Consider the following 111,917-nt stretch of genomic DNA (forward strand, 5'->3'; position numbering starts at 1 on the left):
CCGGTCCGGATAGCATCGCCGCCGGAGGGGGAACCATGCGGAAGAGTGCACGTGTCGTGGCCGTTGTCGGCCTGGTGGCGGTCGCCGCTCCCCTGGCCGGGTGCTCCTGGTTCAGCGGTCCCGACGAGCTCCCCGCCCCCACGCGTTCGGCTGCGCGTGACACACCGACACCGAGCCCGACGGCCGACGCCGAGGCGGACGCCTCCTCCGACGAGGACCTGCTGGAGGAGTCGGCCCACCCGCGGACACCGACCCCGGAGCCCACGGAGGCCGCCGCTCCCGCGCCCGTCCTCAGCACGATCGCCGCGGGGACCGCCGTGGCGCAGGGCGACGTCGCCTCACCGAAGGGCAGCGTGCACTTCCACTACCGGATGGTGGCCGACGGGGACGGCACGTTCTCCGCGCAGTTCTCCGGGTTCACCTCCACGCTCCCGGTGCCGGTGTCCGTCTCGCTGTTCGAGAAGCCGCGACGGGTCGGTGACGGGCTGACCTACCCCGGCGTCGGCGACCACCAGCTCGGTGGTGCGACCGGCGCTCCGGGCACCTCGGTCACCGTGCCGCTCGACGGGTCCGGCGTCGACCCGTCGGCGCTCACCACCCTCGTGACCTACTCGTCGGCCGGTCCGGAGGCCCAGGTCCCGCTCGAGCTCGGCCCCGGCAAGGTGCTGGCGGTCGACACGGTCCGCTGGTCGATCCCGGCGAGGACCACGAACGTGCACCCGGTGGACGGCGGGGCCCGTGCGAACGCGTCGGGTCCGGTGACCGCGACGACGGCGTCCGGGGCCCCGAAGTCGTACCGGGTCGCGCCCGACGACCTGATCGGCGACGTCGCCGCCCGCTTCGGGATCAGTGTCCGGGCCCTGGTGTGGCTCAACGAGGGCGTGCAGGTCTTCGGCGACGACCAGTACCTCTACCGCGACACGACGCTGAACCTCGACCCGCTCAGCCGCTGACCGTCCGCGCCGGACGTCCGGTCGGGCGTCCGCAGATGACGGACGGGAGGCCCGTGGCCGCGCAGCCACGGGCCTCCCGTCCGTCTCGTGGTCGCGGGTTACCCCCGCAGCTCGAGGTACTTCGCGATGAGCGCCTTGGTCGAGGAGTCCTGCTCGTCGAGGACGGCCTGGTCGCCCTCGACGGCGGGCGTGACCTGCAGCGCCAGCTGCTTGCCGAGCTCCACGCCCCACTGGTCGAACGAGTCGATGCCCCAGATCGTGCCCTCGGTGAAGACGATGTGCTCGTACAGCGCGATGAGCTGTCCGAGCACGCTCGGCGAGAGCTCCGGCGCGAGGATCGACGCCGTCGGCTTGTTGCCCGGGAACGTGCGCGCCGCCACGATCCCCTCGTCCGTCGTGCCCTCGGCCCGGACCTCCTCCGCGGTCTTGCCGAACGCGAGCGCCTTCGTCTGCGCGAAGAAGTTCGCGAGGAACAGCGTGTGCACGTCGGTGCCGGGCTGCACGCCCTTGCCGTCGCCCGTCTCGTCGGTCAGCGGTCGCGGCGGGTTCGCGATGGTGATGAAGTCCGCCGGGATGAGGTTCGTGCCCTGGTGGATGAGCTGGTAGAACGCGTGCTGGCCGTTCGTGCCCGGCTCACCCCAGAAGACCTCGCCGGTCGAGGTCGTGACGGGGCTGCCGTCCCAGCGGACCCGCTTGCCGTTCGACTCCATCGTGAGCTGCTGCAGGTAGGCGGGGAAGCGGTGCAGGTACTGCGTGTACGGCAGCACCGCGTGGCTCTGCGCGCCGAGGAAGTTCGAGTACCAGACGTTGAGCAGCCCCATGAGGACCGGCACGTTCCGCTCGAGCGGCGTTGTGCGGACGTGCTCGTCGATCGCGTGGAACCCGGCGAGGAACTGCTCCCAGTTCTCCTGACCGATCGCGACGACGACCGCGGTGCCGATGGCGGAGTCGACCGAGTACCGGCCGCCCACCCAGTCCCAGAAGCCGAAGGCGTTCTCGGGGTCGATGCCGAAGGCGGCCACCTTGTCGAGCGCGGTGGACACGGCGACGAAGTGCTTCGCGACCGCGTTCGCCTTGTCCTCGTCGGAGGCGTCGGCGAGCCCCAGGCGCTCCCAGAGCCACTGGCGGGCGAGACGCGCGTTGGTGAGGGTCTCGAGGGTGCCGAAGGTCTTCGACGCGACGATGAAGAGCGTGGTCTCGGGGTCGAGGTCGGCGGTCTTCTCGTAGATGTCGGCCGGGTCGATGTTCGAGACGAACCGGGCTTCGAGGCCCGGCTGCACGTACGGCTTGAGCGCCTCGTACACCATGACCGGGCCGAGGTCGGAGCCACCGATGCCGATGTTCACGACGGTCTCGATGCGCTTGCCGGTGACGCCGGTCCACGATCCGTCGCGCACCTGCGACGCGAACGCGTACACCTTGTCGAGCGTCGCGTGCACGTCGGCGTCGACGTCCTGTCCGTCGACGACGAGCGCCGGCGAGGCACCCTTCGGGCGACGGAGGGCGGTGTGGAGGACGGCGCGGTCCTCGGTCACGTTGATGTGCTCGCCGGCCAGCATGGACCGGAAGCGCTCGGCGACCCCGGTGGCCTCCGCCACCTGGAGGAGGTCGGCGAGGATCTCGTCGGTGACGAGGCCCTTCGACAGGTCGACGGTGAGGTCCGCGGCCTGGAAGGTGTACCGCTCGGCACGCCCGGGGTCGCTGTCGAACCACCCTCGCAGGTCCGGGGTGAAGCCGTCGGCGATGGCGGCGAGCTTCTTCCAGCCTTCGGTCGATGTGGGGTCGACGGGAGCGGATTCGGTCACGAGGGGTCCTCCTGGATCACGTGGGAACACGGCCCGCGGGTCACCGCGTCGCTGCGTCGCGGACCAGGTTCGAGCGTAGTGCCGCGGGCGTGGACGCGCGCACATGCGACGTCTGCTGTGGACGGACACCGCGAGCGCCGGTCCTGTGGAGGACCGGCCGCGCGGAGCGGACGGGAGGCCCGTGCGACGCGACCCGCGTCGGTCACGCGAGCCGCGCCTCCCGTCCGGGTCCGCGCGCACGCGCGCCGCCGGTCAGCCGGCGCGGAAGCGGCGCAGCCGCAGGCTGTTCGTGACGACGAACACCGAGGAGAACGCCATCGCCGCCCCCGCCAGCACGGGGTTCAGCAGGCCGGCCATCGCCAGCGGGATCGCCGCCACGTTGTACGCGAACGCCCAGAACAGGTTCCCCTTGATCGTCCGGAGCGTCGCCCGGGACAGCCGGACCGCGTCCGCGACGACGGGGAGCCGGCCGCTGACGACGGTGACGTCGCTCGCTGCGATGGCGGCGTCGGTGCCACCGCCCATCGCGATCCCGAGGTCGGCGGCGGCGAGCGCGGCGGCGTCGTTGACCCCGTCACCGACCATCGCGACGACGTGTCCGTCCTGCTGGAGCCCTCGCACCGCCTCGAGCTTCGACGCCGGGGTCGCCCCGGCGTGCACCTCGTCGATCCCGACCGCCGCGGCCACCGCTCGTGCGGCGCCCTCGTTGTCACCCGTCAGGAGCACCGGTCGGAGTCCGAGCCGCCGGAACCGGCCGACCGCGTCGGCGGAGTCGTCCTTGACGGTGTCGCCGACGACGACCACGCCGATCGCCTCGCCGTCGCGGGCGACCACCACGGCGGTGCCGCCCGCTGCCTCGGCGCGCGCGACGGCGTCCTCGACGGCGTCCGGGACCGCGACCGCCCACGATCCGCGCAGCCACGACAGCGAGCCCACGGACACCGCGGCTCCGTCGACGACGGCCTGGACCCCGCCGCCGGCGGTCGCCGAGAAGTCCGTCGCCGCCGGCAGGCCGAGGCCGCGCTCCCTTGCGGCGGTGACGACCGCTCGGCCGACGGGGTGCTCGGAGCCCTCCTCGACGGCTGCGGCGAGCGCGAGGACCGTGTCGTCGGACCAGGCCCCCGCCGACGTCACCCGGCGCAGCGTCATGCGACCGGTGGTGACCGTGCCGGTCTTGTCGAGGACGATCGTGTCGACGGTCCTGGTGCGTTCGAGCACCTCGGGGCCGCCGATCAGGATGCCGAGCTGGGACCCGCGGCCGGTGCCGACGAGGAGCGCGGTGGGGGTCGCGAGGCCCAGCGCGCACGGGCAGGCGATGATGAGCGTGGCCACGGCCGCGGTGAAGGCGGCCGTGACCGAGCCGTCGAGCACGAGCCAACCGACGAAGGCGAGCACGGCCAGCCCGATCACGACCGGGACGAACACGCCGGAGACCCGGTCGGCCAGCCGCTGCACGTCGGCCTTGCCGGTCTGCGCCTCCTCGACGAGTCGCCCCATCCGGGCGAGCTCGGTCTCGGCGCCGACCGCCGTGACGGCCACCTCGAGCCGACCGCCGACGTTGACGGTCGCCCCGGTGACGTGGTCGCCGGGGCGGACCTCCACCGGGACGGACTCCCCCGTGAGCATGCTGCGGTCGACGGCCGACGAGCCCCCGCGGACCACACCGTCGCTCGGGATGCGCTCACCGGGACGGACCACCACGACGTCGCCGACGACCAGGGACGACACCGGCACCCGGACCTCGGTCGCGCCTCGGACCACCGACGCGTCCTTCGCGCCCAGCTCGAGCAGGGCTCGGAGTGCGGCGCCGGACTCCCGCTTCGCACGGGCCTCGAGGTACCGGCCGGCGAGGACGAACACGGTGACCGCGGACGCGACCTCGAGGTACAGCTCCGCGCCCTCCGGGTCGGTCGCGAACCACGAGAAGGTCATGTGCATGCCCCGCTCCCCCGCGTCGCCGAGGAACAGCGCGTACAGGGACCACCCGAACGCGGCGAGGACCCCGACGCTCACGAGGGTGTCCATCGTCGCAGCGCCGTGCCGGGCGTTGACCCACGCGGCGCGGTGGAAGGGCAGCGCGCCCCACACGGCGACCGGTGCCGCGAGCGCCAGTGCCGCCCACTGCCAGTCCGGGAACTGCAGCGGGGGCACCATGGACAGGACGACGACCGGGAGCGCCAGCACCGCGGACACGAGCAGCCGACGGCGGAGCAGCGTGGCGGCGTCGTCAGCGACGACCGTCGCGGGCTCGGGCGTCGGCACGCTCGCGCCGTAGCCCGCCGCCTCGACCGTCGCGATGAGCCGGTCGACGTCGACCACGTCGTCGGCTGCTGCCTCGTCACCGGCTGCACCCTCGGGGCGGACGACGACGTGGGCCTTCTCGGTGGCGTAGTTCACCGTCGCTGTGACGCCCGGCAGCTTGCCGAGCTTCCGTTCGATGCGGTTCGCGCACGAGGCGCACGTCATGCCCGTGATGTCGAGCTCGACGTCGCTCACGACCGCACGACCTCGTACCCCGCCTCGGCGACCGCGTCGCGCAGCGTGTCGGGGTCGACCGGGGCGTCCGACGTGACGGTGACGGACGACGAGCCGCCCGGGACGAGGTCGACCTGCACGTCCTGCACGCCGGCAACCTCCGACAGTTCCTCGGTCACGCTCATCACGCAGTGCTCGCAGGTCATCCCGGTGACGAGCAGGGTCTCGGTGGTCATGGTCGGTCCTTCCGTTGGGTCTGAACGGGTATGGGTATGTGCGGGCACCGCGGACGCGGCGTTCAGGAGCGGACGAGGCGCGCGATCGCGTCGCTCGCCTCGCGGATCTTCTCGTCGGCGGCGTCACCGCCGGCACCGACGGCCTCGGCGACGCAGTGCTTGAGGTGGTCCTCGAGCAGCGAGAGCGCGACGCGCTCCAGTGCGCGGTCGGCCGCGGAGATCTGGGTGAGCACGTCGATGCAGTAGGTCTCGTCCTCGACCATGCGCGCGATGCCGCGCACCTGGCCCTCGACGCGGCGCAGCCGCTTGAGCAGGTCGTCCTTGTCGCCGATGTACCCGACGTGCGCGTGCGTGTCGTCGTGCATGTCCACCTCCACCCTCGCCAACAGGGTACCCCCCTGGGGTATTCCGGTCCGGTGGGCCCGCTGTCCGGAGAGGAGGCCCGGGGCCGCGTCGCGCAGTCCGGCTCGCGTTGCGCGGGCGCACCTCGCACGGTCCACCTCCGGCACTTCCGCCACCCGCGCGATCCGGACACGGTAGGAACGGACCATGAGCACGTCGTCCGCCAACGGGTTCCGCAAGGAACGCTTCACCCACGACGACGGTTCCGACTACGCGTCCATCTTCCGGTCGCAGTACGGCGGTCGTGACTACGCCTCCGAGACGTACGCCACCGACGACGCCCGCTACGAGTACACGGTGGTGGGCGACGACGACCTGACGCTGCGGACCATGCGTGCCGTCGGAGGTCGGCGAGGCGGGACGATCGGCCCGCGCGACGACCACGTGGTGTTCTGGCTGACGCAGGGCACGCTCGAGATGCACTTCCCCGACCGCACCCGCACGGTGGTGCCCGGCACGCCCTACGTCGCGTCGGCGTCGGAGTCCTACCGGTTCGAGTCGTCGGACACCGTCTACAACGGGATCCACGTCTCCGACGCCTTCCTCCGCACCGTCGGGCGCCAGCTCGGGTTCCGGCTGCCCGAGGGACCGCTGCTCTTCGACCAGCAGGACGAGGTGATCGCCCGACGGGAGCCGCTCCGACGGATGATCGCCGACCTCCGGTGCTCGCTGCTCGACGAGCGGGTCACCGGGGCGATGCGCAGTGCACTGAACCGACGGCTCGCGACCGTGGTGCTCGACACGTTCCCCCTCCGCGACCGGGGCGACGACGTCCCGGTCGCCAACCGGCTCCGCGACGCCGTCCGGTTCGTCGAGCAGCACGCCGCGGAGCGCCCGTCGGTGCCGGACATCGCCGCCGCGGCGGGACTCAGCGAACGAGGACTGCACGAGGTGTTCGCCCGCACGTTCGACACGACTCCTCGCCGGTTCCTGCGCGACCACCGCCTCGACCGGGTGCGCGACGAGCTCCTGCAGGGCGACGACCCCACCGTCTCGGCCGTCGCCGCGCGGTGGGGGTTCACGAACGCGGGTCGCTTCGCGCGCGACTACCGGGACCGCTTCCGCGAGGACCCCGTCACGACGCTGCGGTCCCGGGCGAACGGGCGGGTCCGGGCAGCCGTGGCGTTCATCGAGGCCAACGCTGACGCCGACCTGTCGCTGGTCACGATCGCCGCCGCTGCGGGCGTGCGGCCACGGCGCCTGCAGCAGCTGTTCCGCGAGGCGCACGACACGACCCCGATGGCGTTCGTCGCGCTCGTCCGGGCGCGCCGGGACCGCACCGCGGCGTCCGCGTCCCCCGCGCTCGCCGGTACGACCGTCACAGCCTGACGAGGCGCACGGAGCCGGACGTTTCCCGCAATCCACTCCTGGGGGACAGCTCCGGGGTACACGATCCCGCCCGGTATCCCGTCCGTCCCTGGGAGTGGCCTGACTCCTCTCAGCCGGACGTGACGAGTTTCGGAAGCGCCCCGTCTCATCCGTGAACAGCAACCGCTGGGAACGCCCGGCGGGACACGAAAGGAGCAACCATGGCTGACACCACGACCAACCCCACCACGTCCGCGGCTCCGCGCACGGGTGCCGCCCACACCACCAGCACCGCCGGCAAGACCACCATCGACGACACCGTCGTCGAGAAGGTCGCCGGCATCGCCGCCCGCGAGGTCAACGGCGTGCACTCGCTCGGCTCCGGCGCCGCCCGTGCCATCGGCGCGATCCGCGACGCCATCGGCCAGCGCGACCACGGCCAGGGCGTCAAGGTCGAGGTCGGCGAGAAGCAGGTCGCAGCCGACATCGTGATCGTCGCCGAGTACCCCGTCGCCCTGCAGCAGGTCGCCGACGGCGTCCGCGGCAGCGTGTCCCGCGCCCTCGAGCAGATCGTCGGCATGGAGGTCGCCGAGGTCAACGTCACCATCCAGGACGTCCACATCCCGGGTGACGACGACAACGACGACGACAAGAAGGAGTCCCGCGTTGAGTAACACCATGATCGGCGCCCTGATCGGCGCCATCCTCGCCGTCGTCGCACTGCAGTTCGGCTTCTGGGGATTCGTGCTGGTGATCGTGTTCGGAGCGATCGGCGCCCTCGTGGCGGCGCTCTCCACCGGCAAGATCGACCGGAACGCCCTGGCCGACGTGCTGACCGGACGTCGGAGCTCCCGGTGATCGGCGGCCCGGGCGTCCCGGGCCGCGTCGAGGTCACCGCCCGGGCCCTCACGTCGCTCGCGCGGGCCGTCGCAGCCGAACGGCTCGGCGCACCCGCCAAGCGCATCCGGGTCGGTCTCGGTGACGCGGGAGGGACCATGACGCTCGACGTCGAGGGTCCCGCCCGCGCCCAGGACGACCTCGTCACGGCGGCCACGCGTGCCGCGGGCGACATCCGTGACCGCGTCGCACAGCTGACCGGTCGTCGGGTCGGCGCCACCCACATCGAACTCACCGGCATCGTGCGCGAGCACGAGGGCCGGGTCCGTTAGGAGGTCATCATGAGCAACGGTTCCGTCGAACGACGCATCCGACGCCGCAGTGTCCACCGTTCCCGCTCGACGGCGGTGTCGGTGTCCCTGGTCGTGCTCGCCCTGGTGGCCGCCTGGATCGGCACGGAGTCGGTCCTGCAGGCGGCGGGGGCGGCTCCGCTCCTGGCCGACCCGCAGACCGTCGTGGACACGGCACTCCGACCGGACGCCGCGTTCGTGACGATCGCCGAGGTGATCGCCGCGGTGCTCGTGGTCCTCGGGATCGTGCTCGTCGTCCTCGCGCTCAAGCCCGGACGCCAGCACCGGTCGGCCGTCGACCACGACCGTGGAGCGGTGGTCATCGACACCCGCATCCTCGCGTCGACTGCGGCGAACGCGGCCGGTCTCGCAGCGGGCGTGCCGGACGACAACACCTCCGCCACCGCCCGCGGGCGCAGCACCGAGGTCCGCGTGGTCCCCGTCACCGGGGTCCCCGTCGACGAGCAGCGTGTCCGCGAGGCCGTCCAGCAGCGCCTCGCCGGCCTCGACGACCGGTTCGGCAAGCGGGTCCGTGTCCGCGTCGAGCAGAAGGGAACGCTCGCATGACCAAGAGCAACCGCACCCTGAACCGCATCATCCTGCTCGTGCTCGGACTCGTCGCGGTGATCGTCGGACTGGCGATCGGCGCCGGGGTCCTCCCGGCCGTCCGGGACGCACTCCAGCCGTACCTGACCTTCCCGCGCAGTGTGCAGGTGCCCGCCGCGTCGCTCTGGATCGTCGCCGCTGCGTGCGCCGTCGTGATCGTCCTCTCGCTCGTCTGGGTCTTCACCCGGGGTGGGGGCGGCACCTCGGTCGCCGTCCGCGAGCGGAACGGCGAGGACGCCGTGACGATCAACGTCGCGCTCGTCCGGGACGTCGTCGACCACGAGCTCTCGGGTGTCCGCGACGTCGTCGGCGCCAAGGTCGACACGTACCTCGTCAAGCGCCAGCGCGCCGCCCGCATCCGGGTGGCCGTCCGCCGGGGCGGCGACGCCGTCACGGTCCTCGAGGCCGTCGACCGTGCACTCGCGGTCCTCGACCGCACCCTCGGCCGCCAGATCCCGGTGCTGGTGCACCTGACCGGCGGCACCCGGGCCGCGCTCGCCAAGCCGACGCGCGTCCACTGAACCCGGCCGGCGGAGGCGATCCGCGCCTCCCGTCCGACCATCACCACCACCGATCGGGTACGAGCCCGCACCACAGGAAGGAGCCCGTCATGGGACTCGACGACAAGATCAAGAACGCTGCCCAGGACCTCGCCGGCAAGGCGAAGGAGGCCGTCGGCAAGGCGACCGACAACGACGAGAAGGTCGCGGAGGGCAAGAAGGACCAGGCCGCGGCCAGTGCCAAGCAGACCGGCGAGGACGTCAAGGACGTCTTCAAGTAAGCAGCCACGACCCCGGACGCCGCCCGCTGTGAGGTGGGCGGCGTCCGTCGTCCAGCGCGCAAGGAGGAAGCCATGCAGCACGACCCGAACGCCCGCACGCAGATCACCGAGGTGGACCTGCCCGCGGAGCTCACCGAACCACTGCCCGCGGACGCGTCGACGGTCACCGTCGCGGCCCGCACCGCCGCCGAGACGGCGCTCGGCGTCGGGGGCGTCCACCACCTCGGGAACCTCCTGGCCCGCGCAGCCGACCGGGTGCGCTCGCAGCTCGGTCGCTCGGCCGGGGCCGCGGGGGTGCAGGTCGACGAGGCGGACGCATCGCTCGACGTCGTCGTGTCGATCGTCGTGACCTACCCCGAGCCGGTCGTCGCGGTCGCCGACGAGGTCCGCCGACAGGTCCGCGAGGCCGTGTCGCAGTTGACCGACCTGCCGGTGTCCGTCGACGTCCGCGTGCTCGACGTGCACGGCCCCTTCGACGACGAGCCCTCCGCCCTCGACCGCGCCGTCGAGTCCGGCAAGGACGCGGTCGACCGGGTGCGCGAGGGCGCAGCGGACGCCGCCGAGCGCGCTCGTGACGCCGCCGGAGACGCCGTCGACCGTGCACGGGACGCCGCCGCCACCGCTGCCGACGCCCTGTCGGACGCGACCGACCGCGTGCGCGACGCCGCGGCCGACGCTGCCGACCGGACGCGTGACGCCGCACACGACGCCGCCGACCGGGTGGAGGACGCCGCGCACGAGGCCGCCGACCGGACCGGGGACGCGGTCGACGAGGCCGCGGACCGTGCCCGGAGCGGAGCCGCGCAGGCCCGCGACGCGGCGTCGGACGCGGCGGACCACGCCCGCGACGCCGCGGGAGCCGCTGGGGACGCCGCCGCTTCGGCGGGCGCTGCGGTCGCCGACCGCGCTGCGCAGGCAGCCGACGTGGCATCCGACGCGGCCCGGACGGCCGGTGACGAGGCCGAGCGTGCCGAGCGGGACGCCGACCACGCCGACGACACCGCGCGCGACCGTGACGCGGTCGACGACGACGCCCGCCCGGTCGACGCCGACGACGCCGAGACCGTCGCCTCCGCACTCGACGAGGTGTCCGAGACCCTTGCCCACGCGGCCGACGAGCTGCGCGACCGGGACGAGGACGCCCGTTCGTGACCGCGCTCCGATCGTTCCGCCGCGAGCGGGTCCGGGCTCCCCGGCCCCGCCCGCGCGGCGTCTGGGTCGCGTCCGGCATCGGCATCGTGATCCTCGCCGCCATCACCGTCGGGGCGTTCCTCCCGCTCGTCGGGTTCCTCGCCGGCGTCACGGCGAGCACCGCAGGCCTGGTCCCGTTCCCGTTCCTCCGGGTGACCCTCGTGGCCCTGCTCGGTGCGGTCCTGGTGCTCGCCCTCGTGGTGCTCGCCCTGACCCGGCGGCACACGGCGTCCTCGGTCGTCGCGGTGGTGTTCGCCGTCCTGGTCGCCCTCGCGGTCACCGCCTACCCGGTCGTCACCGTGGCGATCTCGTCAGCCGACCGGGCCGGGGACGTCTGGCCGATCGTGACCGAGCTCTGGCAGCGGTTCACGGGCTGAGCCCCGACCGCCGACAGGCCGAACCGACCCCGTGCCGGGTTCCCCGCGGTCTTCTCGAGCTCGGTCCGGTCGCGTCCGGCTCAGCGCTCGGCGGCGAGCCGCTCCAGCCCCTCGTCGATCGACACCGACGGCGACCACTGCAGATCACCACGCGTGCGCCGCTGGTCGAACCAGTGCGCCGTCGACAGTTGTTCGGCGAGGAAGCGCGTCATCGGCGGCTCGTCCGCACCCGGACGGAACCGCCACACGGACTCGACCAGGGAACCGGCGACCTTCGCCACCGCCGAGGGCACGTGCCACCGCGGTGCCGGCACCCCGGACGCCGTGCAGATCCCCGCGAGCAGTTCCCCCACCGGCCGGGGCTCGCCGTTCGTCACGACGTAGGCGTTGCCGTGCACGGACTCGTCGGCCGCGTGCTCGAGCGCCGCGACCATCGCGGCCGCCGCGTTGTCGACGTAGAGCGTGTCGATGAGCGCCGTCCCCGAGTCGAGGACGGGCAGACGCCCCCGGCGCGCCCGCTCCACGATGCGTCCGACGAGCTGCGTGTCCCCCGGGCCCCACACCAGGTGCGGCCGCAGGGCGACCACCGCGAGGTCGGGGCCGTCGGCCGCCAACGCCAGCAGCTCGGCGGCAGCCTTCGTGCGGGCGTAGTCCCCGCGCGCCCGCTCAGGCTCGGCGACACCGGCGCCGACCCCCGCGAGCGACGACCCGGTGTGCGCCACCGACGGCGACGAGACGAACACGAACCGCCCTGCACCGACGGACCGGGCGGCGTGCAGGAGCGAGCGAGTGCCGTCGACGTTCACGCGGGCGAAGTCGGCGGGGTCCCCCGTCAGCGAGACCTTCGCGGCGAGGTGCACGACGGCGTCGACCCCGTCGACCGCGCGGCCGAGCAGCTCCGGATCCGTCACGGAGCCGAGCACGTCCTCGACCCCGGGCACGGCCGACGGCCGACGCTGGACGGTGCGGACCTGGTGCCCGGCGTCGCGGACCGCCGCGGCCGTCGCACGCCCGAGGAACCCGCTCGCGCCGGTGACGAGGACCCTCACGGCTGGCCGGCCCGACCACCGTCGAGGACGGCCGTCGCCCACCGCGACAGTCGCGTCCGGTCGACCTTGGAGTTGTGCCGGATGTCCGTCGGCAGCACCGGCACCGTCAACACGGCGGCCAGCGGGACACCCGCGGCGGCGCGGACCGCTGCGGCGAGCGACGGCTCCGCCAGCGGCGATCCCCCGGGGGCGCGTCGGCGACGTGCCGGCACGGTCTCGACCACGGCGACGACCTGCTGCGTGCCGACCGGCCCGACCCCGGCGATCCCGGCCCGACCGACGCCCGCGACGCCCTCGATCCGCTGTTCGGGTCCGACCGGCGTGACGACGCCGTCCGCGGTGACCACGACGTGCTGCATCCGGCCCTCGACCCACAGTCGACCGTCGGCGTCGAGGTGCCCCACGTCGCCGGTGCGGTGGGCCCGACGGTCCGGGGTCCCGACGCGCGAGGCACGGTCGGTGCGCCACAGGCGGTCGTAGTGGTCACGGACGTGTGGCGCGTCGATGACGACCTCTCCGGTGACGTCGGCAGCCTGCGTGAGCGCGCCGGTCGCACGGCCCTCGTCGTCGAGCGGCGCGATCCACACCGTCACCCCCGCGGCCGGCCGCCCCACGCACACGCCGTCCCCGCGCGACCTCTCGGGCACGCCGTCGGTGACGAGCAGCCCCTCGGTCATCCCGTACGGGGTGTGCACGGTCGCAGCCGGCACGAGCGAGCGGACGGCGGCCACCAGTGCAGCGGAGACCGGGGCACCGGCGGACAGCACGAGACCGACGCGACGCAGTCCGGTGCGCTGCTCGTCGGTGAGGTCGTCCGCGGTGGCGACGACGTTGGCGACGGCCGCGGGCGACAGGAACACCACGGTCGCGTCGACGGCCGCCACCGCGTCGGCGACGGCCCGGGCGGTGAGCGTCCGCGGCGCGGTGACGTCCATGTCGGGAGCGACCGACCGGGCCCCGAGCGCCGGGCCGAGGAGCGCGAACGGGGCGAAGCCGGCGACGAGTCCGGTGCCGACACCGACCCCGTACTGGCTCGCGAGCGCATCCCGCACCGCGGCGAGCTGCTCGTGCGTGTAGACGACGCCCTTCGCCGGGCCGGTCGAGCCGGACGTGAACAGGACGGCGGCGGGCGCGTCGGACGTCGGGGCGGCCGGGAGCGGGCGTCCGGCCCCGCGGCGCGCGACCTCGGCGAGGGTGTGCTCGACCCCGAGCACCCGTCGGAGCGGGTCGGGCAGCGCGACCGTGGCGATCCGCCGCCCCGGCCACCCGAGCGCGCGGGCGGCGGACAGGCCGGGCAGCGCGCCGACGATCCAGTCGGGCCGGGCGCCCCGGACGGCGCGGGTCAGGCCACGCAACCCGAGACCGGCGTCCGCGACCACGACGACCGCCCCGATCCGGACGCACGCGTAGAGGACGGCCGTCAGGTCGGCACCGGGCGTGACGAGCAACGAGACGCGGTCGCCGGCGCGCACGCCGACGTCGGTGAGTCCCGCCGCGATCTCGTCGACGCGGCGCGCCAGCAGGCGCCAGCTGATCGTCCGTGGGCCGCCGGCGGCCGCCATCTCGACGAGCGCCGGGTCGCGCGAGTCGCGCAGGTCGTCGAGCGCGGCCCACAGCGGTCGGCGCGGCGTCGTGTCGGTGGCGTCGGTGTCGCGGCCCGCACCGGTCGGGAGTTGGGCCCCACCAGCCGGTTCCGGCGCACCGCGCCAGCGGGGCGACGGCCGTGCCTGGAGGGACGGCTCGCGTCCGACGGGTGCCGTCCCGTCGGGCAGGCGGTCGCCCAGCCAGTCGGTGACGGTCCCGGCGACGTCGGCGTCCTCCGGCAGCAGGTGGCCGGCTCCCTCGAACCGGTGCACGTCGGCGTGCGGCAGGCGGTCGGCCAGGTCGTCGAGGTAGCGCTCGAGGAACACCGGGTCGCGCGGCCCCCACAGCAGCAGCGCCGGCACGGTGAGCTCGGCGACCCCCGCGGCGATGCGGTCGAGTTCTGCGGCGCTCGCGTGCGACGCGTCGACCGGGATGTCGGCCACGAACCCGCCGATGCCGCCCCGACGAGCGGCCCCGCGGTACGGCGCGCGGAAGGCGTCCGCCACGGAGCGGTCGAGCCGGGGGTGTGCGATCGCGAGCGTCGTCTCGAGGAACGCCGGTGTCAGCACCGTCGCCCGGCCGAGCACCTGCGGGCGGAGGGCCAGTCGCAGCGGTGCCGGGATCGGGGCGTCGTCGGGCTGGTGCACCGCGGTGTTGCAGGTCGCGACGCCGACGACGAGGTCGGGGTGGTCGACCGCCCAGCCGAGCGACACGACGCCGCCCCAGTCGTGCCCGAGCGTGACGACGGGCCCCTCGAGCCCGAGTTCGTCGGTCAGCGCACCGAGGTCCGCGACGCGCTGTGCGAGGCCGCGCCGCACGCCGGTCCGCTCGGAGTACCCCATGTCGAGCTGGTCCACCGCGACGACCCTCCACGCGGGACCGCCGGCGGCCGCCACCTCGAGCGTGCGCCGCGCGACGGACCGCCAGAGGTAGGACCAGGTCGGGTTCCCGTGCACGCACAGCAGCGTGCCGACCGGACGCGCACCGAGCGCGTCGAGCGGACCGGCCGTGTCGAGGAGGTGCCAGGTGCGCTCGTGGTGATCCGTGCCTCTCCCCACCGGCACGGTGACCAGTCGCGACCAGGCCGGGTCGAGTCCGGGCAGGGGCGGCGGGAGCGTCGCCGGCGCGGTGGCCTGCGCGACGCGCGGGAGACCGGAGCTCACCAGTGCAGTTCCAGCATCGCCGTGTTGATGCCCGAGCCGACGCCGCCGAGGAACACGCGGTCCCCGGGACGGATCGCGCCGCGGGCGACCTCGTCCGCCAGGGTGATCGGGATGGAGGCGGGCCCGACGTTGCCGTAGCGCTCGTAGGTGGTGGGGACCTTCGACCGGGGCACCCCGATGGCGTTGACGAACGCGTTCGTGTGCACGTCGGACACCTGGTGCAGCACGTACCGGTCCATGTCGGACCAGTCGAAGTGCGCCTTCGCCTCGTTCCAGGCGTCGACGACGAGCTCCATGCCGCCCTTCAACAGCATCTTGGCGTCGGTGAACATGCCGTCGACGCTGCCGACGCACAGGTCGTACCACTGCGTGGCGGCTCGGGTGACGCCACCGATCAGCCGGTGCCCGCCCGGGTGCGCGTCGGTCGGCCCGAGGACGGCTGCCGCGGCACCGGACCCGAGGGTCAGGCTCGCGAACTCGCTCATGAACTCCTTGCGGCCCCGCCCGCCCTGGTTCAGCCGTTCGATCGTGTTGAGCTGCACCTGGTCGGCGTCCTCGCCGTCGACGATCAGGGCGTACTTGATCTGCCCGGAGTCGATCATGCCCGCGGCGACGCTCATCGCGTTGACGAAGCCCAGGCAGGCGTTGGCGATGTCGAAGTTGATCGCCGACGACGGCAGGCCGAGCCCGTGGTGCAGCCGGACGGCGACGGAGGGTTCGAGGTGCGGACGGGTCACCGAGGTGTTGATGAGCAGGCCGATGTCGTGCGGCTGCACGCCCGCCTCGGCCATGGCCCGGCGGCCGGCGTCGATCGCGGCCTCGTGGAAGGTCTGGCCCTCGCCCCAGTTGCGACGCTCCTTCACGCCGGCGACCCGCTCGAGCAGCCCGGTGGGGAGCCGGAGCCGCCGGAGCGCGCTGCGGAGGCGCTCCTCGATGTCGGCGGAGGTCGTCACGCGGTCCGCGGTGGTCGTCGCGACCGACAGCAACGAGACGTTGCGGTGCTTCGCGGTGGCGTTGCCGGGTCGCGCTGTCTCCGCGTCGGACGTCGGGTCGACGGAGCGGTCAGCGAGGATGGTCACCTCCACATACTTCCGCATGCGGCCTGAGTACGCGATCCGGGAGTGCCGAACGTCGTCAGGACGCGTCGACCACCGCGTCCTTCGGCAACTTGCGCACCTTGCTCCGACGCTTCCGGCGGTCCGGGATCATCGACCGCATCTCCTCGAGCTTGCCGAAGCAGAGCAGCCGGTCGCTGGCCTGCAGCTCGACGCCGCTCCGGGGGTTCGGGATCACGGTGGCGCCGCGGTGCAGGGTGAGCACCGTGATGTCGCGGTCCCAGAGGCCGGACTCCTTGATGGTCTTGCCGACGAGGTCGGCGTTCGTGTGCACGAGGAGCTCCGCGACGCCGTACCCGGTCGACACGCTGAGCCGCTGCCGGACGTCGATCTCGGGGAAGGCGACCTGGTTGCCGATGAAGTCGATGATCGCCCCGGCGACGTCGAGGCCGGTCGCGCGCTCGATGCCCTCGAGCCCCGGCGACGAGTTGACCTCCATCACCAGCGGACCCTCGTTGCCCTCGAGCATGTCGACGCCGGCGACCCGAAGCCCCATGATCTGCGCCGAACGGACCGCCGCCTCCTCGTACTCCGGCGTCAGCGTGACCTTCTCCACCGTTCCGCCGCGGTGCACGTTCGACCTGAACTCGTCGCCGGAGGCACTCCGCCGCATCGCCGCCACCACACGGTCGCCCACCACGAGCGCGCGGATGTCACGCCCGCGGCTCTCCGAGATGAACGACTGGATGAGCACGTTCTGCTTCGTCGAGTGCAAGGTCTCGACGATCGACTCGGCCACCTTCGCCTCGGGCGCGAGGATCACGCCGATGCCCTGGGTGCCCTCGAGCAGCTTGATGACGACCGGGGCCCCACCGACCCGGTCGATCGCACCGCGCACGTCGGCACGGCTGTTCACGAACGTGGTCGCCGGCATGCCGATGTGGTGACGGGAGAGGATCTGGTTCGCGCGGAGCTTGTCGCGCGAGTTCGTGATGCCCGTGGCCGTGTTCGGCGTGTAGACGTCCATCTGCTCGAACTGCCGCACCACCGCGGTGCCGTAGTACGTGATCGAGTTCCCGATGCGGGGCAGCACGGCGTCGTAGTCGCTGAGGAGCTTGCCGCGGTACAGCAGGTCGGGTTCGTCGGCGGTCAGGTCGATCGCGAACCGCAGGGTGTTCAGCACCTTGACCTCGTGCCCGCGGTCCACGGCGGCCGCGCGGAGGCGCTGCGTCGAGTACGCGTGCGGGGCGCGCGACAGGATGGCGAGTTTCATCGGTGGGACTCCGCGGGGTGTTCGGGTATCGACGGCGACGCTCAATCAAAGCACGACGACGCGGACGGCGGACGTGTCGTCCCGCCATGCGACAGGATGGTGCCATGTCCCGAGACCCCGTCATCGCCGGCTGGCGCGAGTGGGCCGCCCTGCCGGGCCTGGCGCTGCCGTGGATCAAGGTCAAGCTGGACACCGGCGCACGGAGCTCGGCACTGCACGCGTTCGACCTCGAGGAGCTGCCCGGCGAGCGCGTCCGGTTCTCGGTGCACCCCTGGCAGGACACCGACGCCGACGCGGTCACCATCGAGTGCGACATCCACGACCGCCGCACCGTGCGGAGCTCGACCGGGCACACCCAGGAGCGCATCGTCATCCTCACGCCGATCACGCTGCACGAGCAGACCGTCGACGCCGAGGTGACCCTGAGCAACCGCGACCAGATGGGCTTCCGCATGCTCGTCGGTCGCGAGGCGCTGCGCCAGGGCTTCCTCGTCGACCCGGCACGCTCCTTCCTCGCCGGCCGCGCCCCGAAGGCGATCCGGCGGCGGAACCGCGGACGCGCGTGACCGCGGCGGCCGCGGCGCTCGATCGCTTCGTCAGCGCCGTCGACGCCGAAGGACTCGGTGCGTACGGCGTGCACGTCCGCGTCGGGGACGACGAGACCGCGCACCGATGGCGCAGTGACGACCGCGAGAACGTGTACTCGGTTGCGAAGGGCGTCTGCGCGCTCGCCGTCGGCATCGCGGTCGCGGAGGGCGTCCTCACGCTCGACACCCGGGTGCCCGAGCTGCTCCCCGACCTGCCGCTCGGTCCCGGCGTCGACCGGGTGACGGTCCGGCACCTGCTGACGATGACGAGCGGGATCGACTTCGCGTGGTTCGGTGACGAGCCCGTGCCCGGCGACGACCTCGCGGCGACGATGCTCGCCCTGCCGGCCGTCGGGACCGGCGAACGGTTCCGGTACACCGACTCGAGCCCGTACGTGGCGATGCGCATGCTCGCGACCGTGGTCGGCGACGTGCGCGACTGGCTGGTCCCCCGGCTCTTCGCGCCCCTCGACATCGACATCCCGCAGTGGCACCGGTGTCCGCTCGGCTTCGTCGTCGGCGGGAGCGGACTGGAGCTCCGGACGTCCGAGCTCGCCCGTGTCGGCCGTCTGCTGCGCGATCGGGGCTCGTTCGAGGGTCGGCAGCTGGTCCCGGCGGACTGGGTGGACGCCATGCACGCCGGCTGGGTGACGGTCGGGGAGGACGGCCCGTTCCGGCGCTACGGACTCGCGACCTGGGACGGCCCCGGAGCCGCCTGGCGGCTGGACGGTCGCTACGGGCAGTACGTCGTCGTGGACCAGGAGCGGGACGCGGTCGTCACGATCACGGCGCACGAGGAGACCCGCGACCACCGGCTCGCCGAGATCGCCGTCGAGTCGGTCCGAGCCCTCTGAGCGGTCGTAGCCAGCTGAGCGGTCGTCGCCAGCTGAGCGGTCGTCGCCAGCAGCTCCGGCGACGCTGATCGGGCGGTGTCGGCTGCTCGCCCTCCGCTCCTGGAGCACGACGCCGGATCGATCAGTGGCCGATCCGGAGTCCGGATGCCCGGGATGGCGCACTCGATCGGCCATCGCGCGAGTGGAACGTGCCATCTCCAGCTCCGCTGCGGCGGCCGCGATCCGAGTCAGGACGCCGCGACTCCGCGAATCCGCGAATCCGCGACTCTGCGACTCTGCGACTCTGTGCCGAACGTTCCGTGACGCCGCATGACGGACACCGTTCCACCCGCTGGCGGACCTGCCTACGCTCCACCCACCGGCGCTGCAGCGGCGCCGAACCGGTCCGCCCCGGCGCCGCCCACGCGCGCCGGACCGCACCGCCGACCCGAGGAGACCGACCGTGACCAACCAGAGCATCGCCCGACAAGTGGACGTCTTCAACGAGGGCTTCACCGCCCAGATCGGACAGGAGCTGTCCGAGGTGTTCGACGGCGAGCAGCGCGACCTCCGCGATGCCGGCATCCCCGGCGGTGTCGTCGCCGCGGGCGCGGTCGCCCCGGACGCACGGCTCGTCACATCCACCGGGACGGAGACGACCCTGGCCGAGGCACGCGGCGACGTCCCGACCGTGCTCGTCTTCTACCGCGGCGCCTGGTGCCCCTACTGCAACATCACGCTGCGCACCTACCAGCAGGAGCTGCTGCCGGCACTGCAGGAGCGCGGCGTCCGGCTCGTCGCGGTGTCGCCCCAGACCCCGGAGGCCGCCGAGCAGTCGATCGCGAACGGCGAGCTGGCGTTCCCCGCACTGACCGACCCCGAGAACGTGCTCGCCGGCGCGTTCGGGATCGTCACCGAGCCGAGTGCCGCCGCCCGTGCCGCGCACACCCGGCTCGGGTTCGACGTCGCGGACAGCAACGCCGACGCGACGGCGGCCGTCCCCTACCCGTCGGTGTTCGTCATCGACACCGACGGGGTCGTGCGCTTCGCCGACGTCCACGTCGACTACACGACCCGGACCGAGGTCGAGCAGGTCCTCGCGGCGGTCGACGCGCTGCCCGTCACCACGCGCTGACGCGGAACGCGTCGCGTCGGGGCGACAGGGCGCGTCGCGCCCCGTTCCGGACGGGAGGCACGGGTCGGGTGGGCCGCGTGGCGGACGCGGGGTGGGCCTCCCGTCCGGCTCCCGGGTCAGGCGTGCAGGTGTCGCGCGAGGAAACCGATCTGCTGCGGAGCCATGCGACGCCAGAACCCGGCGTCGTGTGCCCCCGGCTCGAACCCGCCTGCCGGCTTCGTCCGGAACCCGTCGACGTAGGTGCGCACGGCCGGCTCGAACCCGTCCCCGGTACCGACGTCGATCCGGACCGCGACGCCGTCGAGCGAGCGCTGCCGACCGAGCACGGTGTTCGCGGCGAAGTCCGCCGCGTCGTCGAACGCCCTGCGTGCGGTGTCGCCGGCACTCGTCCAGAGCGCAGGGCTGAGCGCCGCGACCGCGCGCACCGCCCCGGCGCCGAGGAGGCCGCCGAACCGGAGCGCCCCGTAGCCGCCCATCGAGTTGCCGGTGAACGCGAGGCGACCGGTGTCGAACCCGCGCTGCTCGAGCATCGGGACGAACTCGTCGAGGACCATCGCGCCGGGGTCGTCACCGTCTGCTCGGCGGTGCCAGTACCGGTTGCCGCCGTCGACCGCGGCCACGGCGAACGGGGCGCCCCCGCTGGCGATGTGCTGCGCGAGGAAGCGGTCGTAGCCGAGGGCGCTGCCGAAGAACGTCCGGTGGGAGCCGCCGTACCCGTGCAGGGCGACAGCGACCGGCAGAGGATCGGTCGACTCGGGTACGGCGATGGTCCAGCCGACCGTGCGGCCACCGCGCGCACGCGAGACGAACGAGCCGGAGGTGGTCGGCACGGGACGGACGTCCGGGATCCTCCCGGGCTCGCCGTCGAGGCCGAGCGCGCGGTACATGGTCGACCGGCCGGGCAGCAGGCGCAGGTCGACGGCCGCGGCGAACGCGCCGGCGACCGCGACGACCCCACCGCCGGCGATCAGGGCGCGGCGGGTGACGGTGGACGGGCGCGGCACATCGGGATCGTAACGAGCGGCCCGGCGTGGAGGTGTGGGTGCGCTCCACCGGTCCTGTGGGTCCGCGCAGCGAAGTGGTTCAGAGGAGCGGGCGCAGCTCGATCTTCCGGCCGCACGCCCGTGAGGCCTCGGTCGCGATCCGCAGCGCGGTCTCGCCGTCGGGCAGGTCGAGGACCCAGAACCCGGCGACGTACTCGGCCGCGTCGACGACCGGTCCGCGACGCACGACCGGGTCTGGGCCACGGGCGTCCACGACCGTGGCGTCCGTCGGAGCGGAGATGCCCGCCGCGTGCACGAGCTGGCCGGCGGCGGCGAGCCGTTCGTTGAGCGCGTCGACCGCGGCCTCCTCGGCCTCGGTCGCCGACGCCGTCCTGCCGATCGCCGCAGCCTGTCCGTCGTCGATCACGTTGACCAGGAACTCCATCGTCCCTCCCTCGTCCGTCGCTCGGCACGCTACCCGCCTGCGGTCGCGGCCGCCATGCCTCCCCTGCGGGACGGCCGGGAGGCTCGGTGCCGGCCCGGCGCGCCCGCTACCGTGGTCGCATGGGGGCGACGACACAGGAGTGGTCGCGGCTGCCGGTCGGGCGGTCCGCGATCCGCCACGACGTGCTGCTCGCGGCGGTGCTCGCGGCCGGGCTCGCGGTCACGGTGACGCTGTACGGCGCGTCGGGCACCTACGGGGACCAGCAGGCGCCGTGGTGGGTGTCGGCACTGATGATCGTCGCGAACGCCGTGCCGGTGGCGTTCCGCCGGGTCGTGCCGATGACGGCGCTGGTCGCGGCCGCGCTCGCCTTCTCCGGCACGGCGCTGCTGCACGTGCCGGAACTGCTGCTCGTGAACTTCACGCTCTTCATCCCGCTGTACACGGTGGGGGCGTGGTGCTCGGACCGCGTCCGCGCCGAGGCCGTGCGCTGGGTGGTGATCGGCGGCATGTTCGCCTGGCTGTTCCTGGCGCTCGCGTTCGGGTGGGCGGTGCCGAGCGTGCTGCCGAACGACGACGGTGCCCTGATCCCGCCCGTGATCGCGTACTCGCTGCTGAACGTCCTGATCAACGTCATCTACTTCGGTGCCGCCTGGTACGCCGGCAACCGGGCCTGGGCCGCCGCCGTGTCACGACGTGAACTCGACCTCCGGACCACCGAGCTCGCGGCGGAACGAGAGCGCTCGGCAGCGCAGGCGGTGACCATCGAGCGGGTCCGGATCGCCCGCGAGCTCCACGACGTCGTCGCCCACCACGTCGCGCTCATGGGCGTGCAGGCGGGGGCCGCCCGACGAGTGCTCGACCGCGACCAGGAGCAGGCTTCGGTCTCGCTCGGGGTCGTCGAGGAGAACGCCAGGACCGCGGTCGCGGAGCTCCGGCGGATGCTCGGCACGCTCCGCGCGGACGACACCGCCCGACCGGACCGGGGCGCCGACGGCGACGGGACCGCCTCGGTCGACGCTCCGAGCACCGAGGGGACCGCACGCATCGTGGAGGTCGTCGAGGCTGCTCGCTCGGCCGGGCACCCGACGCGGTACTCGGTCGTCGGCGACGAGCGACCCGTCCCGCCGACGGTGGGCGCGGTCGCGTTCCGGATCGTGCAGGAGGCGGTGACGAACGTCCTCAAGCACGCCGGCGCCGGAGCCGCCGCCGACGTGCGGGTGCGGTACCTGCCGGAGGCGCTCGAGGTCGAGGTCACCGACGACGGTCGCGGGAACGGCGGACACGCGGCCCGGTGCGGCCTCGGGCAGGTCGGCATGCGCGAACGCGTCGCCGCCGTCGGCGGGACGATCGAGATCGGGCCGCGAGCCCGGGGAGGGTACCTGGTGCGGGCATGGCTGCCGACCGACTGACGATCGTGCTGGCGGACGACCAGGAGCTGGTCCGCGCCGGGTTCCGCGTCATCCTGGAGTCCGAGCCGGGCCTGCACGTGGTGGGCGAGGCCGCCGACGGGGCCGCCGCCGTGGACGCCGTCGTCCGGCTCCGCCCCGACGTGGTGTGCCTGGACGTGCAGATGCCGGGCGTCGACGGGCTCGAGGCAGCCCGACGCATCGCGGCACTCGACGACCCGCCGGCCGTGCTCGTCCTGACCACCTTCGACCACGACGATGCGCTGTTCCAGGCGCTCGAGGCCGGGGCGAGCGGTTTCCTGCTGAAGAACGCCTCCCCGGAACGGCTGATCGACGCCGTGCGCACGGTGGCCGCGGGCGATGCGCTGCTCGCACCGGACGTGACACGACGGGTGATCAGCCGCGCCACCGGGGCCTCCACGGCGGCTCCGGTCCAGGCCGCGCACGAACCCGTCGGCTCGCGGGCGGCCGCGATCCTCGAGGTGGGGCTGACGGAACGCGAGACCGAGGTCCTCCGCCTGCTCGCGAGGGGGCTGAGCAACGCCGAGATCGCCCGCGAGCTCTGGGTCGGCGAGGCCACCGTGAAGACCCACGTGTCGAACGTGCTGCAGAAGACCGGCCGCCGGGATCGGATCCAGGCCGTGGTCTGGGCGTTCGAGCACGGCGTCGCCGGCTGATCCGACGGGCCGACCGGACAGACCGGTCCCGCTACCGCTTGGCGGCGCAGGTGACGGTGTCGGCACGCTGGCCCGACACCGAGTCGGGCAGCGGACTGCGGGTCGACGGCGCGGGCGACGACGTCGACGCGGTCGGTTGTCCGGTCGCCGACGGCGCTGCCGATCCCGACGACTGACCGCCGGCCGACGAACCCGAGCCCGCGGACGGCGACGCGGACGCCGACGGGTCGAGCACCGCGGACCGGCCGAGGCTGTCGGTCCCGAGGACGACCGGCTCCCCCGCCCGCAGCGCCGCGTCGAGTTGCTCGGCGGCGCCGTCGGCGACGATGACCCGGTTGGGGTCCGCAGGGTCGTCGACGACCGGGTACTGCACGAACACCATCTCCGACAGGCCGACGTTCTGCACCGCGAGCGCCATCCGGGCGAGGGTCGCGGGGTCGGCGAGCGTGTCCGACAGGGTCATGTGCGCAGCGGCCGTCTCGGCGAGGCGCAGCACCGTGGCGGGGTTCGTCAGCGTGCCCGCCGACACGGTCTGCCGTGCGAGGGCGGACATGAACGTCTGCTGGTTGCTGATCCGGCCGAGGTCGCTCGAGTCCCCGACGCCCTTGCGGGACCGCAGGAACGCGGCGGCCTCGGCCCCGGACAGCTCCTGGTCGCCGGCCCGCAGGTCGAGCGGCGGCGTGACGTTCTGGTCGCGGATCGGGGTCGCGAGGCACACCCGCACGCCGCCCACGGCGTCCGCCATGGCGACGACGCCGTCGAAGGTGATCATGCCCGCGTACGGGATGCGCAGCCCGGTGAGCTGCTCGACCGTCTTCGCGACGCACGCCAGCCCGTGCCGTTCCCCGCCGCGGGCGAGCGCCGTGTTGAGCATCGCCGCGGACGACGCCGGGGTGACGGAGCCCGTGTCGTTCGTGCACGCCGGGACGGGGATGACGAGGTCGCGGGGGAAACTGACCACGGCCATGTTCGTGTGGTCCGCCGCGATGTGCACGAGGATCGTCGTGTCGTTGTTGCCGACGCCGGAGCTGGCCGCGCGGTTCGCCGGGTCGTCGAAGCCCGTCCCCTGCCCGTCGCGGGTGTCCGTCGCGACGAGGAGCAGGTTGACCTCCCCGGACTGCGCCGTGAGCGTCGGTGCGGCGCGGACGTCGTCGCCCGGCATCGCGAGCGACACCGGTGGCTTCGCGGAGCGCACGACCTGCCAGGTCTCGACGGCGGCGACCGATCCGGCCCCGACCAGCACGACCGCGGCGGCGATCGCCACGGCCTGGGCGGCGAACACCGCCGGGCGGCGACGCGGCAACCGGCCGTGGCGCACCACCCCGGCGTGCGGCTCCCCGCGCACCTCTGGGTCGGTGTCCTGTTCCACGCTTCCGTCCACCGTCTCCCCCTCGCCCCGAACAACGACGACGACGAGGACGCGTCGGGATCGCTCCTCGTCACCGCACCGTACCGGCGGTCGCCGCCTGGTCCCTGGGACCGGGCGGCGACCGCTCGTCCTCCGCCGTGCGGTGGAGGCGACCACCCCGTCAGACCCGTCGCCCGTGGGAGGCGACCCGCGCCTCCCGGCCGTTAGCGTCGAGACGTCGGCACGGACGCCGACGGGAGGGGACGACGATGCTCACCATCGAGGGTGTGACCAAGCGCTTCGGCGACCGGCAGGTGCTCCACGACGTGACGTTCGACGTCGGTCGGGGGCGCCTGACCGGGTTCGTCGGCGGGAACGGCGCCGGCAAGACGACCACCATGCGGATCCTGCTCGGCGTGCTCGACGCCGACGACGGCAGCGTCGCGATCGACGGGTCGCGGATCGGCCCGGCGGACCGCCGACGCTTCGGGTACATGCCCGAGGAGCGCGGTCTGTACCCGAAGATGCGGGTCGCCGAGCAGGTCACGTACCTGGCCCGGCTGCACGGCGTCGACCGACGCACCGCCACGGACCGCACGACCCGCCTGCTCGAGCGCCTCGAGCTGACCGGCCACGCCGACGACGAGGTCGAGAAGCTCTCGCTCGGCAACCAACAGCGGGTGCAGGTCGCTGCGGCGCTCGTGCACGACCCGGAGGCGCTCGTCCTCGACGAGCCGTTCTCCGGACTCGACCCGATGGCCGTCGACGTCGTGCTCGGCGTCCTCCGCGAGGCCGCCGCGCGCGGGGTGCCCGTGCTCTTCTCCAGCCACCAGCTCGACGTCGTCGAACGGCTCTGCGACGACGTCGTCGTCATCGCGGACGGACGGATCCGGGCGGCCGGTCCGCAGGACGACCTGCGGCGGCAAGCCGGGCCGCCGGCGTGGGAGCTGCTCGTCGACGGCGACGTCGCGTGGCTCCGGGACGTCCCCGGGGTCACCGTCCGCGACTTCGACGGCGGCTACGCGGTGTTCGAGGCGAGCGACGCCGTCGCCCAGACCGTCCTGCAACGGGCGGTGTCGACCGGCACCGTCGGGTCCTTCGCCCCCCGGGTCCCCAGGCTGAGCGAGGTCTTCCGGGAGGTCGTGCGGTGAACCACGGCTTCGTCTCCGCCGTCCGGCTCGTCGGTGCCCGGGAGATCCGCGCCCGACTGCGCAGCAAGGCGTTCATCGTCTCGGCGCTCATCCTCGTGCTCATGGTCGTCGCGTCGATCGTCGTGGCCGGCGTCGTCGGGAAGGCGACCGCCGACGACCGCCCGTCCGTCGCGGTGGCCTCCGGCGTCACCCTGCCCACGTCCGCCGCGCTCGACGTGACGCAGACGGCGTCGACCGCCCAGGCGGAGCGGATGGTGCGCGACGGCGAGGTCAGCGCGGCGATCGTCCCCTCCGAGGACCGACTCGGCTACCGCGTGGTGGCGCTCGACGACACGCCGACCGACGTCGTCCAGGCGCTGAGCGTCGCACCGCGGGTGGAGCTCCTCGACCCGGACGCCCTGCCCGGCGGCCTCGTGTACATCGTCGCGCTCGCGTTCGGCGTCGTGTTCTTCGCCTCCGCCGTCACGTTCGGCCAGTCCATCGCACAGAGCGTCGTCGAGGAGAAGTCCACCAGGGTCGTCGAGATCCTGATGGCCGCGATCCCCGCCCGTGCACTGCTGGCGGGCAAGGTCCTCGGCAACAGCGTGATGGCGTTCGCGCAGATCATCGCCGTGGCGGTGGCCGCGACCGTCACCCTCGCCGTGACGGGACAGGACAACCTGTTCACGGTCCTCGGCCCGAGCATGCTCTGGTTCGTCGGGTTCTTCGCGATCGGGTTCGTGCTGATCGCGTCGCTGTTCGCCGCGGCCGCCGTGCTCGTCTCCCGCCAGGAGGACGTCGGCAGCGTGACGATGCCGGTGATGATGCTCGTAATGATCCCGTACTTCCTCATCGTCTTCGCGTACGGGAACCCGACCGTGCTCGGGGTGATGTCCTACGTGCCGTTCAGCGCGGCGATCGGGATGCCGATGCGGATCTTCCTCGGGACCGCCGCGTGGTGGGAGCCGCTGCTGTCGCTGGTCGTGCTGCTCGTGTCGGTGGTCGTCGTGATCGCCGTCGGCGCCCGCGTCTACGAGAACGCGCTGCTGCGCACCGGCGGCCGCGTGAAGTTGTCGGAGGCGCTGCGCGGCTGACGCCGCGTCGGGCGGACGGGAGGCACGGTGCCGGTGGGCGCCGTGCCTCCCGTCGTGCGCGGCGCGGGTCGTCGTAGGGTCGTCGGGTGACCCGGATCCCGCTCGACGCGCTCGAGGTCGTCGTCGCGGTCGGCACCGAGGGCAGTGTCGCGCGGGCGGCCGGTCGGCTCGGCATCAGCCCGCAGGCCGTGTCGGCGAAGCTCCGACGCACCGAACGGACACTCGAGGTGCGGCTGTTCGACCGGACGTCGACCGGTGTCACCACGACCGAGGCCGGACGCTCGGTGCTGGGCTGGGCGGCGGAGGTCCTCGCCGCCTCCGACGCGTTCGCCGACCGGGTGGCGTCGCTCCGGACCGCTCCCGGGCGGGTGCGGGTCGCAGCGAGCCTGACGATCGCGGAACACCTGGCCCCGGTGTGGATGGTGGAGTCCGCGACCACGAGCGGTGACCGGGTGGAGCTCTCGGCGATGAACTCCGTCGAGGTCGTCGCCCGGGTGCGGGCGGGTGAGGCCGAGGTCGGGTTCGTGGAGACGACGGACCTCCCCCAGGACCTGACGACCCGGACCGTGGCGCGCGACGAGCTCGTCCTCGTCGTCCCGCCGACGCACCCCTTCGCCGGGCGGGCCGAGGTGCCGCTCGCCGAGGTCGCGGCCACCCCGCTCGTCACGCGGGAGTCCGGGTCCGGCACCCGCACCTCGTTCGAGGCGCTGTGCGCGGGACACGGGGTCCCCACGGTCGCGACGCCCGCGCAGGTCGTCGCGACGACGGCCGGGGTGCGCGCGGCCGTCCTGCGGGGTGCCGGCCCGGCCGTGCTGTCGATCCTCGCGGTCCGCGACGACCTCGCACTGGGACGCCTCGTCCGGGTGCGGATCCCGGACGCACGGCTGGTCCGGCCGCTCACCGCGATCTGGCACGGCGGTCGGGCGCTCCCCGCCGCCGCGACGCGGTTCGTCGAGCTGGCCGCCCGGACGCCCGACGACCGCTGACCGACGACCGAGTTTCAGAGCCTCAGAGCATCCCGAACGCGGCCTGCACGCCGAGGCTCGTCCCCGCGACCAGCACCCACAGGACGATCCCGAGGAGCATCGGCCGGAAGCCCGCGCGGCGCAGCGCACCGAAGTCGGTCGAGACGCCGATGGCCGCAAGCGCCACCGTGATGAGGAACGAGGCGACGGTCGCGAACGCCGGAGCCGCGCTCGCCGGCAGCACGCCGACGGTCCGCAGCAGCACCACGACCAGGAACCCGACGAGGAACCACGGCACCAGACGGAACACCCGGAACCCGGCGGCCCGACCCCCGCCCGCGCCGGCGGCTCCCGCTCCTGCCGCGTCGGCTCCTGCCGACCCCGCGCCCGTGGTGACGGCCGCCCGGGCGGTGCGCCGCGCGTCCAGGCCGGCCAACCCGACGACGATCGGGATGATCATGAGCGTCCGGACCAGCTTGACGACGACCGCCGTGTCGGTCGCCTGGCGACCGTAGACGGTCGCCGTGGCGACGACCGACGAGGTGTCGTTGACGGCGGTGCCGGCGAAGACGCCGAACGCGTGCTGCGAGAGGCCGAGCGCGTGGCCGAGCAGCGGGAAGAGGAAGACCGCCGCGACGTTGCACAGGAAGATCGTCGACATGGCGTAGGCGACGTCCGCCCCGACCGCACCGACCACCGGCGTCACCGCGGCGATCGCCGACGCCCCGCAGATGCCGGTCCCGACCCCGATGAGCGTCCGGAGCGTCGACGACACCCGGAGCGCGCGGCCGATGAGCCACGCCCCGAGCAGGCACACCGCGAGCGTGGTGAGCATCACCGGGAGGGTCTCGGCACCGATCCGGAGCACGGCCGCGATCGACAGCTGCGCCCCGAGCAGGACGACGGCCGCCTGCAGCACCCGGCTCGACGAGAACTTCACGCCCGGAGCGAGGACGCCGAGGCCGCCCTCGCCCCGACGCCGGACCAGCCACCCGAGCACCGCGCCGAGGATGACCGCGGGCACCGGGCCGCCGACCACCGGCACGAGCACGGCGATCGCGGTGGCCACCGCGCCGATGACGATGGCGACGGCGACCCCGGGCAGGGCGGAACGGACGGCGGGGAGGGTGCTGGACATGCTCCCCAGCATGGACGCGCCACCCCGGGGCCGCCAGCGGCACGCGGTTGCGGTGCCGCAACCACCGGTTGCGGCGAGACCCTGGTCCCGGGTCGGACCCGGCCGCCCGCCGTCCTCAGCCCTGCGGCGGGACGTCCCCGCGCATGACGACCCGGCCGGCCGACGCGTCCCACGTGAAGGTCGCCTCGGAGCGCCCGCTCGCTGCCGCGTCGGTCTCACCCGCCCGCGGGTAGGTGTACGTCACCGCGATCGTGGCGTCCGAGGTCCGGGACGTCTGCGGGAAGAAGCCGTACTGCTCCTTCGTGGCCGTCCCGAGGTACCGACCGTCGTGGAACAGCAGGATCGCGTACGGCGAGCTCGCGGTCGCGCCCTCGATCGGCACCACCACGCTCGACAGGGCCGCGCAGGGGTCGAAGATCGTGGTGGTGGCGTGCGAGGCGTCCCACCGTGCCTCGGGCAGTCCGGAGGGCGCGGGCAGTCCCGCCACGGCGGCGGCCGTCACGGTGCGGGCGTCAGACGTCCCGCACGCCGACGACCCCGTGGTGGACGACGTTCCCGGCGTCGACGACGCCCCTGCGGTCGGCGTGCTCGACGCCGTCGGGGACCCCGCCGTGGTCGTCGGCGCCGCCGTCACGGTCCGGGTCACGGTCGGCGTCGGCGTCGTGCCACCCGAGGAGCACGCGGCGAGCGCCCCCACGAGGGCGAAGACGGGCACGAGCAGGAGGGACCGGTGGATGCGCACGGCACGATCGTCGTCCGCCCAGCGCGGACTCGTTCCGGTGCGGAACGGATCGAGCCCGGATCGTGACCTCCTGTGCGATCGGAAAGTACGATGGTCCTCCGGAAGCAACGGCGGTTCCGCGTCCACACACCTGAGCACCCGAAGAGCCACCGTGTCCGAACACCGCATCGAGTACGTCGCCCGCGACCGCACGGGCATCACCGCCGTCATCACGACCACCGGGGTCATCGACGTCGACACCGTCATCCAGCACATCAGCGCCGGGCACTCCGGGTACTACGTCGACCGCGACTGGAAGCGCGCACCGGTCCGGAGCCTGACCTCGTTCAGCGGGGAGTACCTCTTCGCGAACTGGGACGGCTCGAAGCGGAACATGCTGCACGACCTGGCGTTCCCGTCCCCCACCCGGACGATCGCGCTGCCCCCGCGGCGTCCGTCCCGGCTCCGGTCGATCGTCCGGACCCTGCTCGGCCGCCGCTAGCTGACCGCTCCGGGAAGCCAGGCCCGGTGCGGTGAGCAGACCTGCTGACCGCACCGGGCCTGGCTTCCCGTTCGACGTCGTCAGACCTCGCGCGTGCGCGCCGCCGCCAACGCGATCCCGCCGACGACGAGGACCTCCGCCGCGAGGACCGCGAACCCGCCCCACCCGTCGAGCTGCAGGCCGGTGCCGGGCTGCTGCGTCGTGGCGGGCGAGTAGAGCTGTCCGCCGGCCTGCGACGGCAGGAACTGGGACAGGTCGGCGACCCACTGCGCGCCGGTGAGCGCCGCGAGCAGCTGCACGATGATCGGCAGCACGAGCAGGATGCCGAGCGTGATCGCGATGCCGCCGGCGCTGGACTTCACGAGGAGCCCGAACCCGAAGGCGAGCAGGGCGACGAGCGTCACGTACACGGACGACCCGAGGATCGGCAGGACGACGGCGGGGTCGGCGACGTCGGGGTGGATGCCGTTGCCTGCCTGCAGCGCCGCGGCCGCCACGACCCCGATCCACGTCGACACCGCGCTGACCAGGAACGTGGTGAGCGCGAGGACGAGGGCCTTGGCGAGCACGGCTCCGGTGCGGCCGGGGTCGGCCGTGAACGTCGACCGGATCTGCCCGGTGCCGTACTCACCCGTGATGATGAGTACGCCGAGCACACCGACGACGAGCGCCGTGAACGTCACGCTCGCGGTGGCGAAGGAGACGAACAGGCTGTTCACCTGGTCCTGCCCGCCGCCCTGCGGGGGAGCGTCGACGACACTGCCGAGCAGCACCGCCATGGCGATCGTGATCACGACGAGGATCGCGTAGCACCAGATCGTCGACCGGATGCTGCGGAGCTTGATCCACTCGCTGCGGACCAGTCGGGGGAAGGACAGGCGGACGCCGGACATCGTGGGCGTCGTGGTCGTGGAGGTCATCGGACGGCCTCCGATCGGTACTCGACGTCGTCTCGGGTGAGGGCCATGTACGCCTCCTCCAGGCTCGCGCCCATGGGGGTCAACTCGTGGACGGGAGCGCCGACGCGGGCGGCGACGTCACCGATGTGCCGCGCGTCGGGGCCGACGACCACGAAGGCGCCGTCCTCGCGCGGGGTGACGGCGGACGCAGCCGTACCGAGGGCGCCGAACAGCTGGTCCGGTGCCGGGGTCCGGACGAGGACCCGCTGGGCACCACCTTCGCCGGCTGCGACGAACTCGCCGATCGGGGCGTCGGCCAGCACGCGGCCGCGGCCGAGCACGACGACGCGGTCGGCGGTCTGCGCCATCTCGCTCATGAGGTGGCTCGACAGGAACACGGTCCGGCCGTCGGCTGCCATGCGGCGGGCGAGCTGCCGCACCCACACGACTCCGTCCGGGTCGAGTCCGTTCACGGGCTCGTCGAGGATGAGCGTCCGCGGGTCGCCGAGCAGGGCGGCCGCGATGCCGAGCCGCTGCCCCATGCCGAGGGAGAACCCGCCGACGCGCTTCTTCGCGACGGCGTCGAGGCCGGTCATCTCGATGACCTCGTGCACCCGGGCCTTGGGGATGCCGTGGGTCGCGGCGAGTGAGAGCAGGTGGGCGTACGCGCTCCGACCGGAGTGCACCGCCTTCGCCTCGAGCAGCGCGCCGACCTGCCGGAGGGGGTCGCGGAAGGTGCGGTAGGGCGCCCCGTTCACGAGCGCGCGTCCCGACGTGGGGCGGTCGAGCCCCATGATCATGCGCATCGTGGTGGACTTCCCGGCGCCGTTCGGCCCGAGGAAGCCCGTGACGCTCCCGGGACGGACGACGAACGAGACGTCGTTGACGGCGACCTTCTGGCCGTAGTGCTTGGTGAGGTGCTCGACTTCGATCACGCAGACGACGCTACGGGGACCCTCACGGTGCGCGCGTCCCCCGCAGGACGGACATGCGGTCGCCGCCGTGCACCCCCAGAAGGAGGGGGAGCCGGTCCGTGGAGCGCATCGAGCCGGACCGCGCACCCAGGCAACGTGCAGGCTGGACCAGCACAGCGCCGCCCAGGGACCACGCGGGAGCCACCGGAGTCCTCGGAGTTCCACCAACTCCTCCAAACCACCGGGTCGCCCGCTCCGAAGACCCTGTGCGACTGGGACAGTTCCGTGACGACGACCGCCACGGGCCCATCGAGTTCGAACCCACCGTTCGGAAGGACAGCACCATGACCGCACACTCCACCCCCGCCCGCACCGGGTTCGCAGCGACCCTCACCCAGAAGGTCGCGCTGCTCTTCGGTGTCGTGTTCCTCCTCGTCGGCATCGCCGGCTTCATCCCCGGCCTGACCATGGACATGGGCACGATGTCGATGGCCGGCAACGGCTCGATGGCGTTCCTCGTCGGCGTCTTCCAGGTGTCGATCCTGCACAACGTCGTCCACCTGCTGTTCGGCGTCGTCGGCCTCCTCGCCGCCCGCACCGCGACCGCGTCGAAGCTCTACCTCGTCGTCGGCGGCATCGTCTACTTCGTCCTGTTCCTGTACGGCCTGTTCACCGCCGGCATGGCGACGCCCGCCAACTTCGTCCCGCTGAACAGCGCCGACAACGTGCTGCACTTCGTGCTCGCGGTCGCGATGGTCGTCCTCGGACTCGTCGTCCCGCGGGTCGGCGCGCGCTCCGCGCGCTGACGTCGGTCGGCGGGACCGGGTGCTCGGTCCCGCCGGATCCGGTCCCCGGGATCAGGGGCGACCGAACGACGGACGGGAGGCCCGGTACCAGCTGGTACCGGGCCTCCCGTCCGTCGTCTGCCGGGTCAGCGGTCGCGGCGCGACCGGGTCCTGCGGAACCGCTTGCCCGTCTCCTCGTCCACCGCGATGCTGCCGGTGGGCAGGTTCGACAGGTCGGGGGCGATGACGGTCGGCTCCCGTCCCGAGTCCGGGAGCCCCATCGTCTCGACGTCACCCGGCACGTCGAGCACGAGCACCGGTGTCCGCGCCGTGAGCGTCCGCCCGGCGAAGAAGTCGGGCGAGCGGAGCCACCACACCACCATCAGGACCGCGCCGATCAGGATCGAGCCGATCCCGACCACGGCGACCGCCCCGATGCCGAGGATCGTGACGTCGTGTCCGGAGTCGTCCTGCAGCCAGTCCGGCTGGGCGAACTGCGCGAGCCCGTAGACGAACGTGATCGCGAGGGTGAGTCCGCCGACGAACGGGACGACGCCCCGCATCACCAGGTTCCGGAGGCTCGAGAACAGCGATCGGCGGTACACCCAGACGCACGCGAAGCCGGTGAGGCCGTAGTAGAACGCGATCATCAGGCCGACCGAGCCGATCAGTGCGGTGAGCAGGTTCGTCGAGATCACGGTGAAGAGCACGTAGAACCCGATCGACGCGAGTCCCATGCCGACCGTCGACCACGTCGGTGTCAGGAAGCGCTTGTGGATGCGGGCGAACTGGGTCGGGATGGCCTTGTACGCGGCCATCGACAGCGCCGTGCGGGCCGTCGGCAGGATCGTCGTCTGCGTGGACGCGGAGGCCGACGTGAGGATCGAGAACGCCAGGAGCGCCATCGCCGCGTGCCCGATGAACGAGTCGCCGAAGAGCGTCGGACCGATGGCGGAGAACACGTCGTCCGCGTTCGTCTGCGACCCGAGGCCGATGCCCTTCGTGCCGACGCCGGCGAACGCGATCGCGGCGATCGAGACCAGGGCGTAGATCACGAGCAGGAGGACGGTGCTGATCACCGCGGCCCGGCCCGGGGTCTTGCCGGGGTCCTTCGTCTCCTCGTTGAGCGACACCGCGGTGTCCCAGCCCCAGTAGATGAAGATCGCGGTCAGCATGGCGGGGGCGATCACGGACCCGAAGTCCATCCCGCTCGGCCACAGCCACGACAGCGACGGGGTCAGCGACCCGGCGGTACCGTTCCCCGTGCCGACCCGCACCAGGGCGACCGTGGCGAACATGACGAGCACGACGACCTCGATGCCGAGCAGCACGTACTGCAGCCGGGCGGACACCTCGACGCCGACGTAGCAGATCACCGTCATCACGGCGATCCACACGACCCCGGCGACGGTCGACCAGAGGGTGCTGCCGCCGAGCGCCGTGATCGCGGGGTCGTTCGTGACCGTGCCGACGAAGGTGTAGCCGTACGAGCCGGCGATCTGCGCGAGGTTCGCCATCACGATGATGTCGGCGGCGATGATGCCCCACCCGCCGAGCCAGCCCGTCACCGCCCCGAACGCCCGCGTCGCCCACGTGAACGTCGTGCCGCAGTCGGGGTCCTCGGCGTTGAGCTCCTGGTAGGCCACCGCGATCATCCACATCGGGATGAACGCCAGCAGCATGATCGCCGGGGCCTTGACCCCGGCGAGCAGTGCCCCGCCGCTCGCGACGACGAGGCCGAGGCTCGCCGCCAGGCTGTAGGCGGGCGCCGTCGACGAGATGCCCATCACCACGCTGCCGAACAGACCGAGCGCGCCGGTGCGCAGGCCCTTGTCGACCGTGGTCGTGTCGGTCGGGGCCGTCACGACTCCTTGATCACGCATGTCCACACCTCTCGGATGCAGTGCGACGATATCCGTCGTCGCAGGCCCACAGCCCTGTGGTTCCGAGCACTGAAACTAGCGCTTTGCGACGATTTCCGCACTACCCTGTGACGATCGAGATGCAGCACCGAGAGGAGCGCCAGGATGCGGGTCGACGGGTCGGGTCCGGAGGTGGTCGTCGTCGGCGCCGGTGTGGCCGGCTTGACGGTCGCCCGACTGCTCCAGGACGCCGGGCGCCGGGTCGTCGTGCTCGAGGCCCGCGACCGGGTGGGCGGCCGGCTGCACACCGACCGGCAGGACGGTCGGGTCACCGACCTCGGTGCATCGTGGATCCACGGGGTCGACGGGAGCGCGGTCGCCGCGGCGGCAGGTGCGTTCGGTCTGCCGACCGTCGAGTTCACCGTCGGCGGCTACCAGGTCGACAGCCGTCCGATCGCGTACCACGCTCCCGACGGGCGCCGGATGTCCGACGCCGAGGCCGCACGCTTCGCCGCGGACGTGCACGCGGTCGACCGGACGCTCGTCGAGCTGGTCGCCGGGTCCGGCCCGTCGGACTCCTACCGCGACGTGGTCGCACGTGCCGTCGCCGCACAGGGGTGGGACGCCGACCGGGCGGATCGGGTCCGGGAGCACCTCGAGCACCGGAGCGAGGAGCAGTACGGGGTCGGCGCCGACGAGCTCGCCGCGCACGGCCTCGACGACGACACGATCGACGGGGACGAGGTGGTGTTCCCGCACGGGTACGGCGAGCTGCCGGCCCGTCTCGCCGAGGGGCTCGACGTCCGGCTCGGGCACGCCGTCACCGCGGTGTCACGCGGAGCGGGCGGGGTCGTGGTCACGGTCGACGACGACGTCCGTGCTGCTCCGTTCGCCGCGGCCGCAGCCGTCGTGACCGTGCCGGTCGGGGTGCTGCAGGCCGGTGCGATCGCGTTCGACCCGCCGCTGCCCGAGCGGCACCGGCGAGCGCTGGGCGGCTTGCGGATGAACGCGTTCGAGAAGGTCGTGCTGCGGTTCCCGGAGCGGTTCTGGGACGACGACGTGTACGCGGTCCGGCAGCTCGGACCCGAGGGGCGGTGGTGGCACTCCTGGTACGACCTCACCCGGATCGACGGTGAGCCGACACTGCTGACGTTCGCGGCGGGCCCGGCGGCGCGGGCGGTCCGCGGGTGGCCGGTCGAGCGCGTCCGGGACTCGGTACTCGGCCAGTTGCGACGGCTGTACGGCGACCGGGTCGGCGATCCGACGTCGGTGCTCGTGACGGCGTGGCAGGACGACCCGTGGGCCCGGGGTTCGTACGCGCACATGCTGCCCGGATCGACGACGGCGGACCACGACGACCTGGCGGAGCCGATCGACGGCGTGCTGCACCTGGCGGGTGAGGCGACGTGGACGGACGACCCGGCGACCGTGGCTGCGGCGCTGTACTCGGGGCACCGCGCGGCGGAGCGGGTGCTCGGCCGCGCGGTGCCGATCGAGCGGCTCTGGGCCTGACGGCGGCGCGTCGCGGTGGGGACGGCTACCGGACCGACTTGATGGGGAGGATGACGAGGGCCCCGAGCAGGACCGCGACGCCCGCACCCCAGAGCATCAGCGTGTAGTTCTGTCCGCCGCCGATGCCGAGGAGGAACAGGCCGACGGCCGGAGCGAGTGACTGCGGCAGGGCGTTCGCGATGTTGATCACGCCGAGGTCCTTGCCGGGACGCTCCGGGTCGGGCAGGACGTCCACGACGAGCGCGGTGTCGATGGCCGCGTAGATGCCGTAGGCGAAGCCCATCACGATCTCGGCGAAGTAGAACCCGCCGACGCTGTCGACGTGCGCCAGGATGACGAGACCGACCGCGGTGAGCGCGGTCGAGCTCCACACGAAGACCTTGCGGCGGCCGATCCGGTCGGACACCCAACCGGACACGGCGGCACTGACGAGGAGGGCGACCGTGTAGAGGAGCACACCGAACGCGACGGCACCGACGGCCTCCTTCTGCGGGAGCCCGATGCGGTCCTCCATGTACAGCAGGCGGTAGGTCGTGAACATGAACGTGCCGAAGGTGATGAGGAAGCGCCCCCACCAGGCCAGTCCGAAGTCGCGGTGCCGGACCGGGTTCGTCCAGAACGAGCTGATCAGGTTGATCCAGCTGAACGGCTTGATCGGCGTGGTCGGCAGGTCGTCGCGGGCGATGACGGCGTAGACGACGATCGCGACGATCGCGATGACGCCCGGTGCGACGAACAGGACCGGCAGGTTGCCGACGAGGTACACGGCCAGGTACAGCCCGGCAAGGATCGCGATGTTCTGGGCCAGGGCGATGACGCTCGACGCCTTGCCGCGCTGGAACTCGGGCACGTTGTCGGCGAAGCTCGCGGTCAGGGTGGCGAGCACGGCGTTCGCGGAGACCTGCGCGAGCACCCAGGCGATGGTGAGCTGCAGCACGTCCGGCGAGGCCGCCAGCCAGGCGAGCGCGCCGACGAAGACGACCACGCCGCCGATCATCCACGGGCGGCGGCGGCCCCAGCGGGTCCGCGTGCGGTCCGAGATCGCGCCGAACAGCGGGTTGGCGAGCAACGCCCCGAAGGCACCGAACGGCAGGACCGAGCCGACGACCGTCTCGGGGCTGCTCGGGTTGAGCGCGGTGGCCTTGATCGACATGCTCACGAAGACCGGGGTGAGCAGGGCGACGAACAGGCCGAACTGGGCGAAGCTCAGGCCCCAGAGGTAACCGCGGCCGACACGGACGCTGCTGACCGCCTGGGTGATGCCCTCGACCGAGAACGCCCGGGATGCCGCGGCGGGATCGGTGCTCGTCGCTCCCGCGGCCGCGGTCACCGGCGGGGTCGCGGTGCCGGCGAGACCGGACTTGGGTTCTTCCTTCGACGTCGGTGTCGACATGACTCCTCCTCGAGCCACAGGGGCGGGGTCGCCCTTCCGAATGCCTAATCAGGCTAGGCATTCGCGACGCTAGCACGCAAAACCAAGAAGAGGAAGGTTTTCATGAGCAGACGGCTGTGCGGTGCTCGGGAACCGCCGAACAGCCGGTCAGTTGATGATCTCGGCGTCGCTGTCCCGCATCGCCACCAGACGCTCGCGCCACGTCTGCAGCGCCTCCCGGGTCAGACGGGTCCAGTCGTGCACCTCCCGCACGACACGGAGCGGCTCGGTGCTCCGGTACGACCGGGTGGGGTTGCCCGGGAAGCGCTTGTCGGTGACGTTCGGGTCGTCCTCCCACGGCCCCGTCGGCTCGACCTCGTACACGTGCGGCTCCCCCACCCCGCCGGCGAGCTCGACCGCGAGCTCCGCCGCGAGTCCCGCGCCGTCGGGCAGCGCCGTGAAGTACACGTGCCGCATGACGACCTCGGGCCGGTAGTTCGAGGGTCGTCCGGCACCGAGGCTCTCGCCGGGCGCCAGCACCGCCCGGGTGCCGTGGAAGAACGGGCCGGTCTCGCCGGGGTTCGCGGTCGTCACGATGCTCCTCGTTCGTCTCGCGGCGGTTCCGTCAGGACCGGGGCCGGAACACCGCGATCGGCGGACCGTCGTCACCGGGGTCGTGGGTCTCGCCGGTCGCGGCCCACGTGCGACCGTCGTGCTCGAGCGTCTCCGGCAGCTCGCCGCGCACGAGGATCCGGACGGCCGGCTCGTCGCCGTCGACCAGGTCGACACCGTGTGCGTCGGGCTCGGGGTCGGGCGACGGGTTGTCCCTCACGAAGGTGCTCATGCTGCCAGCAAACCCGGTCCGCCCGAGAACTCCCGCGGTCGAGCCCCGGTCAGGCGCCGACCAGGGCGGCGACGGCGTCGACCACCGCCTGGCGTCGGCGCGGGGCCGCGACCGCCTCGACGAGTGCGGCGGACTCGGGCGAGGCCTCGCTCCAGAACGCGGCGAGGTGCTCGACCAGGCCGAGGAGGACGGCCGGCCGGTAGGTCCGCGGCAGCGCCCCGGCACGCTGGGCCTGCTCGATCGCGGCCACCGCGTCGCGCCGGACGGCGACCACGGCGTCGAGCGGCGCACCCTCGAGACGGTGCCAGGTGGCCAGGCGGGGGACCCACGGCCGGCGCACGTACTCGTCGTGCAGCCGACCGGCGTACCCGGCAAGGTCGTCCACGTCGAGCGGGACGCGCGCCGCGATGTCGGTCACGGTCTGCACCCAGAGCGCCTCGAACAGGCCGTCCTTGCCGCCGAAGTAGTGGAACACCTGCGCCTTGTTGCTGCCGGCCGCCGCGGCGATCCGCTCGACCTTGGCCCCGGCCGAGCCGTACTCCGTGAACTCGTCGCGGGCGGCGTCGAGCAGGCGGGACCGGACGGCGTCCGCCGGCGGCGGGGTGAAGCGTGGCATGGCTCCACGCTACCGGGGGCACGGGGATGGGTAGGTTGGGCTCGTGACGACCGTCGACCTGAACAGCGACCTCGGCGAGGGCTTCGGGGCCTGGTCGATGGGCGACGACCAGGCCGTGCTCGACGTCGTCTCGAGCGCCAACATCGCGTGCGGTGCCCATGCCGGCGACCCGGTCACCATGCTCGCCACCGCCCGGTCCGCGGCGGCACGAGGGGTCGCGGTCGGCGCACACGTGGCCTACCGTGACCTCCTCGGGTTCGGACGCCGGCCCGTGCACGTCACCGCGGACGAGCTCCACGCCGACGTCGTGCACCAGCTCGGCGCGATGGCCGCCGCAGCACGCGCCGCCGGCACTGCCGTGACCTACGTCAAGCCGCACGGCGCGCTCTACAACACCGCCTGCGCCGAGCCGGTGCAGGCGGAGGCCGTCGTGCGTGCGGTGGTGGACGTCGACCCCACGCTCGCGGTCCTCGCCCTGCCCGGGTCCGAGCTCCTCCTCGCGGCCGAGCGCCACGGGCTGCGTCCCGTCCGCGAGGCGTTCGCCGACCGCGCCTACGGACCGGACGGCTCGCTCGTGCCCCGCGGACGACCGGGGGCCGTGCTGCACGACCCGGACGAGGTCGCGGCACGGGTGCTCCGGATCGTCACCGAGGGCATCGCGGTCGCGATCGACGGGACCGAGATCGCCGTGGCGACCGACTCGGTCTGCGTGCACGGCGACTCCCCGGGGGCCGTCGCGATGGCCCGGGCGGTGCACGCCGTCCTGACCGAGCACGGCGTGACCGTCGCCCCCTTCGCCCCTCCCATCCGGACAGCCCCGCCGACCCCGTGAGCACCGACCCCGTGAGCACCGGCCCCGTGAGCAGCAGCCCCAACGGGACCGACTCCGGACGCCCGCAGCACACCCGGTCGCTCGACGTCCGTCCGGCCGGCCGCTCCGCCGTGCTGGTGACCCTGCCCACGCTCGACGACGTCCTCGCCCTCCGCGCCGGACTCGCCGCGGCCGAGCTGCCGGGCGTCACCGAACTCGTGACCGGCGCCCGCACGGTCCTGGTCCGCTACGACCCGGACCGCACCGGTCCCGCGGAACTCGGCACGCGCCTCCAGGCCGTCGAGCCGCTCCCGCCGACCCGCGCGGCCGCCGGCGAGCCCGTGACCATCCCCGTCGTCTACGACGGCCCGGACCTCGACGCCGTCGCCGCGCACGCCGGCCTCTCCCGCCGTGGCCTCGTCGCCTGGCACACCGGCCAGCTGTGGACGAGCGCCTTCTGCGGGTTCGCGCCCGGCTTCAGTTACTGCACCGGCGACGCCGGAGCGCTCGACGTCCCGCGACGCCCGACCTCGCGGACGACGGTCCCCGCGGGTTCCGTCGCCCTGGCCGACGCGTTCAGCGCCGTCTACCCGCGGAGTTCCCCGGGCGGGTGGCAGCTCATCGGCCGCACCGAGGCGGTCCTCTGGTCGCTCGACCGCGACCCGCCCGCGCTCCTGCCGGCCGGCACCCGCCTGCGGTACGTCGAGGTCGGCGCCCTGTGAGCTCGGTGACCGTCGTGGCGGCCGACCTCGGCGTGAGCGTGCAGGACACGGGACGCCCGGGGTTCAGCGACCTCGGGCTCGGCGCGGCGGGCGCGGCGGACCGCGCATCGGCGGCGCTCGCGAACCGGCTCGTCGGCAACACGGTCCGGGCGGCGGTCCTCGAGGCGGTGCTCGGCTCGGTGGCGCTCCGTGCCGACGGGCACCTGCTCGTCGCCGTCACGGGGGCCGCCGCCCCGGTCGCGGTCGAGCGCGCGGACGGTCGCGTGCGGGGCGCGGCACCGTTCGCGGTGGTCGGACTCGAGCCGGGCGACGTGCTCCGGGTCGGTGTCCCGGCCACCGGTCTGCGGACCTACGTCGCGGTCCGCGGCGGAGTCGACGTCGCGCCCGTGCTCGGCAGCCGGTCCTGGGACTCGCTCGCCCGGCTCGGTCCCCCGCCGCTCCGTGTCGGCGACGTGGTGCCGGTCGGGCGGGACGCCGACGGCTGGCCGGTGGTCGACGCGGTCGCGCCGCCGGTGCCCGGGCCGGTCGTGCTCGACGTGCTCCCCGGCCCCCGGGACGACTGGTTCGCGCCGGACTGGCGGAGCACCCTGAGCGGCCAGGAGTGGACCGTCACGCAGGACGCGGACCGGATCGGTGTCCGCACGAGCGCGGGGCGGCCGCTCCGCCGTGCAGACGAACGCGTCGGGTCGGAGCTGGCGAGCGAGGGCGTCGAGACCGGGTCGCTGCAGGTCCCGCCGGACGGGTTCCCCGTGCTGTTCCTCGCCGACCACCCGGTCACCGGCGGTTACCCCGTCGTCGGGGTCGTCACGCCGGCGGCCGTCGACCGAGCGGCGCAGCTCCGGCCGGGCGACCGTTTCCGGTTCCGCGTCGTGTGACGGCTGCGCGTCGTGTGACGGCTCCGCGTCCTGTGACGCCTCCCGTCCTGTTCCGCTCCTGAACCTTCACTCCGCCTGAACGAACCCGCCGCCCCGGATCAGGGGTTCCCCGGCTCCTTCTTCGACGGGCGCAGCACATTGCCGTCATGAGCACGTCCGAGCACGCCCGCGTCCGACCCGCACGCTGGCTGCACCAGTCCCGCCCGGAGCTGGCCGTGCTCGTCGGCATCGTCGTCCTGGGCGCGGCGCTGACGAGCTGGAACCTGGCCAGGGGCGGCGACTCCGAGTTCTACGCCGCGGCCGCCCGGTCGATGTCCGAGTCGTGGTCGGCGTTCCTGTCCGGATCGTTCGACCCCGGTTCGACGGTCACCCTCGACAAGCTCGCCGGCTTCGCGGTCCCGCAGGCCGTCAGCGTGCACCTGTTCGGCATGTCCACCGCCGCGCTCGCCCTGCCGCAGGTGCTGGAGGGAGCGGTGACGACGGTCGCGGTGTCCGTCGTGGGCCTCCGGTGGGCCGGAGCCCGGGTCGGTCTGGTCGCGGGAGGCCTCGCGGCGGCGACCCCGATCTTCGTGTCGATGTTCGGGCACCCGATGGAGGACGGGCTGCTCACCATGGCCCTCGCGGTCGCGTTCGTCTGGTGGCAGCGGGCGGCGATCACGGGTGCGTGGTGGCCGCTGCTGCTCGCCGGGTTGTTCGTCGGGGTCGGGTTCCAGGCCAAGATGCTGCAGGCCTGGCTGGTCCTGCCCGCCCTCGTGGTCGGTACGGTCATCGCCGCCGCGGTGCCCGGGGTGCGACGGCGGCGCGTGGTCTGGCACGTCGCGGTCCTGGTCGGCTCGGCGGTCGTCGCGAGCCTGGCCTGGTCGGTCGTCGTCGAACTGCTCCCGCGGGGCGACCGGCCCTTCATCGACGGCTCGACCGACGACGACGTCTTCGCGATGGTGTTCGGCTACAACGGGGTGGACCGGTTCCTGCCCGGGCTCTGGCCCGGTGCGGTCGGCGCCCTCGGCAACGCCGTCGCCCACGCGGGGCGCGCGTTCACCGGCGGCGGTCACGGCGCCGCCGGGCACACGCTGCTGCAGCTGTTCACGCCGCGGTACGCGTCGCAGGTCGGCTGGTCGTGGCCAGCCGCCCTCGTCGGCATCGGGATCGGCGCGGCCCGGTGGTGGCCGCGTCCCACCCGCCGGGAGGCCCGTCCCGCCTTCGCCACGCTCGTCACGACCGTCGTGTGGCTGGTCACGGCGGTCGCGGTGCTGTCCGTCATGCGGCTCCCGCACACCGCCTACGTCGCGGGCGTCGGCGTCCAGCTCGCGGTGCTCGCCGCGATCGGCTGGTGGGGTGCCGCACGGTGTGTCGACGCACCGGACCGGCGACTGCGGGTCGTCCCGGTGGGACTGCTCGTCGTCCAGGGCGCGTGGTGGGCGTGGCTCGCCAGGACGTCCTCCGAACCGGTGCTGCTCGGCGTGGTCGCCGTCGGGACGACCATCGCGGCCGTCATCGCCCTGCTCGTGCACTGGGGCGGCGCCTCGGTCCGCCCCACCGGGCGCGGACGCCGACTCGCGGCGGGGCTGCTCGCCGCGTCGGTGGTGCTCGGGCCGGCCTGCTTCTCGCTGCAGGCGCTCGACGCCGCACGGGACGGCAGCGGCGGCGACGCGTCGGTGGGTGTCGGGAACGGCGCCTTCGCGTTCGGCGGGCACTCCCCCGCCCGGGCGTTCGCGCTCGGGCGCAGCGGGACCCTCGGTGCGGACCGGACGGTCGTGCCGAGCAGCGCGTTCCGGATCTCCGCGCCCGACCCGTGGGGCGGCCACACCGCGCTGCCGACGTCCGAGGCTGCGCTCGTCGACACGGCGGAACGGGACGGCGGTGGTCAGGGCGGGGCGCCGCTCTTCCTCTCCGACTCGTGGCGGATCTCGGCGGACGTCATCGGCGACACCGGTCGGGAGGTCCTGACCGACGGCGGGTTCTCCGGGCACGTCCCCGTGTTCACCGAGCAGCAGGTCGAGCGGCTGGTGCGCTCCGGACGGGTCCGGCTGCTCGTCGTCACGGCCTCGCCGGCGGGGAGCGATCCGGTGCTGCAGGCCGCCGACGCGCTCGGGTGCCGCGTCGTGCGGAGCTGGGGCGCGGGGACCACGGCCGCGCGTCACGGTGGGTCGGACGGTTCCGGCGGATCCGGGGGCGGCTTCGGTGGCTTCGGTGGCTTCGGCGGGGCGCAGGCGTTCTCGCTCGAACGCTGCGACTGACCCGCCGGGACCGGTGCCTCCCGGGCAGGCAGGGCCCGGCCGTTAGGATCGCACCCGCCAGGTCACCGTGGCCACGCCTCGACGTCCGGGAAGGTCCACCACCACTCATGACGCGTTCCGGGAACCACCTCAGCCGACTCGCACGCCTGGTCCTGACGCACCCATGGTGCAACCTCGTCGTGCTCGGCGCGGTGGCCTTCGTGCTCGCTGCGTCCGTCGCCCGGGCCTTCACCTACCCGCCGCTGTACGGAGGCGACGAGCCCGCGCACTTCGACTACGTGGTGCTCGTCTGGCACGGGCACCTGCCGGTGTTCGAGCACGGGCTGACCTACCGCACGTCGTTCGGCGGCTCCGCCCCGGTGCAGTGGGTCGCTCAGCACCCGCCGCTGTACTACCTGGTGCTCGCGCCCGTGGCCGGGCCGCTGTACGACGGCGGCCACCCCCTGCTCGCCGCGATGGCCGGCCGGATGGTCAGCGCGCTCATGGCCGGCGGGGTCGTGCTCGCCACCGCATGGGCGGCCTGGCGGTGCTTCCCCGCGGCACGTCGACTGCCGGGTGCGGCGGCCGTGGCCGCCGCGTTCTGCGGGATGCTGATCCAGCAGGGCGGCACGATCTACAACGACATCCTCTTCGTCCTGCTGTCGACGCTCGCGTGCGGCGTCGCCGGGGCGGCGCTCCGGGCCGGCGTCACGTGGCGACTCCTCGTCGGGGCGGCGCTGGTCGGCGCCGCCGGGATGGCGACCCGCCTGTCGTTCGTGATCTGGCTCCTCGCGATCGTGGTGTCGCTCGTGCTCGCTCGGGAGATCCTGCTCGGCCGGGTGCGGGGCTGGTGGGGCCGGCTCGTCGTGGCGGCCACCCCGGTCGTCACCGCGGCGCTCGCGTCCGGGTGGTACTACCTCCGCAACCGCGCACTGACCGGGAACCTCAGCGGTCGGCAGGCGCAGTGGGGCATCGAGCACGCCGGCCGCTTCGTCCACCCGGTCACCGACGTGGCCACCGACGACTACTTCTGGACACGGCTCTTCGGACTGTACCGGGGCGTCCTCGACTGGTCCGACCCGCTGAGCCGCCTGCAGTGGGTGCTCCTGCTCGGTCCCGTGCTGCTCGCGGCGCTGATCGGCCTCGTCGTGCTCGTGCGGCGCCGCCTGGTCGCCCGGCACGAGGCGCGCCCGGGGACGACGAGCCGACGCGAGCGGACGTCGACGTGGCTCGTCTGCCTGATGCTCGCCGCGGTCTCGCTCCTGCTCGTGGTGATGGAGATCTGGTACGTGCACGGTGGCGGCGCACCGAACACCCGGTACGGGCTGACGATCCTGCCTGTCATCGCGATCCTCGTCGGTGCCGGCCTGAGCGCCGCGCGCCGGGCGTTCCCGGTGCTCCTCGTCGCGTGGATCGCGGTGGCGTCCGTCCCGTACCTGACGCTCGTCGACGTCCACATCGTGAGCGTGGTCCCGCACGCCTCGCGCTTCGTGAAGGTCGCCCTGGCGGGCTCGGCCGCCGCCACGCTGGCGATCGTCGTGGGTGTCGTCGCGACCGCCGTGGCGGACGCGCGGCGCGTGACGGACGCGGGGCGTGCCTCCCGTCCGGTGCCCGACGCGGACCGTGTGCCGTGACGCCCGCGACCGACCCGGTGCACCCGTTCGACGCGGTGCTGCTCGCCGGCGGCCGCGCGAGCCGGTTGGACGGCATCGACAAGACGGCCCTCGGCGGGACCGGTCGGACGCTCCTCGACCGAGCGGTCGCCGCGACCGTCGGCGCCGGACGCGTCGTCGTGGTCGGTCTGCGCGACGGGTCGCGGCTGCCGGTGGGTGCGGTCGGTGTGCGGGAGGACCCGCCGTTCGGCGGCCCGGTCGCCGCGCTGGCGGCGGGACTGCGCACGGACGGTCCCGACGACACCGCGGCGAGCGCACCGACGACCCTGGTGCTCGCGTGCGACCTCGTGCGCCCGACCGCGGCGGTCGCCCTGCTGTGGCGAGCGGTCGCGGGAGCGGACACCGCGGACGGGTGGATCGCGGTCGACGACGACGGCGTCCGGCAGCCCCTGCTCGGGCTGTACCGGACCGCGGCCCTCCGCGCGGCGCTCGCGGCGCTCGACGTCGTCGACGGGGCGTCGCTGCATCGACTCCTCGCGCCGCTGGACCTGGTCGAGGTACCGGTGCCCTCCGAGCTGTGTGCGGACGTGGACACCCCGGAGGCGGCAGCCCGGCTCCGGTGACGCCGCCCGGCGCTCGGCGCGAGGTGCGAGCACGCTCAGGTGTTCGCCGCGGACCGTCAGGCGCCGGGAGCACCGTCGAGGGCACCACTCGTCGACGCCGTCACCGGCCAAGGAGGAACCATGCTGCTCGAGGGCAAGACCATCGTCGTCACCGGAGGGAACAGCGGCATCGGGGAGCAGATCTGCCTCGCCGCCGCGGCCGAGGGCGCCAGCGTCGTGATCGACTACGTCGCACACGAAGACGCCACCGACTCCCTCATCGACCGGATCGAACAGGCCGGGGGCAAGGCCGTCGGGGTCGACGCGGACATCACCCGCGCGGACGACCTGCACACGATGGTGCAGAAGGCGGTCGACGCGTTCGGTCAGCTCGACGTGCTCGTGAACAACGCCGGCATCGAGGACCGCAAGTCGTTGCTCGAGGAAACCGAGGACGGATACGACAAGGTGATGGCGGTCAACATGAAGAGCGCCTTCTTCGGCACGCAGGCGGCGGCGAAGCAGTTCATCGCCCAGGGCACCGGCGGGCTCGTGCTGAACATCTCCAGCGTGCACGAGGACTGGCCGATGCCGGGCAACCTCGCCTACTGCGTCGCGAAGGGCGGGATGCGGATGCTGTCCCGCAGCGGAGGTGTCGAGCTCGGGCCGCACGGGGTGCGGATCGTCAACATCGCGCCCGGGGCCGTCGACACCCCCATCAACTCCGCCACCGACTCGGACCCGGAGAAGCTGCGGCGGCTCGACGACGCCATCCCCCTGGGCCGGACCGCGAAGCCGCACGAGATCGCCGAGGTCGTGGTGTTCCTCGCCTCCGGACGGGCCGCGTACATGACCAGCACCACGGTGACGATCGACGGCGGCATCTCGCAGGGGAGCGTCGGACTCTGACCACGGCTCCGCCTCGTCGGGGACCGCGATCGCAGGTCCACCGGCGCCGCGGGCTGCTTGACTGACCGCATGACCACACACGACGTCCTCGAGGCCTGGGCGACCGAGCTCGCCGACGCGCTCGGACTCCCGGCGGACACCGCGATCGACATCGACCTCGTGCTCGACCTCGCTCGTGACGCCGCGCACGGGGTCGCCCGGCCGGCAGCCCCGCTCACCACCTTCCTGGTGGGCTACGCCGCCGGGTTGCGGGGCGGCGCCCCGTCCGACGTCACCGCTGCGGCGGCCGTCGCGACGGAACGTGCCACGGCACGGGGCGACCGGACGGAGGCGTGAGCAGCACCGGCCTCGACTGGCGCGCCGCCCGCGACGAGGCGCACCGCCAGGGTGCGCTGCTCCGCCGCCCGCAGGAGACCGCGGGGCTCGACGCGGCGATCGGCCGGGTGCTCGCCGCCGACCTGTCCGCACCCGGCGCGGTCCCGGGGCACGACGGGGCGGCGATGGACGGCTGGGCGGTGGCGGGCGAGGGCCCCTGGCGGGTCGGGGAGCCGATCGTGGCCGGCGCGGACCCGACCTCCGAGGCGCTCGGACCCGGTCGGGCGCGACCGGTGACGACGGGCGCTCCCGTCCCCCCGGGCACGGACGCGGTGGTGCGGTCCGAGGACGCCGACGTCGACGGTTCCGGGCTGCTCGTCCGGCACACGGTGTCGAGCACGCGTCGGCACGTGCGGCCCGCCGGCGAGGAGGTCGCACGCGGGGAGCTCCTGTTCCCCGCCGGCACCCGCCTGACCCCGCCGCGGGTGGCGCTCGCGGCGGCCGCCGGCGTGGACGACGTGCCCGTGATCCCGGTCCCCGGTGTCCGGGTGGCCGTGCTCGGCGACGAGGTCGAGGGGGCGGGCGTCCCGCGGCCCGGTCGGGTCCGCGACGTGTTCAGCACGACCCTGCCGCACGTCCTGCGCGCGTTCGGCGCCGTGCCGTCGGGCGCGGTCCGGGTGCCCGACGACCTCGAGGCCACTGCTCGGGTGCTCGGCGGGGCGGACGCAGGACTCGTCGTGACGACGGGCGGCACCGCCGGATCGAGCGCCGACCACGTCCGCGGGGCCCTCGACCGCATCGGTGCGGAGGTGTTGCTCGACCGCGTCGACGTGCGCCCGGGCCGGCCCGCACTGCTCGCCCGGCGCCGCGACACCCTGTACCTCTGCCTGCCGGGCAATCCGATGGCCGCGATGGTCGCGCTCGTGCTGCTGGGCGAGCCGCTGGTCGCCGGGATGACCGGGCGTCCCGCCGAGGCACCGACGAGCGTCACGACAGCGGTCGACCTGCCGAACGACCGCCCGGGATCACTCGTGCTGGCGTACCGGTCGGCGGAAGGTGGCGTGGTGCCGACGGGCGTGGTGCCGGTGCGCCACCAGGGCTCGGCGATGCTGCGCGGGCTGGCCGACGCCGACGGGCTGCTCGTGGTGGAGCCGGGCGGTCGGAACGCCGGGGAGTCGGTGCCGGCCCTGGCACTCCCGTGGCGGTGAGCGGAGCGGTGGCCACGAACGGAGCTGTGGTCGCGCCCGCTCGGCGCTCCGGGCCCGCCGCCTGGCCGGTCGCCGCACCGGGGCTCCGCGTCCTGGCCCTGCACCGGTGCTGGTGGTAGACCCGACCCATGAGCCGGATCACCGCCCGGAAGCGCGTCACGCGCATCACCGTCGCGACCAGTCGATCAGTCCGCGAGGACTTCCTGGCCGTCGAGGAACCACTCGAGATCCGCGTCGGCGGGTCCGCGCTCGCGATCACCATGCGGACGCCCGGCAACGACGTCGACCTCGCCGCGGGGTTCCTGGTGTCCGAGGGCGTGATCGCACGCGGTGAGGAGTTCCTCGCTGCCCGGTACTGCGCCGGTGCGACGGAGGAGGGGCTCAACACGTACAACGTGCTCGACGTGACCCTCGCGCCCGGCGTCGCCGCTCCCGATCCCAGCCTGGAGCGGTCGTTCTACACGACCAGTTCGTGCGGGCTGTGCGGCAAGGCGAGCATCGACGCTGTCCGGACCCAGTCGCAGCACGCCGTCCACCACGACGACCTCGTGCTGGACCCGGCGCTCCTGGCCACGTTCCCGGACGAGCTGCGCGACGCCCAGGCCGTGTTCGAGAAGACCGGCGGGCTCCACGCGGCCGCACTCTTCGACGGGCACACCGGCGAGATGCTCGTGCTGCGCGAAGACGTCGGTCGGCACAACGCCGTCGACAAGGTCGTCGGGTGGGCGGTCAAGGAGGACCGGCTGCCCCTGTCCGGCACCGTCCTGATGGTCTCCGGCCGCGCGAGCTTCGAGTTGACACAGAAGGCTTCGATGGCCGGGATCCCCGTGCTCGCCGCGGTGTCCGCCCCGTCCTCGCTCGCCGTCGACCTGGCGAAGGAGGTCGGCGTGACGATCGTCGGCTTCCTGCGCGGGCAGAGCATGGTCGTGTACTCCCGACCGGAACGCATCACCGAACCCGCAGCCACCACCGCCACCACCAGCCGAGAGACCGTGGACGCACGATGACGAAGCAGCCCCCGACCGACGACGTGACCGACGCGGACCTCGAGGTCGGCGAGCCGAAGGACTGGGCGGCCGGCGTGCCCGGCGTGCTGCACTCGATGGGCCCGGCGCTCGAGCAGCTCGGTGCCGCGCGCACGCTCAAGCTCATGCTGTCGCTCAACCAGAAGGGCGGCTTCGACTGCATGAGCTGCGCCTGGCCCGACCCGGACAAGCGCAAGACGGCGGAGTTCTGCGAGAACGGCGGCAAGGCGGTCGTTTGGGAGGCCACGCCGGTCCTGGTCCCGCGCACGTTCTGGTCGGAGCACTCGATCCACGACCTCGCCGACAAGACCGAGTACTGGCTCGGGATGCAGGGTCGGCTCACCGAACCGGTGTGGAAGCCCGCCGGGAAGGACCACTACGAACCGGTCAGCTGGGAGCGGGCCTTCCGGATCATCGCCGACAAGCTGAACGGTCTCGACAGCCCGGACCAGGCGTCGTTCTACACGTCCGGCCGCACCTCGAACGAGGCGGCGTTCGTCTACCAGCTGTTCGTCCGGGCCTTCGGCACGAACAACCTGCCCGACTGCTCGAACATGTGCCACGAGTCGACCAGCCTCGCGATGGCCGAGGTCGTCGGCATCGGCAAGTCGACCATCGCGTACGACGACTTCGAGGAGACCGAGCTCATCATCGTGATGGGGCAGAACCCCGGCACGAACCACCCCCGCATGCTCACCGCGCTCGAGGACGCCAAGAAGAACGGCGCCGAGATCGTCGCGGTGAACCCGCTGCCCGAGGCGGGCCTCCGCCGCTACAAGAACCCGCAGCGCGTCCGCGGCGTCATCGGCGAGGGGACCCAGATCGCCGACCAGTTCCTCCAGATCCGGCTCGGCGGCGACATGGCGCTCCTGCAGGCGGTCGCGAAGCGCGTCGTGCTCGCGGAGCAGGCGGCGCCCGGCACCGTCGTCGACCACGCGTTCATCGCGGAGCACACGAGCGGCTACGACGCCTTCGTCGAGCACATCCTGCAGGTCGACGACGACGAGGTGGTCCGCGCCACCGGGCTGACCGTCGAGCAGATCGACGAGCTCGCCGAGCGGTACCTGCGGTCCGAGCGCACCATCATCACGTGGGCGATGGGCATCACCCAGCACACCAAGGCCGTGGACACGATCAAGGAGATCATCAACCTCCTGCTGCTCCGCGGCAACATCGGCAAGCCGGGCGCCGGCGCATCGCCGATCCGCGGCCACAGCAACGTGCAGGGCGACCGCACGATGGGCATCTGGGAGCAGATGCCGGACAGCTTCCTCGACGCCCTGGCCGAGGAGTTCCACTTCGAACCCCCGCGGGAGCACGGCGTCGACGCGCTGAAGGGCATCCACGCCATGCGCAACGGCGACGTGAAGTTCTGGATGGGCATGGGCGGCAACCTCGTCGCCGCGATCTCGGACTCGCAGCTCGCCGAGCAGGCCTTCCGTGGCACCGAGATGACCGTCCAGGTGTCGACCAAGCTGAACCGCTCGCACGCCGTCGTCGGGCAGGAGGCACTGATCCTGCCGACGATGGGCCGGACCGAGATCGACGTCCAGGCCTCCGGCCCGCAGTTCGTCTCCGTGGAGGACACCGTCTGCTCCGTGCACGGCAGCCACGGTCAGGTCCCGCCGGTGGCGCCCGGCCTGCTGTCCGAGGTCGCCATCGTGTGCGAACTGGCGCAGGCGACGCTCGGCGACCGCGTCCCGGTGGACTGGGCAGCGATGCGCGCCGACTACGGGGTGGTCCGCGACCACATCAGCCGTGTCGTGCCGGGCTTCGACGACTACTCGCGTCGCGCCGGCAGCAAGGAGGGCTTCGTCCTGCCGAACGGCCCCCGCGACTCGCGGACCTTCGCCACGGAGACCGGCAAGGCCATGCTCACCGTCAACGAGCTGGAGCACGTCGAGCGGCCGGAGGGCACGCTGCTGCTGCAGACCCTCCGCTCGCACGACCAGTACAACACCACGATCTACAGCCTCAACGACCGGTACCGGGGCATCAAGAAGGGCCGGCACGTCGTGTTCGTGAACCCGGACGACCTCGCCGAGCTCGGCCTCGAGGACGGACAGCACGTGGACGTCAGCACGGTGTGGCACGACGGCGTCGAACGGGTGCTGCGTGACCAGCGCATCGTCGCCTACCCGAGCGCGAAGGGGTGTGCGGCCGCGTACTTCCCGGAGGCGAACGTGCTCGTGCCGCTCGACAGCGCCGCGAAGGGCAGCAACACCCCGGTGTCGAAGGCCGTCCCGGTGAAGCTGACGCCCGTGGCCGGCTGACGCCGCACGTGTGGCCGACGGAGGACGCCTGGCGCCGGTCGGTGCCGGACCGGCTCGCCGCAGCCGTCGAGCGGTGGGACCTCCGCCCCGGAGCGGTGATCGAGGGCGGCAGCGTCTCGCACGTCCGCGCGGTCACCACCGCGGACGGCACAGCGGCCGTGCTCAAGCTCTCGTTCCCGCACCGTGAGGCCGGCTTCGAGGCGGCAGCGCTGACCTGGTGGGACGGTGCCGGCGCGGTGCGGCTGCTCGCCCACGACCCGGCCGACCCGTTCGTGCTCCTGCTCGAACGGTGCGGACCCGGGACGCGTCTGGCCGACCGCACCGACCTCGGCGCGGCCGAGCGGCTGACGATCGGCGCGGACGCCGTCGCGGGGCTCTGGGCTGCGGGGGTGCCCGACGACCCGCCGTTCGAACGGCTCGTGGACGTGTGCGACGAGTGGGCGGACCTGGCCGAGGAGCGGATGTGGACCCTCGCACCACCGCTCGACTCCGGCGTGGTCCGGCTCGGGGTCGGGCTGCTCCGGACACTCCCCCGCACCGCCGACCGCACCGTCGTCGTCCACGGCGACCACAACCCGGGCAACGTCCTGGCTGCGGAACGCGAACCGTGGCTCGTGATCGACCCGAAGCCGATGACGGGCGATCCCGCCTACGACCTGTGCCCGCTGCTCGTGCAGGTCGACGACCCTTTCGCGCTCGCCGACCCGGGCTCCGCGCTGGTCGACCGCACGGCGTTGCTGGCGGACCGGACGGACCTCGACCCGGCGCGGATCCGCGCCTGGACGGTGGCCCGGCTGGTCGAGTCCGCCCTCTGGCACGCCAGCCGGTCCGAGCTGCCGCAGGCGCAGGAGGATGCGGCGCGCGCAGCGCGCACCGCCGACCTGCTCGGGTGAGGAGCGACGCCCCGGCGTCGACGCGACCAGGCGACGGACGGGAGGCACGGTGCGGGTCCGCCACGCGCCTCCCGTCCGACAGGAGGACCCGACCGTCCACCCAGCGGATGACGACAGTGCGACGGCCGGTCCGTAGGGTCGGTACGGCGCACCGGGCCACCGGTGAGGGAAGGGGAAGACCGCGTGTTCGGAGCACTGACCGGAGTCCACGTCCTCGTCCTGATCGCGTTCCTCGCGCTCGACGTGGTCGCGCTCGTGCAGGTGTGGCGCGACCGACGGCGCAGCGATGCCATCAAGATCCTGTGGACGGTCGTCATCCTCTTCGTGCCCGTCGTCGGCGTGCTCGGGTGGGCGGTGAACTGGCTGCTCGGCAAGGCGGCCGACCGGTTGAACCGGGGCTCGTCGGCCTGACGCCGACCTCGGATCAGTCGTCTCCGAGCGCCGCGTCGACGAGCTCGGCCAGGTCGTTGGTGCCGCCGGCGGTGCGGTCGACGTGCGCCGTCCGCATGCCCGCGCCCCCGGCGCCCGCGATGTCCTTCTCCACGTCGTCGCCGACGAAGAAGCACGCGCCCGGGTCGACGCCGAGCCGGTCGGCCAGGGTCGTGAACGCGCGTCGGCCGGGTTTGTGCACCCCGATCTCCTCCGAGACGCACACGGCGTCGAAGGCGTCGGCGAGGCCGGTCCGTGCGAGCTTGTCGTGCTGCTGCGCCGCCGAACCGTTCGTCAGCAGGCCGAGCAGGTACCCGCGCTCTCGGAGGGATCCGAGCAGCGGGATCACGTCCGGGAAGACCCGCCACGAGTCTCGGTAGGCGACGAGGTAGTCGTCGAAGAGCGCGTCGAGCGCGTCCTCCGCCGTCGGCAGCGCGAGTCCGAGAGCCGGGAGGACGGTCCGGAGACGTTCACGACGTTGCTCCTGGAACCCGATCGCCCCTGAGCGCCAGCGCTCGTACTGCCGGTCCTCTGCCCGGGACCACGCGTCGAGGACGTCCTCCGTCACCGTGGCGCCGAGCCCGGTGAGGAACCGACGAGCGCCGGCGCGGGCGGCGCCACGGTGGTCGAACAGGGTGTCGTCGAGGTCGAAGCCCACGGCGCGGATCCGCTGCGCGGTCATGCCGCCGTGATCGCCCGGGCGCGGAGGTCCGAGGCGAGCATCATGTCGGTCGCGGCCTCGATCAGCCCGTCGGCGTCCCGGCGCTCGATGCGCCGCGAGGCGACGAGCGCCGCGATGCCCTGCATGGTCGCGGCGAAGAGCATCTTGAAGGCCGTGCGAGCCCCCTCGTCGCCGCCGTCCGTCGAGCGCGGTCCCATGGCCCCGTCGAGCACGGTGAACAGGGTCGCCGCCGACTCCCCCGCTGCTCCGACGCCGCCGCTGCCCTTCGCCTGGAACATCAGCTCCATGAGGGCCGCGTCGTCGATGGCGAACTCGACGTAGGCGTGCGCGACCGCGTGGAAACGCTCGGCGAGGTCCGACCCGGAACCGGCGAGCGCTCGGCGGACCGCGGCGGTGAGCCGGTCGAAGCCGCTCGTCGCGAGGGCGTCGAGCAGGGCCTGCCGGTCCACGAAGTGGCTGCGGGGTGCCCCGTGGCTGACACCGGTCCGACGGGCGAGGTCGCGGAGGGACAGCCCGTCGACGCCTGACTCGCGGAGCACGAGGACGGCCTCGTCGAGCAGCGCTGCGCGGAGGTTGCCGTGGTGGAACGGGCGGTCGGACACGGGACCATCCTAATCCCGGACTAGGCATTGCCTATTTTCTAGGCAGTGCCTAGATTAGGCAACATGCAGATCCTCGTGTTCGGAGCCACCGGTCAGACCGGTCAGCACTTCGTCCGTCTCGCCCTCGCCGCGGGGCACACCGTCCGAGCCGTGGCCCGGACACCCGCCAAGCTCAGGGTCGCCCACAGCGATCTCGAGGTGGTGCAGGGGTCGATCACCGAGCCGCTCGACCTCGACAGCCTCCTCGACGGTGTCGACGCGGTCGTCGCCATGCTCGGGGACCGCCGGGCGCAGGAGAAGCGGCGGATCAACGACGAGTTCGTCCGACAGCTGGTCCCCGCGATGCGACAGCGTGGCGTGCAGCGGTTCCTGTACCAGGCGGGCGGGCTGAGCGCGGTCCCCGGCAAGCGACTGCCGCTGGCGCTCCGGATCGTCCGAGCGACGATCGCGCGCAGCTACGACGGGCAACACCGGGACAACGAGGCGGTGATGCGCTTCCTCGACGCCGAGGCGCGCGACCTGCAGTGGGTCGTGCACCGTGCCGGCATCGGTTCGGACGGTCCGTCGAAGGGACGCCTGCGTCGATCGTCGTGGTGGATCAGCATCGGGACGTTCGTCGACTGCGCCGAGTACTCGCTGCGGCTCCCCGGCGACGACGGTGCGGTGCACACGTGCGACGGCAGCGCCTACGTGCGACGACGCTGACGCGCGACGGTCCGACGCGACGGCAGACGCCGCGCGAGCAGGCGTCCGAACTGCAGCTGGACGGCGAGCGTCACGATGCCGGCGACCAGCAGCCCGGCCAGGTTGACGAGCAACTGCACGGCGGCGCCACCGGCCTCGACCCACGCGCCGACGGCGAGCGTCAGGCCGATCGTGCCGACCGCGGGCACCGTCGTGATCGAGATGAAGACGCCGACGAGCGCGGACGGCTTGGACGAGGTGATCGAGAGCACCCCCGCGACGCCGGCGAGCGCGGCGATCACGAACGACCACCCGTCCGGCGACACGATGAACTCGGTCTGCCGACCGGTCGTCGCCTGCCGGTACGTGATCAGCCCGGCACCGTAGGCGGCCGCCCACACACCCCAGGACACGAGCGCCGACCCCGCGAAGCCGACCAGGAGCGTCGCCAGGGCGGCACCGGCGATGCCCAGCCGACGGCGGACGAGGGCGTAGCAGGTGGCGGCGATCGGCGCGAACTCCGGCCCGACGACCATCGCGCCGATGATGAGGATCGGCTGGTCGAGCAGACGGCCGATGCCGGCGATGAGCGTCGCCAGGAGCAGGAAGACGAAGAACGACACGGAGGGTCGGGCGTCCTCGCGGGAGCTGTCGGCGAGCTGTGCCCAGAGGACGCCGTCCGCGGGGTGCCCGGGTGCCGCGCGTTCGGCCGCGTCCGCCGCGTCCGACACCACCGTGACCGGGTCGTAGACGGCGATGCTGCCGTGCTCGGGCACCCCGGCGTGCCGGAGCATCCGCATGATGGTGTTCGCGTTCTCGCGCGCCATGTCGAAGAGCAGGACGTCCCCGGAACCGCCGAGGCTCGCACCCGGGAGGACGGTGACGTCGGAGACGGTCGGGTCGGCGGCGAGCCGGGAACGGAGGTCGTCCGCCAGCGGGGTGGGGGCGGACACGCGGACCGAGAGCATGTCGCCAGTGTGGCGGACCGGGCGCCCGTCGTCCCGGCGACGCGGCCACCCCTCCGGTCAGCGCACCGGTGCGACGGTCCGCGTGACGACCCAACGGTGCTTGCCGATCATCCGGTCCCGCTCGAACCCCGCCTGCTCGAACGTCGAGAGCGCCCCGTGGAAGAGGAACCCCGCCGGCACGGTGCCCGCGGGCTCCGGGTACCCCTCGACCCGACCGCCGCCCGCAGCCGCGATCAGGTCGAGCGCACCGCGGAGTGCGGTGGCCGCCACGCCCCGCCGTCGATGACCGGCGCGGACGTAGTTGCAGCCGATCCGCCAGTCCGGCAGGGGCGTCTCACGCGTCGCGTCGTACCGGCGCCGGTTCTTGATGTGCACGATCTCGGACACCGGGCCGTACTGGCACCACCCCACGCAGCGGTCGCCCTCGAAGACCAGCGCCGCGTGGGCCGTGCCGGACAGGACCCGGGTGCGCTTCCGGTCGCGGTTGCAGGAGGCGTCGCGCGTGAGCCCCTCCTCGTGGAACCCGTTGCACCAGCACCCGCTCGGGTACCCGGCGCTCGAGGCGCAGAGCTCCTCGAACGCGTCCCAGGTCGTCGCGTCGAGCGGTCGGACGGTCCGCGGCGGTACGGTCGTGGTGTCGTCAGCGTCCATGCTGCCTCCCGCTCCGCAGGCTACCGGGGCGGGGGCCGCACGGGACGTGCACGCTCGTCAGGCGGTGATGCGCTTCCGTCCGGCGACGCGGACGATCAGGCCGGCCACGACACCGCCGACGATCGGCGCGACGATGAACACCCAGAGCTGCGCCAGCGGGGTCGCACCACCGTAGATCGCGGTGGCGATGGAGCGGGCCGGGTTCAGGGAGGTGTTGCTCACCGGGATGCTCACGAGGTGCAGGAGGGTCAGGGTCAGGCCGATCCCGAGCGGGGCCACGGCCTGGTACTCCTTCTTCGCGGTGATCGACAGGATCACGGCGATGAACACGCCGGTCAGGATCGCCTCGACGAGGAACACCGAGCCGAATCCGAAGCCGCTCGGGCTCGACGGACCGAACCCGTTCGAGGCGAATCCGGCTTCCCGGGCCGCGGCCAGGGCGCCGGCCTTCCCGCTGAGCACGGCGGCCAGCAGGCTCGTCGCGACGACGCCGCCGACGACCTGCGACACGATGTACCCGGGGACGTGCTTCGCGTCGGTCCGGCCGGCGGCGAGCAGGCCGAGCGTGACGGCCGGGTTGAAGTGCCCGCCCGAGATGTGTCCGACCGCCGAGATGCCCGCGACGAGCGTCAGGCCGAACGCCAGCGCCACGCCGAGGAACCCGACGCCCTGCTGGTTGTCCGTCGCACTCGGCACGTTCGCGGCGAAGAGCGCGGTACCGATGCCGGCGAAGACGAGCAGGAACGTGCCGAAGAACTCCGACGCGTACCGCGCGAGCGGGGACCACGCCTGGGCGTCCTCCCGCCGCTGCTCGGAGGTGGACCTGCTCACACCGCTCGCGGTGCGGGCCCGTGCGGTGCTGGTGCGGTCAGGGTTGGTGTTCTTCGGCATGGCGGCCTCCTCGGCTGTTCGTTCGACGGGGTCCTGATCCGTGGTGGTGCGATGTGCCGGACGTTCGTCGTCCGGACACGACGAACGCCGCCGGCCTGGCAGCGGGCGGCGTCCGTGGTGGGTGTTCGGTTGTGCGGGTCCGGGGTGCCCGGGAGTCAACGCGTCACTGGACGCGCGAGGGCTCTTGGTCGTTCTCGTCGTCGCCCGGGATGTGGACGTCCTGGATGGTGACGTTGACCTCGGCGACCTCCATGCCGACGATCTGCTCGAGGGCGCGGGACACGCTGCCGCGGACGCCGTCGGCGACCTGCTGCAGGGCGACGGGGTACTCGGCGACGATCACGATGTCGGCTGCGACCTGCTTCTCGCCGACCTCGACCTTGACGCCCTGGCCGTGGTCGCGCTGGCCGATGGCGTCGCGGATCGCGCCGATGGCGCGGGCGGCGCCGGAGCCGAGCGAGTGCACGCCGTTGACCTCGCGGGCGGCGATGCCGGCGACCTTCTCGACGACCGAGTCGTCGATCGTGGTCTTGCCGGTCGTGCCCTGAGCGGCGTGGCTCGCCGGACGTGCGGCGGTGGTGGGGGTGGTCGTGGTGTCGGCCATTGCTTCGGTCTCCTTCCGAGTGCCCGCCGGGTCGTCCCGGCGGTTGCTGTCACCGGTGTGACGAGCGGACCCCAGCGTTCGTCACGTCCCCCGTCCAGGTCTCGGCGCGGTCCCAGACAGCGGGCGTCGACGGCTTACCCTGTCCCCCGTTCCGTCGTCGGCACGCCGGAAACGGCCGTCGCGCTTCGCGCGCGTCCACGCGTGCGGACGGGAGGCCCGTGGCGGCGTCGCCACGGGCCTCCGGTCCGGTGGGTGGCCACGTCAGCGGCCGGGTGTGCCGTCCGCCACGTGACGGACCCCGGGCGTCGGGGGCTCGGCAGTCGCCGCGGCCGGACGGACGTCCAGCGGCTCCGACAGGGCCTCGCGGATGATCCTGCGCGGGTCGTACCGACGCGGGTCGAGGTCGGACCAGTCGACGTCGACGCCGGTCTGCTGCTCGATCTCCGCCTTCGTCGCGTCCGCCCATCCACGCACTCGACGGACGAACACCGCGAGTTGCCGGGAGTACGTGACCAGACGCTGCGGGCCGAGGAAGAACGCGGCGATGACCAGGATGACGACGATCTTGTCGACGTCCACGGTGTGTCAGTCCCGGGGTGCCGCGGGCGGGACGTCCGGGGTGGCCTCGTCGCCGGCCCGGACCTCCTTGCGGAAGACGGTGAACGACTGTCCGAGCCCCTTCGCGAGGGCGGGGAGCTTGGTCGCGCCGAAGAGCAGGACGACGATGGCGAGCACGATGAGCAGGTGCGCGCCGGTGAGGTTGCCGAGCATGATGGTTCCTTCCGGGGTGCGGTGTGGGTGTGGTGGCGAGCGGTCAGGATCCGCGGACGGGCACCAGGTCGTCCGCGGTGGGCAGGTCGGCGCCGCGCCGAGCCACGGTGACGGCCGCGGCGCGGGAGCAGGTCCGGCCGAGTCCGAGGAGGGTCGGGGAGTCGAGTCCCCCGAGCCGTGTCCGCTCGTCCTGCTGTGTGTCGGCCGTCGCGTCTGCCGACGTGTCGGGCTGGCGTGTCAGCTGCCAGACGAGGGCTGCGGTGTAGGTGTCGCCGGCGCCGACGGTGTCGACCACGCTGGTGTGCGCTGCCGGGACGTGCACCCGGTGCGTCGGGGAGGCGAGCACGGAGCCCGCTGAGCCCGCAGTGACGACGGCGAGCCCGGCACCGAGCGCGAGGACGCGGTCGAGGACGGCGTCGGCGTCGCCGAGTTCGGGCCAGAGCCAGGCGGCGTCCTCGTCGGAGAGCTTCGCCACCGAGGCGAGGGCGGAGAGCTCCTCGACCCGGGCGAGCACCTCGGCGCGTGGGCCGAGCAGCGCGGGACGGACGTTCGGGTCGAAGGAGACGGAGCCCCCGGCCGCGGAGGTCTGGCGAGCGGCATCCAGCACCGAGTCCGCCCCGGGCTCGAGGAACGCTGCGATCGAGCCGACGTGCAGCCACGCGGGCGTCTCGTCGAGTCCCGGCAGGTCCCACGTGATGTCGAACTCGTACCGTGGCTGCCCGCCAGGGCCGAGGCGGACCGTCGCCGTGGACGTCCGTCCGGCGCCGGCCGACCCGGGGGCGATCCGGACACCGGAGGCGCGGAGGTGCTCCGCGATGCGACGACCACGCTCGTCGTCAGCGAACCGGGTGGCGAACTCCACGTCGCACCCGAGGCGCGCGAGGCCGAGGGCGACGTTCGCGGGGCTCCCGCCGGGCACCTCGCGGACGTCGTCGCCTCGGCCGGAGTCACCGTGGACGACGTCGACGAGCGCCTCTCCGGCGACGGTGATGGTGGCCACGGGCGTCAGGCGGTCGCTGCTGCGACGGTCGCTACCGGGCCCGACGCCGGGGCGACGGCACCGCCGAGCGCCCAGTACGACGCGCCCGCTGGCGCCTCGACCGACCACGGCGGTGCCTGCAGCGGGTAGACGCGCGTCGTCACCGAGCGCCCGGCGCTCGTGAACACCTCGACCACGGAGCCGTCGAGCAACACTCGGACCGCCGGGAGGTCCGAGTCCGGGTCGAACGGCGCACGGACCACCGCGGAGCTCGGGTCGGCGCGGTGGTCCGTACTGGCACGCGAACGGTCGACGGTCAGCGTGTCCGCCGCGGTGTCGACCACGATGTCGAGGTGCTCGTCCGCGCCGAACCGGATGCGGATGCACCCGTCGACCGGCGTCGGCAGCACGATCTCGGTCTGTGCGCCGATCGTCGCACCGTGCCCGGGCTGGGCCTCCCCGCGGCGGAGGGCGTCGACCGCGCGGTGTGGTGCGGTCGCGAGGCGGCCGTCGGCGATCCATGCTCTGCGCGGCAGGGATATCGCCCCGGACCAGCCAGCCTGCCGGGTCCAGTCCTCGGTCCGGCCCTCGGTGATCCAGCCGAACAGCACCGGGCCCCAGGAGCCTGCACGCATGACGGACGCGGCGTAGAAGTGCTGGCCGTCGTCGACGCGGTGTGGACGCGGTGCGCCGGAGAGCGGGATGGCGATCACGTCGGCCGGTCCGTCGCGGTGCGACCACGAGGCGACGATCACCACCTCCTCACCGTCGACACGGATGACCTGGGGACACTCCCACCCCTCGCCCGTGTCGATGCCGTCGATGGTGTCGCGGGTCATGGCGAGCATGTCCCCCTCGTGCTCCCAGTGCACGCCGTCCGCGGAGCGGTAGTGCCGCACGGACGCGACCCCGTCCGCGGAGGCCGCTCCGACCGCCATCGACCAGCCGGCCTCGTCGGACCAGACGAACGGGTCGCGGAACATGGTGATCGCCTCGTCAGCGGCGGGGTCGGCGACGACCTGTACCGGAGTTCCGAAGGTCGCGCCGCCGTCCGTCGACTCCGCGAGCAGCACCGACTGGAACGGGCTGTGGTCGACCTTGCCGGAGTAGTAGGCACGGACGACGCCGTCGTGGAGGACGGTGTTGCCCGACCACGCTCCGCCGGAGTCAGCACCACCGGGGACCGGGACGATCGCCGGGCGGTGGAGCGTCCAGTGCACGAGGTCGTCACTCGTGGCGTGCCCCCACTCGACCGGAACGTCGAGGTCGACTCGCGGTCGCGACTGGAAGTACAGGTGCGCCTGTCCGCCGATGTCGATCGGCCCGTTCGGGTCGTTGAGGTACCCGCGCGGGATGCGGAGGTGGAACTGGGGCAGGTGGTGGTCGGGTGCGGCGTGCACGGCGGCTGCTTCCTGGTGGGGTGCGGAGTGGAGGCTGGGGTCGTTCCCGTGGGCGACGGTGTGCCGGGGCGTGGTCATCGGGACGACCCCGCCGTGACGCCCTCGATGAAGTACCGCTGGGCGAAGACGAAGAGCAGCACGCTCGGGATCATCGTCAGCACGACTCCGGCGAGCACGACGGAGATCGAACCGGTACCGAGGTTGCCCTGCAGGCCGACGAGGCCGAGCGGCAGTGTGAAGGTGTCCTGCTGGTTGAGGAAGATCAGCGGTCGGTAGTACTCCGCCCAGAAGCCCGAGAAGTTCAGGATCGCGAGGGTCGCGATGGCCGGGCTGGCCATCCGCGCGTACACGTGGCGGAAGACACCGAACTGGGTCGCGCCGTCGATGCGCGCGGCTTCGCCGAGCTCCCTCGGCATCTGCATGAAGTACTGCCGCATGAGGAACGTCCCGAAGGCGCTGCCGAGCGCGGGCACGATGAGCGACGCGATCGAGCCGGTCAGGCCCATGTCCTTGAGGATGACGAACACCGGGATGATGATCGTCTGGATCGGCACCATCATCGTCGCGAGGAAGATCCCGAAGATCGTGTTCTTGCCCGGGAAGCTGATCATCGCGAAGGCGTAGCCGGAGAGCGTGCACGTGATGGTCTGCCCGACCACGATGAGGAGCGTCACGATGACGCTGTTCACGAAGAACTGCCCGATCGGGATCTGGTTGAACACTGCGGCGTAGTTGCTGAAGTCCCAGGACAGCGGGATCCACTGCGGTGGGTTGTCGAACGACTCCGCCGGGGTCCGCAGCGAGGTGGTGAGGGTCCAGAGCAACGGGCCGAGGGCGAACACCGCGGCGATGACCAGGATGACCAGGCCGATGACGCTGCCGACCGTCGCGACCGGACGGCGACGCCTGACGATGTGGGTGAGGCTCGGCTGCGCGACCGTCTCCGGCGCGTGCAGGGGGTTGAGGACGTCGGTCGTCGTCATTGGTAGAACACCAGCTTTCGTGCGGCGATGAACTGGATCCCGGTGATGACGCCGATGATCACGAGCAACAGGATCGCGATGGCGGACGCGAACCCGAACTGCAGGTTCTGGAACCCGGCCTGGTAGAGGGAGATGGTGGCGGTGGTGGTGGACGTGCCCGGCCCGCCCTTGGTCATGATGTACGGCTGGTCGAACAGCTGCATCGCGTTGATCATGGCGATGACGGTGGCGAACAGGATCGTCGGGCTGATGAGCGGGATCTTGATGCGGAAGAGCGTGCGCCACGGGCCGGCACCGTCGATCGCAGCAGCCTCCTGGACGTCGACCGGCACCGACATGAGCGCGGCGACGAAGAGCACGAACGTGAAGCCGACCTGCTGCCACACCACCACGAGGATGATCGTGACCTTCGCCCAGAACGGGTCGTTGAGCCAGTGGGCTCCGGGCAGCCCGATCGCGTTCAGGTAGTAGTTGATGAGCCCGAACTTGGTGTCGAAGATGTAGCCCATGAAGATCGACACCGCAGCGGACGACGCGAGGAGCGGCAGGTAGAACGACGTCCGGAAGAAGACGCGGGTGGCGTTGCGCTTCCGGTTGTTCGCCAGGACCGCCAGCAGCATGCCGAGCGAGATCTGCAGCACGACGATGCCGATCGCGAGCGCGATCGTCACGCCGAACGACGCGAGGACGGGCCCGTCGGTGAAGAGCCGCGTGTAGTTGTCGAGGCCGACGAACTTCGGGCTGGTGATCACGTCCCACGACGTGAACGAGAGCCCGAGCGAGGCGAGGATCGGGATGAGGGTGAAGACGGCCACGAAGACCACCGCCAGTCCGATCATCGCGTAGCCGAACGAGGCCTCGCGGCGGCGGACGCGTCGCGCCGCCGGCCGGCGGGCTGCGACCTCGGCAGCCCGCCGGGAACGGAGTCCGGTCGCAGCGCTCATCACGACGCCTGCGAGGCGGCCTTCTCGATGTCGGCCTGCAGGCCGTCGAGCGCCTTCTTCGCGTTGCCCGACGAGATCGCCTGCGTCGTGCGCTGGTTGAGGGCCGTCGCGAGCGCGTTGTAGTACGGCGGCGCGGAGATCGGGACCGAGTTGTCGAGCTGGTCGTAGAACACGGACCAGTGCTCCGGACCGGTCGTCTTGTACCGGTCCGCGGTGAGCAGCGACTTCTGCGCGGGGGTCGTGACGTTGCCCGGCCACAGCGCATCGAAGCTCTCCGGCTGCACCATGAGCTTGATCACCTCGAATGCGAGGTCCTTCTGCTTCGACGAGTTGAAGATGCCGTAGCCGCCGGCACCGAAGAGCGACTTGTTGCTCTTCCAGGTCGGGAACTCGACCACGTCGAAGCTGCCGTCCTTCATGCCCGCGTTGTGCAGGCCACCCGCCCAGAAGCCGCCGCCGATCGTCATGCCGATGCGGCCGGACGCGAAGAGGCCCTGCAGCGTGCTCCCGCCACCCACGTCGGGCGAGGGCGACGCGCCGGACTTCTGCAGGTCGATGACGTACTCGAGCGCCTCGACCGCGGCGTCGGAGTTGGCCGTCGGGTCGCCCCACTTCCAACCGCCCTTGCGTCCGCTGACCCCGACCGCGTTGTCGGCGAATGCATTGCTGTTCCAGAGCCAGTCACCGCCGGAGTAGCGACCCTCCTCGAGCAGGTTGCCGTCGTTCGCGTAGAGGAACGAGGTCCAGCTGCCCCAGAGTCGGACGACCCAGTCGAAGGCGTACGTGCCGCCGCCGACCTTCGCGATGCTCTCCGCGGAGGACCGGAACTGGTCCATCGTCCAGTCCGACGCCGGCCGCGAGAGCCCCGCCTTCTCGAACAGGGACGTCGAGTAGAACATGCTGCCCGCGTTGAAGCTGTCGGGCAGCGTGTAGAGGTGCCCCTCGTACATCGTCGACTCGAGGAGCGACGGGTGGATGCCACTGAAGTACGTCTTCAGGCCGGACAGGTTCTTCGTGACGTGGTCGTCGAGCGGCGTCAGCAGGTTCTTCGACGCGAGCAGCTGCTGTCCCTCGGTCGCGACGCTGACGATGTCGGGGACGTCACCCGAGGCGATCTGGGTGAGGACCTTCGCGAGGAAGTCGTTCCAGTCGGTCCCGTTGATGGCCGTGACCTGCAGGCTCGCCTTCTTGTCGAGCTGCTTGATCTTCGGCTCGATGGCCTTCTGCAGTGCGGTCGCGGCGCTCTGCTCCCCGAAGTAGAGCATCTTCACCGTGCCGGACGTGGTCGCGCCGCTGCCCGAGGTCGAGCAGGCTGCCAGCGATCCGATGCCGGCCAGGGCGAGCCCCGCGCCACCGAACTTGAACAGCGTGCGCCGGTCGATCGGTGTGCTGAATCCGTTCGCCATGGGTCGCTCCTCTCTGAGCGATCGTGGCCCCGCCGTTCGGGGCCAATACGTATTTGCAAGGTGACTGTACACACCGGGCCGCCGGTAGGCAATACGTATTTGCTCATGCCATGATGGAGTGTCGAAGGAGGACCGATGGCGAGCCGGAAACGGACAGCGCAACCACGTCGCGTCACGATGAAGGACGTCGCGCGGCAGGCCGGGGTGTCCCAGCCGACGGTGTCGTTCGTGCTGAACGACCGTCGCGACGTCTCGGTGGCCGAGGAGACGCGCGCACGGGTGTGGGAAGCGGCGAAGGCGCTGAACTTCCAACCGAACCGGGCCGCGCAAACCCTCCGGTCGAACCGGTCGTACACGGTCGGCGTCATCGCGGACCGACTCGTCTCGCAGCCCTACGCCGGCCACATCGTGCTCGGTGTGCAGCAGGCGGTGCAGGAAGCCGGGTACGTCTGCTTCGTGGTGGAGACGGCGCAGACCTCCGACGGGGGGAAGGCGGCGGTGGCGAACCTCGTGCAGCAGGGCGTCGCCGGGCTCATCTACGCGGCCCCCGGACCCGAGGACGTCGCACCGGTCGCGGGTGCGGACGACGTGCCGACCGTTTTCGTCAACTGCTACCCGCCCGGGAACGCTCCTGCGGTGACCGTGCTCGCGGACGAGTTCCAGGGCGGCCACGACGTCGCCGCAGCCGTCTTCGCCGCCGGACACACCAGGGTCGCGTTCCTCGGCGGGCCCCAGGACGACTACGCCTGTCGGGAGCGCAAGCGCGGTTTCGACGAGGCCGCCACGGCTGCGGGCATCGCGCTGAGCGACGTGCCGGTCCGGTTCGGCAACTACCAGGTGGGCTCCGGACACGACCTGGCGATGGCGATCCTCACCGACGACCCGCCGACAGCGATCGTCTGCGGCAACGACCGGATGGCCGTCGGCGCGTTGATGGCAGCCCAGTCACTCGGCCTGCGGTGCCCCGAGGACATCAGCATCGTCGGCTTCGACGACCAGCCCGACCTCGCCGACCAGATGCACCCGCCTCTGACGACGGTGGCACTCCCCCACCAGCAGATGGGGTTCGACGCCGGCACCCTGCTGCTCGCCGAACGACAGCAGCCGGGCCGCCACCTCGTGCCGTGCGAGTACGTACCGCGCAACTCCCTCGCCGCGCCAGGTGCGGCCCCGACCCACGAGGACACGCCGTGACCGACCAGCCGACCACGCACTTCCGACCGACGGACGGGTTCGTGGGCGACGTCATCCCGGTCGCCCTCGACGGCACCGCCTGGCTGTACTACCTGCTCGACGAACGGCCCGATGCTCCCCCGCTCGAGCGGACGACCGGCATGCCCTGGGGAGCGGTCACCACGACGGACTTCGTCTCCTTCGAGGACCACGGCATCGTCCTGCCTTCCGGCGGACCGGACGCCAGCGACCACGACTGCTACACGGGCAGTGTGGTCCGGGGCGACGACGGCACGCTCCACCTGTTCTCCACGGGCCACAACCCGCACGTGACGGTCGAGACCGAGGACGGACGCAAGGACGTCCAGGTGGTCTGTCACGCCACCTCCGACGGCGATCCGACCACCTGGACGAAGCACCCTGAGTGGGATCTGCCCGCGCTGCCCGGCTACGCCCCGGAGGACTGGCGCGACCCGTTCGTCCACCGGCCGTCCACCGGAGGTCCGTGGCAGATGCTCCTCGCCACCCGGCGTCCGGACGAGCCGTACCGTCGCTCGGGTCTGGTCGCCCGACTCGAATCCGACGACCTCGTGACCTGGCGGGACGCGGAGCCGCTCTGGGCGCCGCACCGGTTCATCGCCCACGAGTGCCCCGATGTCTTCCGGTGGGGCGACTGGTGGTACCTCGTGTACTCCGAGTTCTCCGACGCGTTCTGCACCCGGTACCGCATCGCGACCTCACCCGACGGCCCGTGGCTCGCACCCGCCGACGACACCGTCGACGGCCGTGCGTTCTACGCGGCCAAGACGGTCGCGCTCGGCGACGACCGCTTCTTCGTCGGCTGGATCGCGACGAAGGAGGGCGAGTGCGACGCCGGCTCCTGGCAGTGGGCGGGCACCATGGCGACGCTCCAGGCACACCAGCGACCGGACGGGTCGCTGCGGTTCGACCTGCCCGAGCGGCTGCAGCGGACGTACGCGGACGAGCTCGACGTCACTGACGCGTTCACCCCGACCAACGGTGCCGCCGCGTCGGTCGGCCACGACGCGCGGGACCGGTACGCAGCCTGGGTCGGCCCGCAGGTGCCGGCAGAGGCACTCGTGACGATCGACCTCGACGTGGACGCCGACACCCGCGCGTTCGGCGTCCTGCTCCGCACGAGCAACGACGCCGAGGAGGGCTACGCGCTCCGCCTCGAGCCGGGCCGTCGCCGGATGGTGCTCGACCGCTGGCCACGTGGTTCGACCGGCGGTGAGCAGTGGCAGATCCTCGGCGACGTGCCGCACGCCGTCGAGCTGGAGCGTCCGGTACCCCTCGACCCCGGCCCGCACCGGCTCGTCGTGCACCTGGACGGTGACCTCTGCGTGGCGGTCGTCGACGGTTCGGTCGCGCTGAGCACGCGGCTCTACGACCGCCCGTCCGGGCGGCTCGCCCTCTTCGCGCAGGACGGCGCGTTCACGCTGCGGCGAGCGCTCGTCGCGACTCGCTGACGGACGGGAGGCACGGTGCGGGCTAGCACCGTGCCTCCCGTCCGCCCGTGGTCGCGACGATCCTCGGCTGTCGCCCCGGCGGACGGCGCAGGATGGCGCGGTGTTCATCCCCACCCGCGTTGCCGGACTCGACGCGCTGCACGACTTCGTGCCACGCGCCGCCGGCGACTACCGCCGTGACCGCAACCACGACCTCGGACCGTCCCGGACGAACGTCTCCGGCCTGTCGCCGTACATCCGGCACCGGCTCGTGACCGAGCAGGAGGTCGTCGACGCCGTCCTCGAACGGCACAGCCTGCACGCGTCGGAGAAGTTCGTCCAAGAGGTCTTCTGGCGCACCTACTGGAAGGGGTGGCTCGAACAGCGACCGGACGTGTGGCGGCGGTACCGGGCCGAGGTCCGTGCGCTGCTCGCCGGGGATCCGCCAGACGGCTACGAGGACGCGGTCGCGGGCAGGACCGGCATCGACGCGATGGACGCCTGGGCCCGCGAGCTCGTCGAGACCGGCTACCTGCACAACCACGTCCGGATGTGGTTCGCGAGCATCTGGGTCTTCACGCTGGAGCTCCCGTGGCAGCTCGGCGCCGATTTCTTCCTCCGGCACCTGCTCGACGGCGACGCCGCGTCGAACACGCTGTCGTGGCGGTGGGTCGCGGGACTCCAGACCCGCGGCAAGACGTACCTGGCGACGACGGAGAACATCGCGCGGTACACCGAGGGGCGGTTCGCACCGACCGGGCTCGCGACGACCGCGCGGGTGTTCGACGAGGACCCGTTCCCGCCTGCGGTGCCGATCGGGCCGGAGGACGTCGTCGGCGAGGTCGGGTCGCGGGTCGGTCTGCTGCTGCACGAGGAGGACCTCGAACCGACATCGCTCCTCGCTGCCCTCGCGTCGGACGTCCCCGAGCTGCGCGGGACCGCCGTCGTCGCGGACGCCGGCGCCCGCTCGCCCGGGGCCGTCTCTCCGCTCGTCGAGGCGTTCACGACCGGAGCCATCGCGGACGCTGCGGCTCGGACGAGCGATGCCGACGGGCGTCCCGCGACGACACTCGACTCCGCCGACGCGTCGACCGTCGTGGACTGGGCGCGCTCGGAAGCGCTCGACACGGTCCTCGTGCCGTACGCCCCGGTCGGCCCGGTGCAGGAGCGACTCGACGCACTCCGGCCGGCACTCGCCACGGAGGGCGTGGAGCTGGTGACGGTGCGACGGCCGTGGGACAGCCGCGCGTGGCCGTTCGCATCGCGGGGCTTCTTCCCGTTCAAGGAGCGGATCCCGGGGTTGCTGCGGGATCGCTGACCCACGCTGACGGGATCGGACGAGCAGGAGCTCCGGTCAGACGACGACCGCGACGACGGACAGGACGAACGCGAGGACCGCGGCGCTCGACCGGAGGGTGTCGATCCGCTCCCACCGCGTGACGACCCGGCGCCAGTCGGCCGGCGGGTGCTGCGGATCCCAGTCGTTGACCCGGATGTTGATCGGCACCGTCCCGGTGAACGAGGCCACGACGAACAGCACGAGCGCTGCCGACCCGGCGATGGCCCACCCGAGCCCCTCGCCGCGCCCGCCGACGACCAGTGCGGCCACGGTCACGAGCACGGCCGGGAGCATCAGCGCCGGCACCACGATGCGGAGGGAGCGCACGAGCGCGATCCGGGCCCGGAGGTGTGCTTCGTCGGGCAGAGCGCGGAGCGCGGGGCCGACACCCCAGCGCACGATGAACTCCTCCCCGGCGAGCAGACCGACGAGGACGAGCTGGACCACGAGGAGCGCCGTCACGGCGCGCATCCTGGGGTCCGGGTGACGGGACTGCTGTGCACGGTTCCTCCTCTGGTCGACCACCCCAGGATCGCCCAGCGCGCTGACGCGGCGCTGACGTCGTGCTGACACGCGGAGCCCGACGGGTCCGTCCCGCGCAGCCGCGACCGTTCGCGGGCACCCCTGTAACGTCGGCGACCGCACCCGTAGCGTGGGGCGATGGACCTCGAACGCATCTGGCCGCTCTTCGGCCTCCGCATCACGACGCCGCGACTGGCGTTGTGTCCGGTCCGCGACGACGACCTGCCGGGACTCGTCACGGCGGCACTGTCCGGGGTCCATGATCCGGCGCGGATGCCCTTCGGGGTGCCGTGGACCGATGCCGAGCCGGAGGCCATGGCGCGTTCCCTGGCGCAGTACCACTGGAAGCTCCGGTCGACGGCGACCCCCGAGTCGTGGGGCGTCGGCTTCACCGTGCTCCGTGACGGCGTCCCCGTCGGGGTGCAGGAGCTCCACGCCCGGCAGTTCGCCGCGCGCAGGACCGTCGAGAGCGGGTCCTGGATCGCGAAGGGCCACCAGGGCGTCGGGCTCGGGACGGAGATGCGGGCGGGACTGCTGCTGTTCGCCTTCGACCACCTCGGGGCGGAGTGGGCCGAGTCGAGCGCCGCGGCGTGGAACGAGCCGTCGCGTCGGGTCTCGGCGAAGCTCGGCTACCGCGAGAACGGCGTGACGCGCGTGCGGACGAGACCGGACGAGGTCGTCGACGAGGTCCGGGTGCGGTTGCACCGCGACGACTTCGTCCGTCCGGCCTGGACGCTCGGCACCGCAGGTGCCCGGGCGGCGGTCGCGCTCCTGTCCGGGACGGCCGGGTGAGCGCGGTGCAGTCTCCCGCCGTGACGGACGGGAGGCGCGGTGCCGGCCCGCACCGCGCCTCCTGTCCGTCGGGTGGTCACCCGAGCGGTTCGACGCCGTAGGCGGCGACCACGGCCCGCAACTCGTCGAGGTAGGTCTGTGCCTGCACCGTCAGGGGCACCGACGTGTGCGCGATCCAGCCGATCTCGATCCGCTCGTCCACGTCGAGCGGGATCGCGACGATCTCGGGGTCGAGGTCGTCGCTGATGAGGCCCGTCGAGATGGTGTAGCCGCCGAGGCCGATCATGAGGTTGAAGATCGTCGCACGGTCCGACACCCGGATCTCCCGCTTGCTCGACATCGTCGACAGGATCTCCTCGGCCAGGTAGAAGGAGTTGTTCGCACCCTGGTCGAACGTGAGCCGGGGCAGGTCGGCGAGGTCGTCGAGGGTGGCGCGCTCCCGCGAGGCGATCGGGTTCCGTCGGGCGACGAAGATGTGCGGCTGGGCGACGAACAGCGGGGTGAAGACGACCCCGGCATCGCGGAACAGCTTGCCGAGCACCTGCCGGTTGAAGTCGTTGCGGTACAGGATGCCGACCTCGCTCCGGAGGGTGCGGACGTCCTCGATGATGTCCCAGGTGCGGGTCTCGCGGAGGGAGAACTCGTACTCGTCGGCGGCGGCTCCCTCGACCATGCGGACGAAGGCCTCCACCGCGAACGAGTAGTGCTGGGCGGAGACCCCGAGGAGGCGGCGTGACCGCTGCCGTCCCACGTAGCGCTGTTCGAGGAGGGACACCTGCTCGACCACCTGCCGGGCGTAGCCGAGGAACTCGACGCCGTCGACGGTCAGCACGACCCCACGGGCCGAACGGGTGAACAGGGGGCGGCCGATGCGGGTCTCGAGGTCCTTCATCGCGGCGGACATGGTCGGCTGCGAGACGTAGAGCAGGTCGGCCGCGGCGCTGATCGACCCTTCGGACGCGACCTCGATGAAGTAGCGCAGCTGTTGCAGCGTGATGTCGTTCGAGACCCGGGCCATAGGCGCAGGCTATACCGCCGCATAGCGACTCGGTATTACCTGATGCCCGGCGATCCCCTGCATGATCGGAGGACCCCATCCACCGGGCCCAGCGGGCCGCACGACGCACGGACGGCCGACCATGACGAACGACCCCTCCTTCAGCATCACCCGGACGCGGTTCGACGAGGACTACTCCCCCGCGGACAGCTCCCGGCTGACCACGAACTTCGCCAACCTGGCGCGTGGCGAGCAGCGGCAGCAGAACCTCCGCAACGCGCTCGGGATGATCGACGGACGGCTGAACGAGCTGGCGGGGGCGGACGGCCGCTACCGTGTGGCGCTCGACATCGTCTCGGTGTCGCTGGGGTTCTCGGACGGTGGGGCCGACGCCGAGTTCCCGCTGCTCGAGATGCTCGACGTCACGATCGTCGACCAGCACACCGGCGAGCGCCACCAGGGCATCCTCGGCAACAACTTCTCCTCGTACCTCCGCGACTACGACTTCTCGGTGCTGCTGCCCGCGTCGACGTCCGGCGTGCCCTCGGACTTCGGCCGGCTGCACGGGGCGCTCTTCCAGCGGTTCCTCTCGTCGTCGGCGTTCCACGACGAGTTCGACGCCGAGCCCGTGGTCTGCATCAGCGTCTCGACCAGCCAGACCTACCGCCACACCGGGTACGTCCACCCCGTCCTCGGCGCCGAGTACGCGCACGAGCACTCTTCGCTCACCGACGACTACTTCGGCCGGATGGGCATGGAGGTCCGGTACTTCCAGCCGGTCGGCTCGACGGCACCGCTCGCGTTCTACTCACGTGGCGACGTCACGTCGGACTACTCGGAGCTGCAGCTCATCGGCACCATCGCCACGATGGAGACGTTCCAGAAGATCTACCGCCCCGAGATCTACGCCGCGAACACCCCGGCCGGCAGCGTGTACAAGCCGACCCTCGACCACAGCGACTTCACGCCCGTCCCGGTCACCTACGACCGTGCGGAGCGGAGCCGCCTGGGGGTCACGCAGGGCCGGTGGACCGAGGAGCACCTCGTGATCCCGCACGGCGACCTGCTCGCCCGGTTCGCCGCCGACCCCGTTGCCCTCTGACCCCGCCCTCCTGACAGGACCCGCACCCGCATGACGTCTCTCCTCCCCACCTCCATCGTCGGCAGCCTGCCGAAGCCGTCCTGGCTCGCCGAGCCCGAGAAGCTCTGGTCGCCGTGGCAGCTCGACGGTGCCGCGCTGACCGAGGGCAAGCAGGACGCACTCCGGTCCGCCGTGCACGAGCAGGAGCGCCGCGGCATCGACATCGTGTCCGACGGCGAGCAGACCCGGCAGCACTTCGTCACGACGTTCATCGAGCACCTCGACGGCATCGACCAGGAGCGCAAGGAGACGGTCCGGATCCGCGACCGGTACGACGCCGCCGTGCCGACCGTCGTCGGGGCCGTGAGCCGCCCGGCGCCGGTCTTCGTCGAGGACGCGAAGTTCCTCCGCGCGCAGACCGACCGGCCGATCAAGTGGGCGCTCCCCGGCCCGATGACGATGATCGACACGCTCTCCGACCAGCACTACAAGAGCCGCGAGAAGCTCGCGTGGGAGTTCGCCACGATCCTCAACGAGGAGGCGCGGGAGCTCGAGGCAGCGGGTGTCGACGTCATCCAGTTCGACGAGCCCGCGTTCACCGTCTTCCACGACGAGGTGCAGGACTGGGGCGTCGCCGCGCTCGAGCGCGCTGCCGAGGGCCTGCGCACCGCCGAGACCGCCGTGCACATCTGCTACGGGTACGGCATCGAGGCGAACAACAGGTGGAAGGAGACGCTCGGAGCCGAGTGGCGGCAGTACGAGCAGTCGTTCCCGCTCCTGCAGCGGTCGTCGATCGACATCGTCTCGCTCGAGTGCATCCACTCGCACGTGCCGCTCGACCTCGTGGAGCTCATCCGCGGCAAGAAGGTCATGCTCGGCGCGATCGACGTCGCAACCGACGCCGTCGAGACCCCGGACGAGGTCGCCGAGGTGCTGCGGCGGGCGCTCGAGTTCGTCGACGCGGACAAGCTCATCCCGAGCACGAACTGCGGCATGGCACCGCTGGCGCGGGACGCAGCGCTCGCGAAGCTCGGTGCGCTGTCCGCTGGTGCGGACATCGTGCGGGCCGAGCTCGTCGACTCCGCGGTGCCGGCCGGTCGCTCGGTCTGACCAGCCGCACCGCGCAGCACCGGGCCACGCACTGCGGGACGGGAGGCACGGGTCCAGGCCCCGCCGCGCCTCCCGGCCGGTCCTGGTCGCGTCAGCGACCGCGTCGCCCTGCGATCCGTCGCGTCGGCGCTTATGCCGGGCACCGTGGTGGCCCTGGTCACCGTGCTCCTCGGAGTACCGGACCTGGCACTCCTGCTGGGCTGGGTGGTCGCTGCCGCGGTCTTCCTGGTCTGGGCGTGGTCACGAGCCTGGCCCGCCGACCCAGGGACCACCCGCTCGCTCGCTCGACACGAGGACCGGTCGCGTCGAGTCGTCGACTCGCTCATCATCACCGCGACGCTGCTCAGCGTGGTCCTGGTGGTCCTCGCGCTCGTGCGCAGCCAACAGAAGGACCCCGTCGGATCGGCGGCTGCGATCCTCGCGGTGATCGGGGTCGTGGCCGCCTGGGCGTTGATCAACACGGTCTTCGCCTTCAAGTACGCACGCATGTACTACCTCGACGACCACCATCGCTTCGACTTCGACCAGGACGAAGACCCGGCGTACAGCGACTTCGCCTACACGGCCTTCTCGATCGGGATGGCGTACACCGCTGACAGCATCACGCGTTCCTCGACCCCGTCGCGGCGCGTCGCGATGGCCCACGCGCTCCTGTCCTCCTTTTTTCGGGACCTTCGTGGTCGCCGTCGCGATCAACCTCATCACGAGCCTCACCCAGGGCGGCTGAGCGGACGACGCCGACCTCGGAGGGCAGCAGGAGATGTGCGGGTCGGGCACGTCGGTGCGGCGGGATCACGAAGCGGCCGGGAGGCCCCGCTGCGGTCCGACAGACCCGCAGCGTCGACCCGGGCTCACCCCTGCGCTCGCGCGCGCTCGCGTCTACGGGCGACGAACCACGCTGCCGGTCCGATGATCGGGACGAACAGGATGACGAGCGCCCAGGCGAGCAGGCTCCAGCCAGTCACGGTCCTGGACAGGAGCAGCGACACGAACGCTGCACACGCCAGGATCACGGTGCCGAGAGCCCCGGCGATGAGCACGCCGTCGAACGCTGACGGGACGAGTGGATTCATGATCTTCTCCTCGACGAGAGACGCCGACTCATTCCCAACGATTGGCGGTCAGCGCACCGTTGCCTCGCGCACTGAGCCGCTGCAGCGCTGAATAAGTGCTCCAGGCGACCGTTCCCCCCGGAGTGAGCACCCCACGCTCCACGACCACCTTGCACTTGGCGGTGGCCTGTCCACCGCTGACGTAGCCGCTGCTCTTGGACGTCGCCACTTCGGTGAAGGGTTGGATGTTCCTGACGACCGTGCACGAATACCCGAGCATCTTCGTCGCTGTTGCGCCCCGGTACTCGTAGGACATCGACACCTTGGTCTCGGTGAGCTTGATACCTGCGAAGGCGAACCACTGCGTCCCCCACGACGATCGCGAAGCCGCTCTGCCGACCGGCCCGCTCTCGTTCGGAGCATCCACTCCCCACGCGAAATCCCCCGTCCGAACGCCCACACCGAGCGCATCGTTGTTCGAGGAGGCAAGGGTCGCCGACGCAACAGTCGGATCCGTGAAGAAGGCGGCGAGTTCCTCGCGCTGGTCAGGATCGAGTTCGTCGAACGCCGCGACGTCGGACCGAGCCCGGGAGGAGACGAGCTCTGACCGGATCGTCGCCAGCACTGAGGACCGCACCTGCGAGATCTGCGCGTCTCTGGTGTTCGGCGCAGCAGCTGCAGCATCTGCAGGCCCGCCTCCCAAGCTGCAGGTGGCCACCACGACGCACGCTGCGCCGATCGCGATCAGCCGGCCGAGAAACGATGAGTTCATGACGGACTCGCTCCCCTCCGGCACCGGCGCCGGCGCCGGAATCCTGGTCGGCCTCGGTGCCGACCTCGTTCATCGAACCATTGGTACACTACATCTGCAACATCACGGTCGGGTTAAATGCCATCGCGATCACCAGGTCAGCTCGGCATCGGCATGGAGCCGTCCGGCTTCGACCGCAGATCGGTCCGAACCGTGAACGACGCGGCCGCCGACGGCTGCGTCCCGTCCGATGCCGGCAGAGGTCCTCGACCACCCGTCGCGTCCACAGCGTCCACCGCATGCTCGGCCGGCGGCCCGGCCTGGAGGCGCGGCTGCGGTCCGACGCGGTCGTCCCGTCCGCACGGACGTTGCGTCTGCACTGCACGACCGCGGCTTCGCCGTGCCGATCAATGGCGTCCATGCCGAGCGTCAGGCGCGGGGCGTTGACTGCGTCCATGATCCCCAAGAGCCTCATCCACCTCGTCGAGGGCGCGACGGTCCGTGACCGTGACGGCACGTCGATCGGCAAGGCGACGCAGGTGTTCCCCTCCGACGAGGACGGGAGCGCCGCCTACGTCAGCGTCGCGACGGGCCTGCTCGGCAGGCACCACAAGCTCGTCCCGGTCGAGGACGCGACCCTCGACGGCACCGACCTGCACGTCGGGTACACGAAGGACGCGATCGCGGGTGCGCCGTCCCTCGGGTCCGGACACACGATGTCTCCGGCCGAGGAGAACGCCGTCCGCAAGCACTTCGGGCTGTCCGCCGTCGGAGCAGCCATCGGGGACATGGGTGACCCGAACGAGAACCTCGACCAGGCCGGGACGGGTCCTGCCGGCGCGGATGACACCGAGGGAGCCGGGACGACTCCGCCCGCGTGAGTCCTGGCGGGGCGACGAAGCCCGCTGATGGGCGATCCCGAGGCGCATCCGCGGGTTCCCATCCCGCCAACGAAGCGTTCTCATGAGCGTCGTTCCGGGCCTCCTCGCGACGCCGACGGCGTCGAGCACGTCGAAGGAGGACGATCGTCGCGTGGACACTCAGTCACAGCGCCGCGAGCACCCACGTCGCCACGACGAGGGCACGCGGAACGAGCTCGGGCTCTCTGACCTCACTCATCCCGACACATTGCGGGCGCACCGTGGCGAGTTCTCGCCCGGGACCGCCCGTCATGGACGTCGACGGTATTCCAGGGCGGAGGATCACTGCCCGTCGTTGTCCGGCATCGTCGATGGCAGGCTCCGCCGGCCGTGCTCCTCACGCAGGATCGCCCAGGTGTCGACGCTCGTCCATTCGCCCTTGAACCAGTCCGCATCGACCGCGCGGCCCTCGTGTCGCAGGCCGAGCCGCCTGAAGAGTCGTGCCGCGGCGATGTTGCGCGCGTCCGTCATCGCGATGACTCGGTGCGCCCCCTGCTCGAGGAAGAGACCGTCGATGAGCCGGCGGAGTGCCTCCTGGCCCGCTCCGATGCCCTGCCACCGGGGTGCCAGGGTCACGCCGAGCTCGTACGTGTCCGGCTGGTCCGCGACGGCATGCACGGCCACGTCTCCGACGAGCGAAGGGGCGTCACGCTCGTGGACTGCGATCTGGAGCCAGTCGCCTGAGCCCGGGAGGAGCCCTGCAGGTTGGTCGGCGATGAGCGCGTCGGTGTCCGCTCCGGACCAGTCCGACGTCCAGGACTGGAACCGGACGACGTCGGGGTCACGGCGGTAGGCAGTGAAGGCCAGCCGATCTGCTGCGCTGAGCACGCTGAGGACGAACCGCTCCGTCGGGATGGGGAATCGGATCACAACGGGGACGCTACCGCCGTCTTCGGTGCGGCCGTGCGGTGCCGCGACATCTCTGCCCTCCGCGTTCGGCATGTTCCCCGTCGCGCCCGAGGTTCACTTCGGCTGCGCGGCGAAGTCGACGACGGTCGTGGCGAGGGCGAACAGGGCGACGATGGTGACCATCGCTGCTGCTCCGTACATCCACGCGCGACGACGGGCACGACGGCGGCGTTCAGCGACGGACGCCCAGAGCACGATGCTGACGACGGCGGCGATCGGGAAGCCGATGAAGGCGACCGATCCGGCGGTGTCGTTGCACCTCCCCTCCCCACACGCGTCGAAGGCGAGCATCGACAAACCCACCCCGAACCAGCCGACGGCGAACATCGGCAGGCTCAACCCGAACAACGTCAGGGTGACCGCGAGATCCTTCCAGCCCGCGGGAGTCTGGATCGAGTGCGCGTGGCGGTCACGGCGCCCGAACGGGTAGAGATCGCCGCCGCCGTCGTCCTGCCTCATGGCTCCAAGTGTGCTGCCTACCAGGCCGGCGATGTCCAGCTCGATCCCCGCACGGCCGCCGACGGCGGTTGGCTGACGTCAGTCAGTCACGTTACCGAGGACGTGACTCCCTCCCCTCACGTGAAGTCCCGCTTCGACGTCGGTGTGATCGTCGGAAGCCTCCGCGCTGCGTCCGTGACTCGGCGACTCGCCGAGGGGCTCATTCGCTCCTCGCCCGCATCGCTCACCATGCGGCCGATCGAGATCGGTGACCTGCCGCTCTCCAACATCGCCCCGGTCGAGGACGCGACCCTCGACGGCGCCGACCTGCACGTCGGGTACACGAAGGACGCGATCACGGGTGAGCCGGCCTTCGGGTCAGGCACCACGAATCTTCCTCGGCGGGTCGTGGCGATCAAGAGCCGACGTGCGCTCCCGGCGGTCCAACACCTGATCAGTCCGGAGGGCACGCTGGCTCGGTCAGGTGGCGAGGTACCCGCGCTGCGCAGATGGAACGCCCTGGCGGGAGCTCGCCGTGTTCGTGCTCGTACGCACACTCACTGCACGTCGCACTCTCGACGTTGCCGCTGCCGGGGTGCTCAGCCCACGGATGTCTGCACGCCGGGCAGACAGTGTGCCGAAGGCGCTTCGACACCGCCCGGTGGCCGAGGATCACTGGCGCGGACCCGATCCACGGCCGCCATCGCCACCGGCGGCGAACCGCGATCGGCGTCTCGCCGACTTCGAGGAGCACCCGTGCCCGTCGAGACGTGGTCACGACGACCTCGCACGGGATCACACCGCGGAGCGTCACCGCGGTCGCGGTCACGTCGATGGACTCGAGGACGAGCTCACCGGTTCCACCAGCACTGTCGACGAGGACGTCCACCACGTCGGACACCGTGAGCGTCACCGGAAGCCGCACCGTGCCGGCGCTGGTGTCGTGTTCGAGGACCGATCCGTGCAGCATCAGCTGCCCGTCGACCGCACTCGCCGCAGTGACGTCGAACGTCGCGTCGTCGAGCTGGTCGAGGGAACGGAGGGGCACAGCGTGATCCTCGCAGAAGACGGGCCGCTCGGAACGTGCCGACCAGATCGCGCTCGATCTCACGTCTCGCAGGCAGCTACTGTGTGAGCGTGTTGTCCCGCCCGTCACAGGAACCTCCGCCTCCGCTCCCGGCGGGCGTCGAGGCAGGCTTGTACCTGTTGCGACTGCCGGATCACCCGAATGATCTCGCGGGGTACCTGTCCGTCCGTCCAGACCACACGTTCGTCGAAGAAGGGCCCTGGTGGCGCCGACGTCGGGTCCGTCCGAGTCTGGTCGGTGAGTGGCACGTCGACTTCTGGGACTTCGACACGCTGCGGGCTTGGCCCGATGGGTCCCTGTCGTACGGCATCAGCGACGGGATGCCGTTCGGCGCTGCCGGGTTCGAGCAGCTCACGTCCGGGACCTTCCTGCTCCACGGGATCCTGTTCGACGTCGAGCGGGTCGATCCCGCGGAACGTCCGAACGAGTTCGGCGCGCATTTTCACTTCCTCGACCGAGCGGAGTGGAGGCGCAGCAGGAGCCGGAGATGATCGTCGAACGCATTCGTGGCGGTACGGCGCGCATCTACGATCCCGGACTTGAAATGTAACGCTTTGCATGCGAGCCTATGGATCCTGGCAACGACGCCAGCAAGGAGGATCCAGTGAAGCTCTTCACGACCCATCGCCCTGTCGGCATCGCGACCATCGCGATCGCTGTCACCGCGCTCTTCACCACGACTCTGGGCGCAGCTCCAGCGGACGCAGTGCCCAGAGGAACACCTGTGCCGTCCTCAGCCCTCCCGCCTCAGGTCACCACGGCCCTCGAAGCCGCCATCGACGCCACGGGCACCTTCGACGGAAGACGGGCGATCAGCGCGGGCGTCACGCCGTCCACCGCGGATGACTTCGCGACCGGGTGGGCAGCCGCCGGGAAGCCGACACGGAACGCCACCATCGACCAGGTTGCGATCGCCGAAGTCCGCGACGCGCTCCCCTCGCTGCGCGCCTGCAGCGGCAAGAACCGATGGGACTACACGGGGATCCAACTCAACGTCTACCTCGACTCCTGCAACACCACTCGAGTAGCCGGCATCCTCGGAACAGCCGGAGGCGTCACCGCCGCGGCAGCAGCGATCACCGCCGTCACCGGCATCGGCCTCGCAGTCGCCGGGACGTTCGCGGGGCTCCTCGCCATCGCCGGCGGCATCGTGACGATCTGTTCGGCCCGGGGGAAGGGCGTGGTCATCCACAACATCCCGCCGGGTCCGGCGGTGTGGTGCAACGGACAGTAGCCGGACACCGGAACCATGCAGATGAAACGCCTCTCGCTCACACTCAGGATCACGGGTTTCCTCGCGGCTGGAGCGTGCATCGCGCTCGGGATCGCAGCCTGCTTCACCGCTGAGCGGAGTAGCGCTCCGCAACTCGCGTTCGGCGCCACCGTGCTGGGGATCGTCAGCGTCATCGCCGTGCTGATCGGGAACAGCCTGCTCGAACAGAGACACCGCCCACCCTCCCGATGAGCCGACCGGACAATCGGCCGGTCGCGTCGATGACCCTCGGACCGCGTCCGGAACCCGAAACGGAAGAACGCCCCGCCGGCCGAAGCCAGCGGGGCGTTCCCCACGAGTCGGACCGAGATCAGAAGTCCCAGTCCTCGTCCTCCGTCACGACCGCCTTGCCGATGACGTACGACGACCCCGACCCCGAGAAGAAGTCGTGGTTCTCGTCCGCGTTCGGCGACAGCGCGGACAGGATCGCCGGGTTCACCTCCGTGAGCTCCTTCGGGAACATCGGCTCGTACCCGAGGTTCATCAGCGCCTTGTTCGCGTTGTAGTGCAGGAACTTCTTGACGTCCTCGCTCAGCCCGACCTCGTCGTAGAGGTCCTGCGTGTACTGCGTCTCGTTCTCGTACAGCTCGAACAGGAGCGAGAACGTGTAGTCCTTGAGCTCCTGGCGCTCGGCCTCGGTGACCTGTTCGAGACCTTTCTGGTACTTGTAGCCGATGTAGTACCCGTGCACGGCCTCGTCGCGGATGATGAGGCGGATGAGGTCGGCGGTGTTGGTCAGCTTGGCGCGCGAGGACCAGTGCATCGGCAGGTAGAAGCCGGAGTAGAACAGGAACGACTCGAGCAGCGTCGAAGCGACCTTGCGCTTCAGCGGGTTGTCGCCCTGGTAGTAGTCCATGACGATCTGGGCCTTCTTCTGCAGGTTCGGGTTCTCCTCGGACCAGCGGAAGGCCTCGTCGATCTCGGGCGTCGACGCGAGGGTCGAGAAGATCGACGAGTAGCTCTTGGCGTGCACCGACTCCATGAACGCGATGTTCGTGTAGACGGCCTCTTCGTGCGGGGTGATCGCGTCGGGGATGAGCGACACGGCGCCGACGGTGCCCTGGATCGTGTCGAGCAGCGTGAGGCCGGTGAAGACCCGCATCGTCATCGTCTGCTCGGCCGGCGTCAGCGTGTTCCACGACTGGACGTCGTTCGACAGCGGCACCTTCTCGGGCAGCCAGAAGTTGTTGACGAGGCGGTTCCAGACCTCCACGTCCTTGTCGTCCTGGATGCGGTTCCAGTTGATCGCCTGGACCCGATCAATGAGCTTCAGCTTCTCGACCAACGCACGTTCCTTTGATTACTGACTGACGAAGATGCGGACTGGAGGCGCGGTGCGGGGCCGCCCCGCGCCTCCAGTCCGGAGGATGATCGCGTGAGCGATCAGAGCATGCAGCTGACGCAGCCCTCGACCTCGGTGCCCTCGAGCGCGAGCTGGCGCAGACGGATGTAGTAGATCGTCTTGATGCCCTTGCGCCATGCGTAGATCTGGGCCTTGTTGATGTCGCGCGTGGTCGCGGTGTCCTTGAAGAACAGCGTGAGCGACAGACCCTGGTCGACGTGCTGGGTGGCGGCGGCGTAGGTGTCGATGATCTTCTCGGCACCGATCTCGTACGCGTCCTGGTAGTAGTCCAGGTTGTCGTTCGTCATGAACGGCGCCGGGTAGTAGACCCGACCGAGCTTGCCTTCCTTGCGGATCTCGATCTTCGACGCGATCGGGTGGATCGAGGACGTCGAGTGGTTGATGTACGAGATCGACCCGGTCGGCGGCACGGCCTGGAGGTTCTGGTTGTAGATGCCGTGCTCCTGGACGGACGCCTTCAGCGCCTTCCAGTCGTCCTGCGTCGGGATGGCGATGTTCGCGTTCGCGAAGAGCTCCGCGACACGGGCCGTCGCCGGCGTCCACTCCTGGTCGGTGTACTTGTCGAAGAACTCGCCCGACGCGTACTTCGAGTCGCGGAAGCCGTCGAAGGTCTCCCCGGTCTCGATCGCGATCTTGTTCGACGCCCGCAGCGCGTGGAACAGCACCGTGTAGAAGTAGATGTTCGTGAAGTCGATGCCCTCGTCGGAGCCGTAGTACACGCGCTCACGAGCGAGGTAGCCGTGCAGGTTCATCTGGCCGAGGCCGATGGCGTGCGACTTGTCGTTGCCGTCCTCAACCGAACGCACCGACGAGATGTGCGACATCTGCGACACCGAGGTCAGGCCGCGGATTGCGGTCTCGATGGTCTTGCCGAAGTCCGGCGAGTCCATGGTGAGCGCGATGTTGAGCGACCCGAGGTTGCAGGAGATGTCCTTGCCGATCTCCTTGTAGGAGAGGTCCTCGTTGAAGGTTGTCGGGGTGTTGACCTGCAGGATCTCCGAGCACAGGTTGGACATGTTGATCCGACCCTTGATCGGGTTGGCCTTGTTCACCGTGTCCTCGAACACGATGTACGGGTAGCCCGACTCGAACTGGATCTCGGCGATGGTGGTGAAGAAGTCACGCGCCTTGATCTTCGTCTTCTTGATGCGCGAGTCGTCGACCATCTCGCGGTACTTCTCGGAGATCGGCACGTCGCCGAACGGGATGCCGTAGACCTTCTCGACGTCGTACGGCGAGAAGAGGTACATGTCCTCGTTGTTCTTCGCGAGTTCGAACGTGATGTCCGGCACGACGACACCGAGCGACAGCGTCTTGATGCGGATCTTCTCGTCCGCGTTCTCGCGCTTGGTGTCGAGGAACCGCATGATGTCCGGGTGGTGCGCCGACAGGTAGACGGCACCGGCACCCTGACGCGCACCGAGCTGGTTGGCGTACGAGAAGGAGTCTTCCAGCAGCTTCATCACGGGGATGATGCCCGAGGACTGGTTCTCGATCTGCTTGATCGGGGCGCCGGCCTCGCGGATGTTGGAGAGCAGCAGGGCCACCCCGCCGCCGCGCTTCGAGAGCTGCAGCGAGGAGTTGATGCCGCGCGAGATCGACTCCATGTTGTCCTCGATGCGGAGGAGGAAGCAGGAGACGAGCTCGCCGCGCTGTGCCTTCGCGGTGTTGAGGAACGTCGGGGTCGCCGGCTGGAAGCGACCGGCGATGATCTCTTCCACGAGGTCGATCGCGAGCTGCTCGTTGCCCTGCGCGAGGCCGAGGGCGGTCATCACGACGCGGTCCTCGAAGCGCTCGAGGTAGCGCTTGCCGTCGAACGTCTTGAGCGTGTAGCTCGTGTAGTACTTGAACGCACCGAGGAACGTCTGGAACCGGAACTTCTTCGAGTACGCCAGGTCGTTGAGCCGCTGGATGAACTCGAGCGAGTACTGGTCGATCGTCTCGCGCTCGTAGTACTCGTTCTCGACCAGGTAGTCGAGCCGCTCCTTCAGGTTGTGGAAGAAGACGGTGTTCTGGTTGACGTGCTGCAGGAAGAACTGCTTGGCGGCCTCACGGTCCTTGTCGAACTGGATGTTCCCGTCCGAGTCGTAGAGGTTGAGCATCGCGTTGAGGGAGTGGTAGTCCATCCCCGTCTGCGGCGACGTCAGATCGACGTCTGCAACTGCTGCGTCCAAAATGCATCCAATCCAGTGTTGACGGCCTGCACGTCGTCAGGCGTTCCGAAGAGTTCGAAGCGGTACAGGAGGGGAACGCCGCACTTCTGCGCGATGACGTCCCCGGCGAGCCCGTAGGCGTCGCCGAAGTTGGTGTTGCCCCCGACGATGACGCCCCGGATGAGGGAACGGTTCTGCTCGTCGTTCAGGAACTTGATGACCTGCTTGGGGACCGCACCGTGTCCGTTCCCGCCGCCGTAGGTCGGCAGCACGAGCACGTACGGCTCGTCGACCCGCAGGAAGGGGTCGCTCGGGAAGAGCGGGATCCGGTCTGCCGGCCGGCCGAGCTTCTCGACGAAGCGGGCCGTGTAACCGGACACGCTCGAGAAGTAGACGAGGCGGCTCATCGTGCGCTCCTTGGTGAGAGGTGCGGACAACAGATCGGAGGGCGGGTGCGTCACCGGTTCCGGGAGGGACGGCGACGCACCCGGGAGGTCACGCGAGCTCGGCGCTGAGGGTCGCGATCTTGTCGGGACGGAAGCCCGACCAGTGGTCGTCGTCGGTCACGACGACGGGGGCCTGCAGGTAGCCGAGGCTCTTGACGTGCTCGAGCGCGGCTTCGTCCGTCGAGACGTCGTGCACTTCGTACTGGATGCCCTTGTTGTCGAGGGCCCGGTACGTCGCGGTGCACTGGACGCAGGACGGCTTGGTGTAGACGGTGACGGCCATGTTCTCCCCTGGTGTTCTTGCTGGTGTTCTGCTTGCTGTGGAGTGGTTCTGATGCCTGTCCGCAGTCGTGTCCGAGGAGGGCCGCTGCGATGGCTCCACACTACATCTAGTGGCTGGCCGCTGCACCGACCACAAGAGAAAGTGTTACAGCCGTGTAGTTCTCCACAACGTCGTCCACAGTCTGTGGATTCCCGAGAGGCCCGGGATTCCGCCAGTCTCCGCCCGACCACCGACACTTCCCCACACCCGTGGACAGTCCCGATCCACATCTGTGGAAACGTTCGGTCGGCGTGTCGCGGAACCCTGCTCGCACCCCCGCCGGACACCCTGCACACGAGCGGCCCGCGCACACGTCCCCGACCGGGGGCCAGCCCCGTCCGTCCGGTCCGTACACTCGTCTCGTGAGCGCGTACGGCACCCTCCTGAAGACCCCCGGCGTCGGCCGGGTGATCGCCGCGCAGCTCACCGCCCGGTTCCCGTTCGGGATGCTCTCGCTGGCCTACCTGCTCCACGTCGAGCACGTCTTCGACTCGTACGGCGCCGCGGGTCTCGTCCTCGCGACGACGAGCATCGGGCAGGCGATCGCGGGACCGCTCACCAGCCGGTGGATGGGCAGCTGGGGCATGCGCCCGGTGCTGATCCTCACGAGCATCGTCGCGCTCGCGAGCATGGGGGTCGTCGGCTTCGTGCTGATGCCGCTCTGGGGGTACGTCGTCGTCGGGTTCATCGGCGGACTGGCCGTCCCGCCCGTGCAGCCCGCTGTGCGGACGATCTACCCGAAGATGGTGACCTCCACGCAGCTCACCCCGCTGTTCTCGCTCGACGCCAGCGCACAGGAGCTCATCTGGGTGGCCGGGCCGGTCATCACCACGTTCGTCGCGACCCAGGTCGGCACGGTCGAGGCGATCGTCGTCGCGATGGCGTTCCTCGTCATCGGCGGCGTCTGGTTCATCGCCTCCCCGGAGCTCGGCCGCGTCCGCATCCCGCGGTCGAAGCGCGCGTTCGGCGTCGTCCTGCGCCGCCCCTCGGTCGTCGTCGCCACCCTCACCGGTCTGCTCCTGATCGGGGCCTGCGCCGCGGTCGAGGCGAGCGTCACGAGCGTGTTCGGTGAGGGCAGCCCGAACGCCGGCATCGTCCTGGCGGTCTTCGCGATCGGGTCGCTCGTCGGCGGCCTCGCGTTCGGCCACCGCCCGATCTCGCCGAACACCCTCTGGACCCGCATGGCGATCGTCTTCGTCGGACTCGCGCTCGCGGTCGGCGGGACGGACTTCTGGTGGCTCTGCCTGGCGCTCGTGATCGCCGGCGCGGGCATCGCCCCGGCCCTCGCGGTCATGTTCGGCTCGGTCTCCGCCACCGTGAAGTTCTCCGACACGGCCGAGGCGTACGGCTGGATGGGCACCGGACAGCTCATCGGCGCCGCCGGCGGCTCCGCGGTCGCGGGCTTCCTGATCGACCTGCACGGTCCGACGGGCGGGCTGATGGTCGGTGCGGGCATGGCCGCGGTCGGTGTGCTGCTCCCCCTCGTGTCCAAGCGCTGGCTGCCCGATCTCCGTGGCCGCGACGCCAGCCCCATCCCCGACACCGAGCCGGTGAACCTCCCCACGTAGGCACGACCCGCTCCACGAAACGCGCGCGTTTCGACACCGCACACGTCGATCGACGCGCGGGACGTCGATCTCGTGGTGCGGGCACCGGCCTGGAGGCGCGGCGCACCCCCGCCACGACCGGCAGGATGGGTGCATGGTCACCTCGGTCCCCCTCCGCGACGGCGCGTCGATCCCCGCGATCGGCTTCGGCGTCTACAAGGTCGACGACGCCGCAGCCGAGACCGCGGTCGGGCTGGCGCTCGACGCCGGCTACCGGCACGTCGACACCGCCGAGATGTACGGCAACGAGACCGGCGTCGGGAAGGCGATCCGCGCCTCCCGGCTGGACCGTGACGACGTCTTCGTGACGACCAAGGTGTGGAACGACCACCAGGGTCGCGACGCGACCCTGCGGGCGTTCGACGCCAGTCTCGACCGGCTCGGGCTGGAGACCGTCGACCTGTACCTCATCCACTGGCCCGCCGCCGCGAACGACCGGTACGTCGAGACGTGGCGCACGCTCGTCGAGCTCCGCGACTCGGGCCGTGCGCGCAGTGTCGGGGTGTCGAACTTCCAGGTGCCGCACCTCGAACGGATCATCGCCGAGACGGGCGAGGCGCCGGCGGTGAACCAGGTCGAGCGGCACCCGTGGCTGCCGCAGCACGAGCTGCTGGACTTCCACGCGCCGCACGGCATCGTGACCGAGGCGTGGTCGCCGCTCGGCCGCGGACGGCTCATCGACGAACCGGTGCTGACACGGATCGCCGACGCGCACGGGGTGAGCGTGGCGCAGGTCCTCGTGCGGTGGAACGTGCAGCAGGGCGTCGTGGTGCTGCCGAAGTCGGTGACGCCGTCGCGGATCCGGTCCAACCTCGACGTCGACGGCTTCGTGCTGACCGAGGAAGACCTCGCGGCGATCGCGACCCTCGAAACCGGGCAGCGGACGGGGTCGCACCCGGACTCGGTGTCCTGACGCGCGTACGTTCTCCGTGGTGAACGATCCTCGACAGACTGCGCGCGAGCACCTCCGACCGGACGAGCAGCTGTACTGGGCGGGGACGAGCGACCCGGGGAAGCTGTTCGGACCGCGGGACGGCTTCCTGGTCCCGTTCTCGCTCATCTGGACCGGGTTCGTGGTCTCCTCGCTGATCGGCATCCCGAGGAGCGCCGGCGTCGGACCGGAACTGGTGATCCCCGTCGCGCTGACGCTGGTCGGCCTCCACCTCGTGTTCGGCCGTTTCCTCGTCAAGGCCCACCGCAAGCGCACGACCGTCTACGCGGTCACCTCCCGCCGGGCGATGATCATCACACCTCGAGGCCTGCGCGAGGTGCCGATCGGCCGCACCGACCGGACCATCACCTGGAGCGGCGGCCGTCGACACTGCTCCGTCGAGTGGAACGCCGGAGATCCCCGCGGGGCGGCGGCGCTCCTCGGCGGTGCGGCGGTCACCCGGATCTACGCGAACACCGGACTCGACGGGTTCTTCGGCCCGCAGTTGTTCGCCTTCTGGGACGTCCGCGACGGTGACGAGCTCGTCCGTGCGCTCGACCGGGTGGCGGGCTAGCCCCGGCGGTCCTCCTCCGACTGCCACGGCAGGTTCAGGTCGCCCGGCTCCGGCTCCACGTCACCGGCGTCGTCCGCGCCCCCGGTGCCGGGAGCCGCGACGATACGCGACGGATCGATCCCGTCCGCCTCCAATTCGGCGCGATCCCGCTGCTCGGTCTGCGCCGCCACCGTCTCGCGCTCGCTCGACGGGCTGTACGACGTGTCCGCCGCGCGCTGCGTCCGGTCGTCCACGCCGTCGGCACCCTCGTGCCGTGCCGCGTCGCGCAGCTCGTCGCTGCGGGCACGGTCGTCGGCGGGCTCAGGGCGGTCGGGGATGCTGTCGCTCATGCGGAGGACAGTAGGCCGACGCCCCCGGTGACGTTTCGGTCACGACGGCCCTCATCCGGTTCGCGTCCGGTTAGGGTCGTCGCGAGGGGGAACCACATGGGACGCACGACCGGGGCGATCGCCCTGCTCGGGGTGACGACACTGCTGCTCAGCGGGTGCTCGGTGTTCGGCGGTGACGACGCCCTGCCCCGTCCGACGCTCGACCGGACGGCGAGCGCCGCGCCGACCGGTGGCACGCAGGACGGGGGCCGGACCGAAGCCTCGTCGGACTCCGGGGACACCGCTGGCACCGTGTCGAAGTCGTCGATCCCGGTCGGGACGGTCGTGGCGCGGACCGATGCCGTCTCGAAGTCGGGCGACACCCGAGTGCACGTCGAGGTGGTCGCCGACCAGGGCGGCACGTTCGAGGGTCGCCTGTCCGGCTACCGCACGACGAACCCGCAGCGGATGACCGTCGAGTTCCTCCGGAACGCCACGCTCGGCGAGTACGTCGGCGGGGGCAGCGGCATCGGCTCGACGACCTGGGACCCGTCCGAGGCCGCACCGACGTCCGTGCCGCTCGACGAGGCGGGGACGCACCCGGACTGGCTGCACGACGTGGTCCTCATCCCGACGTCCTCCCCCGACGACGGCAACGCGGACGCCCCGTCCTGGATCGGCACCGCGCTGGCGGTCGGCGAGCTCGACTGGACGCTGCCGAACCCGTACCCGGACTTCCGGTTGACGCTGGGCGCAGCACGGCCCGGCGCCTACGGCTACGTGTTCGACCACTCCGGCGAGCTCATCACCGCGACGGACGGGACCGACGCCCGTGCGCGGTCCTACCAGGTCGCCCACGGTGACGACCAGACCACGGTCGCGAAGCGCTTCGGGATCTCCATCGCGCAGCTCAGGTGGCTCAACCCGACGATGCGGGTGCGCAACGACGGCTGGATCGACGAGGGCACGACGCTGAACCTCGACCCGTCGACCCGCTGAGCCGGAGCAGGTCCGGCGAGACGAGGTGTCGGGCGCTGTCGCCGTGGTCCGTTACGCTCGACCGGCACGCCGCACCACCCAGGAGGTCCCACCGTGACGATCGTCGCCGCCGCTGACGGCTCCGCCCTCGGCAACCCCGGCCCCGCAGGCTGGGCCTGGTACGTCGACGACGACCGCTGGGCCGCCGGCGGCTGGCCGCGGGCGACGAACAACCAGGGCGAACTCACCGCGGTGCTGCAGCTGCTCCGGGCCACGAAGGGCACGGGCGAGCCGCTGCGCATCCTGTGCGACAGCCAGTACGCCATCAAGGCCTGCACCGAGTGGCTCGCCGGGTGGAAGCGGAAGGGCTGGCGCAAGGCCGACGGCAAGCCGGTGCTCAACGTGGAGATCATCAAGGAACTCGACGCCGAGCTCCAGGGCCGCGACGTCACGTTCGAGTGGGTCCGCGGTCACGTGGGGCACGAGATGAACGAGGCGGCCGACGTGCGAGCGCGCGGTGCGGCGACCGCGTACCAGAACGGCACCGAGGTCCCGCACGGGCCGGGCTGGCCGGGTGTCGAGGTCACCGAGCCGGAGCCCGTGCCGGAGGCCACTCCTCCGGCGACGCTGTTCTGACGACGCTCCCCGTGCCCCGACGGCCGAGCCACCAGGACCGGGCAGTACGACGCGGCTGACTCAGTAGGTGCCGTCGCGGCGGTCCTGCTGCGTGATCCGCTCACCCGACGCGGGGTCGACACCGGACCGGGTGGTCGTCGTGGTCCGACGTCCGCCGAACCCCACCGCCAGGCTGATGATGAGCAGGACGACGCCGGCGGCCATCAGGATGTAACCGATCAGGCGGAGGTCGATCCCGGCGACCTGGTAGTTCACGGCGAACGCCACGATGGCGCCGATCACGATCAGGGCGATGCTCGATCCGATGCGCATGGCTGGTCCTTCCGTCGGGCTCCGTGCACGGGTCGGCGCGGAACTGCCATCGAACGTACCCGGCCGTCAGCGGGACCGTTCCCAGAGCGGCCGTTCCCAGAGCGAGACCGTGCTCTCCAGGTGGTCGTACCGGTACGGCTTCGTCTCCCCGGTCGGCTCGTACCCGAGCGCGCGCCAGAACGGCTCCGCGACGTCGGCGTTGGTCGCGACGATCCCGAGCCGGAGACGGTCGACCGGAGCGCGATCCACCGTCCGCACGAGTGCGACCACGGCGTCGTGCACCGCCCGCCCGTACCCGCGGCCCTGCGAGCCGCCCCGGACGACGAGCAACCCGATGTACGCGACGGTCGGCGCCGGGTAGCCGACGAGTACGTCCGCGAACGCCACGAGCAGGCCGTCCTCCCAGAGCCCGAGACCGTGCTTGCCCAGCGGGTCGAAGCCGTCCGGTACCGAGATCAACGCGCTCAGCCCGTCGGACGGTCCGGGCGGGTACCCGGTGATCCGTTCCGCGTACTCCGGGACGGTCTCGAGCAACGCCTGCAGTGCGTCGACGTCGTCTGCTCCGAGCGCACGGACCACGGCGGTCATCAGTCGACGTCCACCTCGGCCCAGCCGTCGAACCGGCCGATCTCGGTCACCCGGATGACGGCCTCGCCGGCCTCGTCGGAAGCGTCCAGGTCGATCGTCGCCGAGAACCCGAAGTCGCGGTCCCCCGACGGGTCGGCGAACGTCTGCCGGGCGCGCCACGTCCGGGACCCCTCGGTCAGCTGCAGGTACTGCATCGACCGGGCGTCGGCGTCGATGCCCACGGAGTCGTGCGAGTCGTAGTACTCCTCGAGCGCGGCGTCCCACTCGTCGCGCCCGAACCCTGCCGCACCGTCGAGCGCGGCCAGCCCGTCCACGTCGTCGGCGGCGGCGAGCAGCACGCGCTGGAACAGGGCGTTCCGCACGAGCACGCGGAAGGCGCGGGCGTTGCCCGTCAGGCGTGCGGGCTGCGGCGGCGCGATCTCCTCGTGCTCGGCCTCCGCGAGTGCCACGTCGCCGTTGAGCAGCGCCTCCCACTCGTCGACGAGTGAGGAGTCGGTCTGCTTGACGACCTCGCCGAGCCACTCGATGAGGTCGTCGAGCTCGGGGGTGCGCTGCTCCTCGATGATCGTCTGCCGCATGGTGCGGTAGGCGTCGGAGAGGTAGCGGAGCACGAGTCCCTCGGAGCGGGTGAGCTGGTAGAACCGCACGAAGTCGCCGAAGGTCATCGCGCGCTCGTACATGTCGCGGACGACGGCCTTGGGCGAGAGCTGGAAGTCGAGGACCCACGGCTGCTCGGCCGCGTAGGCCTCGTACGCGGCCGCCAGCAGCTCGTCGAGCGGCTTGGGCCAGGTGACCTCCTCGAGCAGCTCCATCCGCTCCTCGTACTCGATGCCCTCCTGCTTCATGCGGGCGACGGCCTCGCCGCGCTCCTTGAACTGCTGCTGCGCGAGGATGGCCCGCGGGTCGTCGAGGGTCGACTCGACGATCGACACCATGTCGAGTGCGTAGGTCGGCGAGGTCGGGTCGAGCAGCTCGAACGCGGCGAGCGCGAACGGTGAGAGCGGCTGGTTGAGCGCGAAGTTCGGCGCGACGTCGACGGTGAGCCGGTAGGAGCCGTCCACCTTCTCGATCACCCGGGCGTTGATGAGCGTCCGTCCGATGGTGATCGCCCGCCGGGCCATCGCGAGTTGCCGGGAGCGGGGCTCGTGGTTGTCGAAGACGAGCGACCGGACGTCCTCGAAGGGGGAGCCCCCACGCGCCACGACGGACAGCACCATGGCGTGCGTGATCCGCATGCGGGACACCATCGGCTCGGGCTCGGCCGCGATGAGCTTGTCGAACGACGCCTGCCCCCAGGAGACGAACCCGTCGGGAGCCTTCTTCTTCTTGACCTTGCCCTTCTTCTTCGGGTCGTCGCCGGCCTTGGCGAGCGCGCGGGCGTTCTCGATCTCGTGCTCGGGGGCCTCGGCGACGACGTCGCCCTCGGTGTCGTACCCGGCACGACCGGCCCGTCCGGCGATCTGGTGGAACTCCCGAGCGGAGAGCTGCCGCATCCGGGAGCCGTCGAACTTCGTCAGCCCCGTGAGCAGCACCGAGCGGATGGGGACGTTGATGCCGACGCCGAGGGTGTCCGTGCCGCAGATGACCGGCAGGAGACCCCGCTGCGCGAGCTGCTCGATCAGCCGTCGGTACTTCGGGAGCATGCCGGCGTGGTGCACGCCGATGCCGGCCCGCACGAGTCGGGAGAGCGTCTGTCCGAAGCCGGCGCTGAACCGGAAGCCCGCGATGGCCTCGGCGATCTCGTCCCGGCGTTCGCGCGACGCGACCTTCACCGACATGAGCGCCTGCGCCCGCTCGAGGGCGGCGGCCTGGGCGAAGTGCACGATGTAGACCGGCGCCTTGCCCTCCTCGAGCAGCCGTTCGACGGTCTCCTGCACGGGCGTCATCACGTACTCGTAGGTCAGCGGCACGGGCCGGGACACGCCGGTCACCCGCGCGGTCGGACGACCGGTCCGCCGGGAGAGGTCGTCCGCGATGGTGGTGACGTCGCCGAGCGTCGCCGACATGAGCAGGAACTGCGCGCGTTCGAGGACGAGCAGCGGCACCTGCCACGCCCAGCCCCGATCGGGGTCGCCGTAGTAGTGGAACTCGTCCATCACGACGACGTCCACCTCGGCATCGGGTCCCTGCCGCAGCGCCAGGTTCGCGAGGATCTCAGCCGTGCAGCACACGATCGGGGCGTCCGCGTTGACGCTCGAGTCGCCGGTCACCATGCCGACGTTCTGCGCACCGAACAGGTCGACGAGCTGGAAGAACTTCTCGGAGACGAGGGCCTTGATCGGCGCCGTGTAGTAGCTCCGCTTCCCCTCGGCGAGCGCCGCGAAGTGCGCCCCGGCGGCGACGAGGGACTTCCCGGTGCCGGTGGGCGTCGACAGGACGACGTTCGCGCCGGACACGAGTTCGATGACCGCTTCGTCCTGCGCCGGGTAGAGCGGACGGCCGCCCTCGGCGGCCCAGGCGGCGAACGCCTCGTAGACGGCGTCCGGGTCGACGACACCGTCGACCGCCGCCGGCAGGGCGGCGACGAGCGGAGGCTGGGTGGTGACGTCGGTCATGTGACCATCCTCCCAGGTGGGTGGTGACCGACCGACGGACTGGGCCCACGCCGCCGGTTCCGGACCGACGCGTCAGCGGCGGGCCGGCCGTGCCGGTGGGGAGAGGAACGGTGCGGGCCCGCACCGCGCCTCCCGTCCCGCACGTGGATGCGTCCGCATACAGTGGACCGGTGCGCGAACTCGGATTCCTCTCCTTCGTCCCGAACCACGCTGGCACCGCAGGTGCCGCCGCCGCGCTGGAGGACGGCCTCCGGCTGTTCGCCGCCGCGGAGGCGTCCGGCTACGGCACCGGCTGGGTGCGCGGTCGGCACTTCGAGCCGTTCCTCACCAGTCCGATGACGTTCTTCGCGGCGGCCGCCCAGCGGACGAGCACGATCCGGTTCGGCACGGCCGTCCTCGGCATGCGGTACGAGGACCCGATCCGGCTCGCCGAGGACGCCAGCACGGTCGACCTGCTGAGCGGCGGGCGCGTGCAGCTCGGCATCAGCACCGGGATCGCCGGGTACGGGCCGATCCTCGACCCGGTGTTCGGCTCGGTCGACCGCAGCTTCCGCGACGAGGCCGAGGCCCGGGCCGCCCGACTGCTCGAGGTGCTGCAGGGGGAGCCGCTCGGATCGGCCGGCAAGGGCTACGAGAGCATCCCGGCCGGTGCCGACCTGACCCTGCAGCCGCTCAGCCCGGGCTTGCGCGACCGGGTGTGGTGGGGCGGCGGCAGCATGGGCACCGCGGTCCGCACGGCCGAGAAGGGCCTGCTGCTGCACTGCTCGACCCTGAACACCGAGGACACCGGAGCGCCGTTCGCGGTGGCGCAGGCGGACCAGATCGCGGCGTACCGTGAGCGCTTCGCCGAGCTGCAGGCCGAGGGCCGGTTCGCGGGCCGGACGCCGAAGGTGGCCGTGGGCCGGATCGTGGTGCCCCTCCTCGACGACCACGACCGGGCGGTGCACGAGGAGTTCCTCACCGGGTACGCCTCCGGGATGGACGACGAGGGTCGCCCGCTGTCCGGCACGCCGCCCTTCCGGTTCAGCCGGGTCGTGTCGGGTTCGGTCGCCGAGATCACCGAGACGCTGCTCGCCGACCCGGCCGTGCGGACGACGGACGAGCTCGTGATCACCCTGCCGGCGAACGGCGACGCCGCGTCGCACGAGCGCATCCTCCGGATCGTGGCCGAGGAGGTCGCCCCGGCGGTCTGTGCCGAGCACGCCGGCTAGGACCCGTCGGGGAACGCCCGAGCGAGGCGGCTGCCCGGTGGCATCCGGCGGGGGCCCCGTCGGGCTGGTGAGTTCCCGGGCCCCCGCCGGATGACCATCCCGTCCCTGATCCGCACGGGATGGTGCTGCCATCGTCGCACCGACCGGTCGGTTTGTCACAGCCAACCCGCAGCCAACGTGATTGTTCGTCACACTATTGTGCCCGCACCGGGCGCAGCGGACCGACCTGCCCTCGTCGCACGACGGGTCGGTACGCTCCGAGACGACGAATGCGTCCCCGCGCGGACGCGGGGACGCATTCTGGAACACACCGGTGCCGCCCGGGCTGATCGATCGGATCAGGAGATCGACTCGCACGCACGACGGCACCGTTCACGGTGTGTACGCGATCGGTAACCAGCCGACACGCGCGGAAATCATGCTACTGGGGCGCAACCGGTTGCGCGCGGAAAGCGGATCACTCCAGTTCGAGTGCCACGGCTCCCGCCTCGTCGACGACCGAGGCCCCCACGTGCAGGGTGAAGCCGCCGGGCTCGTACGCCCACGCGCCGTCCTGTCCGCCGTCCCAGTGCGCGAACGCACGAGCCGGGACCTCGATCGACACCTCGGTCGACTCCCCCGCACCGAGCCGCACGGGCGCGAAGCCGACGAGCCACCGCACCGGACGGTCGACCGCGGAGTCCGCACGCGAGGCGTACACCTGCACGACGTGCTTGCCGGGCCGGTCGCCGGTGTTCGCGACGGTCGCCGTGACCACCACCGCGTCCCCCGCACGCACGGTGGGGGTCGCCGCGACGCCGTCGATCGTCCAGGTCGTGTAGCCGAGGCCGTGTCCGAACGGGTACGCCGGCGTCGTGCCCGCGCGCAGCCACGCCCGGTACCCGACGTGCACGCCCTCGTCGTAGGCGACCTCCCCGTCGACCGGGGTCACGTTCGCCACGGGGACGTCGGCGAGCGCCACGGGCCACGTCGTGGGGAGGCGCCCGCCGGGCTCGGCCGCACCCGTCAGCACGTCGGCGAGGGCGTTGCCGTACTCCTGGCCGCCGAACCACGTCAGCAGCACCGCGGCGACGTCGTCGCGCCAGGGCATCTCGACGGGCGAGCCCGCGTTCACCACGACGATCGTGTTCGGGTTGACGGCGGCCACCGCGGCGACCAGGGCGTCCTGGTGCCCGGGCAGCGTCAGCGAGTCGCGGTCGTAGCCCTCGGACTCGACCCTGCTGTTCGTGCCGACGACGACCACGGCGACGTCCGCTCCGGTGGCCGCACGCACGGCCTGCTCGACGAGGACGTCAGGGTCGTCGTCGCTCGGCTCGGTGCCGAACTGGTACGCGAGCACCCCACCGAGGGCCTCGTCCTGCACGATGTCGTGCTCGATGCGGATCGCGAGCCGTTGCCCGGACGTCACCTCGACCGGCACCGAACGCGCGGGCGGGTTGAGGAAGGCGGCGCCGAGCTGGTCGCCCTCGGTTCCGACGGACTCGTCGAGGACGAGCGACCCGTCGATCCACATCCGTGAGCGTCCGGCGGCGCCGATGCCGATCCGGACCGTGCCGGTGGCGGGTGCCGTGTACGTGGTGGTGATGTCGAGCCGGTCGGCCTCGCGGATCGGGGCGTCGCCGCCGAACCAGAAGAGCGCAGTGGCGCGCCGGTGCTCGACGAAGAGCTCCTCGCCGTCGCGGACGAAGGCGATGCGGGCCCCGGGCTCGCCGGTCGCCGGGTTCGTGATGGTCGAGAGCGGGAACTCGGCGATGCCCTCCTGCACGACCGCGCCGATCGCGAAGTCGACGGTCGCGCCGGGGAAGGCGGCACGGATGCCGTCGAGGGGCGAGACCACCGACGCCGGCACGACGGTCGCGGAGCCACCGCCCTGCGTCCGGGCCTGGTCGGCGTTGTGGCCGACGACGGCGATCCGCGAGACCGCGGCGGCGTCGAGCGGCAGGACGCCGGTGTTCCGGACGAGGACGGTGCCCTCGGCCTCGGCCTCGCGGACGAACGCGACGCCGTCCTCGACGTGCACGGGCTCGGCGGCGACGGGCTCGAACCCCTCGAGGGCGCCGACGCGGGCCGCGAGGGTCAGGATGCGCCGGACCTTGCGGTCGATCGCCTCCATCGGGATCTCGCCGGCCTCGACCGCCCGCAGCAGCGGCCCCTGGCTCCACCACGGGTTCGGTCCGGGCATGGCGACGTCCTGCGAGGCGGTCGCGGCCTCGACCGAGCGCACACCGGTCCAGTCGGACACGACGATGCCGTCGAAGCCCCACTCCGAGTTCAACGGCGTCTCGAGCAGGTCGTTCTCCGACGCGGTGACCCCGTTGATCGCGTTGTACGACGACATGACCGCCCAGGCGTGCGCCTCGGTGACGGCCTTCTCGAACGCCAGCAGGTAGAGCTCGCGCAGTGCCCGGTCGGACACCTCGGTGCTCGCGGTGAAGCGGTCGGTCTCGTAGTCGTTCGCGACGTAGTGCTTCGGGGTCGCCGCGACGCCGTTCTCCTGCACCCCGGCGACGTAGCTCGCCGCCAGGTCGCCGGTGAGCAGCGGGTCCTCGCTGAACGCCTCGAAGTGCCGTCCACCGAGCGGGGAACGGTGCAGGTTGATGGTCGGACCGAGCACGACGTCGACCCCCTTGCGACGGGCCTCGACGGCGGCGGCGGCACCGTACCGCTTCGCGATCGCCCGGTCCCAGCTCGCCGACAGCGCGGTCGCGGACGGCAGGTTGAGCGACGGGTCGCGTTCGTCCCACACCTCGCCGCGCACCCCGGACGGCCCGTCGGACATGAGGATGCGCCGGAGGCCGATGTCCTCGATCGGCCAGGTGGTCCAGAAGTCACGACCGGTCAGCAGTCGGACCTTCTGCTCGGTGGTCAGCCGCGCGAGGAGCGCGTCGATGCGCTCCGCGATCGGACTGGAGGCGCGGGTGGGGTCGGTCACGATGGTCACGGTGGCGGGTCCTCTCGACGGTCGACGGGGGTCGGACGCACCACGCACCCTCGTCGGTGGTGCCCTCACCGTAGCACCCAAAACCGTGCCTTGGTTGGTTTTACGGGCGGACTCCTGGCGGTAGCCTCGCGGCATGGCACGACGGGGTTCGTACGCAAAGGGCATCGCGAAGCGGGAGGAGATCCTCACGATCGCGCTCGACCTCGTCGCCGTGAACGGCTTCCGCCGGACCAGCATCAAGGACATCGCGGACGCCGTCGGGCTCACCCAGGCCGGCCTGCTCCACTACTTCGACTCGAAGGACGAGCTCTGGGTCGAGGTGCTCCGCCGACGTGACGCGATCGACAACGCGCACGACTGGCACGCCACGAACCCCGCCGAGCTGCTCGCGGCGGTCGTGCGCCACAACGCCGAGGTGCCCGGTCTGGTGCAGATGTTCGTCAACCTGTCGGCAGCCGCGGCCACCGACCCGGAGCACGCCGCCCACGAGTACTTCCGCGAGCGCTACGCGACCACCCGTGCGGAGATGACCCGGCAGTTCCGCGAGATGCAGGAGGACGGGCGGTTGCGGGAGGACCTCGACGTGGAACGGCTGACCAGCGTGCTGCTCGCGGCGTCGGACGGCATGCAGATCCAGTGGCTCTACGACCCCAGCCGCGACATGGCCGAGCACGTGGAGTTCGTCGCCCAGCTCGCGATCGCCCAGGCCAGCACCACCTCGGCGGCGACCGGGTCGCGCGGTGCCGTGGCCGGCGCCGACTGACCGCTACCGGATCGACCGCAGGTCCGGGAACCGGTCCTCGCGCCACTCGCCGGGAGCCGGCACCCCGCTCGCGGCCGCCTGCTCCTCGCGTTCACGGAGCTCGACGCGACGGATCTTGCCCGAGATGGTCTTCGGGAGCTCGGCGAACTCGACCCGTCGCACCCGCGCGTACGCGGGCAGGACGGCGCGCGCGTGCCGGAGCACCTCGAACGCCGTCGTCTCGTCCGCGGCCCACCCCGCGGCGAGCGTGACGTACGCCTTCACGACCGTGAGCCGGGCGGCGTCCGGAGCCGGCACGACCGCGCTCTCGGCGACGGCGGGGTGCTGCAGGAGCGCGCTCTCGACCTCGAACGGTGAGACCTTGTAGTCCGAGGACTTGAACACGTCGTCGGTCCGACCGATGAACGTCAGCTGGCCGTCGGCACCCCGGGTCGCGATGTCGCCGGTGTGGAAGAACCCGTCGCGCATCGCGGTGTCGGTGCGGGCGGTGTCGCCGAGGTAGCCCGTCATCAGGTTCAGCGGGCGTTCGGTCAGGTCGAGGCAGACCTCGCCCTCGTCGCCGGCCGCACCGGTCACCGGGTCGAGCAGCACGACCTCGACCCCGGGCAGCGGTGTGCCCATCGCGCCCGGGGTCACCGGTGCCCCGGGGGCGTTGCCGATGATCGCGGTCGTCTCCGTCTGCCCGTAGCCGTCCCGGATCGTCAGTCCCCACGCGGCCGCCACCCGGTCGATGACCTCGGGGTTGAGCGGCTCGCCGGCGGACACGAGCTCGCGGAGCGCCCGGGGCCGAGCGCCGAGGTCGCCCTGCAGCATCATCCGCCAGGCGGTCGGCGGCGCGCAGAACGAGGTGACCTCGGCACGGTCGAGCTGGTGCAGGAGCGCCGCCGGGTCGAACCGCGGGCTGTCGTGCACGAACACGGTCGCCTCGGCGATCCACGGTGCGAAGAAGCAGCTCCACGCGTGCTTGCCCCACCCGGGCGAGCTGATCGCCAGGTGGACGTCGCCGGGGCGCACGCCGAGCCAGTGCATGGTGCTGAGGTGCCCGACCGGGTACGAGGTCTGCGAGTGCACGACCATCTTCGGCTTCGAGGTCGTCCCCGAGGTGAAGTACACCAGGCAGGGGTCCGACGAGCTCGTCGTCACCTCGGGCCGCGGCTCGACGTGCGCGCTCGGGTCGCCGAGGTCCGCCGGGTACGGCGTCCACCCGTCGGCTGCCCCACCGATGACGATCCGCGACGTCGCACCGCGCACGTCCGCGAACTTGTCGGCGTGCTCGACCGTCGTGACGACGTGGGCGACCGAGCCCCGGTCCACCCGGTCCTGCAGGTCCGCGGTGTCGAGCATGGTGGTCGTCGGCAGGATGACCGCGCCGACCTTCATCACCGCGAGCATCGTCTCCCACAGCTCGAGCCGGTTGCCGAGCATGAGCAGCACGTGGTCGCCCCGAGCGACGCCGTGCCGGTGCAGCCAGGCGGCGAGCCGGTCCGACCGCGCGGCCATCTCGGCGTAGCTCCACCGGTGGTCGCCGTCGGCGTCGACGATCCAGAGCGCTGTCCGGTCGTTGTCGGTCGCCACGACGTCGAACCAGTCGGTCGCCCAGTTGAACGAGTCACCGACGTCGGGCCAGCGGAAGCCCGCGCGAGCGGCTCCGGCGGACTCGGCGGCGAGCAGCTGGTCGCGCGCGGCACGGAGGGCGGCGGTCGCGTGGGGGGAGGACACACGACGATCATGCCCGATGCCCCGATGCCCCGGTGCCCGGTGCCCGGTGTCCGGACGCCCGGATCGCCCTGCGCCCGCCGGACAGGTACCGCTGGTGCCTGGATGCGTCCGGACGCCGACGGGCAGGATGGATCGGTACGAACTCGAGGAAGAGGAGACGCGATGACGCGCGTGGTGGTCACCGGAGGCAGTGGGAAGCTCGGACGGGCCGTGGTCCGGCACCTGGACGAGCACGGGTACGACGTGGTCCTGGTCGACCGTGTGCCGTCCCCCGACAAGCCCGACGGGGTGCAGTTCGTCCGCACCGACCTCGGCGACCACGGCCAGGTCCTGAACGTGCTGCTCGGCGTGGACGACCGGTACGACCACGTCGACGCCGTCGTGCACCTCGCCGCCGTGCCCGCCCCCGGTCAGGTGCCGGACGTGGCGCTCATCACGAACAACGTCACGGCGTCGATCAACGTGTTCCACGCCGCCCGCGCCGCCCGCATCAAGAACGTCGTGTGGGCGTCGAGCGAGACCCTGCTCGGCATCCCCATGGGCGAGCACCACCCGCCGTACCTGCCGGTCGACGAGGAGTTCCCGGTCCGTCCGCAGTCGTCCTACTCGCTCGGCAAGGCCGTCGAGGAGGAGATGGCGCGCCACTTCACCCGCTGGGACCCGGAGCTGAAGATGGTCGGCCTGCGGTTCTCGAACGTGATGGACGAGACCGACTACCCGTCGTTCCCGTGGGACGCCGACCCCGAGGCCAAGACCTTCAACCTGTGGTCGTACATCGACTCCCGCGACGGCGCCCAGGCGGTCCGCCGGGCGCTCGAGGCCGACCTCACCGGGTTCGAGGCGTTCATCATCGCGAACACCGACACCGTGATGGACACCCCGACCATCGAGCTCGTCGAACGGTACGTGCCCGACATCGAGCGCCGGAGCGAGATCGACGGCGTCAGCTCGCTGCTGTCGAGCGAGAAGGCCCGCGAGCTCCTCGGCTTCGTGCCCGAGCACAGCTGGCGCGACCACCGCGCCTGACGGCGTCGACGGGCCGAGTCCGGCCGGCGCCGGCCGGCCCCCGTCAGGCGGGCAGCAGGAGCCCGTCGAGCACGAGGTCACGCGCTCGTGGCAGCAGGTCCGCCACGAGTGCGTCCTCGTCCGCGCCGGTGATCTGCGCGATCGCGGCGATGATGGCCTGCACCGACAGCTCGCCGTCGCACGCCCCGACGAAGGCGGCGAGCGCGGTGTCCGCGTCCACCCGACGTCCGAACCCGCCGCCCTGCACGAGCGTCATCACGGTGGGGTCGTCGTTGCCCGGCCAGTAGTACCGCTCCTCGGTGACGTCCCCGGCGACCCGGAGGTGCGCCGCGGCGAGCGCTGCGTCGTCGTGCGCGGCGAGCCAGGCCGAGGCGTCGAGCACGCGTGCCACGGTGGCTCCGAGCCCGGCGGGGTTCGAGCCGAGCGTCTCGGGGACGCGCTCGAACCGGCGGAGGCGGGTCGTGCCTCCCGGCCGTCCGTCCGCACCCACCGGGCGTCGCACGACGACGTACCCGAAGCCCACGCCGGTGACCCGGCGGTCGCGGAAGTCGTCGAGCCAGGCGTCCACCAGGGCGTCGAACCGGGCCGTGCCGGGCTTGGTGCCGCCGTCGCGGATCCAGGTCTCGGCGTAGGCGGGCGGGTCCTCGCGTTCCCGTTCGACCACCCAGACGTCGAGGTCGGTGTCGGCGAACCACGAGCGCACGCGGTCGAGGCCGTCCGAGCCCCACCGGTACTCCCAGTTGCCGAGGAGCTGCGCGGTCCCGCCGGGTTCGAGGTGGTCGGCCAGTCCGCGCAGGACGGTCTCGACGAGGGCGTCGCCGACCATCCCGCCGTCGCGGTACTCGTACGACGGGACGCCCTCGCGCCGCGGGGTGATGACGAACGGCGGGTTCGACACGATGCGGTCGAACCGCTCCCCCGCGACCGGCTCGAACAGCGACCCGTGACGCAGTTCGATGCCGTCCAGTCCGTTCAGCGCGACGTTGAACCGCGCGATGTCGAGGGCTCGGTGGGAGATGTCGGTGGCGACGACCTCGTCGGCGAACCGGCGGGCGTGCATCGCCTGGATGCCGCAGCCGGTCCCGAGGTCGAGCACGCGGCGGACCGGCACGGGGAGCTGCAGTCCGGACAGGGTCGTGGTGGCACCCCCGATGCCGAGCACGTGCTCCTCGCCGAGTGCCGTGCCGAGGGCCAGTTCGCCGAGGTCGGAGACGATCCACCAGCTGCCCGCGCCGAGGTCGTCGACGAACGCGTAGGGGCGGAGGTCGACCGTCGGGTGCACGAGGGCGTCGGCCGGTTCGAGCGGCAGGCCCGAGTCGTCGACGCCGGTGCCGCGCGGGTCCGCGTCGGCCTCGGTGCCGCGGAGCAGCCCGGCCGCGACGACGGCTGCCACCCCGGCGGTGGGGAACGCGGCCTCGGCGTGCGCCCGCGTCACCGGCAGCCCGAGCACGAAGAGGGTGGCGAGGGTGGCGAGCGGCGAGGTGTCCCGTGCGGCGAGCGCGCGGAGCGCCGCGACCCGTGACCCGCGGTGGAGCGACGCGGCCGCCTCGGTCCCCCAGAGCGCGTCGAGCCGGTCGACGGTGAACCCGGCCGTGTCGAGGTCCGCCGCGATCGCCCGCACGGCGGCGGGGTCGGTGGTGATCGTCGGGAGCCGGTGGGTGGCGGTGCCGGTCACGCCGGGACCTCCGCGCGCATGAGGGCCGACGGGACCTCCCACGCGACGACGAGGTCGAGGAGCCCCGGGAACCGCTGCTCGACCTCGTCGACGCGGACACGGCTGGACCGGGTGAGGCCCTCCTGGTGCTGCTCGAGCAGCCCGGCCTCGCGGAGGACGCGGAAGTGGTGCGTCAGCGTCGACTTGGGCCGGTCCACCCCGACCCAGCCGCAACTGCGGGTCCCGCCGGCGGCGTCGACGAGGTACCGGTGCAGGATGGCGAGCCGGATCGGGTCGCTGAGGGCGTCGAGCACCGCGGGCAGGTCCATCTCGGCCACGGTCGGCTGCGGCAACCGTTCCGGAGCGGTCGGGACGACTTCGACGTTCGCGGGCATGCACGAGACGGTAGCACCGTTCCACGCATGTACGACTTGTCTCGTACAGCGGAGTACGGTACGAATGCAGTCGTACAACGATCGACCGGAAGGACGGCCATGCAGACAGCACGCTCGGTGACGGGGTTCTGGATCCTCACCGCCACGCTCCTCGCCGCGATGGCGTCCTCCGCCGTGCCGTCGCCGATCTACCCGGTGTACGCCGCCGAGTGGCACCTCACGCCGCTCATGCTCACCGCGGTCTTCGCGATCTACGTCGCCGGGCTCCTGGTCACGATGCTCGTCGTCGGTCGGCTGTCGGACCACGTCGGTCGGAAGCCGGTCCTGTTCGCCGGCGGCCTGCTGCTCGTGGTGTCGCTCGCGCTCTTCACCCGGGCCGACGGCCTGACCGCGCTCGTGGTGGACCGCATCGTGCAGGGCGTCGCCGTGGGCCTGCTCATCGGGGCCCTGGGCGCGGCCCTGATCGACAACTCGCTCGAGCGGTTCCCGTCCCTCGCCGGGGTGCTGAACGGGGCCGTGCCCCCGTTCGCCCTCGCCACGGGTGCCCTGTCGAGCGGCGCCCTGGTCGAGTGGGGCCCGGCACCGGAGCAGCTCGTGTACGTCGTCTTCGGGGCGCTGCTGCTCCTCCTCGTCGTCGCCCTCGTGGTCGTGCCGGAGCGGGTGACCCGTCGCCCGGGCGCCCTCCGGTCACTCCGCCCCACGGTCAGCGTGCCGCGCGCCTCCCGAGCCCTGTTCCGCAGCGTCGCCGGGGCGCTCGTCGCCAGCTGGGCGCTCGGCGGGCTCTTCCTGTCGCTCGTGCCGTCCGCGCTCGGAGCGGTGTTCGGCATCGACAACCACTTCGCCGCCGGGGCCCTGATCGCCGTGGTCACCGGGGTCGGCGGACTGACCGGCCTCGCGATCCAGCGGTTCGACCCGCGCCGCAGCCTGTACCTCGGGCTCGTCGCGCTCATCGCGGGCCCGGTCGTCACGGTGGCGTTCGTCTTCGCCCACTCGCTCCCCGGCCTCGTCGTCGGCAGTGCGATCGCCGGCGTCGGGTTCGGCGCGGGGTTCCAGGCGCCGCTGCGGATGCTGCTCGCCACCGCCGCGCCGACGCACCGCGCGGGCCTCCTGTCGTCCGTCTACGTCGTCAGCTACCTGGCGTTCGGCGTGCCCGCGGTCGTCGCGGGCTTGGTCGAACCGGCGCTCGGGTTCGTGCCCGTGCTCGCCGGGTACGGCGCGTTCATCGTGCTCGCGGCCGCGACCGCGCTCGTCCTGCAGCTCGCGTCCCGTCGCGGGGCGGCCGTCGAGGAGCGCGCGGCCGAGGTCGTCGAGCGCACGGCGACCGGGTCCGTGGGCACGTGCCCACGCCGCGGGACCGCCAACGCGGACTGAGCGGACACCCGCTCGGCCCCGCGCCTCGCGGGCACCGCTCAGTGCCCGGGGTGCGCCTGCCCACGGGTCCGGGGCCGCACACCGGTGTTCCGGTGGGCTTCGGCGTGCGCGGCGTCGACGTCGGCCTTGCCCCGGTCGGCGGCACGGCGGAGCCAGCCGGGCCCGTGCGTCTTCGCCCAGTCCCAGAACCGGTGCAGCTGGGCCCGGAGCCACGTGATGATCCGGTGGAAGAAGTGGAACTCGCTCGCGAGGACGGTCAGCCCGATGAACACGATGAGCCACCCCGGGCCGGGCAGCGGCACGAGGATCAGCCCGATCACGACCACGAGTCCACCGACGATCCCGACCAGGACCTTGTAGAACAGGTGCACGTGCGGTCGGGCATGGATCCACGCGCGGAGGTCCCGGAACCACCGGAACCGGTGGTCCCGCTCCTCCGTCGGCTCGACAGCGTCGGGTCGCTCGTCGGGTGTGCGGTCCATGTCGGCACGGTAGGGGCTGCGGCTGGGAAACTGCGCCGCAGCGGACGGAAGGGACCTGGGCGACGCACCACGGGCCTCCCGGCCGGGTCGCGTCGGCGCCCCGCACCGCGATGGTCCGGACAGGAGGCCCGTCAGGCGTGGGCGACGCAGGTCGCCGCCCACGGGACGGCCGCCAGGCGCGCCTCCGGGATCGGCTCCCCGCCGACCGCGCAGCTGCCGTAGGTCCCGGCGTCGAGCCGCGCGAGCGCGGCGTCCACCTGCCGGATCCGCTCGCGGGCGCCGTCCCGCACCGCGCCGAGCGAGCCGCGCTCCCACGCGAGCGTCGCACCCTCGGGGTCGTGCTCGTCGTCCGCGTTCGCGTCCTGGCGGGCGTCGCTCACGTCCCGCATGCTCCGCTCGACGTCGGCGAGGAGCCGCTCGTTGCGCAGCCGTTCGGCGGTGAGTGCCGCACGCGGGTCGTCCATGGCGCACCACCGTAGTCCGGCCGGAATGCGCTCGCGCTCGGATGCGTTCGCATCGACATGACGAAGATCGGGTTCCTGTCGTTCGGACACTGGCGCGACGTGCCGGGGTCCCGGGTGCGCAGCGCGCGTGAGGCCCTCGTCCAGGCGGTGGACCTCGCGGTCGCCGCCGAGGAGGTCGGTGTCGACGGCGCGTACTTCCGCGTGCACCACTTCGCGCCGCAGCAGGCCGCACCGTTCCCGCTCCTGTCCGCGATCGCCGCGCGGACCAGCCGGATCGAGATCGGCACGGGCGTCATCGACATGCGGTACGAGAACCCCCTGTACATGGCCGAGGAGGCCGCCGCCACGGACCTGATCTCCGGTGGTCGACTGCAGCTCGGCGTCTCCCGTGGCTCACCCGAGACCGCCCTCGCGGGGTACCAGCAGTTCGGGTACGTCCCGGACGCGGGCGACCCGAACGGGGCGGATCTCGCCCGGGCGCACACGAGTGTCTTCCGCCGCGCGATCGCCGGCGAACCGATGGCGAACGCGAACCCGCAGATGACCGGCACGGCCGGGTCGCTGCCCGTGTTCCCGCTGTCGGACACCCTCCCGGACCGCATCTGGTGGGGTGCCGGCACCCGTGCCACCGCCGAGTGGACCGCCGAGCAGGGCATGAACCTCATGTCGTCGACGCTCCTCACCGAGGACACCGGTGTGCCGTTCGACGAACTCCAGGCCGAGCAGATCGCGCGCTTCCGGTCGACCTGGGAGCAGATGGGGTGGGGCCGCGAGCCGCGGGTGTCGGTCTCGCGGAGCATCATCCCGATCGTCGACGACGAGTCCCGCCGGTACTTCGGCGTCCGGGCACAGGTCGAGGGGCAGGACCAGGTCGGGCACCTCGACGGTGGACTCGCCCGCTTCGGCCGCTCGTACATCGGGGAGCCCGAGGACCTGGTGGCCGAGCTCGCTGCCGACCAGGCGGTCCGCGCCGCCGACACCGTGCTCGTGACCGTGCCGAACCAGCTCGGCGTCGACTTCAACGCCCGACTGCTCGCCGCGGTCGAGGACGTCTTCCGCGAGGTCGACGCCGCGCCGGTCCCCGCCTGACCGAGCGGTCCTCCTTGTTGCCGACACCCGGGTTGGGTGTGTCGGCGGCGACGCCGGAGCCGTAGCGTCGGGGTGCACCATCCGCACTCCGTCTCCTCGAGGAGGACCCCGTGACGCTCCCCGCCGCCGGCTGGTTCCCCGACCCGCAGGACGCGACGCGCCTGCGCTGGTGGGACGGCCGCACGTGGGGGAACGACACCCGTGCCCTGCCGAGCCGGGCGGTGCCGGTGGTCCCCGTCGCGGTGTCGCCGGTCGGACCGTCGTTCTCGGTCGGGACCGGCGTGATCCACACCCGTCCGTGGGCCTCCGACGCGGGCAGCGCACGCCGGGTCTGCGTGGTGACGATCGTCGCTGCGGTGGCTGCCGCCGTCTCGACGCTCGTCAACCCGCTCGGACTCGTCAGCCTGCTCGCACTCGCTGCGGGCACCGCAGCCGTGATCGCGCCACGGACGACCGGGCGATGGCGGGTGCTGTCCCGGAGCATCGCGGCGAGCGCCCTCGTCGTCGGGGTCGCCACCGCCGCGGTCGCGGCATCGGCCCAGTTCGGCCTCTTCTGACGCTGACGACCCGCCGTCCGCGCTGGCCCCTACCCCCGCCGCGCCCGCGGGTGCGCCGTCTGGTACACGTCCCGCAGCATGTCGGCGGTGACCATCGTGTAGATCTGCGTCGTCGCCACGCTCGCGTGCCCGAGCAACTCCTGCACGACCCGCACGTCCGCGCCGCCCTCGAGCAGGTGCGTCGCGAACGAGTGCCGGAACGTGTGCGGGGACACGTGCGCCTCGAGACCCGCCGCCGCCGCAGCCGACCGGATGACGAGCCAGGCGCTCTGCCGCGACAGCCGGGCGCCGCGGGCACCGAGGAACAGCGCCGGCGTCGATGGTCCCCGCGCCGCGAACACCGGCCGGGCACGGACCAGGTAGGCGTCGACGGCCGCGCGGGCGAAGCTCCCGAGGGGCACGATCCGCTGCTTGTTACCCTTGCCGGTGACACGGACGACCGAGACGCCGTCCTCCGCGTCGGTCTGCACGTCGTCCACCGACAGGCCCACCGCCTCGGAGATGCGCGCGCCGGTCGCGTAGAGGAGCTCGAGCAGCGCCCGGTCCCGCAACTGCACGGGGTCGTCCCCGACCACCGCCCCGAGCAGGAGCTCCATGTCGTGCACGGGGATCGCCTTCGGCAACCGCATCGGCGCCTTCGGCGGTCGGACCGCGGTCCCGGGGTCGAGCGGCAGCCAGCCCTCCGCTGCGGCGAACGCCGTGAAGGACCGCACCGAGCTGAGCATCCGGGCGATCGACCGGGGCGCGAGCGGCTCCGGACGGGTGGCGAGGTGCTCGACGAACCCGGCGACGTCCGCACGGGCCAGCCGTCCCACGTCGCGGACGGCCTCGGCACCCCCGGCCCGGTCGGCCCCGTCGGACTCGACCGTCGGCGCGGTCGCGAGCCACGACGCGAACACACCGAGGTCCCGTCGGTACGCGGCGACGGTGTGTTCGGACAGCCCTCGTTCGATGGCGACGTGCCGTAGGTACGAGTCGGTGGCACGGTCGAGCGCGATCACCCGGCCAGCGTAACGACGGGCGCTACCGACGCGCGGCGGCCTCGGCCGCGAGCACGGCCACGATCAGCGCGGAGTTGTGCAGGCGTCCGGCCAGGACCGCCTCGACGAGCTCGGCGCGCGGGACCCACCGCGTCACGATGTCGGCCTCCTCCGCCTCGCGCTCGAAGGCCGAACCGGTCGGGCGGACGCCGCTCGCACGGAAGATCTCGATGAACTCGTCGCTGCCACCCGACGACGTGTTGTACGTGACCAGGTGCGACCAGTCGTCGGCTTCGAGGTCGGCCTCCTCCGCCAGCTCGCGCTGCGCCGCGGTCAGGTGGTCCTCGCCGGGCTGGTCGAGGAGGCCGGCGGGCAGCTCCCAGTCCCGCAGGCCGACGGGGTGCCGGTACTGCTGGATCACGAGCACGCGTCCCTCGTCGTCCTCGGCGTACACGGCGACGGCTCCGGTGTGGTCGACGTACTCGCGCACCATCGTGCCGTCCCCGTAGGCGACGGTGTCGCGCCGGATGTCCCACACCACGCCCTCGTACACGACGGAGGAGTCGGTGACGTCGAAGGTGGTGGGCTCGTCTGCGATGGGTGCGTCGGTCACGTGGTCAATCCAAGCACGCCCGCGCGCCGGAACCAGGTTTCGGGCACAGCACCGCGCAATTCCGTGGTGCTGTGTCCGGAACCTGGTTCCGCCCGCCGGGGACGCGACCCCGAGACGGCCTGGAGGCGCGGTCGCGTCAGGCGGCCGACTCCTGCGGGTCGAACAGGCTCGAGGCACCCGCACGCTCGATCGCGGCACCGACGAGCCCCGCGAACAGCGGGTGCGCGTTCGTCGGACGCGACCGGAGCTCCGGGTGCGCCTGCGTGGCGATGTAGAACGGGTGCACCTCGCGCGGCAGCTCGACGTACTCGACGAGGGTGCCGTCGGGCGACGTGCCCGAGAACACCAGGCCGGCGTCCGCGATCTGCTGGCGGTAGTGGTTGTTCACCTCGTAGCGGTGGCGGTGCCGCTCGGACGCCTCCTGGGCGCCGTAGAGCTCGGCCGCGAGCGACCCGTCGCTGAAGTGCGCCGGGTAGAGACCGAGCCGCATGGTGCCGCCGAGGTCGCCGCCCGCGATGATGTCGACCTGCTCGGCCATCGTCGCGATCACGGGCGTGGTGGTCTCCGGGTCGAACTCGGTGCTCGACGCGTCGGTCAGGCCCGCCTCGTGGCGGGCGTACTCGATGACCATGCACTGCAGGCCGAGGCACAGGCCGAGCGTCGGGATGTGGTTCTCACGTGCGAACCGCAGCGCACCGAGCTTGCCCTCGATGCCGCGCACGCCGAACCCACCGGGCACGCAGATGCCGTCGACGTCACTGAGCTGCTTCGCGGCCCCCTCGGGCGTGGTGCAGTCGTCGGACACGACCCACTTCAGCGTGACCTTGGCGTTGTGCGCGAACCCGCCGGCGCGGAGCGCCTCGGTGACCGACAGGTACGCGTCGGGGAGGTCGATGTACTTGCCGACGAGGGCGATCGTGACCTCCTTCTTCGGCTCGTGCACGGCGTCGAGCACCGGGTTCCAGGCCGACCAGTCGACGTCGTGGGCCTCGAGCCGCAGGGCGTCGATGATGACCTGGTCGAGCCCCTGGTCGTGCAGCAGCGTCGGGAGGTCGTAGATCGACGGCACGTCCACGGCGTTCACCACGGCGTCCTCGTCCACGTCGCACATCAGGGCGATCTTGCGCTTGTTCGAGTCCGACACCGGGCGGTCGCTGCGGAGCACGAGGGCGTCGGGCTGGATGCCGATCGAGCGGAGCGCGGCGACCGAGTGCTGCGTCGGCTTCGTCTTCTGCTCGCCCGACGCGCTCATGAACGGCACGAGCGACACGTGCACGAAGAACACGTTGTTGCGGCCGAGTTCGTGCCGCACCTGTCGGGCGGACTCGATGAAGGGCTGGGACTCGATGTCACCGACCGTGCCGCCGACCTCGGTGATGATGACGTCGGGCTGGGGGTCGTTCTCGGCCTGCTCGCGCATCCGACGCTTGATCTCGTCCGTGATGTGCGGGATGACCTGCACGGTGTCGCCGAGGTACTCGCCACGACGCTCCTTGGCGATGACGCTGGAGTACACCTGCCCGGTCGTGACGTTCGCCGCCTGCGAGAGGTTGATGTCGAGGAACCGCTCGTAGTGCCCGATGTCGAGGTCCGTCTCGGCGCCGTCGTCGGTCACGAAGACCTCGCCGTGCTGGAACGGGTTCATCGTGCCCGGGTCCACGTTGAGGTACGGGTCGAGCTTCTGCATGACGACCTTGAGGCCGCGCGCCGTGAGCAGGTTGCCGAGGCTGGCCGCCGTCAGGCCCTTGCCGAGAGACGAGACGACCCCGCCGGTCACGAAGATCTGCTTCGTCACCTTCGGGGTCTCGTTCGAAGAATGTGTTCCGCCGCTGTAAGTGTCCGCCACGGGCTTCCATCCTACGTCAGATCGGACGGGAGGCGCGACTCACGTTCGCCGCGGGCGTTGCGGCAGGTGCGTGGTCGGTGCGCTCCGCCTCGGGCGCGACCACGGAGAGGGGCCCGCCTCTGCGGTCGTGCCCGCCTCTGCGGTCGCTCCCGACTCGGCGGTCGTACCCGTCGCGGCGGGCGCGGGTCGCGCCTCCTGGCAGGGACGTCGTCAGACGGACTGGCCGGCCACCTCGAGCAGTTCACGGGCGTGCTCGATCCCGCTCGCGCTGTCGCCGAGCCCGGACAGCAGCCGCGCCATCTCCTGCAACCGTTCCTCGCCGTCCAGCCGCCGCACGCTCGACGAGGTGACCGCTCCGCTGGCGTCCTTGACGACGTTCAGGTGGTTGTTCGCGAACGCGGCGACCTGCGCCAGGTGCGTCACGACGATCACCTGGGTGCGTTCGGCGAGCTGTGCGAGTCGGCGTCCGATCTCGATCGCCGCCGCTCCGCCCACGCCGGCGTCGACCTCGTCGAACACGAACGTGGGGACCGAGGTGCTGCCGGCCATGACGACCTCGATCGCGAGCATCACGCGCGACAGCTCACCGCCGGACGCTCCCTTGCCGATCGGCCGCGGGTCCGTGCCAGAGTGCGGCTGCAACAGGATCGCCACCTGGTCGCGGCCGTGGCGGCGGTACTCGCCCGCGTCGGTGACCTCGACCACGAGGGTGGCGCCGGCCATCGCGAGGGACCCCAGCTCCGCCGTCACGCGCTTCGCGAGGTCGCCGGCTGCCTTCGTCCGTGCCGCGCTGAGCGTCGCGGCCGCCGCGGCGAGCGCCTGCTCGTCCCGCTCCACCGCCTGCTGCAGTCCGAGGATGCGGTCGTCGTCGCCGTCGAGCTCGAGGAGCCGCTCCCCGGCGCGCTGGCCGTAGGCGATGACGTCGTCGACGGTGTCGCCGTACTTGCGGGTGAGTCCCGCGAGCAGCGCGCGGCGTTCGTTGATGAGTTCGAGGTCGTGACCGGCGTCCGGCTCGAGCGATCCGAGGTAGCTCGACAGGCTCGCCGAGGCCTCCGTCGCCTGGATGCTCAGCTCCGTCAGTTGCTCGAGCACGGGTTGCAGCGCCGTGTCCGACGAGGCGACCCGTTCGATCGCGCGGCGGGCGGACTCCACGAGCCCGACGACGTCCGGCGCGCCCTCGAGCGCCTCGCTCGACAGCGCCTCGTGCGCCAGGCCCGCGGAGAGCCGGAGCTCCTCGAGGTTCCCGAGGCGCTCCGCGCGTTCGGCGAGCTCGACGTCCTCGCCGGGCTGCGGGTCGGCCGCCTCGATCTCGTCGGAGGCGGCACGGATGCGCTCCGCCTCGGCCACCCGGTCGTCCCGGTCGCGGGTGAGCGTCTCCAGCTCCCCCGTGTGCTGCTGCCAGGTGTCGTAGGCCGTGACGTAGGCGTCGAACGCCTTCTGCAGCCTGGGGCCGCCGAAGCCGTCGAGCGCGGCGCGCTGGGCAGCGGCCGACGTGAGGCGGATCTGGTCGGACTGGCCGTGCACGGTGACGAGCTGGTCCGCGAGCTCGCCGAGCACGGCGACCGGGGCGCCGCGGCCCCCGACGGTCGCGCGGCTGCGGCCCTCGGCCGAAACCGTCCGGGTCAGGATGAGCTCGCCGTCCTCGACCGCTCCCCCGGCGTCCTCGACCCGTTCGACGACGGCGTCGTGGTCGGGGACGTGCCAGCGCCCCTCGACGACGGCGGTCGACGCACCTCGGCGGACCGTGCCGGCATCGGCCCGTGCGCCGAGGAGCAGCCCGAGCGCGGTGACGATCATCGTCTTGCCCGCGCCGGTCTCGCCCGTCACGACCGTGAAGCCCGGGCCGAGTTCGAGCGTGGCGTCCCCGATGACCCCGAGGTCGGTGATCGAGATCTCCTCGATCACTTGACGGGCCCCACACTCGAACCGGGCTCGGCGGCGGTGCCGGGCTGGTCGCCGCGAGCGGTGCCGGGGTCCTGCTCGTACTCGTCGTCGCGCTGCGGTCCGCGCCACCCGGCGACGGGCAGGCGGAACTTCGCGACGAGCCGGTCCGTGAACGGGGCGTCCTTGAGCCGCGCGACCCGCACCGGTTCGGGCGAGCGGTGGACCTCCACGCGCGCGCCCGGCGGCAGGTCGTGCGCACGGCGACCGTCGCACCACAGCACACCCACGCCGCTGGTCCGCCGGAGCACCTCGACCGCGAGCGTGCAGTCCGGACCGACCACGATCGGCCGGGCGAACAGGGCGTGGGCGCTCAGCGGCACCATGAGGATGGCGTCGACGTCGGGCCACACGATGGGTCCGCCGCCGGAGAACGAGTACGCGGTCGACCCGGTCGGCGTGGACACGACGACGCCGTCGCAGCCGAACGACGACAGCGGCCGGCCGTCCACCTCGGTCACGACCTCGAGCATGCGCTCGCGCGAGGCCTTCTCGATGGTGGCCTCGTTC

Annotated in this window: 115 protein-coding genes and 1 pseudogene (1 of these 116 running past the window's edge); 57 read left to right on the plus strand and 59 right to left on the minus strand. The window is 72.0% G+C overall.

Going from position 1 to position 111,917, the window contains the following annotated elements:
* Positions 1–35: 35 nt before the first annotated feature.
* Positions 36–953, plus strand: a complete 918-nt coding sequence (locus Csp2054_RS05855; protein ID WP_096898367.1) for a hypothetical protein — start codon at positions 36–38, stop codon at positions 951–953.
* Positions 954–1,051: 98 nt separating this feature from the next.
* Here Csp2054_RS05855 and pgi read toward each other — a convergent pair whose 3' ends face one another.
* From pgi to Csp2054_RS05875, 4 genes are all read right to left on the minus strand, one after another.
* A complete protein-coding gene (gene pgi / locus Csp2054_RS05860) occupies positions 1,052–2,758 on the minus strand; it encodes a glucose-6-phosphate isomerase (protein WP_096898368.1) in 1,707 nt (568 codons plus the stop codon).
* Positions 2,759–3,010: 252 nt separating this feature from the next.
* Entirely contained in the window at positions 3,011–5,254 is a 2,244-nt protein-coding gene (locus Csp2054_RS05865; protein ID WP_255252631.1) for a heavy metal translocating P-type ATPase, read from the minus strand.
* Positions 5,251–5,469 (minus strand): heavy-metal-associated domain-containing protein, encoded by a 219-nt coding sequence (locus tag Csp2054_RS05870; RefSeq protein ID WP_096898369.1) that lies wholly within the window; start codon positions 5,467–5,469, stop codon positions 5,251–5,253. Before Csp2054_RS05870 ends, Csp2054_RS05865 begins: the two co-directional genes overlap by 4 nt.
* 62 nt (positions 5,470–5,531) lie before the next feature.
* Positions 5,532–5,834, minus strand: coding sequence for a metal-sensitive transcriptional regulator (locus Csp2054_RS05875; protein WP_096898487.1), 303 nt, complete (start codon positions 5,832–5,834; stop codon positions 5,532–5,534).
* 184 nt (positions 5,835–6,018) lie between these two features.
* Here Csp2054_RS05875 and Csp2054_RS05880 point away from each other — a divergent pair, with 184 nt between their 5' ends.
* From Csp2054_RS05880 to Csp2054_RS05920, 9 genes are all read left to right on the plus strand, one after another.
* Positions 6,019–7,200 (plus strand): helix-turn-helix domain-containing protein, encoded by a 1,182-nt coding sequence (locus Csp2054_RS05880; protein ID WP_096898370.1) that lies wholly within the window; start codon positions 6,019–6,021, stop codon positions 7,198–7,200.
* Between the two features lie 200 nt (positions 7,201–7,400).
* Positions 7,401–7,853 (plus strand): Asp23/Gls24 family envelope stress response protein, encoded by a 453-nt coding sequence (locus Csp2054_RS05885; protein WP_096898371.1) that lies wholly within the window; start codon positions 7,401–7,403, stop codon positions 7,851–7,853.
* Positions 7,846–8,037 carry a DUF2273 domain-containing protein gene (locus Csp2054_RS05890; protein WP_096898372.1) on the plus strand — a complete coding sequence of 64 codons (192 nt, stop codon included), beginning with the start codon at positions 7,846–7,848 and terminating at the stop codon, positions 8,035–8,037. Before Csp2054_RS05885 ends, Csp2054_RS05890 begins: the two co-directional genes overlap by 8 nt.
* Entirely contained in the window at positions 8,034–8,348 is a 315-nt protein-coding gene (locus Csp2054_RS05895; RefSeq protein ID WP_096898373.1) for a hypothetical protein, read from the plus strand. Before Csp2054_RS05890 ends, Csp2054_RS05895 begins: the two co-directional genes overlap by 4 nt.
* Before the next feature lie 9 nt (positions 8,349–8,357).
* Positions 8,358–8,933: a DUF6286 domain-containing protein gene (locus tag Csp2054_RS05900; protein WP_096898374.1), complete on the plus strand. Its 576-nt coding sequence runs from the start codon at positions 8,358–8,360 to the stop codon at positions 8,931–8,933.
* The gene (locus Csp2054_RS05905) at positions 8,930–9,493 is read left to right on the plus strand and encodes a hypothetical protein (protein ID WP_096898375.1); all 564 of its coding nucleotides are present in this window, start codon (positions 8,930–8,932) and stop codon (positions 9,491–9,493) included. The genes Csp2054_RS05900 and Csp2054_RS05905 overlap by 4 nt, the downstream gene beginning before the upstream one ends.
* A gap of 89 nt (positions 9,494–9,582) precedes the next feature.
* Entirely contained in the window at positions 9,583–9,753 is a 171-nt protein-coding gene (locus tag Csp2054_RS05910) for a CsbD family protein (RefSeq protein ID WP_096898376.1), read from the plus strand.
* Positions 9,754–9,825: 72 nt separating this feature from the next.
* Positions 9,826–10,905: an Asp23/Gls24 family envelope stress response protein gene (locus tag Csp2054_RS05915; RefSeq protein ID WP_096898377.1), complete on the plus strand. Its 1,080-nt coding sequence runs from the start codon at positions 9,826–9,828 to the stop codon at positions 10,903–10,905.
* Positions 10,902–11,321: an MFS transporter permease gene (locus Csp2054_RS05920; protein ID WP_096898378.1), complete on the plus strand. Its 420-nt coding sequence runs from the start codon at positions 10,902–10,904 to the stop codon at positions 11,319–11,321. Before Csp2054_RS05915 ends, Csp2054_RS05920 begins: the two co-directional genes overlap by 4 nt.
* A gap of 80 nt (positions 11,322–11,401) precedes the next feature.
* On the opposite strand, the gene Csp2054_RS05925 is transcribed toward Csp2054_RS05920, so the two are convergent.
* From Csp2054_RS05925 to rimK, 4 genes are read right to left on the minus strand one after another with little or no spacing between them, the layout of a single operon-like run.
* Positions 11,402–12,370: an NAD-dependent epimerase/dehydratase family protein gene (locus Csp2054_RS05925; RefSeq protein WP_096898488.1), complete on the minus strand. Its 969-nt coding sequence runs from the start codon at positions 12,368–12,370 to the stop codon at positions 11,402–11,404.
* Positions 12,367–15,117 carry an alpha/beta fold hydrolase gene (locus Csp2054_RS05930; RefSeq protein WP_096898379.1) on the minus strand — a complete coding sequence of 917 codons (2,751 nt, stop codon included), beginning with the start codon at positions 15,115–15,117 and terminating at the stop codon, positions 12,367–12,369. The genes Csp2054_RS05925 and Csp2054_RS05930 overlap by 4 nt, the downstream gene beginning before the upstream one ends.
* Positions 15,114–16,214, minus strand: coding sequence for a 3-oxoacyl-ACP synthase III (locus tag Csp2054_RS05935; RefSeq protein WP_096898380.1), 1,101 nt, complete (start codon positions 16,212–16,214; stop codon positions 15,114–15,116). Before Csp2054_RS05935 ends, Csp2054_RS05930 begins: the two co-directional genes overlap by 4 nt.
* A gap of 37 nt (positions 16,215–16,251) precedes the next feature.
* Positions 16,252–17,445 carry a 30S ribosomal protein S6--L-glutamate ligase gene (gene rimK, locus Csp2054_RS05940; protein WP_096898381.1) on the minus strand — a complete coding sequence of 398 codons (1,194 nt, stop codon included), beginning with the start codon at positions 17,443–17,445 and terminating at the stop codon, positions 16,252–16,254.
* Between the two features lie 104 nt (positions 17,446–17,549).
* On the opposite strand from rimK, the gene Csp2054_RS05945 reads away from it, so the two are divergent.
* The 3 genes from Csp2054_RS05945 (at position 17,550) to Csp2054_RS05955 (ending at position 20,000) form a co-directional block, all read left to right on the plus strand.
* Positions 17,550–18,011, plus strand: coding sequence for an ATP-dependent zinc protease (locus tag Csp2054_RS05945; RefSeq protein WP_096898382.1), 462 nt, complete (start codon positions 17,550–17,552; stop codon positions 18,009–18,011).
* Entirely contained in the window at positions 18,008–18,886 is an 879-nt protein-coding gene (locus Csp2054_RS05950; RefSeq protein ID WP_096898383.1) for a serine hydrolase domain-containing protein, read from the plus strand. Before Csp2054_RS05945 ends, Csp2054_RS05950 begins: the two co-directional genes overlap by 4 nt.
* A 442-nt stretch (positions 18,887–19,328) precedes the next feature.
* On the plus strand, positions 19,329–20,000 hold the full coding sequence (locus Csp2054_RS05955) for a peroxiredoxin-like family protein (RefSeq protein ID WP_096898384.1): 672 nt from the start codon (positions 19,329–19,331) through the stop codon (positions 19,998–20,000).
* A 116-nt stretch (positions 20,001–20,116) separates the two neighbouring features.
* Here the strand turns inward: Csp2054_RS05955 and Csp2054_RS05960 are convergent, their stop codons facing one another.
* Together Csp2054_RS05960 and Csp2054_RS05965 are read right to left on the minus strand one after the other, a co-directional pair.
* Positions 20,117–21,004, minus strand: a complete 888-nt coding sequence (locus Csp2054_RS05960) for an alpha/beta hydrolase-fold protein (protein ID WP_096898385.1) — start codon at positions 21,002–21,004, stop codon at positions 20,117–20,119.
* 79 nt (positions 21,005–21,083) lie between these two features.
* Positions 21,084–21,428: a YciI family protein gene (locus tag Csp2054_RS05965; protein ID WP_096898386.1), complete on the minus strand. Its 345-nt coding sequence runs from the start codon at positions 21,426–21,428 to the stop codon at positions 21,084–21,086.
* A gap of 119 nt (positions 21,429–21,547) precedes the next feature.
* Between Csp2054_RS05965 and Csp2054_RS05970 the strand changes: the two genes are divergently transcribed.
* Together Csp2054_RS05970 and Csp2054_RS05975 are read left to right on the plus strand one after the other, a co-directional pair.
* On the plus strand, positions 21,548–22,837 hold the full coding sequence (locus Csp2054_RS05970) for a sensor histidine kinase (RefSeq protein ID WP_096898387.1): 1,290 nt from the start codon (positions 21,548–21,550) through the stop codon (positions 22,835–22,837).
* Positions 22,819–23,511 (plus strand): response regulator, encoded by a 693-nt coding sequence (locus Csp2054_RS05975; protein ID WP_096898388.1) that lies wholly within the window; start codon positions 22,819–22,821, stop codon positions 23,509–23,511. The genes Csp2054_RS05970 and Csp2054_RS05975 overlap by 19 nt, the downstream gene beginning before the upstream one ends.
* Positions 23,512–23,542: 31 nt before the next feature.
* On the opposite strand, the gene Csp2054_RS05980 is transcribed toward Csp2054_RS05975, so the two are convergent.
* On the minus strand, positions 23,543–24,880 hold the full coding sequence (locus tag Csp2054_RS05980) for an LCP family protein (RefSeq protein WP_096898389.1): 1,338 nt from the start codon (positions 24,878–24,880) through the stop codon (positions 23,543–23,545).
* A gap of 248 nt (positions 24,881–25,128) precedes the next feature.
* Between Csp2054_RS05980 and Csp2054_RS05985 the strand changes: the two genes are divergently transcribed.
* The 3 genes from Csp2054_RS05985 (at position 25,129) to Csp2054_RS05995 (ending at position 28,069) form a co-directional block, all read left to right on the plus strand.
* The gene (locus Csp2054_RS05985) at positions 25,129–26,010 is read left to right on the plus strand and encodes an ABC transporter ATP-binding protein (protein WP_096898390.1); all 882 of its coding nucleotides are present in this window, start codon (positions 25,129–25,131) and stop codon (positions 26,008–26,010) included.
* A complete protein-coding gene (locus Csp2054_RS05990; protein WP_096898391.1) occupies positions 26,007–27,083 on the plus strand; it encodes an ABC transporter permease in 1,077 nt (358 codons plus the stop codon). Before Csp2054_RS05985 ends, Csp2054_RS05990 begins: the two co-directional genes overlap by 4 nt.
* 86 nt (positions 27,084–27,169) lie before the next feature.
* Entirely contained in the window at positions 27,170–28,069 is a 900-nt protein-coding gene (locus Csp2054_RS05995; RefSeq protein ID WP_096898392.1) for a LysR family transcriptional regulator, read from the plus strand.
* 22 nt (positions 28,070–28,091) lie between these two features.
* Here the strand turns inward: Csp2054_RS05995 and Csp2054_RS06000 are convergent, their stop codons facing one another.
* Positions 28,092–29,186 carry a YeiH family protein gene (locus tag Csp2054_RS06000; protein WP_096898393.1) on the minus strand — a complete coding sequence of 365 codons (1,095 nt, stop codon included), beginning with the start codon at positions 29,184–29,186 and terminating at the stop codon, positions 28,092–28,094.
* 115 nt (positions 29,187–29,301) lie between these two features.
* A complete protein-coding gene (locus Csp2054_RS18025; RefSeq protein ID WP_217990872.1) occupies positions 29,302–29,928 on the minus strand; it encodes an LppP/LprE family lipoprotein in 627 nt (208 codons plus the stop codon).
* A gap of 151 nt (positions 29,929–30,079) precedes the next feature.
* Between Csp2054_RS18025 and Csp2054_RS06010 the strand changes: the two genes are divergently transcribed.
* Complete coding sequence (locus tag Csp2054_RS06010) at positions 30,080–30,409, plus strand: hypothetical protein (RefSeq protein WP_096898394.1); 330 nt, start codon at positions 30,080–30,082, stop codon at positions 30,407–30,409.
* Positions 30,410–30,489: 80 nt separating this feature from the next.
* Here Csp2054_RS06010 and Csp2054_RS06015 read toward each other — a convergent pair whose 3' ends face one another.
* Complete coding sequence (locus Csp2054_RS06015) at positions 30,490–31,329, minus strand: ABC transporter permease (protein ID WP_096898395.1); 840 nt, start codon at positions 31,327–31,329, stop codon at positions 30,490–30,492.
* Entirely contained in the window at positions 31,326–32,243 is a 918-nt protein-coding gene (locus Csp2054_RS06020) for an ABC transporter ATP-binding protein (RefSeq protein ID WP_096898396.1), read from the minus strand. The genes Csp2054_RS06015 and Csp2054_RS06020 overlap by 4 nt, the downstream gene beginning before the upstream one ends.
* Before the next feature lie 323 nt (positions 32,244–32,566).
* Here Csp2054_RS06020 and Csp2054_RS06025 point away from each other — a divergent pair, with 323 nt between their 5' ends.
* Positions 32,567–33,028 (plus strand): DUF4383 domain-containing protein, encoded by a 462-nt coding sequence (locus tag Csp2054_RS06025; protein ID WP_096898490.1) that lies wholly within the window; start codon positions 32,567–32,569, stop codon positions 33,026–33,028.
* A 125-nt stretch (positions 33,029–33,153) separates the two neighbouring features.
* Here the strand turns inward: Csp2054_RS06025 and Csp2054_RS06030 are convergent, their stop codons facing one another.
* The gene (locus Csp2054_RS06030; RefSeq protein ID WP_096898491.1) at positions 33,154–34,890 is read right to left on the minus strand and encodes an APC family permease; all 1,737 of its coding nucleotides are present in this window, start codon (positions 34,888–34,890) and stop codon (positions 33,154–33,156) included.
* A 144-nt stretch (positions 34,891–35,034) separates the two neighbouring features.
* Between Csp2054_RS06030 and Csp2054_RS06035 the strand changes: the two genes are divergently transcribed.
* Entirely contained in the window at positions 35,035–36,381 is a 1,347-nt protein-coding gene (locus Csp2054_RS06035) for a flavin monoamine oxidase family protein (RefSeq protein ID WP_096898397.1), read from the plus strand.
* 25 nt (positions 36,382–36,406) lie between these two features.
* On the opposite strand, the gene Csp2054_RS06040 is transcribed toward Csp2054_RS06035, so the two are convergent.
* From Csp2054_RS06040 to Csp2054_RS06055, 4 genes are all read right to left on the minus strand, one after another.
* Positions 36,407–37,774, minus strand: coding sequence for an MFS transporter (locus Csp2054_RS06040; RefSeq protein ID WP_096898398.1), 1,368 nt, complete (start codon positions 37,772–37,774; stop codon positions 36,407–36,409).
* 147 nt (positions 37,775–37,921) lie between these two features.
* A complete protein-coding gene (gene arr / locus Csp2054_RS06045) occupies positions 37,922–38,347 on the minus strand; it encodes an NAD(+)--rifampin ADP-ribosyltransferase (protein ID WP_096898399.1) in 426 nt (141 codons plus the stop codon).
* Between the two features lie 31 nt (positions 38,348–38,378).
* Positions 38,379–38,597 (minus strand): hypothetical protein, encoded by a 219-nt coding sequence (locus Csp2054_RS06050; RefSeq protein WP_096898400.1) that lies wholly within the window; start codon positions 38,595–38,597, stop codon positions 38,379–38,381.
* A gap of 49 nt (positions 38,598–38,646) precedes the next feature.
* On the minus strand, positions 38,647–39,213 hold the full coding sequence (locus Csp2054_RS06055; RefSeq protein WP_096898401.1) for a TetR family transcriptional regulator: 567 nt from the start codon (positions 39,211–39,213) through the stop codon (positions 38,647–38,649).
* 43 nt (positions 39,214–39,256) lie between these two features.
* Here Csp2054_RS06055 and Csp2054_RS06060 point away from each other — a divergent pair, with 43 nt between their 5' ends.
* The 13 genes from Csp2054_RS06060 to Csp2054_RS06120 all read left to right on the plus strand — a co-directional run bounded on the left by Csp2054_RS06060 (position 39,257) and on the right by Csp2054_RS06120 (position 53,086).
* Positions 39,257–40,045, plus strand: coding sequence for a LamB/YcsF family protein (locus Csp2054_RS06060; protein WP_096898402.1), 789 nt, complete (start codon positions 39,257–39,259; stop codon positions 40,043–40,045).
* Between the two features lie 26 nt (positions 40,046–40,071).
* The gene (locus Csp2054_RS06065) at positions 40,072–40,746 is read left to right on the plus strand and encodes a 5-oxoprolinase subunit B family protein (protein ID WP_096898492.1); all 675 of its coding nucleotides are present in this window, start codon (positions 40,072–40,074) and stop codon (positions 40,744–40,746) included.
* Positions 40,743–41,621: a biotin-dependent carboxyltransferase family protein gene (locus Csp2054_RS06070; protein WP_096898403.1), complete on the plus strand. Its 879-nt coding sequence runs from the start codon at positions 40,743–40,745 to the stop codon at positions 41,619–41,621. Before Csp2054_RS06065 ends, Csp2054_RS06070 begins: the two co-directional genes overlap by 4 nt.
* A 146-nt stretch (positions 41,622–41,767) precedes the next feature.
* Positions 41,768–43,858 carry an ArnT family glycosyltransferase gene (locus tag Csp2054_RS06075; protein ID WP_096898404.1) on the plus strand — a complete coding sequence of 697 codons (2,091 nt, stop codon included), beginning with the start codon at positions 41,768–41,770 and terminating at the stop codon, positions 43,856–43,858.
* 107 nt (positions 43,859–43,965) lie between these two features.
* Complete coding sequence (locus tag Csp2054_RS18510; protein ID WP_096898405.1) at positions 43,966–45,471, plus strand: hypothetical protein; 1,506 nt, start codon at positions 43,966–43,968, stop codon at positions 45,469–45,471.
* The gene (locus tag Csp2054_RS18515) at positions 45,468–46,073 is read left to right on the plus strand and encodes a molybdenum cofactor guanylyltransferase (protein WP_255252632.1); all 606 of its coding nucleotides are present in this window, start codon (positions 45,468–45,470) and stop codon (positions 46,071–46,073) included. Before Csp2054_RS18510 ends, Csp2054_RS18515 begins: the two co-directional genes overlap by 4 nt.
* Before the next feature lie 120 nt (positions 46,074–46,193).
* Positions 46,194–46,961: an SDR family NAD(P)-dependent oxidoreductase gene (locus Csp2054_RS06090; RefSeq protein ID WP_096898406.1), complete on the plus strand. Its 768-nt coding sequence runs from the start codon at positions 46,194–46,196 to the stop codon at positions 46,959–46,961.
* Between the two features lie 69 nt (positions 46,962–47,030).
* Positions 47,031–47,297 (plus strand): DUF6457 domain-containing protein, encoded by a 267-nt coding sequence (locus Csp2054_RS18030; RefSeq protein WP_176491583.1) that lies wholly within the window; start codon positions 47,031–47,033, stop codon positions 47,295–47,297.
* Positions 47,294–48,484, plus strand: coding sequence for a molybdopterin molybdotransferase MoeA (locus Csp2054_RS06100; RefSeq protein ID WP_096898407.1), 1,191 nt, complete (start codon positions 47,294–47,296; stop codon positions 48,482–48,484). Before Csp2054_RS18030 ends, Csp2054_RS06100 begins: the two co-directional genes overlap by 4 nt.
* A 128-nt stretch (positions 48,485–48,612) precedes the next feature.
* Positions 48,613–49,491 carry a formate dehydrogenase accessory sulfurtransferase FdhD gene (gene fdhD, locus Csp2054_RS06105; protein ID WP_096898408.1) on the plus strand — a complete coding sequence of 293 codons (879 nt, stop codon included), beginning with the start codon at positions 48,613–48,615 and terminating at the stop codon, positions 49,489–49,491.
* Positions 49,488–51,782: an FdhF/YdeP family oxidoreductase gene (locus Csp2054_RS06110; protein ID WP_096898409.1), complete on the plus strand. Its 2,295-nt coding sequence runs from the start codon at positions 49,488–49,490 to the stop codon at positions 51,780–51,782. The genes fdhD and Csp2054_RS06110 overlap by 4 nt, the downstream gene beginning before the upstream one ends.
* An 8-nt stretch (positions 51,783–51,790) precedes the next feature.
* Positions 51,791–52,675 (plus strand): aminoglycoside phosphotransferase family protein, encoded by an 885-nt coding sequence (locus Csp2054_RS06115; RefSeq protein WP_217990873.1) that lies wholly within the window; start codon positions 51,791–51,793, stop codon positions 52,673–52,675.
* Positions 52,676–52,858: 183 nt separating this feature from the next.
* The gene (locus Csp2054_RS06120) at positions 52,859–53,086 is read left to right on the plus strand and encodes a PLDc N-terminal domain-containing protein (RefSeq protein WP_217990874.1); all 228 of its coding nucleotides are present in this window, start codon (positions 52,859–52,861) and stop codon (positions 53,084–53,086) included.
* A gap of 13 nt (positions 53,087–53,099) precedes the next feature.
* Here Csp2054_RS06120 and Csp2054_RS06125 read toward each other — a convergent pair whose 3' ends face one another.
* Together Csp2054_RS06125 and Csp2054_RS06130 are read right to left on the minus strand one after the other, a co-directional pair.
* Entirely contained in the window at positions 53,100–53,786 is a 687-nt protein-coding gene (locus Csp2054_RS06125) for an HAD family hydrolase (RefSeq protein ID WP_096898411.1), read from the minus strand.
* A complete protein-coding gene (locus Csp2054_RS06130) occupies positions 53,783–54,388 on the minus strand; it encodes a TetR/AcrR family transcriptional regulator (protein ID WP_096898412.1) in 606 nt (201 codons plus the stop codon). Before Csp2054_RS06130 ends, Csp2054_RS06125 begins: the two co-directional genes overlap by 4 nt.
* A gap of 63 nt (positions 54,389–54,451) precedes the next feature.
* On the opposite strand from Csp2054_RS06130, the gene Csp2054_RS06135 reads away from it, so the two are divergent.
* Positions 54,452–55,093, plus strand: coding sequence for an NAD(P)-dependent oxidoreductase (locus tag Csp2054_RS06135; protein ID WP_096898413.1), 642 nt, complete (start codon positions 54,452–54,454; stop codon positions 55,091–55,093).
* Here the strand turns inward: Csp2054_RS06135 and Csp2054_RS06140 are convergent.
* The 11 genes from Csp2054_RS06140 to Csp2054_RS06190 all read right to left on the minus strand — a co-directional run bounded on the left by Csp2054_RS06140 (position 55,075) and on the right by Csp2054_RS06190 (position 64,669).
* Entirely contained in the window at positions 55,075–56,040 is a 966-nt protein-coding gene (locus tag Csp2054_RS06140) for a DUF389 domain-containing protein (RefSeq protein WP_096898414.1), read from the minus strand. The genes Csp2054_RS06135 and Csp2054_RS06140 overlap by 19 nt on opposite strands.
* Positions 56,041–56,097: 57 nt before the next feature.
* Positions 56,098–56,691 (minus strand): GNAT family N-acetyltransferase, encoded by a 594-nt coding sequence (locus Csp2054_RS06145; RefSeq protein ID WP_096898415.1) that lies wholly within the window; start codon positions 56,689–56,691, stop codon positions 56,098–56,100.
* Between the two features lie 57 nt (positions 56,692–56,748).
* Positions 56,749–57,582, minus strand: coding sequence for an aquaporin Z (aqpZ, locus tag Csp2054_RS06150; protein ID WP_096898416.1), 834 nt, complete (start codon positions 57,580–57,582; stop codon positions 56,749–56,751).
* 163 nt (positions 57,583–57,745) lie between these two features.
* The gene (locus Csp2054_RS06155) at positions 57,746–58,186 is read right to left on the minus strand and encodes an Asp23/Gls24 family envelope stress response protein (protein ID WP_096898417.1); all 441 of its coding nucleotides are present in this window, start codon (positions 58,184–58,186) and stop codon (positions 57,746–57,748) included.
* Positions 58,187–58,447: 261 nt separating this feature from the next.
* The gene (locus tag Csp2054_RS06160) at positions 58,448–58,765 is read right to left on the minus strand and encodes a Sec-independent protein translocase TatB (RefSeq protein WP_096898418.1); all 318 of its coding nucleotides are present in this window, start codon (positions 58,763–58,765) and stop codon (positions 58,448–58,450) included.
* Between the two features lie 6 nt (positions 58,766–58,771).
* A complete protein-coding gene (locus Csp2054_RS06165) occupies positions 58,772–58,957 on the minus strand; it encodes a twin-arginine translocase TatA/TatE family subunit (protein ID WP_096898419.1) in 186 nt (61 codons plus the stop codon).
* 43 nt (positions 58,958–59,000) lie between these two features.
* The gene (locus Csp2054_RS06170) at positions 59,001–59,957 is read right to left on the minus strand and encodes a carbohydrate kinase family protein (RefSeq protein ID WP_255252633.1); all 957 of its coding nucleotides are present in this window, start codon (positions 59,955–59,957) and stop codon (positions 59,001–59,003) included.
* A 5-nt stretch (positions 59,958–59,962) separates the two neighbouring features.
* Complete coding sequence (locus Csp2054_RS06175) at positions 59,963–61,414, minus strand: glycoside hydrolase family 32 protein (protein WP_096898420.1); 1,452 nt, start codon at positions 61,412–61,414, stop codon at positions 59,963–59,965.
* The gene (locus Csp2054_RS06180; protein WP_096898421.1) at positions 61,411–62,319 is read right to left on the minus strand and encodes a carbohydrate ABC transporter permease; all 909 of its coding nucleotides are present in this window, start codon (positions 62,317–62,319) and stop codon (positions 61,411–61,413) included. The genes Csp2054_RS06175 and Csp2054_RS06180 overlap by 4 nt, the downstream gene beginning before the upstream one ends.
* Complete coding sequence (locus Csp2054_RS06185; protein WP_096898422.1) at positions 62,316–63,263, minus strand: carbohydrate ABC transporter permease; 948 nt, start codon at positions 63,261–63,263, stop codon at positions 62,316–62,318. Before Csp2054_RS06185 ends, Csp2054_RS06180 begins: the two co-directional genes overlap by 4 nt.
* A complete protein-coding gene (locus tag Csp2054_RS06190; RefSeq protein ID WP_096898423.1) occupies positions 63,263–64,669 on the minus strand; it encodes an ABC transporter substrate-binding protein in 1,407 nt (468 codons plus the stop codon). The genes Csp2054_RS06185 and Csp2054_RS06190 overlap by 1 nt, the downstream gene beginning before the upstream one ends.
* A 135-nt stretch (positions 64,670–64,804) precedes the next feature.
* Here Csp2054_RS06190 and Csp2054_RS06195 point away from each other — a divergent pair, with 135 nt between their 5' ends.
* From Csp2054_RS06195 to Csp2054_RS06205, 3 genes are all read left to right on the plus strand, one after another.
* Positions 64,805–65,863 (plus strand): LacI family DNA-binding transcriptional regulator, encoded by a 1,059-nt coding sequence (locus Csp2054_RS06195; protein ID WP_096898424.1) that lies wholly within the window; start codon positions 64,805–64,807, stop codon positions 65,861–65,863.
* Positions 65,860–67,332: a GH32 C-terminal domain-containing protein gene (locus Csp2054_RS06200; protein ID WP_096898425.1), complete on the plus strand. Its 1,473-nt coding sequence runs from the start codon at positions 65,860–65,862 to the stop codon at positions 67,330–67,332. The genes Csp2054_RS06195 and Csp2054_RS06200 overlap by 4 nt, the downstream gene beginning before the upstream one ends.
* A gap of 100 nt (positions 67,333–67,432) precedes the next feature.
* On the plus strand, positions 67,433–68,629 hold the full coding sequence (locus Csp2054_RS06205; RefSeq protein WP_096898426.1) for an FAD-binding domain-containing protein: 1,197 nt from the start codon (positions 67,433–67,435) through the stop codon (positions 68,627–68,629).
* 36 nt (positions 68,630–68,665) lie between these two features.
* On the opposite strand, the gene Csp2054_RS06210 is transcribed toward Csp2054_RS06205, so the two are convergent.
* Positions 68,666–69,112 (minus strand): DUF1772 domain-containing protein, encoded by a 447-nt coding sequence (locus Csp2054_RS06210; RefSeq protein WP_217990875.1) that lies wholly within the window; start codon positions 69,110–69,112, stop codon positions 68,666–68,668.
* Between the two features lie 198 nt (positions 69,113–69,310).
* Between Csp2054_RS06210 and Csp2054_RS06215 the strand changes: the two genes are divergently transcribed.
* Entirely contained in the window at positions 69,311–69,964 is a 654-nt protein-coding gene (locus Csp2054_RS06215; protein ID WP_096898428.1) for a GNAT family N-acetyltransferase, read from the plus strand.
* Positions 69,965–70,040: 76 nt separating this feature from the next.
* Here the strand turns inward: Csp2054_RS06215 and Csp2054_RS06220 are convergent, their stop codons facing one another.
* Positions 70,041–70,982 (minus strand): LysR family transcriptional regulator, encoded by a 942-nt coding sequence (locus tag Csp2054_RS06220; RefSeq protein WP_096898429.1) that lies wholly within the window; start codon positions 70,980–70,982, stop codon positions 70,041–70,043.
* 121 nt (positions 70,983–71,103) lie between these two features.
* On the opposite strand from Csp2054_RS06220, the gene Csp2054_RS06225 reads away from it, so the two are divergent.
* The 3 genes and pseudogenes from Csp2054_RS06225 to Csp2054_RS18715 form a co-directional block, all read left to right on the plus strand.
* Positions 71,104–72,063 (plus strand): putative oxygenase MesX, encoded by a 960-nt coding sequence (locus Csp2054_RS06225; protein WP_096898430.1) that lies wholly within the window; start codon positions 71,104–71,106, stop codon positions 72,061–72,063.
* Positions 72,064–72,093: 30 nt separating this feature from the next.
* Positions 72,094–73,152: a methionine synthase gene (locus Csp2054_RS06230; protein WP_096898431.1), complete on the plus strand. Its 1,059-nt coding sequence runs from the start codon at positions 72,094–72,096 to the stop codon at positions 73,150–73,152.
* 132 nt (positions 73,153–73,284) lie between these two features.
* Positions 73,285–73,806, plus strand: a pseudogene (locus Csp2054_RS18715) (DUF1345 domain-containing protein); the annotation flags it as partial.
* Between the two features lie 197 nt (positions 73,807–74,003).
* Here Csp2054_RS18715 and Csp2054_RS17690 read toward each other — a convergent pair.
* Both Csp2054_RS17690 and Csp2054_RS17695 read right to left on the minus strand, forming a co-directional pair.
* Complete coding sequence (locus Csp2054_RS17690; RefSeq protein WP_141399154.1) at positions 74,004–74,225, minus strand: PLDc N-terminal domain-containing protein; 222 nt, start codon at positions 74,223–74,225, stop codon at positions 74,004–74,006.
* A 28-nt stretch (positions 74,226–74,253) separates the two neighbouring features.
* Positions 74,254–74,976, minus strand: coding sequence for a hypothetical protein (locus tag Csp2054_RS17695; protein WP_141399155.1), 723 nt, complete (start codon positions 74,974–74,976; stop codon positions 74,254–74,256).
* A gap of 434 nt (positions 74,977–75,410) precedes the next feature.
* Between Csp2054_RS17695 and Csp2054_RS06240 the strand changes: the two genes are divergently transcribed.
* Positions 75,411–75,836 (plus strand): hypothetical protein, encoded by a 426-nt coding sequence (locus tag Csp2054_RS06240; protein WP_096898433.1) that lies wholly within the window; start codon positions 75,411–75,413, stop codon positions 75,834–75,836.
* A 321-nt stretch (positions 75,837–76,157) separates the two neighbouring features.
* On the opposite strand, the gene Csp2054_RS06245 is transcribed toward Csp2054_RS06240, so the two are convergent.
* The 3 genes from Csp2054_RS06245 to Csp2054_RS06260 form a co-directional block, all read right to left on the minus strand.
* Positions 76,158–76,745, minus strand: coding sequence for a GNAT family N-acetyltransferase (locus tag Csp2054_RS06245; RefSeq protein WP_176491584.1), 588 nt, complete (start codon positions 76,743–76,745; stop codon positions 76,158–76,160).
* Positions 76,746–76,838: 93 nt separating this feature from the next.
* Entirely contained in the window at positions 76,839–77,243 is a 405-nt protein-coding gene (locus Csp2054_RS06250) for a hypothetical protein (RefSeq protein WP_096898435.1), read from the minus strand.
* A gap of 433 nt (positions 77,244–77,676) precedes the next feature.
* Positions 77,677–78,270: a hypothetical protein gene (locus Csp2054_RS06260; protein WP_096898437.1), complete on the minus strand. Its 594-nt coding sequence runs from the start codon at positions 78,268–78,270 to the stop codon at positions 77,677–77,679.
* A gap of 149 nt (positions 78,271–78,419) precedes the next feature.
* On the opposite strand from Csp2054_RS06260, the gene Csp2054_RS06265 reads away from it, so the two are divergent.
* From Csp2054_RS06265 to Csp2054_RS06275, 3 genes are all read left to right on the plus strand, one after another.
* The gene (locus Csp2054_RS06265) at positions 78,420–78,800 is read left to right on the plus strand and encodes a hypothetical protein (protein ID WP_096898438.1); all 381 of its coding nucleotides are present in this window, start codon (positions 78,420–78,422) and stop codon (positions 78,798–78,800) included.
* A gap of 233 nt (positions 78,801–79,033) precedes the next feature.
* Positions 79,034–79,543: a hypothetical protein gene (locus Csp2054_RS06270; protein ID WP_096898439.1), complete on the plus strand. Its 510-nt coding sequence runs from the start codon at positions 79,034–79,036 to the stop codon at positions 79,541–79,543.
* A 15-nt stretch (positions 79,544–79,558) separates the two neighbouring features.
* Positions 79,559–79,774, plus strand: coding sequence for a hypothetical protein (locus Csp2054_RS06275; protein ID WP_096898440.1), 216 nt, complete (start codon positions 79,559–79,561; stop codon positions 79,772–79,774).
* 118 nt (positions 79,775–79,892) lie between these two features.
* On the opposite strand, the gene nrdF is transcribed toward Csp2054_RS06275, so the two are convergent.
* The 4 genes from nrdF to nrdH all read right to left on the minus strand — a co-directional run bounded on the left by nrdF (position 79,893) and on the right by nrdH (position 83,827).
* The gene (gene nrdF / locus Csp2054_RS06280) at positions 79,893–80,867 is read right to left on the minus strand and encodes a class 1b ribonucleoside-diphosphate reductase subunit beta (protein WP_096898441.1); all 975 of its coding nucleotides are present in this window, start codon (positions 80,865–80,867) and stop codon (positions 79,893–79,895) included.
* Between the two features lie 98 nt (positions 80,868–80,965).
* Positions 80,966–83,071, minus strand: coding sequence for a class 1b ribonucleoside-diphosphate reductase subunit alpha (nrdE, locus tag Csp2054_RS06285; protein WP_096898442.1), 2,106 nt, complete (start codon positions 83,069–83,071; stop codon positions 80,966–80,968).
* Between the two features lie 17 nt (positions 83,072–83,088).
* Positions 83,089–83,505, minus strand: a complete 417-nt coding sequence (nrdI, locus tag Csp2054_RS06290) for a class Ib ribonucleoside-diphosphate reductase assembly flavoprotein NrdI (protein WP_096898443.1) — start codon at positions 83,503–83,505, stop codon at positions 83,089–83,091.
* 88 nt (positions 83,506–83,593) lie between these two features.
* On the minus strand, positions 83,594–83,827 hold the full coding sequence (nrdH, locus tag Csp2054_RS06295) for a glutaredoxin-like protein NrdH (RefSeq protein WP_022904483.1): 234 nt from the start codon (positions 83,825–83,827) through the stop codon (positions 83,594–83,596).
* 401 nt (positions 83,828–84,228) lie between these two features.
* On the opposite strand from nrdH, the gene Csp2054_RS06300 reads away from it, so the two are divergent.
* The 3 genes from Csp2054_RS06300 (at position 84,229) to Csp2054_RS06310 (ending at position 86,978) form a co-directional block, all read left to right on the plus strand.
* Complete coding sequence (locus tag Csp2054_RS06300; protein WP_096898444.1) at positions 84,229–85,434, plus strand: MFS transporter; 1,206 nt, start codon at positions 84,229–84,231, stop codon at positions 85,432–85,434.
* Between the two features lie 133 nt (positions 85,435–85,567).
* A complete protein-coding gene (locus tag Csp2054_RS06305) occupies positions 85,568–86,386 on the plus strand; it encodes an aldo/keto reductase (protein WP_096898445.1) in 819 nt (272 codons plus the stop codon).
* Positions 86,387–86,405: 19 nt separating this feature from the next.
* Positions 86,406–86,978 carry a hypothetical protein gene (locus Csp2054_RS06310; RefSeq protein WP_096898446.1) on the plus strand — a complete coding sequence of 191 codons (573 nt, stop codon included), beginning with the start codon at positions 86,406–86,408 and terminating at the stop codon, positions 86,976–86,978.
* Here Csp2054_RS06310 and Csp2054_RS06315 read toward each other — a convergent pair.
* Positions 86,975–87,307, minus strand: a complete 333-nt coding sequence (locus Csp2054_RS06315) for a hypothetical protein (RefSeq protein WP_096898447.1) — start codon at positions 87,305–87,307, stop codon at positions 86,975–86,977. The two genes, Csp2054_RS06310 and Csp2054_RS06315, sit on opposite strands and share 4 nt — an antisense overlap.
* Before the next feature lie 96 nt (positions 87,308–87,403).
* Between Csp2054_RS06315 and Csp2054_RS06320 the strand changes: the two genes are divergently transcribed.
* A complete protein-coding gene (locus Csp2054_RS06320; RefSeq protein ID WP_096898448.1) occupies positions 87,404–88,285 on the plus strand; it encodes a LysM peptidoglycan-binding domain-containing protein in 882 nt (293 codons plus the stop codon).
* A gap of 93 nt (positions 88,286–88,378) precedes the next feature.
* Positions 88,379–88,900, plus strand: coding sequence for a ribonuclease H (locus tag Csp2054_RS06325; RefSeq protein ID WP_096898449.1), 522 nt, complete (start codon positions 88,379–88,381; stop codon positions 88,898–88,900).
* A gap of 60 nt (positions 88,901–88,960) precedes the next feature.
* On the opposite strand, the gene Csp2054_RS06330 is transcribed toward Csp2054_RS06325, so the two are convergent.
* The 3 genes from Csp2054_RS06330 to Csp2054_RS06340 all read right to left on the minus strand — a co-directional run bounded on the left by Csp2054_RS06330 (position 88,961) and on the right by Csp2054_RS06340 (position 92,355).
* Positions 88,961–89,212 (minus strand): DUF6458 family protein, encoded by a 252-nt coding sequence (locus Csp2054_RS06330; RefSeq protein WP_096898450.1) that lies wholly within the window; start codon positions 89,210–89,212, stop codon positions 88,961–88,963.
* A gap of 66 nt (positions 89,213–89,278) precedes the next feature.
* Positions 89,279–89,800, minus strand: coding sequence for a GNAT family N-acetyltransferase (locus tag Csp2054_RS06335; RefSeq protein ID WP_096898451.1), 522 nt, complete (start codon positions 89,798–89,800; stop codon positions 89,279–89,281).
* Positions 89,800–92,355, minus strand: coding sequence for a DEAD/DEAH box helicase (locus Csp2054_RS06340; protein ID WP_096898452.1), 2,556 nt, complete (start codon positions 92,353–92,355; stop codon positions 89,800–89,802). The genes Csp2054_RS06335 and Csp2054_RS06340 overlap by 1 nt, the downstream gene beginning before the upstream one ends.
* A gap of 170 nt (positions 92,356–92,525) precedes the next feature.
* On the opposite strand from Csp2054_RS06340, the gene Csp2054_RS06345 reads away from it, so the two are divergent.
* A complete protein-coding gene (locus Csp2054_RS06345) occupies positions 92,526–93,566 on the plus strand; it encodes an LLM class flavin-dependent oxidoreductase (RefSeq protein WP_176491585.1) in 1,041 nt (346 codons plus the stop codon).
* Positions 93,567–94,023: 457 nt separating this feature from the next.
* On the opposite strand, the gene Csp2054_RS06350 is transcribed toward Csp2054_RS06345, so the two are convergent.
* The gene (locus Csp2054_RS06350) at positions 94,024–96,498 is read right to left on the minus strand and encodes a glycoside hydrolase family 3 protein (protein WP_411897139.1); all 2,475 of its coding nucleotides are present in this window, start codon (positions 96,496–96,498) and stop codon (positions 94,024–94,026) included.
* A 142-nt stretch (positions 96,499–96,640) separates the two neighbouring features.
* Between Csp2054_RS06350 and Csp2054_RS06355 the strand changes: the two genes are divergently transcribed.
* Positions 96,641–97,270 (plus strand): TetR/AcrR family transcriptional regulator, encoded by a 630-nt coding sequence (locus tag Csp2054_RS06355; protein ID WP_096898455.1) that lies wholly within the window; start codon positions 96,641–96,643, stop codon positions 97,268–97,270.
* 3 nt (positions 97,271–97,273) lie between these two features.
* Here Csp2054_RS06355 and Csp2054_RS06360 read toward each other — a convergent pair whose 3' ends face one another.
* The gene (locus tag Csp2054_RS06360) at positions 97,274–98,989 is read right to left on the minus strand and encodes an AMP-binding protein (protein WP_096898456.1); all 1,716 of its coding nucleotides are present in this window, start codon (positions 98,987–98,989) and stop codon (positions 97,274–97,276) included.
* A gap of 162 nt (positions 98,990–99,151) precedes the next feature.
* Here Csp2054_RS06360 and Csp2054_RS06365 point away from each other — a divergent pair, with 162 nt between their 5' ends.
* Entirely contained in the window at positions 99,152–100,015 is an 864-nt protein-coding gene (locus tag Csp2054_RS06365) for an NAD-dependent epimerase/dehydratase family protein (RefSeq protein ID WP_176491586.1), read from the plus strand.
* 43 nt (positions 100,016–100,058) lie between these two features.
* Here Csp2054_RS06365 and Csp2054_RS06370 read toward each other — a convergent pair whose 3' ends face one another.
* Complete coding sequence (locus Csp2054_RS06370) at positions 100,059–101,690, minus strand: methyltransferase (protein ID WP_176491587.1); 1,632 nt, start codon at positions 101,688–101,690, stop codon at positions 100,059–100,061.
* The gene (locus Csp2054_RS06375; protein ID WP_096898457.1) at positions 101,687–102,064 is read right to left on the minus strand and encodes an ArsR/SmtB family transcription factor; all 378 of its coding nucleotides are present in this window, start codon (positions 102,062–102,064) and stop codon (positions 101,687–101,689) included. The genes Csp2054_RS06370 and Csp2054_RS06375 overlap by 4 nt, the downstream gene beginning before the upstream one ends.
* Positions 102,065–102,163: 99 nt before the next feature.
* Here Csp2054_RS06375 and Csp2054_RS06380 point away from each other — a divergent pair, with 99 nt between their 5' ends.
* Positions 102,164–103,435: an MFS transporter gene (locus Csp2054_RS06380; RefSeq protein WP_096898458.1), complete on the plus strand. Its 1,272-nt coding sequence runs from the start codon at positions 102,164–102,166 to the stop codon at positions 103,433–103,435.
* Between the two features lie 38 nt (positions 103,436–103,473).
* Here Csp2054_RS06380 and Csp2054_RS06385 read toward each other — a convergent pair whose 3' ends face one another.
* A complete protein-coding gene (locus Csp2054_RS06385) occupies positions 103,474–103,917 on the minus strand; it encodes a TIGR02611 family protein (protein ID WP_096898459.1) in 444 nt (147 codons plus the stop codon).
* A 131-nt stretch (positions 103,918–104,048) separates the two neighbouring features.
* Entirely contained in the window at positions 104,049–104,381 is a 333-nt protein-coding gene (locus tag Csp2054_RS06390; RefSeq protein WP_096898460.1) for a TraR/DksA family transcriptional regulator, read from the minus strand.
* A gap of 57 nt (positions 104,382–104,438) precedes the next feature.
* Here Csp2054_RS06390 and Csp2054_RS06395 point away from each other — a divergent pair, with 57 nt between their 5' ends.
* Positions 104,439–105,470, plus strand: coding sequence for an LLM class flavin-dependent oxidoreductase (locus tag Csp2054_RS06395; protein ID WP_255252634.1), 1,032 nt, complete (start codon positions 104,439–104,441; stop codon positions 105,468–105,470).
* A 110-nt stretch (positions 105,471–105,580) separates the two neighbouring features.
* Entirely contained in the window at positions 105,581–106,027 is a 447-nt protein-coding gene (locus Csp2054_RS06400) for a DUF2510 domain-containing protein (RefSeq protein WP_096898462.1), read from the plus strand.
* Positions 106,028–106,056: 29 nt separating this feature from the next.
* On the opposite strand, the gene Csp2054_RS06405 is transcribed toward Csp2054_RS06400, so the two are convergent.
* The 5 genes from Csp2054_RS06405 to Csp2054_RS06425 all read right to left on the minus strand — a co-directional run.
* Positions 106,057–107,025, minus strand: coding sequence for a site-specific tyrosine recombinase XerD (locus Csp2054_RS06405; RefSeq protein WP_096898498.1), 969 nt, complete (start codon positions 107,023–107,025; stop codon positions 106,057–106,059).
* Positions 107,026–107,050: 25 nt separating this feature from the next.
* Positions 107,051–107,620 (minus strand): NUDIX domain-containing protein, encoded by a 570-nt coding sequence (locus Csp2054_RS06410; protein WP_176491588.1) that lies wholly within the window; start codon positions 107,618–107,620, stop codon positions 107,051–107,053.
* A 136-nt stretch (positions 107,621–107,756) separates the two neighbouring features.
* The gene (locus Csp2054_RS06415; RefSeq protein ID WP_096898463.1) at positions 107,757–109,466 is read right to left on the minus strand and encodes a CTP synthase; all 1,710 of its coding nucleotides are present in this window, start codon (positions 109,464–109,466) and stop codon (positions 107,757–107,759) included.
* Between the two features lie 210 nt (positions 109,467–109,676).
* Positions 109,677–111,371: a DNA repair protein RecN gene (recN, locus tag Csp2054_RS06420; protein WP_096898464.1), complete on the minus strand. Its 1,695-nt coding sequence runs from the start codon at positions 111,369–111,371 to the stop codon at positions 109,677–109,679.
* Positions 111,368–111,917, minus strand: the 3' portion of a protein-coding gene (locus Csp2054_RS06425) for an NAD kinase (protein ID WP_255252635.1). It continues 449 nt past the right edge of the window; only the last 550 of its 999 coding nucleotides appear in the window; its start codon lies off the right edge, out of view; the stop codon is at positions 111,368–111,370. The genes recN and Csp2054_RS06425 overlap by 4 nt, the downstream gene beginning before the upstream one ends.

It is taken from the genome of Curtobacterium sp. 'Ferrero' (assembly GCF_002412165.1).
Taxonomy (GTDB): Bacteria; Actinomycetota; Actinomycetes; order Actinomycetales; family Microbacteriaceae; genus Curtobacterium.

What these genes read in the sequence shown, in the direction of transcription:
- Csp2054_RS05855 (WP_096898367.1), top strand. Translation starts at nt 36, where the DNA reads ATGCGGAAGAGTGCACGTGTCGTGGCCGTTGTCGGCCTGGTGGCGGTC.
- Csp2054_RS05870 (WP_096898369.1), bottom strand. Translation starts at nt 5,469, where the DNA reads ATGACCACCGAGACCCTGCTCGTCACCGGGATGACCTGCGAGCACTGC.
- Csp2054_RS05875 (WP_096898487.1), bottom strand. Translation starts at nt 5,834, where the DNA reads ATGCACGACGACACGCACGCGCACGTCGGGTACATCGGCGACAAGGAC.
- Csp2054_RS05880 (WP_096898370.1), top strand. Translation starts at nt 6,019, where the DNA reads ATGAGCACGTCGTCCGCCAACGGGTTCCGCAAGGAACGCTTCACCCAC.
- Csp2054_RS05885 (WP_096898371.1), top strand. Translation starts at nt 7,401, where the DNA reads ATGGCTGACACCACGACCAACCCCACCACGTCCGCGGCTCCGCGCACG.
- Csp2054_RS05900 (WP_096898374.1), top strand. Translation starts at nt 8,358, where the DNA reads ATGAGCAACGGTTCCGTCGAACGACGCATCCGACGCCGCAGTGTCCAC.
- Csp2054_RS05905 (WP_096898375.1), top strand. Translation starts at nt 8,930, where the DNA reads ATGACCAAGAGCAACCGCACCCTGAACCGCATCATCCTGCTCGTGCTC.
- Csp2054_RS05910 (WP_096898376.1), top strand. Translation starts at nt 9,583, where the DNA reads ATGGGACTCGACGACAAGATCAAGAACGCTGCCCAGGACCTCGCCGGC.
- Csp2054_RS05915 (WP_096898377.1), top strand. Translation starts at nt 9,826, where the DNA reads ATGCAGCACGACCCGAACGCCCGCACGCAGATCACCGAGGTGGACCTG.
- Csp2054_RS05935 (WP_096898380.1), bottom strand. Translation starts at nt 16,214, where the DNA reads ATGCGGAAGTATGTGGAGGTGACCATCCTCGCTGACCGCTCCGTCGAC.
- rimK (WP_096898381.1), bottom strand. Translation starts at nt 17,445, where the DNA reads ATGAAACTCGCCATCCTGTCGCGCGCCCCGCACGCGTACTCGACGCAG.
- Csp2054_RS05945 (WP_096898382.1), top strand. Translation starts at nt 17,550, where the DNA reads ATGTCCCGAGACCCCGTCATCGCCGGCTGGCGCGAGTGGGCCGCCCTG.
- Csp2054_RS05965 (WP_096898386.1), bottom strand. Translation starts at nt 21,428, where the DNA reads ATGGAGTTCCTGGTCAACGTGATCGACGACGGACAGGCTGCGGCGATC.
- Csp2054_RS05970 (WP_096898387.1), top strand. Translation starts at nt 21,548, where the DNA reads ATGGGGGCGACGACACAGGAGTGGTCGCGGCTGCCGGTCGGGCGGTCC.
- Csp2054_RS05975 (WP_096898388.1), top strand. Translation starts at nt 22,819, where the DNA reads ATGGCTGCCGACCGACTGACGATCGTGCTGGCGGACGACCAGGAGCTG.
- Csp2054_RS05985 (WP_096898390.1), top strand. Translation starts at nt 25,129, where the DNA reads ATGCTCACCATCGAGGGTGTGACCAAGCGCTTCGGCGACCGGCAGGTG.
- Csp2054_RS06000 (WP_096898393.1), bottom strand. Translation starts at nt 29,186, where the DNA reads ATGTCCAGCACCCTCCCCGCCGTCCGTTCCGCCCTGCCCGGGGTCGCC.
- Csp2054_RS06015 (WP_096898395.1), bottom strand. Translation starts at nt 31,329, where the DNA reads ATGACCTCCACGACCACGACGCCCACGATGTCCGGCGTCCGCCTGTCC.
- Csp2054_RS06025 (WP_096898490.1), top strand. Translation starts at nt 32,567, where the DNA reads ATGACCGCACACTCCACCCCCGCCCGCACCGGGTTCGCAGCGACCCTC.
- Csp2054_RS06030 (WP_096898491.1), bottom strand. Translation starts at nt 34,890, where the DNA reads ATGCGTGATCAAGGAGTCGTGACGGCCCCGACCGACACGACCACGGTC.
- Csp2054_RS06035 (WP_096898397.1), top strand. Translation starts at nt 35,035, where the DNA reads ATGCGGGTCGACGGGTCGGGTCCGGAGGTGGTCGTCGTCGGCGCCGGT.
- Csp2054_RS06040 (WP_096898398.1), bottom strand. Translation starts at nt 37,774, where the DNA reads ATGTCGACACCGACGTCGAAGGAAGAACCCAAGTCCGGTCTCGCCGGC.
- Csp2054_RS06050 (WP_096898400.1), bottom strand. Translation starts at nt 38,597, where the DNA reads ATGAGCACCTTCGTGAGGGACAACCCGTCGCCCGACCCCGAGCCCGAC.
- Csp2054_RS06055 (WP_096898401.1), bottom strand. Translation starts at nt 39,213, where the DNA reads ATGCCACGCTTCACCCCGCCGCCGGCGGACGCCGTCCGGTCCCGCCTG.
- Csp2054_RS06075 (WP_096898404.1), top strand. Translation starts at nt 41,768, where the DNA reads ATGAGCACGTCCGAGCACGCCCGCGTCCGACCCGCACGCTGGCTGCAC.
- Csp2054_RS18510 (WP_096898405.1), top strand. Translation starts at nt 43,966, where the DNA reads ATGACGCGTTCCGGGAACCACCTCAGCCGACTCGCACGCCTGGTCCTG.
- Csp2054_RS06090 (WP_096898406.1), top strand. Translation starts at nt 46,194, where the DNA reads ATGCTGCTCGAGGGCAAGACCATCGTCGTCACCGGAGGGAACAGCGGC.
- Csp2054_RS18030 (WP_176491583.1), top strand. Translation starts at nt 47,031, where the DNA reads ATGACCACACACGACGTCCTCGAGGCCTGGGCGACCGAGCTCGCCGAC.
- fdhD (WP_096898408.1), top strand. Translation starts at nt 48,613, where the DNA reads ATGAGCCGGATCACCGCCCGGAAGCGCGTCACGCGCATCACCGTCGCG.
- Csp2054_RS06110 (WP_096898409.1), top strand. Translation starts at nt 49,488, where the DNA reads ATGACGAAGCAGCCCCCGACCGACGACGTGACCGACGCGGACCTCGAG.
- Csp2054_RS06125 (WP_096898411.1), bottom strand. Translation starts at nt 53,786, where the DNA reads ATGACCGCGCAGCGGATCCGCGCCGTGGGCTTCGACCTCGACGACACC.
- Csp2054_RS06135 (WP_096898413.1), top strand. Translation starts at nt 54,452, where the DNA reads ATGCAGATCCTCGTGTTCGGAGCCACCGGTCAGACCGGTCAGCACTTC.
- Csp2054_RS06140 (WP_096898414.1), bottom strand. Translation starts at nt 56,040, where the DNA reads ATGCTCTCGGTCCGCGTGTCCGCCCCCACCCCGCTGGCGGACGACCTC.
- Csp2054_RS06145 (WP_096898415.1), bottom strand. Translation starts at nt 56,691, where the DNA reads ATGGACGCTGACGACACCACGACCGTACCGCCGCGGACCGTCCGACCG.
- aqpZ (WP_096898416.1), bottom strand. Translation starts at nt 57,582, where the DNA reads ATGCCGAAGAACACCAACCCTGACCGCACCAGCACCGCACGGGCCCGC.
- Csp2054_RS06155 (WP_096898417.1), bottom strand. Translation starts at nt 58,186, where the DNA reads ATGGCCGACACCACGACCACCCCCACCACCGCCGCACGTCCGGCGAGC.
- Csp2054_RS06165 (WP_096898419.1), bottom strand. Translation starts at nt 58,957, where the DNA reads ATGCTCGGCAACCTCACCGGCGCGCACCTGCTCATCGTGCTCGCCATC.
- Csp2054_RS06175 (WP_096898420.1), bottom strand. Translation starts at nt 61,414, where the DNA reads ATGACCACGCCCCGGCACACCGTCGCCCACGGGAACGACCCCAGCCTC.
- Csp2054_RS06180 (WP_096898421.1), bottom strand. Translation starts at nt 62,319, where the DNA reads ATGACGACGACCGACGTCCTCAACCCCCTGCACGCGCCGGAGACGGTC.
- Csp2054_RS06185 (WP_096898422.1), bottom strand. Translation starts at nt 63,263, where the DNA reads ATGAGCGCTGCGACCGGACTCCGTTCCCGGCGGGCTGCCGAGGTCGCA.
- Csp2054_RS06190 (WP_096898423.1), bottom strand. Translation starts at nt 64,669, where the DNA reads ATGGCGAACGGATTCAGCACACCGATCGACCGGCGCACGCTGTTCAAG.
- Csp2054_RS06195 (WP_096898424.1), top strand. Translation starts at nt 64,805, where the DNA reads ATGGCGAGCCGGAAACGGACAGCGCAACCACGTCGCGTCACGATGAAG.
- Csp2054_RS06215 (WP_096898428.1), top strand. Translation starts at nt 69,311, where the DNA reads ATGGACCTCGAACGCATCTGGCCGCTCTTCGGCCTCCGCATCACGACG.
- Csp2054_RS06220 (WP_096898429.1), bottom strand. Translation starts at nt 70,982, where the DNA reads ATGGCCCGGGTCTCGAACGACATCACGCTGCAACAGCTGCGCTACTTC.
- Csp2054_RS06225 (WP_096898430.1), top strand. Translation starts at nt 71,104, where the DNA reads ATGACGAACGACCCCTCCTTCAGCATCACCCGGACGCGGTTCGACGAG.
- Csp2054_RS06230 (WP_096898431.1), top strand. Translation starts at nt 72,094, where the DNA reads ATGACGTCTCTCCTCCCCACCTCCATCGTCGGCAGCCTGCCGAAGCCG.
- Csp2054_RS17690 (WP_141399154.1), bottom strand. Translation starts at nt 74,225, where the DNA reads ATGAATCCACTCGTCCCGTCAGCGTTCGACGGCGTGCTCATCGCCGGG.
- Csp2054_RS17695 (WP_141399155.1), bottom strand. Translation starts at nt 74,976, where the DNA reads ATGAACTCATCGTTTCTCGGCCGGCTGATCGCGATCGGCGCAGCGTGC.
- Csp2054_RS06240 (WP_096898433.1), top strand. Translation starts at nt 75,411, where the DNA reads ATGATCCCCAAGAGCCTCATCCACCTCGTCGAGGGCGCGACGGTCCGT.
- Csp2054_RS06250 (WP_096898435.1), bottom strand. Translation starts at nt 77,243, where the DNA reads ATGAGGCAGGACGACGGCGGCGGCGATCTCTACCCGTTCGGGCGCCGT.
- Csp2054_RS06275 (WP_096898440.1), top strand. Translation starts at nt 79,559, where the DNA reads ATGCAGATGAAACGCCTCTCGCTCACACTCAGGATCACGGGTTTCCTC.
- nrdE (WP_096898442.1), bottom strand. Translation starts at nt 83,071, where the DNA reads ATGGACTACCACTCCCTCAACGCGATGCTCAACCTCTACGACTCGGAC.
- nrdI (WP_096898443.1), bottom strand. Translation starts at nt 83,505, where the DNA reads ATGAGCCGCCTCGTCTACTTCTCGAGCGTGTCCGGTTACACGGCCCGC.
- nrdH (WP_022904483.1), bottom strand. Translation starts at nt 83,827, where the DNA reads ATGGCCGTCACCGTCTACACCAAGCCGTCCTGCGTCCAGTGCACCGCG.
- Csp2054_RS06305 (WP_096898445.1), top strand. Translation starts at nt 85,568, where the DNA reads ATGGTCACCTCGGTCCCCCTCCGCGACGGCGCGTCGATCCCCGCGATC.
- Csp2054_RS06315 (WP_096898447.1), bottom strand. Translation starts at nt 87,307, where the DNA reads ATGAGCGACAGCATCCCCGACCGCCCTGAGCCCGCCGACGACCGTGCC.
- Csp2054_RS06320 (WP_096898448.1), top strand. Translation starts at nt 87,404, where the DNA reads ATGGGACGCACGACCGGGGCGATCGCCCTGCTCGGGGTGACGACACTG.
- Csp2054_RS06330 (WP_096898450.1), bottom strand. Translation starts at nt 89,212, where the DNA reads ATGCGCATCGGATCGAGCATCGCCCTGATCGTGATCGGCGCCATCGTG.
- Csp2054_RS06335 (WP_096898451.1), bottom strand. Translation starts at nt 89,800, where the DNA reads ATGACCGCCGTGGTCCGTGCGCTCGGAGCAGACGACGTCGACGCACTG.
- Csp2054_RS06340 (WP_096898452.1), bottom strand. Translation starts at nt 92,355, where the DNA reads ATGACCGACGTCACCACCCAGCCTCCGCTCGTCGCCGCCCTGCCGGCG.
- Csp2054_RS06355 (WP_096898455.1), top strand. Translation starts at nt 96,641, where the DNA reads ATGGCACGACGGGGTTCGTACGCAAAGGGCATCGCGAAGCGGGAGGAG.
- Csp2054_RS06365 (WP_176491586.1), top strand. Translation starts at nt 99,152, where the DNA reads ATGACGCGCGTGGTGGTCACCGGAGGCAGTGGGAAGCTCGGACGGGCC.
- Csp2054_RS06375 (WP_096898457.1), bottom strand. Translation starts at nt 102,064, where the DNA reads ATGCCCGCGAACGTCGAAGTCGTCCCGACCGCTCCGGAACGGTTGCCG.
- Csp2054_RS06380 (WP_096898458.1), top strand. Translation starts at nt 102,164, where the DNA reads ATGCAGACAGCACGCTCGGTGACGGGGTTCTGGATCCTCACCGCCACG.
- Csp2054_RS06385 (WP_096898459.1), bottom strand. Translation starts at nt 103,917, where the DNA reads ATGGACCGCACACCCGACGAGCGACCCGACGCTGTCGAGCCGACGGAG.
- Csp2054_RS06390 (WP_096898460.1), bottom strand. Translation starts at nt 104,381, where the DNA reads ATGGACGACCCGCGTGCGGCACTCACCGCCGAACGGCTGCGCAACGAG.
- Csp2054_RS06395 (WP_255252634.1), top strand. Translation starts at nt 104,439, where the DNA reads ATGACGAAGATCGGGTTCCTGTCGTTCGGACACTGGCGCGACGTGCCG.